Origin of the sequence: Mycobacterium bohemicum DSM 44277 (assembly GCF_001053185.1) — a bacterium.
Classification (GTDB): Bacteria; Actinomycetota; Actinomycetes; order Mycobacteriales; family Mycobacteriaceae; genus Mycobacterium; species Mycobacterium bohemicum.
On the sequence record NZ_CSTD01000004.1, the window covers coordinates 126,412 to 238,503 of the forward strand.

108 protein-coding genes, 4 tRNA genes and 11 pseudogenes (1 of these 123 only partly in view) are annotated in these 112,092 nt (G+C 69.7%); 47 read left to right on the forward strand and 76 right to left on the reverse strand.

The window, feature by feature from the left end; all coding sequences use genetic code 11:
- The 3 genes and pseudogenes from BN971_RS17790 to BN971_RS26320 form a co-directional block, all read right to left on the reverse strand.
- On the reverse strand, positions 1-326 hold the beginning of the coding sequence (locus tag BN971_RS17790) for an Rv2578c family radical SAM protein (protein ID WP_085179871.1). It extends 706 nt beyond the left edge of the window; only the first 326 of its 1,032 coding nucleotides appear in the window; its start codon is at positions 324-326; the stop codon falls past the left edge of the window.
- A gap of 367 nt (positions 327-693) precedes the next feature.
- Entirely contained in the window at positions 694-1,086 is a 393-nt protein-coding gene (locus BN971_RS26480; protein ID WP_139027131.1) for a hypothetical protein, read from the reverse strand.
- A gap of 209 nt (positions 1,087-1,295) precedes the next feature.
- Positions 1,296-2,081: pseudogene (locus BN971_RS26320) on the reverse strand (PE family protein); the annotation flags it as partial.
- A 378-nt stretch (positions 2,082-2,459) separates the two neighbouring features.
- Here BN971_RS26320 and BN971_RS17800 point away from each other — a divergent pair.
- Complete coding sequence (locus BN971_RS17800; RefSeq protein WP_249262748.1) at positions 2,460-2,657, forward strand: hypothetical protein; 198 nt, start codon at positions 2,460-2,462, stop codon at positions 2,655-2,657.
- Positions 2,658-2,693: 36 nt separating this feature from the next.
- On the opposite strand, the gene hisS is transcribed toward BN971_RS17800, so the two are convergent.
- Positions 2,694-3,965 (reverse strand): histidine--tRNA ligase, encoded by a 1,272-nt coding sequence (hisS, locus tag BN971_RS17805; RefSeq protein WP_085179870.1) that lies wholly within the window; start codon positions 3,963-3,965, stop codon positions 2,694-2,696.
- A complete protein-coding gene (locus BN971_RS17810) occupies positions 3,962-4,624 on the reverse strand; it encodes an MBL fold metallo-hydrolase (protein WP_085179869.1) in 663 nt (220 codons plus the stop codon). The genes hisS and BN971_RS17810 overlap by 4 nt, the downstream gene beginning before the upstream one ends.
- 112 nt (positions 4,625-4,736) lie before the next feature.
- On the opposite strand from BN971_RS17810, the gene BN971_RS17815 reads away from it, so the two are divergent.
- Positions 4,737-5,642 carry a peptidylprolyl isomerase gene (locus BN971_RS17815; RefSeq protein ID WP_085179868.1) on the forward strand — a complete coding sequence of 302 codons (906 nt, stop codon included), beginning with the start codon at positions 4,737-4,739 and terminating at the stop codon, positions 5,640-5,642.
- Positions 5,643-5,755: 113 nt separating this feature from the next.
- Positions 5,756-6,861, forward strand: a pseudogene (locus BN971_RS17820) (protein kinase domain-containing protein).
- 12 nt (positions 6,862-6,873) lie between these two features.
- On the opposite strand, the gene BN971_RS17825 reads toward BN971_RS17820, so the two are convergent.
- The 5 genes and pseudogenes from BN971_RS17825 to yajC form a co-directional block, all read right to left on the reverse strand.
- On the reverse strand, positions 6,874-9,303 hold the full coding sequence (locus tag BN971_RS17825; RefSeq protein WP_085181351.1) for a RelA/SpoT family protein: 2,430 nt from the start codon (positions 9,301-9,303) through the stop codon (positions 6,874-6,876).
- A gap of 48 nt (positions 9,304-9,351) precedes the next feature.
- Positions 9,352-9,894: an adenine phosphoribosyltransferase gene (locus BN971_RS17830; protein ID WP_090350410.1), complete on the reverse strand. Its 543-nt coding sequence runs from the start codon at positions 9,892-9,894 to the stop codon at positions 9,352-9,354.
- Positions 9,895-9,901: 7 nt separating this feature from the next.
- A complete protein-coding gene (locus BN971_RS17835; RefSeq protein ID WP_085181162.1) occupies positions 9,902-11,575 on the reverse strand; it encodes an ABC transporter substrate-binding protein in 1,674 nt (557 codons plus the stop codon).
- Between the two features lie 35 nt (positions 11,576-11,610).
- Positions 11,611-11,988: pseudogene (locus tag BN971_RS17840) on the reverse strand (protein translocase subunit SecD); the annotation flags it as partial.
- Between the two features lie 127 nt (positions 11,989-12,115).
- Positions 12,116-12,469, reverse strand: a complete 354-nt coding sequence (yajC, locus tag BN971_RS17845; protein ID WP_085181165.1) for a preprotein translocase subunit YajC — start codon at positions 12,467-12,469, stop codon at positions 12,116-12,118.
- 140 nt (positions 12,470-12,609) lie between these two features.
- On the opposite strand from yajC, the gene gabT reads away from it, so the two are divergent.
- Positions 12,610-13,950, forward strand: a complete 1,341-nt coding sequence (gene gabT, locus BN971_RS17850) for a 4-aminobutyrate--2-oxoglutarate transaminase (protein WP_085181166.1) — start codon at positions 12,610-12,612, stop codon at positions 13,948-13,950.
- Positions 13,951-14,122: 172 nt separating this feature from the next.
- Complete coding sequence (gene car / locus BN971_RS17855) at positions 14,123-17,635, forward strand: carboxylic acid reductase (RefSeq protein ID WP_085181167.1); 3,513 nt, start codon at positions 14,123-14,125, stop codon at positions 17,633-17,635.
- A 65-nt stretch (positions 17,636-17,700) separates the two neighbouring features.
- Here car and BN971_RS17860 read toward each other — a convergent pair whose 3' ends face one another.
- The 5 genes and pseudogenes from BN971_RS17860 to ruvC form a co-directional block, all read right to left on the reverse strand.
- Positions 17,701-18,405, reverse strand: coding sequence for a hypothetical protein (locus BN971_RS17860; protein ID WP_085181168.1), 705 nt, complete (start codon positions 18,403-18,405; stop codon positions 17,701-17,703).
- Between the two features lie 76 nt (positions 18,406-18,481).
- Complete coding sequence (locus BN971_RS17865) at positions 18,482-18,868, reverse strand: DUF1304 domain-containing protein (RefSeq protein WP_085181169.1); 387 nt, start codon at positions 18,866-18,868, stop codon at positions 18,482-18,484.
- 154 nt (positions 18,869-19,022) lie between these two features.
- Positions 19,023-20,044: pseudogene (ruvB, locus tag BN971_RS17870) on the reverse strand (Holliday junction branch migration DNA helicase RuvB).
- Positions 20,041-20,637, reverse strand: a complete 597-nt coding sequence (gene ruvA / locus BN971_RS17875; RefSeq protein ID WP_085181171.1) for a Holliday junction branch migration protein RuvA — start codon at positions 20,635-20,637, stop codon at positions 20,041-20,043. The pseudogene ruvB and the gene ruvA overlap by 4 nt, the downstream one beginning before the upstream one ends.
- On the reverse strand, positions 20,634-21,200 hold the full coding sequence (ruvC, locus tag BN971_RS17880) for a crossover junction endodeoxyribonuclease RuvC (protein WP_085181172.1): 567 nt from the start codon (positions 21,198-21,200) through the stop codon (positions 20,634-20,636). Before ruvC ends, ruvA begins: the two co-directional genes overlap by 4 nt.
- Positions 21,201-21,383: 183 nt before the next feature.
- Here ruvC and BN971_RS17885 point away from each other — a divergent pair, with 183 nt between their 5' ends.
- The 5 genes and pseudogenes from BN971_RS17885 to BN971_RS17905 all read left to right on the forward strand — a co-directional run bounded on the left by BN971_RS17885 (position 21,384) and on the right by BN971_RS17905 (position 24,675).
- Positions 21,384-21,992 (forward strand): DUF4178 domain-containing protein, encoded by a 609-nt coding sequence (locus BN971_RS17885; protein ID WP_085181173.1) that lies wholly within the window; start codon positions 21,384-21,386, stop codon positions 21,990-21,992.
- Between the two features lie 97 nt (positions 21,993-22,089).
- Positions 22,090-22,206, forward strand: a pseudogene (locus tag BN971_RS26735) (DUF2617 family protein); the annotation flags it as partial.
- Complete coding sequence (locus BN971_RS17895) at positions 22,203-22,637, forward strand: DUF4247 domain-containing protein (RefSeq protein ID WP_085181353.1); 435 nt, start codon at positions 22,203-22,205, stop codon at positions 22,635-22,637. The pseudogene BN971_RS26735 and the gene BN971_RS17895, both read left to right, overlap by 4 nt.
- A 14-nt stretch (positions 22,638-22,651) precedes the next feature.
- Positions 22,652-23,119, forward strand: a complete 468-nt coding sequence (locus BN971_RS17900; protein WP_085181175.1) for a DUF350 domain-containing protein — start codon at positions 22,652-22,654, stop codon at positions 23,117-23,119.
- Between the two features lie 20 nt (positions 23,120-23,139).
- Positions 23,140-24,675: a polyamine aminopropyltransferase gene (locus BN971_RS17905; protein WP_245836760.1), complete on the forward strand. Its 1,536-nt coding sequence runs from the start codon at positions 23,140-23,142 to the stop codon at positions 24,673-24,675.
- On the opposite strand, the gene BN971_RS17910 is transcribed toward BN971_RS17905, so the two are convergent.
- The 14 genes from BN971_RS17910 to BN971_RS17975 form a co-directional block, all read right to left on the reverse strand.
- Positions 24,672-25,187: a Clp protease N-terminal domain-containing protein gene (locus tag BN971_RS17910; RefSeq protein WP_085181177.1), complete on the reverse strand. Its 516-nt coding sequence runs from the start codon at positions 25,185-25,187 to the stop codon at positions 24,672-24,674. The genes BN971_RS17905 and BN971_RS17910 overlap by 4 nt on opposite strands.
- Positions 25,188-25,257: 70 nt before the next feature.
- Positions 25,258-25,857 (reverse strand): TetR/AcrR family transcriptional regulator, encoded by a 600-nt coding sequence (locus BN971_RS17915; protein WP_085181178.1) that lies wholly within the window; start codon positions 25,855-25,857, stop codon positions 25,258-25,260.
- Positions 25,858-25,953: 96 nt separating this feature from the next.
- The gene (locus BN971_RS17920; protein WP_085181179.1) at positions 25,954-26,709 is read right to left on the reverse strand and encodes a YebC/PmpR family DNA-binding transcriptional regulator; all 756 of its coding nucleotides are present in this window, start codon (positions 26,707-26,709) and stop codon (positions 25,954-25,956) included.
- Positions 26,710-27,035: 326 nt separating this feature from the next.
- Complete coding sequence (gene pdxT, locus BN971_RS17925) at positions 27,036-27,632, reverse strand: pyridoxal 5'-phosphate synthase glutaminase subunit PdxT (protein WP_085181180.1); 597 nt, start codon at positions 27,630-27,632, stop codon at positions 27,036-27,038.
- Complete coding sequence (tesB, locus tag BN971_RS17930) at positions 27,629-28,477, reverse strand: acyl-CoA thioesterase II (protein WP_085181181.1); 849 nt, start codon at positions 28,475-28,477, stop codon at positions 27,629-27,631. Before tesB ends, pdxT begins: the two co-directional genes overlap by 4 nt.
- A 9-nt stretch (positions 28,478-28,486) precedes the next feature.
- Entirely contained in the window at positions 28,487-29,395 is a 909-nt protein-coding gene (gene pdxS / locus BN971_RS17935; protein ID WP_085181182.1) for a pyridoxal 5'-phosphate synthase lyase subunit PdxS, read from the reverse strand.
- Positions 29,396-29,463: 68 nt separating this feature from the next.
- Complete coding sequence (locus tag BN971_RS17940) at positions 29,464-30,489, reverse strand: NUDIX hydrolase (protein WP_085181183.1); 1,026 nt, start codon at positions 30,487-30,489, stop codon at positions 29,464-29,466.
- Positions 30,489-31,613 carry a glycosyltransferase family 4 protein gene (locus tag BN971_RS17945; RefSeq protein WP_085181184.1) on the reverse strand — a complete coding sequence of 375 codons (1,125 nt, stop codon included), beginning with the start codon at positions 31,611-31,613 and terminating at the stop codon, positions 30,489-30,491. Before BN971_RS17945 ends, BN971_RS17940 begins: the two co-directional genes overlap by 1 nt.
- Entirely contained in the window at positions 31,613-32,563 is a 951-nt protein-coding gene (locus BN971_RS17950) for a phosphatidylinositol mannoside acyltransferase (protein WP_085181185.1), read from the reverse strand. The genes BN971_RS17945 and BN971_RS17950 overlap by 1 nt, the downstream gene beginning before the upstream one ends.
- Positions 32,560-33,192, reverse strand: coding sequence for a phosphatidylinositol phosphate synthase (pgsA, locus tag BN971_RS17955; protein WP_085181186.1), 633 nt, complete (start codon positions 33,190-33,192; stop codon positions 32,560-32,562). The genes BN971_RS17950 and pgsA overlap by 4 nt, the downstream gene beginning before the upstream one ends.
- A gap of 13 nt (positions 33,193-33,205) precedes the next feature.
- Positions 33,206-33,769 (reverse strand): ATP adenylyltransferase, encoded by a 564-nt coding sequence (locus BN971_RS17960; protein ID WP_085181187.1) that lies wholly within the window; start codon positions 33,767-33,769, stop codon positions 33,206-33,208.
- Complete coding sequence (gene thrS / locus BN971_RS17965) at positions 33,766-35,760, reverse strand: threonine--tRNA ligase (RefSeq protein ID WP_090350413.1); 1,995 nt, start codon at positions 35,758-35,760, stop codon at positions 33,766-33,768. Before thrS ends, BN971_RS17960 begins: the two co-directional genes overlap by 4 nt.
- Before the next feature lie 299 nt (positions 35,761-36,059).
- Positions 36,060-36,683 carry a PaaI family thioesterase gene (locus BN971_RS17970; RefSeq protein ID WP_085181189.1) on the reverse strand — a complete coding sequence of 208 codons (624 nt, stop codon included), beginning with the start codon at positions 36,681-36,683 and terminating at the stop codon, positions 36,060-36,062.
- Between the two features lie 18 nt (positions 36,684-36,701).
- Positions 36,702-37,577: an aldo/keto reductase gene (locus BN971_RS17975; RefSeq protein ID WP_245836762.1), complete on the reverse strand. Its 876-nt coding sequence runs from the start codon at positions 37,575-37,577 to the stop codon at positions 36,702-36,704.
- 24 nt (positions 37,578-37,601) lie between these two features.
- Here BN971_RS17975 and BN971_RS17980 point away from each other — a divergent pair, with 24 nt between their 5' ends.
- Positions 37,602-38,102 (forward strand): DUF1990 domain-containing protein, encoded by a 501-nt coding sequence (locus BN971_RS17980; RefSeq protein ID WP_085181355.1) that lies wholly within the window; start codon positions 37,602-37,604, stop codon positions 38,100-38,102.
- Between the two features lie 177 nt (positions 38,103-38,279).
- Here the strand turns inward: BN971_RS17980 and BN971_RS17985 are convergent, their stop codons facing one another.
- The 3 genes and pseudogenes from BN971_RS17985 to BN971_RS17995 all read right to left on the reverse strand — a co-directional run bounded on the left by BN971_RS17985 (position 38,280) and on the right by BN971_RS17995 (position 39,609).
- Positions 38,280-38,621 (reverse strand): cupin domain-containing protein, encoded by a 342-nt coding sequence (locus BN971_RS17985; protein WP_085181190.1) that lies wholly within the window; start codon positions 38,619-38,621, stop codon positions 38,280-38,282.
- A gap of 4 nt (positions 38,622-38,625) precedes the next feature.
- Positions 38,626-39,057, reverse strand: coding sequence for a hypothetical protein (locus BN971_RS17990; protein ID WP_085181191.1), 432 nt, complete (start codon positions 39,055-39,057; stop codon positions 38,626-38,628).
- Positions 39,054-39,609 (reverse strand): annotated as a pseudogene (locus tag BN971_RS17995) (helix-turn-helix transcriptional regulator). Before BN971_RS17995 ends, BN971_RS17990 begins: the two are co-directional and overlap by 4 nt.
- A gap of 171 nt (positions 39,610-39,780) precedes the next feature.
- Here BN971_RS17995 and BN971_RS18000 point away from each other — a divergent pair.
- Positions 39,781-40,695, forward strand: a complete 915-nt coding sequence (locus tag BN971_RS18000) for a universal stress protein (RefSeq protein ID WP_085181193.1) — start codon at positions 39,781-39,783, stop codon at positions 40,693-40,695.
- A 4-nt stretch (positions 40,696-40,699) separates the two neighbouring features.
- On the opposite strand, the gene BN971_RS18005 is transcribed toward BN971_RS18000, so the two are convergent.
- From BN971_RS18005 to BN971_RS18015, 3 genes are all read right to left on the reverse strand, one after another.
- On the reverse strand, positions 40,700-41,458 hold the full coding sequence (locus tag BN971_RS18005; protein ID WP_085181194.1) for a GAF and ANTAR domain-containing protein: 759 nt from the start codon (positions 41,456-41,458) through the stop codon (positions 40,700-40,702).
- 101 nt (positions 41,459-41,559) lie between these two features.
- Positions 41,560-42,732, reverse strand: a complete 1,173-nt coding sequence (locus BN971_RS18010) for a site-2 protease family protein (RefSeq protein WP_090350481.1) — start codon at positions 42,730-42,732, stop codon at positions 41,560-41,562.
- A 45-nt stretch (positions 42,733-42,777) separates the two neighbouring features.
- Entirely contained in the window at positions 42,778-43,368 is a 591-nt protein-coding gene (locus BN971_RS18015; RefSeq protein WP_085181195.1) for a hypothetical protein, read from the reverse strand.
- Between the two features lie 220 nt (positions 43,369-43,588).
- On the opposite strand from BN971_RS18015, the gene BN971_RS18020 reads away from it, so the two are divergent.
- Positions 43,589-43,828 carry a hypothetical protein gene (locus tag BN971_RS18020; protein WP_085181196.1) on the forward strand — a complete coding sequence of 80 codons (240 nt, stop codon included), beginning with the start codon at positions 43,589-43,591 and terminating at the stop codon, positions 43,826-43,828.
- Positions 43,829-43,842: 14 nt separating this feature from the next.
- On the opposite strand, the gene BN971_RS18025 is transcribed toward BN971_RS18020, so the two are convergent.
- Both BN971_RS18025 and BN971_RS18030 read right to left on the reverse strand, forming a co-directional pair.
- Positions 43,843-45,237 (reverse strand): wax ester/triacylglycerol synthase family O-acyltransferase, encoded by a 1,395-nt coding sequence (locus tag BN971_RS18025; protein WP_085181197.1) that lies wholly within the window; start codon positions 45,235-45,237, stop codon positions 43,843-43,845.
- 11 nt (positions 45,238-45,248) lie between these two features.
- Complete coding sequence (locus BN971_RS18030) at positions 45,249-46,502, reverse strand: alpha/beta hydrolase family protein (protein WP_085181198.1); 1,254 nt, start codon at positions 46,500-46,502, stop codon at positions 45,249-45,251.
- Between the two features lie 228 nt (positions 46,503-46,730).
- On the opposite strand from BN971_RS18030, the gene BN971_RS18035 reads away from it, so the two are divergent.
- On the forward strand, positions 46,731-47,000 hold the full coding sequence (locus BN971_RS18035; RefSeq protein ID WP_085181199.1) for a hypothetical protein: 270 nt from the start codon (positions 46,731-46,733) through the stop codon (positions 46,998-47,000).
- Between the two features lie 6 nt (positions 47,001-47,006).
- Here BN971_RS18035 and BN971_RS18040 read toward each other — a convergent pair whose 3' ends face one another.
- Positions 47,007-47,489, reverse strand: coding sequence for a flavodoxin family protein (locus tag BN971_RS18040; RefSeq protein ID WP_085181200.1), 483 nt, complete (start codon positions 47,487-47,489; stop codon positions 47,007-47,009).
- Positions 47,490-47,553: 64 nt separating this feature from the next.
- The gene (gene pat, locus BN971_RS18045) at positions 47,554-48,546 is read right to left on the reverse strand and encodes an acetyltransferase Pat (RefSeq protein WP_085181201.1); all 993 of its coding nucleotides are present in this window, start codon (positions 48,544-48,546) and stop codon (positions 47,554-47,556) included.
- Positions 48,547-48,695: 149 nt separating this feature from the next.
- Here pat and BN971_RS18050 point away from each other — a divergent pair.
- Positions 48,696-49,244 (forward strand): annotated as a pseudogene (locus BN971_RS18050) (long-chain fatty acid--CoA ligase); the annotation flags it as partial.
- A 61-nt stretch (positions 49,245-49,305) separates the two neighbouring features.
- Here the strand turns inward: BN971_RS18050 and BN971_RS18055 are convergent.
- The 6 genes and pseudogenes from BN971_RS18055 to BN971_RS18080 form a co-directional block, all read right to left on the reverse strand.
- Positions 49,306-50,109 carry a ribosome hibernation promotion factor gene (locus tag BN971_RS18055; protein ID WP_085181202.1) on the reverse strand — a complete coding sequence of 268 codons (804 nt, stop codon included), beginning with the start codon at positions 50,107-50,109 and terminating at the stop codon, positions 49,306-49,308.
- Between the two features lie 87 nt (positions 50,110-50,196).
- Positions 50,197-51,403 (reverse strand): annotated as a pseudogene (locus BN971_RS18060) (lyase family protein).
- Positions 51,400-51,951: a protocatechuate 3,4-dioxygenase subunit alpha gene (gene pcaG / locus BN971_RS18065; protein ID WP_085181204.1), complete on the reverse strand. Its 552-nt coding sequence runs from the start codon at positions 51,949-51,951 to the stop codon at positions 51,400-51,402. Before pcaG ends, BN971_RS18060 begins: the two are co-directional and overlap by 4 nt.
- Positions 51,944-52,702, reverse strand: a complete 759-nt coding sequence (pcaH, locus tag BN971_RS18070; protein WP_090350415.1) for a protocatechuate 3,4-dioxygenase subunit beta — start codon at positions 52,700-52,702, stop codon at positions 51,944-51,946. Before pcaH ends, pcaG begins: the two co-directional genes overlap by 8 nt.
- 58 nt (positions 52,703-52,760) lie before the next feature.
- Positions 52,761-53,246, reverse strand: a complete 486-nt coding sequence (locus tag BN971_RS18075) for a hemerythrin domain-containing protein (protein ID WP_085181206.1) — start codon at positions 53,244-53,246, stop codon at positions 52,761-52,763.
- Entirely contained in the window at positions 53,243-54,202 is a 960-nt protein-coding gene (locus BN971_RS18080; RefSeq protein WP_090350416.1) for a Rieske (2Fe-2S) protein, read from the reverse strand. Before BN971_RS18080 ends, BN971_RS18075 begins: the two co-directional genes overlap by 4 nt.
- Positions 54,203-54,510: 308 nt before the next feature.
- Here BN971_RS18080 and BN971_RS18085 point away from each other — a divergent pair, with 308 nt between their 5' ends.
- The 6 genes from BN971_RS18085 to BN971_RS18110 all read left to right on the forward strand — a co-directional run bounded on the left by BN971_RS18085 (position 54,511) and on the right by BN971_RS18110 (position 58,996).
- Complete coding sequence (locus BN971_RS18085; protein ID WP_245836780.1) at positions 54,511-55,797, forward strand: Rieske 2Fe-2S domain-containing protein; 1,287 nt, start codon at positions 54,511-54,513, stop codon at positions 55,795-55,797.
- Positions 55,794-56,330 (forward strand): 3-phenylpropionate/cinnamic acid dioxygenase subunit beta, encoded by a 537-nt coding sequence (locus BN971_RS18090; protein WP_085181209.1) that lies wholly within the window; start codon positions 55,794-55,796, stop codon positions 56,328-56,330. Before BN971_RS18085 ends, BN971_RS18090 begins: the two co-directional genes overlap by 4 nt.
- Positions 56,327-56,569 (forward strand): dihydrodiol dehydrogenase, encoded by a 243-nt coding sequence (locus BN971_RS18095; RefSeq protein ID WP_085181210.1) that lies wholly within the window; start codon positions 56,327-56,329, stop codon positions 56,567-56,569. The genes BN971_RS18090 and BN971_RS18095 overlap by 4 nt, the downstream gene beginning before the upstream one ends.
- On the forward strand, positions 56,553-57,341 hold the full coding sequence (gene hcaB / locus BN971_RS18100) for a 3-(cis-5,6-dihydroxycyclohexa-1,3-dien-1-yl)propanoate dehydrogenase (RefSeq protein ID WP_085181211.1): 789 nt from the start codon (positions 56,553-56,555) through the stop codon (positions 57,339-57,341). Before BN971_RS18095 ends, hcaB begins: the two co-directional genes overlap by 17 nt.
- On the forward strand, positions 57,338-58,066 hold the full coding sequence (phtC, locus tag BN971_RS18105) for a 3,4-dihydroxyphthalate decarboxylase (RefSeq protein ID WP_085181212.1): 729 nt from the start codon (positions 57,338-57,340) through the stop codon (positions 58,064-58,066). Before hcaB ends, phtC begins: the two co-directional genes overlap by 4 nt.
- A 93-nt stretch (positions 58,067-58,159) precedes the next feature.
- Positions 58,160-58,996 (forward strand): polysaccharide deacetylase family protein, encoded by an 837-nt coding sequence (locus BN971_RS18110; RefSeq protein ID WP_085181357.1) that lies wholly within the window; start codon positions 58,160-58,162, stop codon positions 58,994-58,996.
- Between the two features lie 16 nt (positions 58,997-59,012).
- Here BN971_RS18110 and BN971_RS18115 read toward each other — a convergent pair whose 3' ends face one another.
- On the reverse strand, positions 59,013-60,650 hold the full coding sequence (locus BN971_RS18115) for an acyl-CoA synthetase (protein ID WP_085181213.1): 1,638 nt from the start codon (positions 60,648-60,650) through the stop codon (positions 59,013-59,015).
- Positions 60,651-60,737: 87 nt separating this feature from the next.
- Here BN971_RS18115 and BN971_RS18120 point away from each other — a divergent pair, with 87 nt between their 5' ends.
- Together BN971_RS18120 and BN971_RS18125 are read left to right on the forward strand one after the other, a co-directional pair.
- Positions 60,738-61,577 carry an SGNH/GDSL hydrolase family protein gene (locus BN971_RS18120; protein ID WP_085181214.1) on the forward strand — a complete coding sequence of 280 codons (840 nt, stop codon included), beginning with the start codon at positions 60,738-60,740 and terminating at the stop codon, positions 61,575-61,577.
- Positions 61,574-62,239, forward strand: a complete 666-nt coding sequence (locus tag BN971_RS18125; protein WP_085181215.1) for a DedA family protein — start codon at positions 61,574-61,576, stop codon at positions 62,237-62,239. The genes BN971_RS18120 and BN971_RS18125 overlap by 4 nt, the downstream gene beginning before the upstream one ends.
- Here BN971_RS18125 and BN971_RS18130 read toward each other — a convergent pair.
- Positions 62,236-62,856, reverse strand: a complete 621-nt coding sequence (locus BN971_RS18130) for a TetR/AcrR family transcriptional regulator (RefSeq protein ID WP_085181216.1) — start codon at positions 62,854-62,856, stop codon at positions 62,236-62,238. The genes BN971_RS18125 and BN971_RS18130 overlap by 4 nt on opposite strands.
- A 169-nt stretch (positions 62,857-63,025) precedes the next feature.
- On the opposite strand from BN971_RS18130, the gene BN971_RS18135 reads away from it, so the two are divergent.
- Together BN971_RS18135 and BN971_RS18140 are read left to right on the forward strand one after the other, a co-directional pair.
- Positions 63,026-63,463, forward strand: a complete 438-nt coding sequence (locus BN971_RS18135; protein ID WP_170322191.1) for an anti-sigma factor antagonist — start codon at positions 63,026-63,028, stop codon at positions 63,461-63,463.
- A gap of 38 nt (positions 63,464-63,501) precedes the next feature.
- Positions 63,502-64,599, forward strand: a complete 1,098-nt coding sequence (locus BN971_RS18140) for a glutamate--cysteine ligase (protein WP_085181359.1) — start codon at positions 63,502-63,504, stop codon at positions 64,597-64,599.
- Positions 64,600-64,601: 2 nt separating this feature from the next.
- Here the strand turns inward: BN971_RS18140 and BN971_RS18145 are convergent, their stop codons facing one another.
- From BN971_RS18145 to BN971_RS18155, 3 genes are all read right to left on the reverse strand, one after another.
- On the reverse strand, positions 64,602-65,372 hold the full coding sequence (locus BN971_RS18145) for a sulfite exporter TauE/SafE family protein (RefSeq protein WP_085181360.1): 771 nt from the start codon (positions 65,370-65,372) through the stop codon (positions 64,602-64,604).
- Positions 65,373-65,436: 64 nt separating this feature from the next.
- On the reverse strand, positions 65,437-66,369 hold the full coding sequence (locus tag BN971_RS18150; protein WP_085181217.1) for a catalase family peroxidase: 933 nt from the start codon (positions 66,367-66,369) through the stop codon (positions 65,437-65,439).
- A gap of 17 nt (positions 66,370-66,386) precedes the next feature.
- Positions 66,387-67,184 carry an SDR family NAD(P)-dependent oxidoreductase gene (locus BN971_RS18155; protein ID WP_170322193.1) on the reverse strand — a complete coding sequence of 266 codons (798 nt, stop codon included), beginning with the start codon at positions 67,182-67,184 and terminating at the stop codon, positions 66,387-66,389.
- Between the two features lie 71 nt (positions 67,185-67,255).
- Between BN971_RS18155 and BN971_RS18160 the strand changes: the two genes are divergently transcribed.
- Positions 67,256-68,818 carry an acyl-CoA synthetase gene (locus BN971_RS18160; protein WP_085181219.1) on the forward strand — a complete coding sequence of 521 codons (1,563 nt, stop codon included), beginning with the start codon at positions 67,256-67,258 and terminating at the stop codon, positions 68,816-68,818.
- Positions 68,819-68,959: 141 nt separating this feature from the next.
- Here BN971_RS18160 and BN971_RS18165 read toward each other — a convergent pair whose 3' ends face one another.
- The 4 genes from BN971_RS18165 to BN971_RS18180 form a co-directional block, all read right to left on the reverse strand.
- On the reverse strand, positions 68,960-69,253 hold the full coding sequence (locus BN971_RS18165; protein WP_085181220.1) for a hypothetical protein: 294 nt from the start codon (positions 69,251-69,253) through the stop codon (positions 68,960-68,962).
- Positions 69,254-69,328: 75 nt separating this feature from the next.
- Positions 69,329-69,637 carry an STAS domain-containing protein gene (locus BN971_RS18170; RefSeq protein ID WP_085181221.1) on the reverse strand — a complete coding sequence of 103 codons (309 nt, stop codon included), beginning with the start codon at positions 69,635-69,637 and terminating at the stop codon, positions 69,329-69,331.
- Positions 69,637-72,183 carry a SpoIIE family protein phosphatase gene (locus tag BN971_RS18175; protein ID WP_085181361.1) on the reverse strand — a complete coding sequence of 849 codons (2,547 nt, stop codon included), beginning with the start codon at positions 72,181-72,183 and terminating at the stop codon, positions 69,637-69,639. Before BN971_RS18175 ends, BN971_RS18170 begins: the two co-directional genes overlap by 1 nt.
- A 98-nt stretch (positions 72,184-72,281) precedes the next feature.
- A tRNA-Val gene (locus BN971_RS18180) sits at positions 72,282-72,353 on the reverse strand.
- A gap of 177 nt (positions 72,354-72,530) precedes the next feature.
- Here BN971_RS18180 and BN971_RS18185 point away from each other — a divergent pair.
- The 6 genes from BN971_RS18185 (at position 72,531) to BN971_RS18205 (ending at position 75,443) form a co-directional block, all read left to right on the forward strand.
- Positions 72,531-72,603: transfer RNA gene (locus tag BN971_RS18185), tRNA-Gly, on the forward strand.
- Positions 72,604-72,632: 29 nt separating this feature from the next.
- Positions 72,633-72,703 (forward strand) — tRNA-Cys (locus BN971_RS18190).
- A gap of 16 nt (positions 72,704-72,719) precedes the next feature.
- Positions 72,720-72,794, forward strand: a tRNA-Val gene (locus BN971_RS18195).
- A gap of 263 nt (positions 72,795-73,057) precedes the next feature.
- The gene (locus BN971_RS24740) at positions 73,058-73,465 is read left to right on the forward strand and encodes a hypothetical protein (protein ID WP_139027133.1); all 408 of its coding nucleotides are present in this window, start codon (positions 73,058-73,060) and stop codon (positions 73,463-73,465) included.
- Between the two features lie 97 nt (positions 73,466-73,562).
- Complete coding sequence (locus BN971_RS18200) at positions 73,563-73,916, forward strand: hypothetical protein (protein WP_139027134.1); 354 nt, start codon at positions 73,563-73,565, stop codon at positions 73,914-73,916.
- A gap of 30 nt (positions 73,917-73,946) precedes the next feature.
- On the forward strand, positions 73,947-75,443 hold the full coding sequence (locus BN971_RS18205; protein WP_139027135.1) for a HEPN domain-containing protein: 1,497 nt from the start codon (positions 73,947-73,949) through the stop codon (positions 75,441-75,443).
- Positions 75,444-75,463: 20 nt separating this feature from the next.
- Here BN971_RS18205 and BN971_RS24745 read toward each other — a convergent pair whose 3' ends face one another.
- Positions 75,464-76,474, reverse strand: a complete 1,011-nt coding sequence (locus BN971_RS24745; protein WP_139027136.1) for a GNAT family N-acetyltransferase — start codon at positions 76,472-76,474, stop codon at positions 75,464-75,466.
- 481 nt (positions 76,475-76,955) lie between these two features.
- Positions 76,956-77,360: an Ltp family lipoprotein gene (locus BN971_RS18210; protein WP_085181224.1), complete on the reverse strand. Its 405-nt coding sequence runs from the start codon at positions 77,358-77,360 to the stop codon at positions 76,956-76,958.
- A 151-nt stretch (positions 77,361-77,511) separates the two neighbouring features.
- Between BN971_RS18210 and BN971_RS24750 the strand changes: the two genes are divergently transcribed.
- Positions 77,512-77,850: a hypothetical protein gene (locus BN971_RS24750; protein ID WP_139027137.1), complete on the forward strand. Its 339-nt coding sequence runs from the start codon at positions 77,512-77,514 to the stop codon at positions 77,848-77,850.
- A gap of 359 nt (positions 77,851-78,209) precedes the next feature.
- Here the strand turns inward: BN971_RS24750 and BN971_RS18215 are convergent, their stop codons facing one another.
- The 3 genes from BN971_RS18215 to BN971_RS25150 form a co-directional block, all read right to left on the reverse strand.
- The gene (locus BN971_RS18215) at positions 78,210-78,749 is read right to left on the reverse strand and encodes a heparin-binding hemagglutinin HbhA (RefSeq protein ID WP_372511953.1); all 540 of its coding nucleotides are present in this window, start codon (positions 78,747-78,749) and stop codon (positions 78,210-78,212) included.
- Positions 78,750-78,863: 114 nt separating this feature from the next.
- Positions 78,864-79,391 carry a hypothetical protein gene (locus BN971_RS24755; protein WP_139027138.1) on the reverse strand — a complete coding sequence of 176 codons (528 nt, stop codon included), beginning with the start codon at positions 79,389-79,391 and terminating at the stop codon, positions 78,864-78,866.
- Positions 79,392-79,572: 181 nt separating this feature from the next.
- The gene (locus tag BN971_RS25150) at positions 79,573-79,725 is read right to left on the reverse strand and encodes a hypothetical protein (RefSeq protein WP_169718599.1); all 153 of its coding nucleotides are present in this window, start codon (positions 79,723-79,725) and stop codon (positions 79,573-79,575) included.
- 482 nt (positions 79,726-80,207) lie between these two features.
- Here BN971_RS25150 and BN971_RS18220 point away from each other — a divergent pair, with 482 nt between their 5' ends.
- Together BN971_RS18220 and BN971_RS18225 are read left to right on the forward strand one after the other, a co-directional pair.
- On the forward strand, positions 80,208-81,461 hold the full coding sequence (locus BN971_RS18220) for a cytochrome P450 (protein WP_085181225.1): 1,254 nt from the start codon (positions 80,208-80,210) through the stop codon (positions 81,459-81,461).
- Positions 81,454-82,143 (forward strand): TetR/AcrR family transcriptional regulator, encoded by a 690-nt coding sequence (locus tag BN971_RS18225; RefSeq protein ID WP_085181226.1) that lies wholly within the window; start codon positions 81,454-81,456, stop codon positions 82,141-82,143. Before BN971_RS18220 ends, BN971_RS18225 begins: the two co-directional genes overlap by 8 nt.
- 1,186 nt (positions 82,144-83,329) lie before the next feature.
- On the opposite strand, the gene BN971_RS18230 is transcribed toward BN971_RS18225, so the two are convergent.
- Positions 83,330-83,644, reverse strand: coding sequence for a hypothetical protein (locus BN971_RS18230; protein ID WP_139027140.1), 315 nt, complete (start codon positions 83,642-83,644; stop codon positions 83,330-83,332).
- 716 nt (positions 83,645-84,360) lie between these two features.
- Here BN971_RS18230 and BN971_RS18235 point away from each other — a divergent pair.
- Positions 84,361-85,056, forward strand: coding sequence for a DUF732 domain-containing protein (locus BN971_RS18235; RefSeq protein WP_085181229.1), 696 nt, complete (start codon positions 84,361-84,363; stop codon positions 85,054-85,056).
- Here the strand turns inward: BN971_RS18235 and BN971_RS18240 are convergent.
- A pseudogene (locus tag BN971_RS18240) lies at positions 85,053-86,247 on the reverse strand (glycosyltransferase). The gene BN971_RS18235 and the pseudogene BN971_RS18240 overlap by 4 nt on opposite strands.
- 89 nt (positions 86,248-86,336) lie before the next feature.
- Here BN971_RS18240 and BN971_RS18245 point away from each other — a divergent pair.
- Positions 86,337-87,260: a cation diffusion facilitator family transporter gene (locus tag BN971_RS18245; RefSeq protein ID WP_085181231.1), complete on the forward strand. Its 924-nt coding sequence runs from the start codon at positions 86,337-86,339 to the stop codon at positions 87,258-87,260.
- Here the strand turns inward: BN971_RS18245 and BN971_RS18250 are convergent.
- Positions 87,232-88,209, reverse strand: coding sequence for an alpha/beta fold hydrolase (locus BN971_RS18250; RefSeq protein WP_245836765.1), 978 nt, complete (start codon positions 88,207-88,209; stop codon positions 87,232-87,234). The two genes, BN971_RS18245 and BN971_RS18250, sit on opposite strands and share 29 nt — an antisense overlap.
- A 114-nt stretch (positions 88,210-88,323) precedes the next feature.
- Between BN971_RS18250 and BN971_RS18255 the strand changes: the two genes are divergently transcribed.
- A complete protein-coding gene (locus tag BN971_RS18255) occupies positions 88,324-89,361 on the forward strand; it encodes a methyltransferase (protein WP_245836767.1) in 1,038 nt (345 codons plus the stop codon).
- Positions 89,362-89,366: 5 nt separating this feature from the next.
- Here BN971_RS18255 and BN971_RS18260 read toward each other — a convergent pair whose 3' ends face one another.
- The 3 genes from BN971_RS18260 to BN971_RS18270 all read right to left on the reverse strand — a co-directional run bounded on the left by BN971_RS18260 (position 89,367) and on the right by BN971_RS18270 (position 92,316).
- Positions 89,367-90,305: a cytochrome c oxidase assembly protein gene (locus BN971_RS18260; RefSeq protein ID WP_085181233.1), complete on the reverse strand. Its 939-nt coding sequence runs from the start codon at positions 90,303-90,305 to the stop codon at positions 89,367-89,369.
- A gap of 31 nt (positions 90,306-90,336) precedes the next feature.
- On the reverse strand, positions 90,337-91,854 hold the full coding sequence (locus BN971_RS18265) for an alanine/glycine:cation symporter family protein (protein ID WP_085181234.1): 1,518 nt from the start codon (positions 91,852-91,854) through the stop codon (positions 90,337-90,339).
- A 135-nt stretch (positions 91,855-91,989) separates the two neighbouring features.
- The gene (locus BN971_RS18270; protein ID WP_170322194.1) at positions 91,990-92,316 is read right to left on the reverse strand and encodes a DUF732 domain-containing protein; all 327 of its coding nucleotides are present in this window, start codon (positions 92,314-92,316) and stop codon (positions 91,990-91,992) included.
- 280 nt (positions 92,317-92,596) lie between these two features.
- On the opposite strand from BN971_RS18270, the pseudogene BN971_RS18275 reads away from it, so the two are divergent.
- The 3 genes and pseudogenes from BN971_RS18275 to msrB form a co-directional block, all read left to right on the forward strand.
- Positions 92,597-93,091 (forward strand): annotated as a pseudogene (locus BN971_RS18275) (alpha/beta hydrolase); the annotation flags it as partial.
- Positions 93,092-93,143: 52 nt separating this feature from the next.
- A complete protein-coding gene (aftC, locus tag BN971_RS18280) occupies positions 93,144-94,409 on the forward strand; it encodes an arabinofuranan 3-O-arabinosyltransferase (protein ID WP_090350486.1) in 1,266 nt (421 codons plus the stop codon).
- Between the two features lie 43 nt (positions 94,410-94,452).
- Positions 94,453-94,863, forward strand: a complete 411-nt coding sequence (msrB, locus tag BN971_RS18285; RefSeq protein ID WP_085181367.1) for a peptide-methionine (R)-S-oxide reductase MsrB — start codon at positions 94,453-94,455, stop codon at positions 94,861-94,863.
- A gap of 71 nt (positions 94,864-94,934) precedes the next feature.
- Here the strand turns inward: msrB and BN971_RS18290 are convergent, their stop codons facing one another.
- The 5 genes from BN971_RS18290 to hemE all read right to left on the reverse strand — a co-directional run bounded on the left by BN971_RS18290 (position 94,935) and on the right by hemE (position 99,312).
- Entirely contained in the window at positions 94,935-95,783 is an 849-nt protein-coding gene (locus tag BN971_RS18290; protein ID WP_085181238.1) for an endonuclease domain-containing protein, read from the reverse strand.
- Positions 95,784-95,913: 130 nt separating this feature from the next.
- Positions 95,914-96,669, reverse strand: a complete 756-nt coding sequence (locus BN971_RS18295; protein WP_085181239.1) for a class I SAM-dependent methyltransferase — start codon at positions 96,667-96,669, stop codon at positions 95,914-95,916.
- Positions 96,666-97,361: a hydrogen peroxide-dependent heme synthase gene (gene hemQ / locus BN971_RS18300; RefSeq protein WP_085181240.1), complete on the reverse strand. Its 696-nt coding sequence runs from the start codon at positions 97,359-97,361 to the stop codon at positions 96,666-96,668. Before hemQ ends, BN971_RS18295 begins: the two co-directional genes overlap by 4 nt.
- Before the next feature lie 5 nt (positions 97,362-97,366).
- Complete coding sequence (locus BN971_RS18305; RefSeq protein ID WP_090350419.1) at positions 97,367-98,254, reverse strand: FAD-dependent oxidoreductase; 888 nt, start codon at positions 98,252-98,254, stop codon at positions 97,367-97,369.
- A complete protein-coding gene (gene hemE / locus BN971_RS18310; RefSeq protein WP_085181242.1) occupies positions 98,251-99,312 on the reverse strand; it encodes a uroporphyrinogen decarboxylase in 1,062 nt (353 codons plus the stop codon). Before hemE ends, BN971_RS18305 begins: the two co-directional genes overlap by 4 nt.
- A gap of 57 nt (positions 99,313-99,369) precedes the next feature.
- Here hemE and BN971_RS18315 point away from each other — a divergent pair, with 57 nt between their 5' ends.
- The 3 genes and pseudogenes from BN971_RS18315 (at position 99,370) to BN971_RS18325 (ending at position 102,186) form a co-directional block, all read left to right on the forward strand.
- The gene (locus BN971_RS18315) at positions 99,370-100,188 is read left to right on the forward strand and encodes an enoyl-CoA hydratase/isomerase family protein (RefSeq protein WP_085181243.1); all 819 of its coding nucleotides are present in this window, start codon (positions 99,370-99,372) and stop codon (positions 100,186-100,188) included.
- 109 nt (positions 100,189-100,297) lie between these two features.
- A complete protein-coding gene (locus BN971_RS18320; protein WP_085181244.1) occupies positions 100,298-100,933 on the forward strand; it encodes a DUF3000 domain-containing protein in 636 nt (211 codons plus the stop codon).
- A 1-nt stretch (position 100,934) separates the two neighbouring features.
- Positions 100,935-102,186 (forward strand): annotated as a pseudogene (locus BN971_RS18325) (ribonuclease D).
- Here BN971_RS18325 and dxs read toward each other — a convergent pair.
- The 4 genes from dxs to BN971_RS18345 form a co-directional block, all read right to left on the reverse strand.
- On the reverse strand, positions 102,183-104,096 hold the full coding sequence (dxs, locus tag BN971_RS18330; protein WP_085181246.1) for a 1-deoxy-D-xylulose-5-phosphate synthase: 1,914 nt from the start codon (positions 104,094-104,096) through the stop codon (positions 102,183-102,185). The pseudogene BN971_RS18325 and the gene dxs sit on opposite strands and share 4 nt — an antisense overlap.
- A 50-nt stretch (positions 104,097-104,146) precedes the next feature.
- Positions 104,147-105,610: a cation:proton antiporter domain-containing protein gene (locus tag BN971_RS18335; RefSeq protein ID WP_245836769.1), complete on the reverse strand. Its 1,464-nt coding sequence runs from the start codon at positions 105,608-105,610 to the stop codon at positions 104,147-104,149.
- Positions 105,611-105,770: 160 nt separating this feature from the next.
- Positions 105,771-106,808: a class I SAM-dependent RNA methyltransferase gene (locus BN971_RS18340; protein ID WP_090350421.1), complete on the reverse strand. Its 1,038-nt coding sequence runs from the start codon at positions 106,806-106,808 to the stop codon at positions 105,771-105,773.
- 2 nt (positions 106,809-106,810) lie between these two features.
- Entirely contained in the window at positions 106,811-108,805 is a 1,995-nt protein-coding gene (locus BN971_RS18345) for an APC family permease (RefSeq protein WP_085181249.1), read from the reverse strand.
- Between the two features lie 129 nt (positions 108,806-108,934).
- On the opposite strand from BN971_RS18345, the gene BN971_RS18350 reads away from it, so the two are divergent.
- A complete protein-coding gene (locus tag BN971_RS18350; protein WP_090350423.1) occupies positions 108,935-109,615 on the forward strand; it encodes a potassium channel family protein in 681 nt (226 codons plus the stop codon).
- A gap of 76 nt (positions 109,616-109,691) precedes the next feature.
- Positions 109,692-110,369 carry a potassium channel family protein gene (locus BN971_RS18355; protein WP_085181250.1) on the forward strand — a complete coding sequence of 226 codons (678 nt, stop codon included), beginning with the start codon at positions 109,692-109,694 and terminating at the stop codon, positions 110,367-110,369.
- Between the two features lie 2 nt (positions 110,370-110,371).
- On the opposite strand, the gene BN971_RS18360 is transcribed toward BN971_RS18355, so the two are convergent.
- Positions 110,372-110,965 (reverse strand): DUF3159 domain-containing protein, encoded by a 594-nt coding sequence (locus tag BN971_RS18360; RefSeq protein ID WP_085181369.1) that lies wholly within the window; start codon positions 110,963-110,965, stop codon positions 110,372-110,374.
- 98 nt (positions 110,966-111,063) lie between these two features.
- Positions 111,064-111,432 (reverse strand): OB-fold nucleic acid binding domain-containing protein, encoded by a 369-nt coding sequence (locus tag BN971_RS18365; RefSeq protein WP_085181251.1) that lies wholly within the window; start codon positions 111,430-111,432, stop codon positions 111,064-111,066.
- Between the two features lie 145 nt (positions 111,433-111,577).
- Here BN971_RS18365 and BN971_RS18370 point away from each other — a divergent pair.
- A partial coding sequence (locus BN971_RS18370) for a hypothetical protein (protein WP_090350425.1) occupies positions 111,578-112,092 on the forward strand: 515 nt, incomplete at its 3' end.

Here is a 112,092-nt window from a genome sequence, read left to right on the forward strand (position 1 = left end):
ACCTCCGCGACGTTGGTCTTGACGACCACCTGGGTGTCGAAGTCGTTGCCGCAGTCGAAGTCCAGGTACTCGTGGGTGGGCCGGGCAAAGCAATAGCGGCAGGCGTGCGAGCAGCCCCGGTAGCCGTTGACCGTGTACCGGAACGGCAGCGCCGCCGCGTTGGGCACCTTGTTGAGCGCCGACTTGCACAGCACCTCATGGAAGGTGATCCCCTCGAACTGCGGGTGGCGCACGCTGCGGACCAGGCCGATGCGCTGCAGGCCCGGTAGCGCTTCGTCCTCGACTGGCTCGCCGTTGACGGCGACGGCCTGGTTCGCCCAGCGCATGTTCCTATTCGAACGCTAGTTCGATAGGATTGTCAAGTGTCCCCGCCGTCAGAAGGGCAGTGGCTCGCCGTCGCCGACGGCGTGGTCGGCGCCCGAACTCCATGCCGTCGAAGCACTTTGGGCCTGGCGCGCGGTGCGGGCTTGGCGGTTGTGTCGGCGTTCGGTGGCGACCCGTTCTGCGCGCTGTTGGGTGCGGGTGCGCCGGCTAGAGCGACGGCGCGACGTACCGGGCGACCGCTTGTGCCACCTGGGCGGGGTGCATCAGGCCGGAAGCGTCCATGTTGATCGTTGGGCCGGGGGCCTTCGCTGCAGGGCGCGGCGGTTGTCGGCGGCGCGGGCGTGGTCATGTAGGCAGCCAAACGGGACACTAGCCGCCTTGGCCGCCGTTTCCGCCGGCGGCGCTGCCCGCGAAATCGGTGGCGGCGCCGCCGCCACCACCACCGCCACCCTGGCCTTGGCTACCGCCGCCATGGCCAGCAGTGGGTGTACCCCCGGAAGCACTGGTGAGGCCGGGCTGGCCGACGCTGTCGGGGGCGCCGCCCTCACCGCCGACACCGGTTCCGGCGCCGGTTATGCTGGCACTGCCGCCGTTACCGCCGCTGCCGGCAGTGCCCACGGTGAGACCCCCGCCGCCGCCGCCGCCACCACCGGCGGCTACGGCGCCGCCGGCGGCTTCGTCGACCTCACCGCCGACACTGTGGAGGCCACCACCGGTGCCGGCGCCGTTGCCGCCGTCGCCGCCGTTCTGTATTCCGGTCACGCTGCCGTTGTTGACGGCGCCGCCCCCACCGCCAGCACCGCCGGGGCCACCAGCGATGCCGGCGGCGCCGCCACCACCACCGCGGTCGGGCCGTTGCCGCCAGTGGCACCGGTGCCGGTGAAGCCCGCGCCGCCCTGACCACCGGCACCGCCGTTGCCGCCGCCACCGCCGTTGCCGTTGGCGCCCGCATGGCCACCCAACAATGCCGCCAATCCCTCGGCATGGCCGCCGGCCCCGCCGTTGCCGCCGTTGCCGCCCTGGGCACCGCCGGTGCCGTTGACAAAACCGGCCGTGCCGGGACCGCCAGCCCCGCCCTGCCCGCCGGCCCCACCGATGCCACCGACCCCGCCGTTGCCCAACAACAGCCCCCCGTTGCCGCCGACCCCACCGACGCCGCCGTTGCCACCGCCGACGCCGTTGGTGCTGGTGGCCGCGTTGCCTGTGGCGCCGGTGGTACCAACACCACCAGCACCGCCCTGGCCGCCGTTACCGAACAGGAACGCGCTGCCGCCGGCACCGCCGGCCTGCCCAGGCGCTCCGGACCCGCCGTTGCCGCCGTTGCCGTAAATCCACCCGCCGTCGCCGCCGGCCTGCCCGCTGCCGGCGGTCCCGTTGGCGCCGTCACCGACCAGCGGGCGCCCGGTGAGGTCCTTCACCGGGGAGAACACCGTCAGGCTCTGGGCGTCTTGCACCACGGTCTGCAATGGCGAGGCGCTCGCGGCTTCGGTGGCCGTGTAGGCGCTCTCGGCACCACCGAGCGCCTGCACGAATTGGGTGTGGAACGCCGCCGCCTGGGCGCTGAGCGCCTGAAAGGCCTGCCCGCGGCCGGAAAACAACGACGCGATCGCCGCCGACACCTCATCCTCGGCGGCAGCCACCACCGCGGTAGTCGGAAGCGCCGCGGCCGCGTTGGCCGCGCTCAGCCCCGAGCCGATGCCGGCCAAATCCGCCGCCGCTGAATTCAGGAACTCTGGGAGCGCCACCAGATATGACATCACTGCCCCCCGGGCAGGTCATCGACGCATAGCTGCATCAGATCAAGATTGGAGTAGTGCGGATTATACGCCGAGCGCGGCGACTGCACCATCGTCTGAATAGCGCTGTCAAGGAAGGCCCTAAAAGATTGGTGGCTGGTTTGCGTTCGGCGACGTGCGCGGCGTTGAGGGCGCGTTCGGCGTCGATGCGGTGGGCGCGGTCTTGGGCGCGGGCGCGGCGGCGGGTCGGCATCATCAGGCCGCGGTGTGATTGCGGCGGCGGGGACGTTGTTGCGGGCGAGTGCATTTCGCGCGTAGACAGGCACAGGGCGGGGAACAGCAGCTGGCTGCCGGGGTGGGTGGACCACCCCGTTTCACCGCGCGGTCGACCACCCGAGCATGATCGTGGACCGCATCGTGGCGCTCAAACGGACCTACTCACTGATCAATCCCGCCGCCACCCAACGCCAAATCCAGGCGTTGACCATCCAGCTCTTCACTCTGGCCACCAGCAAAGCCGCAGACGGCGCCCCCGCTCCCCTCACCAAGCGCGCACGCTCACGTGAGGCAACGACGCCCCCTACGCGCGCATCTTGACGTGAGGCACGCCGGGTACGACACGTCCCCGACCCCTCAGCCGCGCAACCGGGAAAGTGCCTCCGCCACCACCGAGTCCGTCGGCACCGACACCTGTTCGCCGCTTGCGAGGTCCTTCACGCCGACCGTCCCGGCGTCGAGATCCCGATCGCCGACCACCAGGGCGAGACGGGCACCGGAACGATCCGCGGCGCGCATCGCGCCCTTGAGCCCGCGATCGCCATAGGCCATGTCGAAACGGACACCGGAACCGCGCAGCCGCGCCCCGAGCACCGCCAGCTGCAGCTTGGCCGGCTCGGAGAGCGGCACCCCGAACACGTCGCAGCGCGTGGTCTCCCCGACACTCTTGCCCTCGGCGCGCAGCGCCAGCAGGGTGCGGTCCACCCCGAGCCCAAATCCGATGCCGGACAGGTCTTGTCCCCCGAGTTCGTGCATCAGGCCGTCGTAGCGACCGCCGCCCCCGATGCCCGATTGCGCGCCCAGGCCGTCGTGCACGAACTCGAAGGTGGTCTTGGTGTAGTAATCCAGCCCGCGCACCATCCGAGGATTGATGACGTAGGGAACGCCCAGCGCGTCGAGATGAGCCAGCACGGTGTCGAAATGCTGTTTGGCGGCGTCCGACAGGTGGTCCAGCAGCACCGGCGCCTCGGCGGTCATCGCGCGCACCGCCGGGCGCTTGTCGTCGAGCACCCGCAGCGGGTTGATCTCGGCGCGTCTGCGGGTCTCCTCATCCAGGTCGAGCCCGAACAGGAAGTCCTGCAACAGTTCCCGGTACTGCGGCCGGCAGGTCTCGTCGCCCAGCGAGGTGATCTCCAACCGGAAACCCTCGAGCCCCAACGAGCGGAAGCCGGCGTCGGCGACGGCTATCACCTCGGCGTCCAGTGCCGGGTCGTCGACGCCGATCGCCTCAACGCCGACCTGCTGCAACTGGCGGTAGCGGCCCGCCTGGGGCCGCTCGTAGCGGAAAAACGGCCCGGCGTAACAGAGTTTGACCGGCAGCGCGCCGCGGTCCAGGCCGTGCTCGATCACCGCGCGCACCACCCCGGCGGTCCCCTCGGGGCGCAGCGTCACCGAGCGGTCGCCGCGGTCGGCGAACGTGTACATCTCCTTGGACACGACGTCGGTGGATTCGCCGACGCCGCGGGCGAACAGCGCGGTGTCTTCGAAGATCGGCAGCTCGATGTCGCCGTAACCGGCGCGCCGGGCGGCCTCGAGCAAGCCGGAGCGCACGGCCACGAACTCCGCGGAGTCGGGCGGGACGTAGTCGGGCACCCCCTTGGGGGCCGAAAACGACGAGAACTCCGTCACGGGCCCAGGCCTTCGAGGAACGGGTTGAACCGCCGCTCGGCGCCGATGGTGGTGGCGTTGCCGTGCCCCGGCAGGACCACGGTGTCGTCGTCGAGGACCAGGAGCTTGTCGATGATCGAGGTCAGCAGGTCGCGGCCGCTGCCGCCGTGCAGGTCCGTGCGCCCGATCGAGCGCTCGAACAGGGTGTCGCCGGTGAACACCAGGTCTTGGTCACCGGACACCCGGAACACCACCGACCCGCGGGTGTGGCCCGGCGTGTGGTCAACGTTGACGCTCACACTGCCCAGGTCGAGCTTGTCGCCGTCGCGGTCCAGCTCGACCACCTGCCGGGGCTCCCGGAAGAAGGCACCCGCGACCAGCTGAGCCACCCGGGGCCCCAGCCCGTAGATCGGGTCTTTGAGCATGAACCGGTCCTCGGGGTGGATGTAGGTCGGGCAGCCGTAGGTGTCGGACACCTTCTGCGCCGACCACATGTGGTCGACATGCCCATGGGTCAGCAGCACCGCCGCCGGGGTCAGCCGGTTCTCGTCGAGGATGCGGCGCAGCTGGCCCATCACGCGCTGCCCCGGATCGACGATGACGGCGTCCGTTCCGGGCCGCTCGGCCAGCACGTAGCAATTGCACTGCAACATGCCGGCGGGAAATCCGGTGATCAACACGGTTCCCAGTTTCCCATCTCCGGCGGGCCCGCTTGACACGGGTCGCGGCGCCCGCACTAGCCTGGCTGGCGAACTTGGGCCCTACTGACCAAAACATGGAGGCATACCGGCCGTGCCGACCAACGAACAGCGACGCGCCAACGCCAAGCGCAAACTCGAACGCCAGATGGAGCGCCGCGCCAAACAGGCACGGATGCGCAGGATCATGGTGATCGCGGGCGGCTCGGCCCTGGCGGTGGCCGTGATCGTCGTGGCCGCGATCGCGATCTTCAGCAGCAAGCACGAGCACAAGAACAGCACCGCCGCCTCCTCGACGGCGAGCACGCCCAGCAGCGCCCCCGCGTCCACCTCCGAGACGCCTCCGCCGCCCGGGCAGGTTCCGCCGTTGCCGCCGTTCAAGCCGTCGGCCGACCTCGGGGCCAATTGCCAATACCCCGAGACTCCGCAGGAGTCGGCCGCCAAGCCGGTCAAGCCGCCGCGAACCGGGAAGATTCCCACCGACCCCGCACAGGTGAGCGCCAGCATGACGACCAGCCAGGGCAACATCGGCCTGATGCTGGCCAACAACGAATCCCCCTGCACGGTAAACAGTTTCGCGAGCCTGATCGGCCAGAAGTACTTCGACAACACCAAATGCCACCGGCTGACGACGTCGCCGTCGCTGGGCGTGTTGCAGTGCGGAGACCCCAAGGGCGACGGCACGGGCGGCCCCGGCTACCAGTTCGCCAACGAGTACCCCACCGACCAGTACCCGCCGAACGATCCCAAGGCGCAGGAGCCGGTCCTCTATCCGCGCGGCACGCTGGCAATGGCCAACGCCGGGCCGGGCACCAACGGCAGCCAATTCTTCATGGTCTACAAGGACTCCCAATTGCCGCCTCAGTACACCGTGTTCGGCACCATCCAGCCCGACGGGCTGGCCACGCTGGACAAGATCGCCAAGGCCGGCGTCGCCGGTGGCGGCGAGGATGGGGCGCCGGCCATCGACGTCACCATCAAGTCGCTGCTGCTCGACTGACCGGGGCCCAAATCGCGCGGCTCGCGCCGCCGACCCCTTATGGTCGTTGGGTGGGGTTCGATCCGGAGTCGTTCGGTCATTACCAAATACTCGGGTTGCTGGGGCGCGGCGGCATGGGGCGGGTGTACCGCGCCTACGACCCCAAGACGGACCGAGTGGTGGCGCTCAAAGTACTCCCGCCACATTTGGCCGAGGATAACGATTTTCAGCATCGATTCCGCCGGGAAGCGCGCGTGGCCGCCGGCCTCAACGACCCGCACATCGTCCCGATCCACGGCTACGGCGAGATCGATGGCCGGCTGTACGTCGACATGCGGTTGATCGAGGGCCGCGATCTCGGCCAGTACATCACCGAACGCGGGGGCCGGCTGGACCCGCAGCGCGCCGTCGCGGTGATCGAACAGGTTGCCGCCGCACTGGATAGCGCCCACCGGGTCGGCTTGGTCCACCGCGACATCAAACCCAAGAACATCCTGGTGACCACCCCGCGGGACTTCGTCTACCTGATCGACTTCGGCCTGGCCCGCTCGATGACCGACACCGCGCTCACGCAGACGGGGGCCACGATGGGCACCGTCGCCTACCTGGCGCCCGAGCGCTTCAGGGGCACAACGGATCACCGCGCCGACGTCTATTCGCTGGCCTGCGTGCTGTACGAGTGCCTGGCCGGGAAACGGCCCTTCACCGGCGACAGCCTGGAAGAGCAGCTCAACGCGCACCTGAACACGCCGCCGCCGCAACCGTCGGCGAGCGCACCGGACATTCCCCCGGCCTTCGACGCGGTGGTCGCCCGGGGGATGGCCAAAGACGTCGACCAGCGCTACCAGTCGGCCGTGGAGCTGGCCGAGGCCGCCAGAGCTGCGCTGGCGGGCACCGGCGCGGCGGCCCGGATACCGAGGGCAGCGGGGGCCCCGGGTACCAGTTCGCCGACGAGTACCCGACCGACCAGTACAAGCCGGACGACCCCGCGCTGAAGGCGACCGTGCTGTACCCGCGCGGGACGGTCGCCATGGCCACCTCCGGACCCAACACCAACGAGAGCCAGTTCTTCCTGGTCTACCGCGACTCTGAAATCAACCCGGAGTCAACGGTTTTCGGTGCCGTCGACGAGGCGGGCCTGGACACCCTCGACAAGATCGCCAAGGTCGGCGTGGCAGGTAACCGGGAGAGCGGCATGCCCGCCTCCACCGTGACGATCAAGTCGGTGCAGGTCGGCTAGAGCGGGCCGGCTCTACGCCGCGGACGTGACCCGGTAGACGTCGTAGACGCCCTCGACGTTGCGCACGACGTTGAGCAGGTGGCCGAGGTGCTTGGGGTCGCCCATCTCGAAGGTGAACCGGCTGATCGCCACGCGGTCACCGGAGGTGGTGACCGACGCCGACAGGATGTTGACCTTCTCGTCGGCCAGCACGCGCGTGACGTCCGAGAGCAACCGGTGCCGGTCGAGCGCCTCGACCTGGATGGCGACCAGGAACACCGACGACGGCGACGGCGCCCACAGCACGTCGATGATGCGCTCCGACTGTTGCTGCAGCGACGCCGCATTGGTGCAGTCCGTGCGGTGCACGCTGACCCCACCGCCGCGGGTGACGAACCCCATGATCTGGTCGCCCGGAACCGGCGTGCAGCACTTGGCGAGCTTGGTCAGCACCCCGGGCGCGCCGGGCACCGAGACGCCGACGTCGTCGCTGCTGCGCGGCCGCCGCAGCATGGTCGTCGGCGTCGAGCGCTCGGCCAGTTCCTCCTCGGCCTGGTCGATCCCGCCGAGCTCGGCCAGCAGCCGCTGCACGGCGTGCTTGGCCGACACGTGCCCCTCACCGATCGCGGTATAGAGCGCGGACACGTCGGCGTAGTGCAGCTCGCGCGCGACCGCCGCCATGGATTCGGCATTCATCAAGCGCTGCAACGGAAGTCCACCGCGACGGACCTCGCGGGCCATCGCCTCCTTGCCGGCCTCCAGCGCCTCCTCCCGGCGCTCCTTGGCGAACCATTGCCGGATCTTCGCCTTGGCGCGCGGTGAGACGACGAACTGCTGCCAGTCCCGCGACGGGCCGGCGTTGAGCGCCTTGGAGGTGAAGACCTCGACGACTTCGCCGTTTTCCAGCTTGCGCTCCAGCGCCACCAGCCGGCCGTTGACCCGGGCGCCGATGCAGCGGTGGCCGACCTCGGTGTGCACCGCGTAGGCGAAGTCCACCGGAGTCGAGCCGGCCGGCAGCGTGATGACGTCGCCCTTGGGTGTGAAGACGAAGATCTCTTGCACCGCAAGGTCGTAACGCAGCGACTCCAGGAATTCCCCGGGGTCGGCGGCCTCCCGCTGCCAGTCGAGCAGTTGGCGCATCCAGGCCATGTCGTCGATCTCGGCGGTGGCGTGCGGGTGCGGAACGCCGTTGCGGCCCTTGGCTTCCTTGTAGCGCCAGTGCGCGGCGATGCCGTACTCGGCGGTGCGGTGCATGTCACGGGTGCGAATCTGGATTTCCAGCGGCTTGCCCTCCGGCCCCACCACCGTGGTGTGCAGCGATTGGTAGACGCCGTAGCGGGGCTGGGCGATGTAGTCCTTGAACCGGCCCGCCATCGGCTGCCACAGGGAGTGCACGACGCCGACGGCGGCGTAGCAGTCGCGGATCTCGTCGCACAGGATGCGGATGCCGACCAAGTCGTGGATGTCGTCGAAGTCGCGGCCCTTGACGATCATCTTCTGATAGATCGACCAGTAGTGCTTGGGCCGGCCCTCGACGGTCGCCTTGATCTTGGACGCGTTCAGCGTGTTGACGATCTCGGTGCGGACCTTGGCCAGGTAGGTGTCCCGCGACGGCGCCCGGCCGGCCACCAGCCGGACGATCTCGTCGTACTTCTTGGGGTGCAGGATCGCGAACGACAGGTCTTCGAGCTCCCATTTGACGCTCGCCATCCCGAGCCGATGCGCAAGGGGCGCAATGACTTCCAGCGTCTCCCGGGATTTGCGGGCCTGCTTCTCGGGCGGCAGGAAGCGCATGGTGCGCATGTTGTGCAGCCGGTCGGCGACCTTGATCACCAGCACGCGGGGATCGCGCGCCATGGCGGTGATCATCTTGCGGATGGTCTCGCCCTCGGCGGCGGTGCCCAGCACCACGCGGTCCAGCTTGGTGACGCCGTCGACCAGGTGCGCCACCTCCTCGCCGAAGTCCTCCGACAGCTGCTCGATGGTGTACCCGGTGTCCTCGACGGTGTCGTGCAGCAGGGCGGCCACCAGCGTGGTGGTGTCCATGCCCAACTCGGCCAGGATGTTCGCCACGGCCAGCGGGTGGGTGATGTACGGGTCGCCGGAGTGGCGCAACTGGCTGGCGTGCCGCTGGTCGGCGACCTCGAACGCGCGCTGCAGGAGCTGAACGTTCGCCTTGGGGTAGATCTCCTTGTGCACCGCCACCAGCGGTTCGAGCACCGGGTTGAGCGTGCTGCGCTGAGCGGTCATCCGCCGGGCCAGGCGGGCGCGCACCCGGCGCGAGGCGCTGGTGGAGGACTTCAGCGTTTCGGCCGGCGGCTCCGGCGCCTCCGGCGCCTCCTGTGGCTCCGGGACGTCGGGGGCCTGGGTGACCGTTTCCAGGGCCGCCCCCGGCACCGCGCCGGCGGCGGGCGACTCCGCGGGCACGTCGAGTGCCTGCGTTGCGCCCTGCTCCTCAGCCACGTCGGTCACCTCCCGTCTCCACTGCAGGATATCGCGCGGCCGGGCGGATCAGGCCGTGCTCAGGCTGAGCACCCGCAACGGGGCGACGGCGCGACGGCCACCCAGCGCGGCGAGCTCGATGACCACCGCCGCCGCCGTCACGTGCGCGCCGGCGCGCTGCAGCAGCCGGGCGGCCGCGGACAGGGTGCCCCCGGTGGCCAGCACGTCGTCGATGACGACGACGTTGCGGCCGCGCAGCTCGACGCCCTCGGCCGGGATTTCCAGCGTCGCGCTGCCGTACTCCAGGTCGTACTCCACGCTGTACACCGGCGGCGGCAGCTTGCCGCCCTTGCGGATGGCCAGCACACCGGTGCACAGCCGGCCGGCCACCGCCGCCGCCACCAGGAACCCGCGGGAGTCGATGCCGGCCAGCAGGTCGGCGCCGGACACGACGGGCACCAGCGCGTCCACGACCGCCGTCATCGCCGGCCCGTCGGCGAACAGCGGGGTGAGGTCCTTGAACACCACGCCCGGCTTCGGGAAATCGGCGACCACCCGGGTGTGCGACGCGATCATCCCGGCCACCGGAGTGGTCTCGCCGACGGGTGTCACGGGCGCCTCATTGCACGAGGGCCCATCGGTCCATGTTCCAGCCCGCGCCCCACCGGGTCGGGTTCTTGCTCACGGCATACATCTTCTTCGAAGTCAGCAGGGTGCGCTGCTGCCGGTACAGCGGCAGGGTCGGCATGTCGCCCCACAGTACCGGCGCGGCGTCGGCCAGCAGCCGGGCGCGTTCGGCGGGGTCGGCGGACACCGCCAGGCCGGCGATCGCGCCGTCCACCTGGGGATTTGCGTAGCCGGACAGGTTGTTGCCGTTGCCGCTGTGCAGGTCGTAGGCGTCCAACGCCGACGACCCGGTCGACCCGCTGCCGGTGGCCCCGCCGGTGCCGGCCAGCAAGACGTCGACCTTGCCGTCCCGCAGCGCCTGCGAAGGCGGCGAGTCCAGGGTGACGTTGGTGACGGCGATGCCGGCGGCGGCGCACGACTTGGAGATGGTCCCGACGGTGACGGCCAGGCGCGCGTTGGGGCCCTGGTAGCCGATCCGCACCGCGAGCGGCGCGCCACCCAGCGCGTTGCGGGCGGCGGCGGGATCGGCCCTGCCGAACGGGCCGGCCTGCTCGGCGCCGTCCGCCGCGGCGATGGCGTCGTCGCCCACGGGGTCCAGCCGCGAGTTGGCGACGGGCGCGCCGGCGTCGTGCGCGATGGCGTCGCGCGGCGTGCACAGGGCGACGGCGCGGCGGGCCTTGGGCTGGGCCAGCGGGCCCTGGGGCGCGAAGATCATCTGCTCGATGCCGGCCGACGGGTAGTCGCTGCGGTCGTAGCTGTCCGGCGGGGTGAGCGCCCCGGCGGATCCGGCGGCCACGTCGACGACGTCGACGCTGCGGCTGTTCACCCGGTCCTGGATGTCGGGTCCCTGCGGCCACACCGTGATCCGCTTGGTGATCGCCTTGGGGCCCCACCAGCGGTCGTTGGCGACCAGCGCCACCCCGCCGTGGTCCAGGATCGACTCGATCCGGTAGGGGCCCGACGATGGGAACATCTTCAGGTCGATCCCGGGTTTGAGGTCCCAGCCGGTATTCCACAACGTGGCGATCTGCTGCACCAGCGGCGCGTTGTTGCTGAGCAGGGCGGCCGTCACGTCCACGTTCAGCTTGTCGGCGATGACGTGCGACGGCATCATCGAAGTCGCCGAGAACAGCTGCGTGTAGTCGACGACGCTGCGGTCGGGCACGAACGACACCCGCGCCTTCTTCTGCCCGGGCAGGCACTCGACGTTGGCGATGTCGGTGTAGCCCGCCCGGCTGGCCGCCGCGAAGTCGGGGAACCGGCCCGATTGCGCGGCCCAGCTGAGCACCATGTCGTCGCAGGTCACCGGCTTGCCGTCGGAGTAGACGGCGTTGTCGGCGATCTGGTAGTCCAGCACCAGCGGGGCGCCGCCCACCACCGAGACGCTGCCGAAGTCGCGGTCGGGAACGACCTGCCCGTCCGGGCCGTGATAGAAGAAGCCGGTCAGCGTGCGGGCGAACGCCTGGGCGGCCGCCGACGCGGCGCCGACGACCGTGTTGGCGTTGTAGGTGGCCAGCGGACCGTCGACCACGTAGTCGACATGGGAGGCGGCGCTGCCCGAACACGCGGTCAGCGTGACCGCCAGCGCCAAGGCCGCGGCGAGCGGCACCGCAAAAACGACATTCCCCCACCCCGTCAGGCCGCGCCGGCCGGTCCGGATGGCCATCGGGGCTACCGCCGGCCGGCGTTTCGCTTGCCGGTCGGACGCCGGCTCCCGGCGGGCCGGATGTACAGCCGGGCGGTCTGCCCGAGGTTGCGGGCCTGGTTACCGTCGTTCCCGGGCACGGTGATGACCAGGTTGTCGCCGTCGACGACGACCTCGGAACCGGAGACGCCCAGCCCGTTCACCCGCGCGCTGATGATCTGCTGGGCCTGGGCCAGCGCCTCCCGGCTGGGCCGCGAGCCGTCGGGGGTGCGCGCGGTCAACGTGACGCGGGTGCCGCCCTGCAGGTCGATGCCGAGTTTGGCGGCGGCCTTCTTGTCCCCCGTGAGGAAGACCAAGAGGTAGACGCCGACCAGCAGGAACAAGAAAACCGATAGGTAGCGGGCAGGGTGCACCGGCGCTGAAGACGATGCCACGTTCCTTCTCCTCGAAATCGGTTCTTCTCTACCCCCGACACAGCCATGCACGGCCACACAGAGCTAGACAAAGCCAGACAAAGCCTAGTGTCCGCGCGGGCGTCCGGGCGCAAGCGGCCCGGCGGCGTCAGGAATCCCCGATCACCCGGCGGTCGGCACCGTCTTCGGCGTCTGCGGCTTCGTCGTCGAACTCGTCGAGGTCGTCCGGGGCTTCGGCGTCCTCGGGCAGGATCTTGTCGCGGATGGCCAGCTTCATCCAGGTGGTGACGACGCCGGGCGCGATCTCCAGGTCGACGGTGTCCTCGGTGATGGCCGCGACGGTGGCCTGCAGACCCGACGTGGTGTGCACCCGGTCGCCCGGTCGCAGCGACTCGTGCAGGTCGATGGTGGCCTGCATGGCACGCCGCTGGCGGCGCGACTGCAGGTACATGAAGCCGCCCATGATGAGCACGAACGGCAAAAACAAGACCAAGCTATTCATCGGGTTTATCGACCTGACTTTCGTAGCGACCCATGCTGTCGGGTCCAGTGTGCCCGTCCAGTTTGGCAGGCGGCTGTTCCCGCCCGACCGCTAGGCTTGAAACGCGACGTGACAGCCGCGCCGCGGTGAGGAGGACGAGAGTGGCCAGCCTCGAGCAAAGTCGCCAGCTGGTCACCGAAATCCCCGGCCCCGCCTCGCTGGAACTGAGCAAGCGCCGCGCCGCGGCTGTCTCCGGCGGCGTCAACGTGTCGATGCCGGTGTTCGTCGCCCGCGCCGGCGGCGGCATCGTCGAGGACGTCGACGGGAACCGGCTCATCGACCTGGCCTCCGGCATCGCCGTGACCACCGTCGGCAATTCCTCGCCCCGCGTCGTCGAGGCGGTGCGGGCGCAGGTCGCCGAGTTCACCCACACCTGCTTCATGGTCAACCCGTACGAGCAGTACGTTGCCGTCGCCGAGGAGCTCAACCGGCTCACCCCCGGCAGTGGCGAGAAGCGCTCGGTCCTGTTCAATTCTGGCGCGGAGGCCGTCGAGAACGCTGTCAAGGCGGCGCGCGTGCACACCCGCAAGCCGGCGGTGGTGGCGTTCAACCACGCCTACCACGGCCGCACCAACCTGGCGATGGCGCTGACCGCCAAGTCGATGCCCTACAAGAGCGGTTTCGGCCCGTTCGCGCCCGAGGTCTACCGGGCGCCGATGTCCTACCCCTACCGCGACGGCCTGCTCGACAAGGAGCTGGCCACCGACGGCGAGAAGGCCGCCGCGCGGGCCATCACCGTGATCGACAGCCAGGTCGGCGCCGACAGCCTGGCCGCCGTCATCATCGAGCCGATCGCCGGCGAGGGGGGATTCATCGTTCCCGCCGAGGGTTTCCTGCCGACGCTGCTCGGCTGGTGCCGCGACAACGGCGTGGTGTTCATCGCCGACGAGGTGCAGACCGGCTTCGCGCGCACCGGAGCCATGTTCGCCTGCGAGCACGAGGGAATCGAGCCGGACCTGATCTGCACCGCCAAGGGCATCGCGGACGGGCTGCCGCTGTCGGCGGTCACCGGCCGCGCCGACATCATGGACGCATCCCACGTCGGCGGTTTGGGCGGCACGTTCGGCGGCAACCCGATTGCCTGTGCGGCAGCGCTGGCCACCATCGAGACGATCGAGACCGACGGCCTCGTGGAGCGCGCCCGCGAGATGGAACGACTCATCACCGAGCCGCTGTTGCGCATGCAGGCCGGTGACGACCGGATCGGCGACGTGCGCGGCCGGGGCGCCATGATCGCCGTCGAGCTGGTCAAGTCGGGTTCGTCCGACCCGGACCCGGAGCTGGCCAAGCGATGGTCGACGGCGGCGCACGCGGCCGGGGTCATCGTGTTGACCTGCGGGATGTTCGGCAACATCATCCGGCTCCTGCCGCCGCTGACCATCAGCGACGGGCTGCTGGCCGAGGGGCTCGACGTTCTGGGCGGCATCCTGCGCGACCTGTAGCCCTCCCCCGGCTGGGTGCGCTGGGCCCGTTGGGCCGCGTGGGCTGCGTGGGCAATGTCACAGCGCCGGCCCGGGTGGGATGATTGGAGGAATACCGTTACTTTAGCTAACGTTCTATTGGTCAGCGCCGCAGCGCGAACTCACAACTATCTTTCATTCGTAGGGGAAATTGATGTCGCAGACTGATCAGGACGAGCGGCTGACCCGCCGCGTAGAAGAACTCAGAGCCACCGACCCGCAGTTCGCCGCCGCCCGGCCCGACCCGGCCGTCGTTGCGGCCCTGGAACAGCCGGGCCTGCGGTTGCCCCAGATCATCCGGACGGTGCTGGACGGCTACGCCGACCGGCCCGCGCTCGGGCAGCGCGCGGTCGGGTTCGTCCAGGACCCGGCGACGGGGCGGACCTCGCTGGAGATCCTGCCCCACTTCCAGACCACCACCTACCGCGAGCTGAGCGACCGCGTCGACGCCCTTGCGCGCGCCCTCACCGGCGACTCGCTTCGGGCGGGCGACCGCGTGTGCGTGCTGGGCTTCAACAGCGTCGACTACACCACCATCGACATCGCGCTGGGGCAGATCGGCGCCGTGGCGGTCCCGCTGCAGACCAGCGCGGCCCTGGGCCAGCTGCAGCCGATCGTGGCCGAGACCGAGCCCAGCGCCCTCGCCGCGAGCGTCAACCAGCTGCCCGAAGCGGTCGAGCTGATCCTCAGCGCGCAGCACGAGCTACCCAAGAAGCTCGTGGTGTTCGACTACCACCCCGAGGTCGACGACGAACGCGAAACCGTGGAGGCCGCCCGCGCGCGGCTGGCCGACGGCCCGGTCGCGGTGGAGACACTGGCCGACGCCCTCGAGCGCGGCACGTCGCTGCCCGCGGTGCCCGCTGACGCCACCGAGGAGGACGACCCGCTGGCCCTGCTGATCTACACCTCCGGCAGCACGGGCGCGCCGAAGGGCGCGATGTACCCGCAGAGCAACGTCGGCAAGATGTGGTGCCGGTCGAGCCGGAACTGGTTCGGCGAGACTGCGGCGTCGATCACGCTCAACTTCATGCCGATGAGCCACGTGATGGGACGCGGCATCCTCTACGGCACCCTCGGCAATGGCGGCACCGCCTACTTCGCCGCCAAGAGCGACCTGTCCACGCTGCTCGAGGACCTCGAGCTGGTCCGGCCGACCGAACTGAACTTCGTGCCGCGCATCTGGGAGACGCTGTACGGCGAATTCCAGCGCCAGGTCGAGCGCCGGCTGACCGACCCTAACGACCCCGACGAGCGGCGCGCGGTCGAGGCCGAGGTGCTCGACGAGCAGCGCCGGTACCAGCTCGGCGGTCGGTTCATCTTCGCGATGACCGGCTCGGCGCCCACCTCGCCGGAGCTGCGGACCTGGGTCGAGTCCCTGCTCGAGATGCACCTGCTGGACGGCTACGGTTCCACCGAGGCGGGCATGGTGCTGTTCGACGGCGAGATCCAGCGTCCCCCGGTGATCGACTACAAGCTGGTCGACGTCCCGGACCTCGGCTACTTCGGCACCGACCGGCCGCACCCGCGCGGTGAGCTGCTGCTGCGGACCGCGAACATGTTCCCCGGCTACTACAAGCGGGCCGAGACCACCGCCAACGTGTTCGACGAGGACGGCTACTACCGCACCGGCGACGTCTTCGCCGAGATCGCGCCCGACCGGCTGGTGTACGTCGACCGCCGCAACAACGTGCTCAAGCTCGCCCAGGGCGAGTTCGTCACCCTGGCGAAGCTGGAGGCCGTGTTCGGCAACAGCCCGCTGATCCGCCAGATCTACGTCTACGGCAACAGCGCCCAGCCCTACCTGCTGGCCGTGGTGGTGCCGACCGAGGAGGCGCTCGCGGAGGGCGACGCCGAGGCGCTGAAGTCGAGGATCGCCGACTCGCTGCAGAACGTCGCCCGCGAGGCGGGCCTGCAGTCCTACGAGGTGCCGCGCGACTTCATCGTCGAGACCACGCCGTTCAGCCTGGAGAACGGGCTGCTGACCGGCATCCGCAAGCTGGCGTGGCCCAAGCTCAAGGCGCACTACGGCGAGCGGCTGGAACAGCTCTACGCCGAGCTGGCCGAGGGACAGGCCAACGAGCTGGCCGAGCTGCGCCGCGGCGGCGCCGACGCGCCCGTGCCGCAGACGGTGATCCGGGCGGCGGCGGCCATGCTGGGCACGGCGGCCACCGACCTGTCACCCGAGGCGCACTTCACCGACCTCGGCGGGGACTCGTTGTCGGCGTTGACATTCGGGAACCTGCTGCGCGAGATCTTCGACGTCGACGTGCCGGTGGGCGTCATCGTGAGCCCGGCGAACGACCTGGCGGCCATCGCCGCCTACATCGAGGCCGAGCGCCAGGGCACCAGGCGGCCGACCTTCGCGGCGGTGCACGGGCGCGACGCGACCGAGGTCCACGCGAGCGACCTGACGCTGGACAAGTTCCTCGACGAGGCCAGGCTGGCCGCCGCGCCCAACCTGCCGAAGGCGAGCGCCGAGCCGCGGACCGTGCTGCTGACCGGCGCGACCGGCTTCCTGGGCCGCTACCTCGCGCTGGAATGGCTCGAGCGGATGGACATGGTCGACGGCAAGGTGATCGCCCTGGTGCGAGCCCGCTCCGACGAGGAGGCCCGGGCCCGGCTGGACAAGACGTTCGACAGCGGAGACCCAAAGCTGTTGGAGCATTACCGGGAGCTGGCGGCCGACCACCTGGAGGTAATCGCCGGCGACAAGGGCGAGGCCAACCTCGGCCTGGACCCGCAGACCTGGCAGCGGCTGGCCGACACCGTCGATCTGATCGTCGACCCGGCGGCCCTGGTGAACCACGTGCTGCCCTACAGCGAGCTGTTCGGCCCCAACGCGCTTGGCACCGCCGAGCTGATACGGATCGCGCTGACCACCAAGCTGAAGCCGTACACGTACGTGTCCACGATCGGTGTGGGCGACCAGATCAAGCCGGGCGAGTTCGTCGAGGACGCCGACATCCGGCAGATCAGCGCCACGCGGGCGATCAACGACAACTACGCCAACGGCTACGGCAACAGCAAGTGGGCCGGCGAGGTGCTGCTGCGCGAGGCCCACGACCTGTGCGGCCTGCCCGTCGCGGTGTTCCGGTGCGACATGATCCTGGCCGACACCACGTACGCGGGCCAGCTCAACCTGCCGGACATGTTCACCCGGCTGATGCTGAGCCTGGTGGCCACCGGCATCGCGCCCGGTTCGTTCTACGAGCTGGACGCCGACGGCAACCGGCAGCGGGCGCACTACGACGGGCTGCCGGTCGAGTTCATCGCCGCAGCGATCTCGACGCTGGGACCGCGTGAGGGCTTCCAGACGTATCACGTCATGAATCCATACGACGACGGCATCGGGCTGGATGAGTACGTCGACTGGCTGGTCGAGGCCGGCTACTCGATCGAGCGCATCGCCGACTATGGACAGTGGTTGCAGCGGTTCGACACGGCGCTGCGGGCGCTTCCGGACCGGCAGCGTCAGTACTCGCTGCTGCCGCTGCTGCACAACTACCAACGGCCGGAGAAGCCGCTGCGCGGATCGCTGGCACCGACCGACCGTTTCCGCGCGGCGGTGCAGGAAGCGAAAATCGGCCCCGACAAGGACATTCCACACGTCTCGGCGCCGATCATCGTCAAGTACGCCACCGACCTGCAGCTGCTCGGGCTGCTGTAGCGAGGTCCCGGTAAGCGAATCGCCCAGCTCCCGCGGGAGCTGGGCGATTCGCTTGCGCCTACCGGTTATCGCTGGGGATGCGGCCAGTGCAGAAACCTGGAGTGCCCTGCCGGCTCGGCGTCCGCGCGCTGGCGGCGCCATCCCCGTTTCGGCCGCGCCTCCTCCGGGACGACGTAGCGGTCACCGCGGGGCATGGTCATCGCGCCCGAGGACACCGGCTCCCCCACCACTTCGTGGTGCGGCTCGGCCGCCGGCGCCGGCCGCGGATCCGCCGCCGCAGCCACGGGCGTCACGTCGCGGGCCAGGCGCACCGCCGTGCGGGCCAGCACCACGCCACCGATGAAGATGATCAGCGCGCCCAGGCCGGTGAAGTAGGAGATCTCCAGGGCGGTGCGCTTGCGCTCGGTCGCGGCGACCGGGTCGCCGGCGGAGCCGATGCCCAGCAGCGGAGCCACCTGGTTGCCGACGACGAACCAGGCGCCGGACAGGACCGCCAGCCAGCCGCCCAGCATCGCGGCGGCGCGGTTGCCGGCGAGGATCAGCAGCAAACCACCGACCACGGTCGCGGCTCCCGGCAGCACCTCGAGCCAACCGCGGGCGGACGTCCACGCCCACTCCTGGTCCGGCGTGTACGCAAAGTTGAAGTGCGGACCGACGAACGGGATCAACGCGCCCCACGCACCCAGGATGACCAGGAGCAATCCACTGATCGCGCCGCGCGAGCGCGGCATCCGCAGCCCGCCCGGGCGGTCGTACTCCGTGCTTTTCATGACATCTCCTCGGTAGAAGCCGGTCGAATTCCGGCTCAAAACGGGTACCCCCGGCCACCGAGAAGTAACCGGTCTGTCAGTACCGCAGGCCGAGGAGCACCAGAGCGATGGCCAGGGCCGGGAAGACCCCCTGGAATAGCGCGGCCCGCGCCTTGTCCGGGGCGGATACCAGCAGCACCACCGCGGCCGCGGTCATCGAGCCGGCCCCCGCGAGGATCAGCGTGGCCCCAACCACCTCGTGCCCGATGGCGACGGTGCCGATCCCGACGGACGTGATGATCGCCAGGAACAGGTTGTAGAACCCCTGGTTGAAGGCGAGCAGCCGGGTGGTGTCGGCCTCCTCCGGCGTGGTGCCGAAGACGGCCCGGGTGCGCGGCGAGGTCCAGGTCAGCGACTCCATGACGAAGATGTAGACGTGCAAGAGGGCGGCCAGCCCGGCGAGTACCAACCCTGCGGTCAACATCGCGTCCTCCTGGTGTATCGGCGTCAATTGTCGCCCGGCTCCGCCGCGCTCGCGATCGCAACTGTGCCGGGTGGTGGCGACCCGCTTCGCCCGGCTCCGCCGCGCTCGCGATCGCAACTATGCCGGATGGCGGCGACCCGCGAGTCGCGACCCGCTAGTCAAACAGGCCCGGCTGGCCCAGCCCGGTCACCCCGGCCGGCGGCGTCATACCCAGGTGCGTCCAGGCCAGCGCGGTCGCGACGCGGCCGCGCGGCGTGCGCGCGACCATGCCGGCGCGCACCAGGAACGGCTCACACACCTCTTCCACGGTGGTGGCCTCCTCACCGACCGCCACCGCGAGCGTCGAGACCCCCACCGGGCCGCCGCCGAAGCTGCGGGTCAGCGCGGACAGCACCGCCCGGTCCAGCCGGTCCAGGCCCAGCTCGTCGACGTCGTACACCGCCAGCGCGGCCTTGGCGACGTCGCGGGTGATCAGCCCGTCGGCGCGCACCTCGGCGAAGTCGCGGACCCGGCGCAGCAGCCGGTTGGCGATGCGCCCAGCTCGATGCCGAGGATCCCGGCGGACCGGGCCAGCACGCGTTCCAGTTCGGCGGGTTCGTAGAAATCCATGTGCGCGGTGAACCCGAACCGGTCGCGCAGCGGGCCGGTGAGCGCGCCGGACCGGGTGGTCGCGCCGACCAGGGTGAAGGGCGCGACCTCCAACGGGATCGAGGTGGCGCCCGGGCCCTTGCCGACTACCACGTCAACCCGGAAGTCCTCCATCGCCAGGTACAGCATCTCCTCGGCGGGCCGCGCGATGCGGTGGATCTCGTCGATGAACAGCACGTCGTGCTCGACCAGGTTGGACAGCATCGCGGCCAGGTCGCCGGCGCGCTCGAGCGCCGGGCCGGAGGTCACCCGCAGCGCAGACCCCAGTTCGGCCGCGATGATCATCGCCAGCGACGTCTTGCCCAGGCCCGGCGGCCCGGACAGCAGGATGTGGTCGGGCGTGCCGCCGCGGTTCTTGGCGCCCTGGATGACCAGCTGCAACTGTTCGCGCACCCGCGGCTGCCCGATGAACTCCGCAAGCGTGCGGGGTCGCAGGCTGACGTCGATGTCGCCCTCGCCCACGGTCAGCGCCGGGGAGACGTCCCGGTCGTCGGGCTCCGGCGGGTCCTCCCGATAGTCGCCGCTCATCGGGACTTACCCAGCAGCGACAGCGCGGCCCGCAGCGCGGCGGACGTGGTCGCGTCGTGGTCGGCGGCCAGCACCTTGTCGGTGGCCTCCTCGGCCTGCTTGGCGGCGAACCCCAGCCCGACCAGGGCGTCGACCACCGGGCCGCGGACCGCGTGGCCGTTCTGCGCGACACCGGCCGGCGCGCCCGCCGCGATGCCACCGACCTTGTCGCGCAGTTCCAGCACCATCCGCTCGGCGCTGCGCTTGCCGATCCCCGGCACCCGGGTCAGCGCGGCGACATCGCCGTCGTGCAGGGCCTGGCGCAACGCGGCCGCGTCGTGCACGGCCAGCGTCGCCATGGCCAGCCGGGGCCCGACGCCCGACACCGACAGCAGCGTCAGGAACAGGTCACGCGTCTCGGAGTCGGCGAACCCGTACAGCGTCATCGAATCCTCGCGGACGATCATCGCGGTGATCAGCCTGGCCTCGCCACCCTGGCGCAACGTCGCCAGCGTCGACGGCGTCGCGTTCACCCGGTAGCCGACGCCGGCGGCCTCGATCACCACGTGGTCGAGGGCCACCTCGAGCACCTCGCCGCGCACCGACGCGATCATCGGGCGGCCTTCAGCTTGGCCTGCACCTTGGCCCGGTAGGCCTGCCGCTGCTGCGCAGCCCGCGCCTCGGCCTCGGCGAGCCGGGCCAGCATTGGGGCCCGCCAGCAGTGGCAGATCGCCAGCGCCAGCGCGTCGGCGGCGTCGGCCGGTGTCGGTTTGGCTTGCAGCGCAAGGATTTTCGTGACCATCGCGGTCACCTGCGCCTTGTCCGCGGCGCCGTTGCCGGTGACCGCCGCCTTGACCTCGGTGGGCGTGTGGAAGTGCACGTCGATCGATCGCCTGGCCGCCGCGAGCGCGATCACCCCGCCGGCCTGCGCGGTGCCCATCACCGTCGTCATGTTCAGTTGCGAGAACACCCGCTCGATGGCCACCACGTCCGGTCGGTGGGTGTCCAGCCAATGCTCGACGGCGTCGCTGATGGCCAGCAGGCGCCGCGCCAGCGGCGCGTCGGAGGGCGTGCGCACGACGTCGACGTCGAGCGCCACGACCTGACGCCCGCGCCCCGTTTCGACGACCGACAGGCCGCATCGGGTCAGCCCGGGATCGACGCCCATCACCCGCATAGCCTCTACACCGCTCCCGCCGTTTCCCACCGATTGCCGAACAGCTGTTCGATAGGTTAGCGGCTGGGTGCGACATCGGCGGGCACGACACGCGGCGCCAGGGCGACGCCGCGATAGCGCGGAGCCGGCGTCTCGCGCTAAAGCTGTTAACTTGTAGCCCACGTTCGGCTCCGAAAGGTTCCCGTGGGCACAGTCCTGGTCGTGATCGCCGCGGTGTTGTTCATCTCGTCGATCGTCGTTCTGGTGATCGCGTTGCGCCGGCCCAAGGCACCCAGGTCCGGGGGTGCGCGCCAGGACCCGCTCGCGTTCAACGCGTCGCCGCAATTCGGCCCGCGAGAGTTGGGGCCGGGCGCCATCGTCAGCTACGCCGGCGTCGACTATGTGGTGCGCGGCTCGGTGACCTACCGCGAGGGGCCGTTCGTGTGGTGGGAGCACCTGCTCGAGGGCGGCGACGAGCCGGTCTGGTTCAGCGTCGAGGAGGACGACGGGCGCCTGGAGCTGGCCATGTGGGTGGCCCGCAAGGACGTGACGCTGCAACCCGGCCAGCCCTACCTCGTCGACGGCGTGACGTTCCACGAGTCGGAACGCGGCCGCGCCTCCTACACGACCGAAGGCACCACGGGCCTGCCCGCGGCCGGCGACATGGAGTTCATCGACTGCGCCAATGCCGATGAGAGCGCGCTGCTTTCGTTCGAGCGCTGGTCCCCCGGCACACCATGGGAGATATCGACCGGCAAGCCGGTGCGGCCCGGCGAGCTCACGCTCTACCCCGCACCGCCCCCCTCCCCTTAGGAGCGCACCGGTGCCGCTGCATCAGCTCGCCGTCAACCCGCAGGACGTGTCCGGCAAGGCGCTGCGCCTCGTGCTCAACGCGGCCCCGCCCGCGCCGCTGGCCGCCGAACCCGACGGCGACGGCTGGCGCTGGCAGACCTGGCATCTGTATCCGGGGGTTCCCGCCGGCTCCGGCGGGATCGTGGTTCATACGGCGAGCCGGTGGCAGCCGTGACCCGCAACCGCCTGCTGCTGATCGCGGGCGGCCTGGCGGTCGCCGCGGTCGCCTGCCTGGTGCCCGGAATCATGTTGCTGCACAAGGACATCGGATCCTATATCGCTTCGCACTACCGCGAATACTCCCGCGACGCCGACGGCACGCGGTACGAGTGCAGCGGGTCGCCGGACGACGTCGCCGACACGCTGGCCAACTATCAGGCCCCGGCGGCGCGCGCGGCCAACGACGACAACGAGTACCTGCGCTACAGCAGCGACATCGTCATCGTCGGCCCCGACGGCACCCGCCCGTGCAGCATCCGCGTGGAGCCCCTGAGCGCCGGATACAACCACGGCGCGTTCCTCTTCCTCGGCCCAGGATTCACCCCCGGATCCCCCGCGGGTGGCGCCGGGGGCACCCCCGGCGGACCCGGCGGCAGGGTCAAGTAGCAAAGGAGACAGTCATGTACGCCCTAGTTTCTTCGAGCCTCGACTTCGGGGCGATCAACTTCGGCACCATCGCTCAGGGCGTGCTGGCCGTCGTCCTGTACTTCGCGGTGGGAGTCGGGGTCCTGATCGCCGGCTTCCTGATGGTCGACGTGCTCACCCCCGGAAGCCTGCGCCGGCTGGTCTTCATCGACCGGCGCCCGAACGCCGTCGTGCTGGCGTCGGCCATGTACGTCGCGCTCGCGATCGTCATCATCAGCGCCATCGCCAGCAGCTACAGCTCGCTCGGCGAGGGGCTCATCGGGGTCGCGGTGTACGGGCTGGTCGGCGTCGTGCTGCAGGGCGGCGCGCTGCTGATCCTGCAGATCGCGGTGCCGGGCCGGTTCCGCGAGCACGTCGAGGAGCCGACCCTGCACCCCGCCGCGTTCGCCACCGCCACCATGCTCGTGGCGGTGGGAGGAGTCATCGCCGCCGCGATCTCATGACCCACGTCACCCCTAGGGTCGTGGCGGCCGCGTCCGGGCGCTGGCGGGCCGTGCTGCTGGCCGCGGTCGCCGCCTGCGCGGCGTGCGGCATCGTCTACGAACTCGCGCTGCTGACCCTGTCGGCCAGCCTGGACGGCGGCGGCATCGTGGCCACCTCGCTGATCGTGGCCGGCTACATCGCCGCGCTGGGCGCGGGCGCCTTGCTGGTCAAGCCGCTGCTGGCGCACGCGGCGATCACGTTCGTCGCCGTGGAAGCGCTGCTCAGCATCGTCGGGGGCCTGTCCGCGGCGACGCTGTACGCCGTGTTCGCCTTCATCGACGACGAGTCGACCTGGGTGCTGGCGGTGGGCACGGCCCTGATCGGCGGCCTCGTCGGCGCCGAGGTGCCGCTGCTGATGACGCTGCTGCAACGCGGGCGGACCCTCGGGGCCGCGGACACCGGCCGCACCCTGGCCAACCTGAACGCCGCCGACTACCTCGGTGCGCTGCTGGGCGGGCTGGTCTGGCCGTTCTTCCTGCTGCCCCAGCTCGGCATGATCCGCGGCGCGGCGGCGACCGGCGTGATCAACCTGGCGGCCGCCGCCGTCGTGGCCGTCTTCCTGCTGCGCCGCGTCGTCTCCCCGCGCCAGCTGGCGTCGGCGCTGTGCGCGCTCGGGCTGGCGCTCGCGCTGCTCACCACGCTGCTCGTGCGCTCGCACGACATCGAGACGACCAGCAGGCAGCGCCTCTACGCCGACCCGATCATCGCCTACCGGCACACGCCGTACCAGGAGATCGTGGTGACCCGCCGCGGCGCCGACATGCGGCTCTACCTGGACGGGGGCCTGCAGTTCTCCACGCGGGACGAATACCGCTACACCGAGAGTCTCGTCTACCCGGCGCTCGGGGCCGGCGCGCACTCGGTGCTCGTCCTGGGCGGCGGGGACGGGCTGTGCGCCCGCGAGCTGCTCCGCCAGCCGGGCGTGCAGCGGATCGTGCAGGTCGAGCTCGACCCCGCCGTCATCGACCTCGCGCGCACCACCATGCGCGAGGCCAACGGCGGATCGCTGGACAACCCCCGCGTCGACGTCGTGATCGGCGACGCGATGACGTGGCTGCGCGGGCCCGTCGCTGACCGGTCGTTCGACGCGGTCATCGTCGACCTGCCCGATCCCGACACCCCCGCGCTGGGCCGGCTGTACTCGACCGAGTTCTACGCGCTGGTCGCCCGCGCGCTGGCGCCCGGCGGGCTGATGGTCGTGCAGTCGGGCAGCCCGTTCTCGACCCCGACGGCGTTCTGGCGCACGGTGTCGACGGTGCGGGCGGCCGGCTACGCGGTCACCCCTTACCACGTGCACGTGCCGACCTTCGGCGACTGGGGGTTCGCGCTGGCGCGCCGCGGGCCGGCCCCGCCGGTGCCGACGATGCCGCCCAACGCTCCGCCGCTGCGCTTCCTCAACCAGCAGGTGCTCGACGCCGCGACGGTGTTTTCATCGGACACCGGGCCGCGCCCGCTGGAGCCGTCGACCCTGGAGAACCCGCGCATCGTCGAGGACATGCGCCACGGCTACGACTAGCGCGTGTCCAGCCGGTCGGGCCGGTCGGGACCGTATTCGTCGGAAGCGCCCCGCACGTAGTCAAGCTGCCCGAGCCCACCCAATATCTCGGCCGCCGACGAACTCGGGACGTGGCTCAGGGCCCACCAGAGGTGGCCGCGGCCCACGGCCGACCCGCCGATGCGGGCTCGGCAGTCCGCGCCGATGAGCACCGATTTCGCGTTGATGCTGTAGGGCAGGTGGGTCACCCGCGGGGGTTGCCGGCCGTTTACCCCGGCGCCCTCTTCGAAACGGCGGCGCACCACGTCGGGGCCCGCCGCGCGGGCCGAGAGCGCCACCGCGATCGGGCATGCGGGATCCGACACCAGGGCGAGCAAAATGTGTCCCGTTCCGACGTAGCCGGTCGCATAGCGATAAGCCTCGTCATGGGCCTGCATCACCACCGCCTTGGCCGGGCCGGCAAAGCCGGCCAGGGCGCGAACCAACTGGCGGCTATCGACGTTCTCCGACGGCGAGACGGAACCGGTTACCATATCCGGATATTGTGCAATACGCGCATATTGCACGCCACGGCCAGGTCCGGACACCGGCCCGGAGCCGGTGTTACGGCCGCAGCTGCCCCCGGAGCAGCATGGTGACCGACCGCTCCCAACGCTGCATCTCGGCGGGGGCGTCAAACGGCTCCGGCAGGTGGCGGTCGAGGTGTCGACGGACGGCTATCGTGCCCAGCGTCAGGATCAGCGGATTCACGGCGGCCCAGAAGACGTCGAGATCGGCTGGCGTGGCTCCGATTTCGACGAGTCGCCGCCATCGCGCGATGCCCATCGTCACCAGCGCGTCGAAGACCGCCGCACCGGCAGGGCTGCCGTTCAGGACCTGACGGGTCAGATAGTCCACCGCGCTCGCGTGCTCGGAGAGCAGGAAGGTGACCCGCCGGCCCATCTCGGGAAGATAGTCAGGCCCCGCTTCCGGCAGTGGCGTCGTCAGCTGGGCGGCGATGATCCTCTGCGCATAGGCGTCGACGGCCTCGATCAGCCCGTCCTTCGAGCCGAAATGGTGCTGCACCAGCCCCACGGACACCCCGGCGGCCGCGGCGACCATCTGCAGCGTCGCGTTCGAGGTTCCGTGGACCGAAAAGACCTCCAGCGCCGCGTCGAGGATTCGGTCGTGTCTGGATGTGCCGGAGTCCGCGTCACCATTCACGATGCCTACCTAACCTCGGGGCCGACCACGACAAACAAAGTCCCGGGCCGCCCACGGCCGGAACCCTTCGGGTCTTTCGCCCGCCGGCGTTCCGTCCTAGTCCTCGTCGAGAGCGGCCAGCACCTCGTCGGAGAGGTCGACGTTGGTGTAGACGTTCTGCACGTCGTCGCTGTCCTCGAGCGCTTCCACGAGCTTGAGCACCTTGCGCGCTCCGTCGAGGTCCACGGGCACGCTGACCGACGGCTGGAAGCTGGCCTCCGCCGATTCGTAGTCGATGCCGGCGTCCTGCAGGGCGGTACGCACCGCGACCAGATCCGTTGGCTCCGAGATGATCTCGAAGCTGTCGCCAAGGTCGTTGACGTCCTCGGCGCCCGCGTCGAGCACCGCGCCCAGGATGTCGTCTTCTGTCAGGCCGTTCTTTTCCAGCATGATCACGCCCTTGCGGGAGAACAGGTAGGCCACCGACCCGGGATCGGCCATGGTGCCGCCGTTGCGGGTCATCGCCACGCGGACCTCGCTGGCCGCCCGGTTGCGGTTGTCGGTGAGGCACTCGATCAGCACAGCCACACCGTTGGGCGCGTAGCCCTCGTAGGTGATGGTTTGCCAGTCGGCGCCGCCCGCTTCCTCGCCGGCGCCCCGCTTTCGGGCGCGCTCGATGTTGTCGTTGGGCACCGAGGTCTTCTTCGCCTTCTGAATGGCGTCGTACAGCGTCGGGTTGCCCGCCGGGTCACCACCGCCGGTACGGGCGGCGACCTCGATGTTCTTGATCAGCCGGGCGAACTCCTTGCCACGGCGCGCGTCTTTGACGGCCTTCTGGTGTTTGGTGGTGGCCCACTTGGAATGGCCGCTCATCGGTTGATCTACCTCTTCCCTTGCCTGAAGTTCGCCAGACGAGTCTACGTGGGCGACCGGCGCGGCCCGGCCGCCGCCCCCCCGCCACACCCGTCAGTCACACCCGTCACAAGAAGCGGTCGGCACACTTTTTGCCCGCCTCGTGGCGACAATCCCGCCCGTGGGGGTAGACGTAACCCCCCGCGGTCGCCCCGCGATGCACCCCGCCGTCACGCCGCCCGCCACCCCGCCGTCACGCCGTCGTCACGCCGCCCGCGAATTGTCGCTATGAGGCGGGCAAAAAGGCACACACCCACCTTCTGGGGACGGAAGTGACGGATGTGATTTCAGGCCTCGCCGGTGACGATGTCGACGAACAACTGGTGGACGCGACGGTCACCGGTCACCTCCGGGTGGAACGCCGTCGCCAGCATCGGGCCCTGCCGGACCGCGACGGCGTGACCCGCCGCACTCGCCAGCACCCGCACGTCGTCACCGGCCCGCTCCACCCACGGCGCGCGGATGAAAACCGCCCGCACCGGGACGTCGAAGCCCGCGAACGCGACGTCACCCTCGAAGGAGTCGACCTGCCGTCCGAAAGCGTTGCGCCGCACCGTCATATCGATCGCCCGCAGCGGCAGCGCCTGCCTGCCCCGCGCGCCGGCGTCCAGGATCTCACTGGCCAGCAGGATCATCCCGGCGCATGCGCCGTAGGCCGGCATCCCCTCGGCGAGCCGCCCGCGCAGCGGCTCCAACATGTCGAAGTCGAGCAGCAGGTGGCTCATCGTGGTGGATTCGCCGCCGGGGATGACCAGCCCGTCGACCGTATCGAGCTCGCTGCGGCGGCGCACCGGCATCGGCTCGGCGCCGGCCTCGCGCAGCGCCGCCAGGTGTTCCCGGGTGTCGCCCTGCAGCGCCAGCACGCCGATGCGCGGGGCGTTCACGGCCGGGTTTGCACGTATCCGCGGGGGAAGCGGGTCAGGCCCTCCTGCATGACCGCCGCCACCATCTCGCCCGAGGAGTTGAAGATCTTGCCCTGGCACAGCGCCCGCCCGCCGCAGGCCGACGGCGAGGACTGGTCGTAGAGCAGCCACTCGTCGGCGCGGAAGACCCGCATGAACCACATCGCATGGTCGAGCGAGGCCACCTGCAAATGCTCCCGCTCGTCGAGGTGGTTCACCTGCGCCGACCCCAGCAGCGTCAGGTCGCTCATGTAGGCCAGCGCGCAGATATGCAGGACCGGGTCATCGGGCAGCGGGTCGCGGTGGCGGAACCACACCTGCTGCTGGGAGGCCTTGCCGGGCAGGCGCTGCAGGCGCTCCTGCGGCACGATCCGGATGTCCCACTCCTCGAACTGACGGAAGCCGGCATCGTCGAACACCTTCATCGAGTTAAGGCCCGGGAGGTTGTCGTCGGGTGCGGGGGCCTCCGGCATGGCGTCCTGGTGATTGATGCCCTCCTGGTCGGTCTGGAACGAGGCCGACATCGAGAAGATGGTCTCGCCGTGCTGGACGGCGTTGACCCGCCGGGTGCAGAACGAGCCGCCGTCGCGGAGGCGCTCGACGAGGAACACGGTCGGCGCCGTGGCGTCACCGGGCCGGATGAAGTATCCGTGCAGCGAGTGCACCAGGTGGCCCGGCTCGACGGTGCGCACCGCCGACACCAGCGACTGGCCGGCCACGTGGCCGCCGAACGTGCGCTGGAAATAACCCGAGTCCGGGCTGAAGACGCGCCCGCGATAGATGTTGACCTCGAGTTGCTCGAGATCGAGGATCTGCTCGATCGACACAGACTGTTCTTACCAGCCGCGCTCGGCCAGGCGGTGCGGCTGCGCGATCTCCTCGACGTTGATGCCCACCATCGCCTCGCCCAGCCCGCGCGACACCTTGGCCAGCACGTCGGGGTCGTCGTAGAACGTGGTGGCCTTGACGATCGCGGCGGCGCGGTGTTCGGGCGCGCCGGACTTGAAGATGCCGGAGCCGACGAAGACGCCCTCGGCGCCCAGCTGCATCATCATCGCCGCGTCGGCCGGGGTCGCGATGCCGCCCGCGGTGAACAGCGTCACCGGCAGCTTGCCGGCGCGGGCGACCTCCGCGACGAGTTCGTAGGGGGCGCTCAATTCCTTTGCGGCGACGAACAACTCGTCCTCCGACAGCGACGTCAGCCGGCGGATTTCCCCGCTGATCGCCCGCATGTGGGTGGTGGCGTTGGAGACGTCACCGGTGCCGGCCTCGCCCTTGGACCGGATCATCGCCGCGCCCTCGCTGATGCGACGCAGGGCCTCGCCCAGGTTGGTCGCCCCACACACGAAGGGCACCGTGAACTTCCACTTGTCGATGTGGTGGGTGTAGTCCGCGGGGGTCAGCACCTCGGACTCGTCGATGTAGTCCACGCCGAGGCTCTGCAGGATCTGCGCCTCCACGAAATGCCCGATGCGGACCTTGGCCATCACCGGGATGGTGACCGCGGAGATGATGGCCTCGACGATGTCGGGGTCGCTCATCCGCGCCACCCCGCCGTGGGCGCGGATGTCGGCGGGCACCCGTTCCAACGCCATCACCGCCACCGCGCCGGCGCCTTCGGCGATCCGGGCCTGCTCCGGGGTGACGACGTCCATGATGACGCCGCCTTTGAGCATCTCGGCCATGCCGCGCTTGACGCGCGCCGTTCCGGTCTGGCCGCTGCCGTTCGATGCGGCGGTATCCACTGCTGGTCTCCTTCACGTGGTGTCGATCCAGTCTAGTGAGGCCGTCCGGCCAGCACTTAACTGCGCAGTCAGCGGATGGACTGCAGCTGGCCGGTGGCCCGGCCACCGGCCAGCTCGGCGGCGTCGCTGAGCAGTTCGGACAGCTGCCGGGGATAGACGGTCTGCCCGGCCGCGACGAGCCCGGCGATGTCATCAGCATCACACCAGCGGTGGCCGTGGATGTAGCGCCGCTCCAGCTCGGTGCGGCCCAGCGCGGTCGGTTCGAACCGCCGGGTGCGGTAGACGAAAAAGAACTCCTCGCTGTCGATGAGCGAGCCGTTGAACTCGAACACCTCGTCGCGTCGCCAGACCGGTCCGACCATGTCGGCCGCCGCGACCCGCAGGCCGGTCTCCTCGACAAGCTCGCGCGCGGCCGCCTCGGCCAACCGCTCGCCGGGGAGCACCTCCCCACCGACGGTGAACCACCACCTCGGCGCGTCGCCGTGGCCGGCGGCCGGGTCCGACCCCGACAGCAGCAGCACCGCTCCCGCCTCATCGAGCAGCACCACCCGCGCCGACGTGCGGTGGGTGGGCACCCCGTGACCGCCGTGCGCCAGCGCGTGGGGGCGCTCGGCGATCTCGAAATAGCTTGGCAGCGCGGCCGTTCCGCCCAGGCGGAACAGCCGCACCAGGCGGCGCTCGGCCAGGGCGAGGGTGTCGCGCACGGCGTCGTTGTGGAAGCGGCGAGCCAGCAGCACGCGGGCTTCGGCGTCGGCGAGTTCGGCGATGAGACCCGCCGGCAGCGACGCCGGATCGACCATCGCCAGCGCGGCCGACAGCTCGTTCTCGCAGGACTCCCGCGCCGGCCGAGGCGCGTGCTCCGCCGCGTCGGCCAGCGCCGCCAGCCGCCGGCCCCCGGGGGCCCCGCCGTAGGCGTCGATCGCGACCGCGCGCGCCACCACCGCGCGGCGCGCCAGCGCGCCGTCGAGCGCCTGCCAGGAGAGGTCGTAGCGGACGTGCAGCCGGTCCAGCCGGTTGGCGGTCCGGTAGGCCCAGGCGCCCGCCGCCGCGAGCACGGCGACGAGCAGCACGACGGCGACGATCCACCACGTCATCAGCTGGCCACCTGAACCTTGGCACCGGCCAAGGCGACCGTCTCGTAGACCCGCATGATCTGGCTGGCCACCACCGACCAGTCGTAGCGCTGCACGGCTTGCGAGCCGGCCGCCACGTAGCGCTGGCGCAGCGCATCGTTCGCCAGGACCTCGACGAGCGCTGCGGCCAGCGCGGCGCCGTCACCGACCGGCACCAGGCGCCCGGCCTTGCCGTCGAGCAGGACGCGCCGGAACGCGTCCAGGTCGCTGGCCACCACCGCGGTCCCCGCCGCCATCGCCTCGACGAGGACGATGCCAAAGCTCTCGCCCCCGGTGTTGGGCGCGCAGTAGACGTCGGCGCTGCGCATCGCCGACGCCTTGGCGGCGTCGTCGATCTGGCCCAGGAAGTGCAGGTGCTCCGCCAATCCGCCCGCCTGCTCGCGCAGTTCGTCCTCGTCGCCGCGGCCGACGATCAACAGTTCGACCTCGGGGTACATCTCGACCACGCCGGGCAGGGCGTCGAGCAGGACCGACATGCCCTTGCGGGGCTCGTCGTAGCGGCCCAGGAACAGCACGGTCCTGCCGGGCCGGGGATACCCGTCCAGCCGCGGGGCCGAGGCGAACGACGCGACGTCCACGCCGTTGGGAATCTCCACCGCGTCGGTCCCCAGGGCCTCCATCTGCCAGCGCCGGGCCAGGTCGGACACCGCGATCCGGCCGACGATCTTCTCGTGCATCGGCCGCAGGATGCTCTGGAAGACCGTCAGTGTCAGCGATTTGGTGGTCGACGTGTGAAAGGTCGCCACGATGGGGCCCTCGGCGATGTTCAGGGCCAGCATCGACAGGCTGGGGGCGTTCGGTTCGTGCAGGTGCAGCACGTCGAAATCGCCCTCCGCGAGCCACTTTTTGACCTTGCGGTGCGTGGCCGGCCCGAAGCGCAGCCGGGCCACCGACCCGTTGTAGGGGATGGGCACGGCCTTGCCCGCGGACACGACGTAGTCGGGCAGCGCGGCGTGCGGCGACGACGGCGCCAGCACGCTCACCTGGTGGCCCCGGGCGCGCATCACCGCGGCCAGTTGCAGCACGTGCGACTGCACCCCGCCCGGCACGTCGAACGAGTAGGGACAGACCATCCCGATCCGCATCAGGCTTCCCTCAAGCGGGCCTGCCGCGCGTCGGACAGGTCGGCCAGCCACTGCGGCTGCAGCATGTGCCAGTCCTCGGGGTGGGCGGCGATGTTCTCGGCGAACCGGTCGGCCAGCGCCTGGGTGATGGTCTGCACGTCGCCGCTGCTGCAGTCCAGCGGCGGCTGTATCCACACTCGCCAGCCGTCGTCCTCGAACCAGCAATGCGACGGCAGCAGCGCCGCCCCGGTCTCGATCGCGAGCTTGGCCGGCCCGGCCGGCATCCGCGTCGGCTCGCCGAAGAAATCGACCTCGACGCCGCTCCGGGTGAGGTCGCGCTCGGCCATCAGGCAGACCACCCGGTTGGCGCGCAGCCGGTCGCACAGCACGTCGAACGGCGGGCGTTCGCCGCCGGACAGCGGCAGCACCTCGAAGCCGAGGCCTTCCCGGTAGGCGATGAAACGCCGGTAGAGCGACTCGGGCTCGAGGCGCTCGGCGACGGTGGTGAAGGTGCCCCGGGTCTGGGCCAGCCACACCCCGGCCATGTCCCAGTTCCCGCTGTGCGGCAGGGCGCACACCGCCCCGCGGCCCTTCGCCAGCGCCGCGTCCAGGTTGTCGCTGCCCTGGAACGTCTCGTCGATTTGGCGGGCCAGCGCGCCGAGGTCCATCGTGGGCAGCCGGAACGCCTCCCGCCAGTAGCGGGCATAGGACTCCAGCGAGGCCCGCATCAGCGCGTCGGGCACCTCGGCCGGCCGCACGCCGATGACGCGGGCCAGGTTCTTGCGCAACTGCTGCGGCCCGCCCCGGCGCGCCGCGTAGCGCGCCCCGGTGGAGAACACCGTCCGCGCGGCGATTTCGGGCATCGCGCGCACACCCATCCAGCCTGCCGCGTAGGTCCAGTCGGTCGCCGTCCGCGTCAACACCCGCCGGGGGGCGGTGATCGCACTCAGGGCCGGGCGGGTGGTGATCACGGCATGGGCCCCGTCGCACCGGGGGACGTGCGCACGGTGTGCAACCGCTGCGCGCAGGTGACGACGCTGGCCACCGCCAGCAGCCACATCGCGACCGGCAGCGCGGGCGGCCAGGCGACGAACGGAAAGTCCGACACCCCGGCGCCGACCAGCACGATGATCAGCCGTTCCGGTCGCTCGATGATGCCGCCGTCACCGCGCAGCCCGCTGGCCTCGGCCCTGGCCTTGATGTAGGAGATCACCTGCGAGGTCACCAGGCAGATCAGGGTCGCCGCCACCAGCGGCTTGTCGTGCATGCCGAAGGCGATCCACCACGCCAGCCCGCAGAACACCGCCCCGTCGCTGACGCGGTCGCACGTCGCGTCCAGCACCGCGCCGAAGCGGGTGCCGCCGCCGCGCTCCCGGGCCATCGCGCCGTCGAGCATGTCGAACAGCACGAAGAACGACACCACGCAGCCGCCCAGGAAGAGCCTGCCCATCGGGAACAGCGTCAGCGCCCCCGCCACCGATCCGGTGGTCCCCAGGATGGTCACGGCGTCGGGGGTCAGCCCGACGCGCAGGCAGGCCCGCGCGGTCGGGGTGGTGACCCGCGCGAATGCCGCCCGGGACAGGAACGGCATCTTGCTCATGAGAGGTTCACGCTCATGACTGGTTCGCCCACTCGGTGGCCAGCAGCAGGCGGGTCTCGCGCAGCAGCTGCGGGATCACCTTCGAGCCGCCGATGATGGTGATGAAGTTGGCGTCACCGCCCCAGCGGGGCACGACGTGCACGTGCAGGTGCTCGGCCAGTGAGCCGCCCGCGGAGGTGCCCAAGTTCAGGCCGACGTTGAAGCCGTGCGGGCGCGACACCGCCTTGATCACCCGGATCGCCTTCTGGATGAAGGCCATCAGCTCGGCGCTTTCGGCCTCGGTCAGGTCCTCGAGCTCGGAGATCCGCCGATAAGGCACCACCATCAGGTGCCCAGGGTTGTACGGGTAGAGGTTGAGCACCGCGTAGACCAGCTCGCCGCGGGCGACCACCAGCCCCTCCTCGTCCGACATGCGCGGGATATCGGTGAACGGCTCGGCCGGTTCGGCGTTTTCGCGCTTCATCGGCGATTCGGCCAGGTACGTCATCCGGTAGGGCGTCCACAGCCGCTGTAGGTGATCGCGTTGCCCGACGCCGGTGTCGAGGATGGTCTCCTCGGTGCGATCCTGCTCGCTCACTGCCCCGCTACCTTCACGAGTTCGGCTGTGGGAACCGCGTTTTCACGGTCTTCGATCCACTTGACGACGGCGTCGACGGCGGCGTCGCGGGGCACCCCGTTGAGCTGCGAGCGGTCCCCGAAGCGGAAGCTGACCGCCCCCGCCTGCACGTCGCGGTCGCCGGCCAGCAGCATGAACGGCACCCGCTGGGCGGTGTGGTGGACGATCTTCTTCGCCATCCGGTCGTCGCTGGTGTCCACCTCCACCCGAACCCCGTGCGATTTCAGCTGCGCCGCAATCTCTTCCAGATATGCGACATGCTCGTCGGCGACCGGGATGCCGACCACCTGGACCGGGGCGAGCCACGCCGGGAAGGCGCCCGCGTAGTGCTCGGTCAGGATGCCGAAGAACCGCTCGATCGACCCGAACAGCGCCCGGTGGATCAGCACCGGCCGCCGCCGCGAGCCGTCGGCGGCCGTGTACTCCAGGTCGAACCGCTCCGGCATGTTGAAGTCGAGCTGAATGGTCGACATCTGCCAACTGCGCCCCAGCGCGTCCTTGACCTGCACCGAGATCTTGGGGCCGTAGAACGCCGCGCCGCCCGGATCGGGAACCAGCTGCAGACCGGAACTCTCGGCGACCTCGCGCAACACCTCGGTCGCTTCCTCCCACGCCTCGTCGGAGCCCACGTACTTATCGGGATCCTTCGTGGACAGCTCCAGGTAGAAGTCGTCAAGACCGTAGTCGGCCAGCAGGTCGAGCACGAACCGCAGCAGCGAGGCGAGCTCGTCGCGCATCTGCTCGGGAGCGCAGTAGATGTGCGCATCGTCCTGCGTCATGCCGCGCACCCGGGTCAGCCCGTGCACAACGCCCGACTTCTCATACCGGTACACGCTGCCGAACTCGAAGAGCCGCAACGGGAGTTCGCGGTAGGAGCGGCCACGGGACCGGTAGATCAGGTGGTGCATCGGGCAGTTCATCGGCTTGAGGTAGTAGTCCTGCCCCGGCTTGCGAACCGTGCCGTCCGGGTTGTACTCCGCGTCGATGTGCATCGGCGGGAACATGCCCTCGGCGTACCACTCGAGGTGGCCCGAGGTGACGTACAGCTGCTCCTTGGTGATGTGCGGGGTGTTGACGAACTGGTAGCCGGCCTCGGCATGCTTGCGCCGCGAGTAGTCCTCCAGCTCGGAGCGCACGATGCCGCCCCTGGGGTGGAAAACCGCCAGGCCGGAACCGATTTCGTCGGGGAAGCTGAACAGGTCCAGCTCGACACCGAGCTTGCGGTGGTCGCGGCGCTGGGCCTCTTCGATCAGCTCGAGGTGCCGGTCGAGGGCCTCCTGCGATTCCCACGCCGTGCCGTAGATGCGTTGCAGGCTGGCGTTCTGCTGGTCGCCGCGCCAGTAGGCCGCGGAGCTTCTCGTCAGCTTGAACGCCGGGATGTGCTTGGTGGTGGGGATGTGCGGACCCCGGCACAGGTCGCCCCAAACCCGTTCGCGGGTGCGGGGATTCAGGTTGTCGTAGGCGGTCAACTCGTCACCGCCGACCTCCATCACGTCGGGGTCGCCCGACTTGTCGTCGACGAGCTCGAGCTTGTAGGGCTCGTTCGCCAGCTCCTCGCGCGCCCGGTCCTTGGATTCGTAGACCCGGCGGTCGAACAGCTGGCCGTCCTTGACGATCTGGCGCATCCGCTTTTCGAGCTTGTCCAGATCCTCGGGCGTGAACGGCTCGGGCACGTCGAAGTCGTAGTAGAAGCCGTCGGTGATCGGCGGCCCGATGCCCAACTTGGCCTGGGGGAACAGGTCCTGCACGGCCTGGGCCAGCACGTGGGCGGTCGAATGCCGGATGACGCTGCGGCCCTCGTCGGTGTTGGCCGCCACCGGGACGACCTCGGTGTCCGCGTCGGGCACCCAGCTCAGGTCGCGCAGCTTGCCCTCGGCGTCGCGCACCACGACGATCGCGTCGGGGGTGCCGGCGGGCACCCGGATCGGGGCGGGGCGTGCGGGGGCGCTCATCGGGTGCGTCTCCAGGGTTTGGTCATGTGCGAACGAACCCGACCATGCTATCGGGGCGGACCCGCGACGGATGAGCGTGTGCGGGCCGGTGCGCCGACGGGCGTCACCACCGGCGAACCCCAGCAGCCCCACTGGCCTCCGGCACGGAAGGATCGTTCGTTCTGCCGCCTCATAGCGACTTTTGCGATCGAGGTTCGTGGTCGGTCGCGAGTTGTCGCTCGAAGGCGGGCAAAAACAGTGCCGCCCGGCGCGGATACCGATGAGGCCGGTGGGACCGAAGTGGCCCAGCGGTGGACTCGTCAGGGCTGGCCGGGCTTGAGCCGAACAAAAAGCGCGTCGGCCTCGGTCAGCAGGGTGTCACCGTCGGTCAGCCGCCCCGACACGAAGATCTTGCGCCCCTCCACCCGGTCCACGCCCGCGTCGAACCGCAACTCCCTTTCGATCGGCACGATCTGGCGGTAGTCGATCTTGAGGTAGGCCGTGCGTTGGCGACGGCTCCCGGTGAGGAGTACCGCCGCCAGCCCGAGCACCGTGTCGAACAGCATGCCCAGGCAGCCGCCGTGCACGGCGCCGTTGCGGCCAAGGTGATACCGGCCGAACCGGGCCCAGCCCTCGACCCGCCCGTCGTCGGTCTTCCGTGCCTTCATCGGCACCGTCAGTATGTTGCCGCGCATGGGCAGATCCATCCGGCGCCCCGACGGGGATTCCCACTCGTCGGCGTCGAACGGCGTCAGCAGTGCCGACACCTTCTCCAGCAGGTCGGCGGCCTCGGTGATCACCTCGTCGGGCGCGTCGACCGCGCGGGCGTGGTCCTGCATCTTGCGCACCGCGTCGATGAACCGGCCGTAGTCGGGTCCGCCCTTGGTGGTCGGTTCGGGAGGGTTGAATCCGCCGCCCGGGTGGCTGGCCTGTTCGCGGGTCACCCGGACACCGTATCCAGGTCAGACCGTCTTCTGACCTCCGGCGGTCGACAGGGCCTCGAACTCCTCGTCGCTCAGGGTGATCTGCGCGGCCGCGACGTTCTCCTCCAGGTGCGCCACGCTGGACGTGCCCGGGATGGGCAGCATCACCGGGGACCGCTTCAGCAGCCAGGCCAGGGCCAGCTGGGACGGCGTCGCGTCGTGGTCGGCGGCGATGCGCTGCAGCGGGCCGTCGGGCGCGGCCAGCGGCCCGGCGGCCAGCGGGAACCACGGGATGAAGCCGATGCCCTGGCGGGTCGCGGCGTCCAGCAACTTCTCGGCGCCGCGGGCGGCCAGGTTGTACATGTTCTGCACCGACACGATCTCGGTGATCCGCTGGGCCTCGGTGAGCTGGTCGACGTCGATCTCCGACAGCCCGATGTGGCGGATCTTTCCCTCGCCCTTGAGCGCGACCAGCTCCCCGACCTGATCGGCCAGCGGGAAATTCTTGTCAATGCGATGCAGCTGGAACAGGTCGATGGTGTCCACGCCGAGCCGGCGCAGGCTCAGCTCGCACTCCTGGCGCAGGTAGCTCGGGTTGCCCAGGGGGATCCAGACGTCCGGCCCTGTGCGCAGCAGCCCCGCCTTCGTCGCGATCACCAGCCCGTCATAGGGGTGCAGGGCCTCGCGGATGATCTCCTCGGAGAAGTAGGGGCCATACGAGTCGGCGGTGTCGATGAAGTTCACGCCGAGTTCGGCGGCGCGCCGCAGCACGCGCACGCACTCGTCGCGGTCGGCGGGCGGGCCCCACACGCCCTTCCCGGTGAGGCGCATGGCGCCGTAGCCGAGGCGGTTCACGGTCAGGTCGCCGCCGATGGTGAACGTTCCGGATGCTTGGGCAACAGTTTCAGTGGTCACACCTATAGACCGTACGCTGGGCACGTGGACCTGGAGAGGCTCGAGGAGCTGCCGCTGACGTATCCGGAGGTCGGGGCGACCGCCTCCGGGCAGCTGCCGGCCGGATACGGGCATTTGCACGTGGAGCGGGAAATCGGCCGGGGCAGAGAGCGTTTCGAGCGGGCCGCCGACGCCGTCATGCGCTGGGGCATGCAGCGCGGCGCGGGGCTGCGGGTGCGGGCCAGCTCCGACGTCGCCGCCGTCGACACCGTGGTGCAGGTGCGGATGGGTTTCCTGCCCGCGCCGTGCCGGGTCGTCTACGTCATCGACGAACCCGACATCCGCGGGTTCGGCTACGGCACGCTGCCCGGACACCCCGAATCCGGGGAGGAGCGCTTCGTGGTGCGCCACGACCCGGCCACCGACGCGGTGTTCGCCGAGGTGTCTGCGTTCTCCCGGCCCGCGACGTGGTGGAGCAAGGCGGCCCGGCCGGTGGTGGCGCTGGCCCAGCGGGTGATCGCCCGCCGCTACCTGCGCGGGGTGTGACGGGTCGACCCGACCCCGCGCGCCGGCCCCGGCGGGCGACACATAAACCTTTGCGAGGACACGCCGACCGGACTCGCGCTCATTTATGTCTCGACGCGACGGGCGCCAGCGCGTCGTCTAGCAGCACGGGCTCGGCGCGTATCACCCACTCGACCAGGGCGTCGACAGCACCGAACGCTAGGCCGCGGGAATGGTTTTGAACACGGTGAGCATGACCACCGAGTCCTCGACCGCGTGCAGGGCGTGGCGCTGCGCGGGGATCACGACGTAGTCGCCGGCCCGGCCGTCCCACGCCTCGTCGCCGGTCGTCAGCCGGACACTCCCCTGCAGCACCTGCAGGGTGGCCTCCCCCGGGCTGTCGTGCTCGGACAGGTCGTGACCGGCGAGCAGGGCCAGCACGGTCTGCCGGAGCTGATGGGTGTGACCCCCGTGGATGGTGTGCGCGGCGCGCCCGCTGTGCGACTGGCCGGCCTCGGCCAGCGCCCGCGCGGCGAGCTCCGTCAGCGAGATCGACTCCATGTGCTCAGCTCCTTCCGGTCAGCAGCACCGTGCCGGCCACCAACAGCGCGATCGCCTTGATCGCCTCCAGGCCGACGTAGAAGTAATGGGCGTGTGAGCGGGGGCCGGCATGTCCGGCGAGCACCGCGTCCGAGCGTCGCGTCAGGGCGGGGCGCACCGCGATCAACTGAATGGCCAGTGCCGCAACGGCGATCGAGCACGCCACGGTGGTCCACACCGGCGTCCGGGCGGCCACCACGACGGCCACGACGACGATCGCGAAGCAGGCCTCGACGGTGTTCAGCGCGCGAAAGACCAGGCGCCCGATGCCGAGCCCGATCTGCAGCGTCACATCGGGCGCGCGGAATTTGAGCGGGGCTTCCAGGAACGAGATGGCCAGCACCATGCCGAGCCAGACGAAAATGACCGCGACGCCGACCGCCGGTCCGGTGCTCACGCCGCCCCTCCTCGCGGCTTCAGGTGCACCAGGCACAGGTCCGGTTCGGCGAACGGTTCGAGCCGTTCGACGGTGACCGGCGCACCCCAGGCCTCGACGGCTCCCCGGATGATCCCGAGGTGCACCGGGCAGATGACGCTGGTGCGGTGTTCGGCGACCTCCAGGAACGGGCAGTGCCGCAGCCCGATCTGGTATTCGCCGCCGGCCTCCCGGCGCTGCGCGGCGAACCCCAGCTCGTCGAGGACGTCGACCAGGTGGTCGATGGTGTGGTCGACGGTGGGCGGCTGCCCCGGCGGCGGCCGCAGGGCGCCTTCCGGCGTGTTGGCCCGGCCCCTTGCGGCTCTGCTCGAACTGCTCGACCAGGCCGTCGCCCACCAGGCTGTCGAGGTGGAATCGGACGGTATTGGGATGCACGCCGAGCACGTCGGCGATCGCGATGATGCTCAACGGATCGGCCGACGCGCGCAGAACCTTCAGCACCTCGCGGCGGCGACCGGCGGGGTGCCGGCTCGACGCGGCCTGGGTCTTCACGCGGCGCTCACGCTCCTCAATGGTCGTCGTAAGGGTCGACCCCCGACTTTACCCAGGGGACCTTGTAAAAAGCCGTCCGACAACGGACTCCTGCCGATCCCGACTGTGACAAACGGCTCTGACGCGACGGGGCCGAGCCCAATAGCGTCATGCCTGAACCGGCCCGTCCACTCGATCAGCAAGGGACACAACATGTCATCGCAGCATGCAGCTTCGGGAATCGTCGTCGGCGTCGACGACTCGCCGGCGGCCCGGGAGGCGGTGCGGTGGGCGGCGCGGGAGGCCGAATTGCGCCAGCTCCCGCTGACGATCGTCCACGCCATCTCCCCCGAAGTCTCCAGCTGGCTGCGGACGCCGGTGCCCGCCGGCGTCCTGCGCTGGCAGCACGACCACGGGCGGCGGCTGGTCGACGAGGCGGTCAAGCTCGTCGAGCGGGGGTCCGCGCACGGCGGTCCGGCCGGGGTGCACACCGAGGTCGTCCCGGCAGCGGCGGCGGCCACGTTGATCGACCTGTCCAAGGACGCGGAGATGGTGGTCACGGGGGCGCAGGGCAGCGGCCGCTGGCCCGGCAGGCTGCTCGGTTCGGTCAGCTCGGGGCTGCTGCGGCACGCGCACTGCCCGGTCGCGGTCATCCACGAGCCCGACCCGGCGCCGCCGGCGAGTCAGGCGCCGGTGCTGGTCGGCGTCGACGGTTCCCCGGCGTCGGAGACGGCAACCGGGATCGCCTTCGACGAGGCCTCGCGGCGACGCGTCGGGCTGGTCGCCCTGCACTCGTGGAGCGACCTGGACGCCTCGGACCGGCCCGAGGGGGCCGGCGACGACGTCCCCGACACCGATTGGCCCGCAACACAAACCGTGGCCGAGCAGGTCCTGGCCGAGCGGTTGGCGGGGTGGCAGGAACAATATCCCGACGTCGCGGTCAGCCGCGTCGTCGTGCAGGCGCAGCCGGCGCGACAGCTCGTCGCGCAATCCGGGCAAGCGCAGCTGGTGGTGGTCGGCAGCCGCGGCCGCGGCGGATTCGCCGGGATGCTGGTCGGCTCGGTCAGCGAAACGGTGGCCCAGATGGCGCGGGTGCCGGTCATCGTGGCCCGCGACGCGCCGGCCTGACGAGTCAGGCGCCGCTGTCGGTCGCGGTCGACGCCCCGCCTTGCGCCGGCCCGGTGTCCAACTCCAGCCGCCCCTCCACCACTTGGCGCGCGACGTCGCTCAGCAACAGGTCCTTGGCGTGCGCGTGCGCGCGCAGCCGCGCCAACGCTTCCAGCGGCGAGACGCCCAGTTGCAGTGACACCATCTCGGCCGCCTGATGCACCTTGGCGTGCCACAGCACCGGGCCCAGGCTGTTGGCGTGCTCGACGTCGGGCGCCGTGGCGATCCCGCTGCGCGCGTCGAGCGTCAGCAGCAGGGCCGTGTCGGCGTAGATCAGGGCGTCCATCAGCTGGTCCTGGTCGAGGTGCCCGGGAGCGGCGTTGAAAAGGTCGAGGACGCCCACCTGGATGGCGCCCAGCGCCAGGGGAAGGCTGTACATCCCGGACACGCCGAACCGGCCCGCCTCGGAGGCGAACATCGGCCATCGGCTCATGCTCATCGGCGCGGTCAGGTCCCCGACCAGGATCGGCCGGCCCGACTGCAGCGCGTCGCTGCCCGGGCCCTGGCCCAGGGTCGCTTGCAGGTTCTCCACCTCGCCGACCCGCGAGTCCGTGACGTACACCGGCTGCAGCGCGTCGGTGCCCTCGGACACCATCAGGCCCGCGCCGGTCACGCCGACGGCCTCCACGCACGCCAGGCACGCGTGCTTCGGGGACAGGTAGCTGCCGTCACGCTTGGCCAGCAGGCCGATCGATTCCCATATCCGGGACGTCCGCGCACGCACCCGACGATCTTGACCCGCGCCGCGACCAGCGCAGAAGAGCCAAACGTCCCCTGTTAGTAGGACTAACGGACGACGAGCACCGAGCGCTCGGCCGCGCGCCGCTACCCGGCATTGGAATAACTCGCCTCGTCCGGTCCGTGCAGAGGGCCGGGGTGGGCGAGCCGGTAGACATCGACGAGCCGGGCCAGGTCGGTGGGCGTGACGATGCCGACCACCCGGGCGCCCTCGAACACCAGGGCGCGGCTGCGCGGGCCGGCCGCCGACATCCGCTCCAGCAGCGCGGTGAGCGGCTCCTGTGGCGCCGCGGTCGGCACCGCACTCAGCGGCAGGGCGATGTCGGCGACGCGGGTGGTGGCGCGCCGGGCGGCCGCGACGTCACGGAGCTGGGCCAGCGTGACCAGACCGACGATCGATCCGTCCGGATCGGTGACCGGGTACGCGGAGTGGCGGTGGCCGAGCACGAAACGCTGGATGAAGTCCTCGGCGCTGATCCACCCGGGGGCGGTGTGCGGCCCGGCGGTCATCGCGTCGGCGACCCGCACCCCGGCGAAGACCTGCCGGCTGGTGATCCGGTGCTCCTCCTCGCGACTGGCGGCGAAGATGAACCAGCCGATGAACGCCAGCCAGCCCCCTCCGATCCCCCCGCCCGCCACGAACTCGGCCAGCCCCAGGCCGATCAGGACGAACGCGACCACCCGACCGGCGTGCGCGGCGCCGATGCTGGCGCGCACGCTGTCGCCGTGCCGGCGCCACAGGATGGCGCGAAGTACCCGCCCGCCGTCCAGCGGCGCGCCGGGCAACAGGTTGAACAGCCCCAGCACCAAATTGATGACGCTGAGCCAGGACGCGACGCCCACCGCGATCGGGGCGGCCCGCACGGCGTGCAGCGCCGCGACCAGTCCCGCGAACGCCGCCGCCAGGGCGAGGCTGGTGGCCGGACCCGCGATCGCGATCCGGAAGGCCGATTTGGGGGTCTTGGCCTCGCCGCCGAGCGTGGTCACCCCGCCGAACAACCACAGCGTCACGTCCTTCACGGCCACACCCGAGCGCCGGGCGACGACGGCGTGCGCGAGCTCGTGGGCCAGCAGCGACGCCAGCAGCACCAGCGCGCCGCACGCCCCGGCCAGCCAATAGGCCCCCGGGGCGTACCCCTTGACGACGCCGGGGAGCGTGGTCGCCAGGCTCCACGTGAACAGCCACAGGATGACCAGAACGCTCCAATGGACACTCACCGGAAACCCGGCGACCCGCCCCAGCGGGATTGCATCGCGCACCTTCACACACCTCCAACCGTTAGGTTTTTCGGCTCGGGTCCCGCATCACCGGGTGCCGGCGGTGGGCTGCTCCGCGGACGAGGCCCACCGCGACGGCCGCTCCACCCGGTGCTTGATCCCCAGCAGCAGTCCCCGGGTGCCCAGCGCGATGCCGGGCCGGACGAGTTCTGCGAGGAACACCTCGCCCGGATGGCGCAGGGCGATCCGGGCGCGGGTGAGCAAGCGGACCCGGTCCTCCCAGTGCGGCTGAATGTGCAAGGACCACATGATATTCCAGCGATGGCCCGGGCGACCGGCGGTGAGCACCAGGTACTTCTCCGGGACGATCTCGGCGACCCGCAGGGTCAGCCCGTCCGGCAGCCGGCCCCCGGCGGCCGGGCGCACCTCGTCTCCCACCTCGAGGTCGCGCTCGCCCCGGCCCAACCGCACCAGCCAGGGCCAGACGGCGGACACCGGGGCGTCGACGTACACCGCCTCGGTCGTCTGGAGGGCGGGCTCGGCGATCAGCTCGTCACCGGGCATCGGCATCTGACACTCGGCCTTGGTCGCGCCCCAGTTGCGGTAATACCGCCGCGCCGCGTACAGCACCGCGAGGACCGCCGCCGCCCGCGTCATCCGTCTCGTCACGTTGGCCATGGCGCCAGTCTGGCGGCGCGGCCGACCCGCCCGACAGGGTCAATGGTCCCCGCCGCCCCGCCGATGTGCTCCGGTGGCGTTCCGCGCGCGGCGTTCACCCGTTCGACTCGTGCTTGATGACTTTGGGCCCTATCCGCAACACGTGCGTGACGGAATAATGGGTCCGTCTGACGTAATTTGGCTGCGGCGGTTACGGCTGAACGAAGGGATACGACGGCTGATGGGTGCTATCCCACCGTTATTGTTAACCGATTCCGATGTGGATGCCCTGGCTTCAGACTTCCTTCAATCCCGTTACGTGGACCCGATTTACGCCGACTGGTCGCCGGATCGACGCCTCGACACCTTCCTGCGGCGGCGGGGCCTCGCCCGGGTCGCCGACAACGGGGACCTTTCCGAGATCGTGCTGAACCGCGTGATGGTGCGGGTCGGTCGCGCCAGCCAGTTGGGCCGCGGGTAGCTCGTCCCCCGCGCTCAGACGCCGACGGCGGACTCCAGTTCGGCCAGCGACCGCTCGGTCAGCGGGATCAGGTCGTCGATGTCGGGCACCGCGTCGTCGCCGGCGGCGTAGCCGAATCCGATCCGGTCGGCGTACGAGCACGTCGTCACGTTCAGCGCCTGGCCGTCGTAGACGGTCGACACCGGGTACATCTCGTCGATGTGGGCGCCGTTCCAATACATTTCGGTCGTCGGGCCGGCGACGTGTGAGATCGGCACGTTGTATCCGGTCCGCGTCCGCGGGGTGAACGGCAGCATCGGCAGCAGCACCGTCGCGGCGATGCTCCCCGAGGCCGTGAGCAGCGAGGCGGCCGATCCGCGTTTGGCCACCCACTGCTTTCCCTCCGACATCGACCGGTGCACCAACTGCAAGCGGGCCAGCGGATCGTCCAGGTCGGTGCCCAGCGGGCACAGCCACAGGCCGAACATGTTGCCCTGGTCGTGATCCTCCGTGGTGCGTTCGCGGGAGCGCACCGTGATCGGGCAGGCGGCCACCAGCGACTGCTTGGGCAGTTCGCCGCGGTCGGCCAGCCAGCGGCGCAGCACACCGGCCACCGTCGCGGTCACCGCCTCGTTGGCGGTCACGCCGGCGGCCAGTTGCACGGCGCGGAAACGCTCCCTGGGCCAGCTGCCCGCCGAGACGGCGCGCCGCGGCCCGAGCCGACCGTTGAACCGGGTGTAGGGGGCGCCGAACGGCAGCACGGTGGTGTGCCCCACCAGCGTGTCAAGCACGGTCGAGATCTCGCCGCTGACCACGCGCCCGACCAGCCCGACGGCCGACGCCGCCGTCCCCAGCAGCGACCGCAACGGCGACACCAGGCCCGAGACCACACCGGCGGCCTCCCGCGGCGGCTCGGCATCATGGGGGTGCTCCGCGTAAAATGGCGGCATGGCACGGCGTTTCGGGTCGGTGCTCAGGGCGTCGGTGATCATCCGGAAGCCGGCGACACCGTCGACGACGGTGTGATGCACCTTGATGTAGAAGGCGAACCGGCCCCCGTCCAGGCCGTCGATCAGATAGGACGTCCACATCGGCCCGCGGCGGTCCAGCCGCTCGGCGTCCAATTCGCCGATCAGCCGCCAGAAGTCGCCGTCGGCCACCGTACGCCGGCCGCAGTGCCGGCTCAGGTCGATCGCCTCCGGTTCGCGCCAGACCCAGACCCCGCCGGTGTCGACCCCCCGGTGGGGGTACCGGCGCAGCCGCGGATCGATCGGATCGGCGCCCGAGATCGCCTCCCGGTGGAGCTTGTCGACGAAGTGCTTTCCGGCGCCCTTGGGCGGTGACAGGACGAGGACCGCCCCGACGTGCATCGGATTGGACACCAGCTCGGCGGTCATCATCGCCGCGTCCAGGGGATCGAGCGGTCTCATCTCGTGTCCCCCTACGCCGGGCGGTCGCGCGACGCCGACACCCCGTCCAGCAGGCCGGACTGCGCCAGCGCGGCCTCGACGAACCGCTGCACCGGCCGCGCCCGGAAGAATCCGGTGTGGCCCCCGGAATACCAGACGATTTCGGGCTTGCCCCAGTGCTCCCACAGGCGGACCACCTGTTCGCGGGGGTGCACGACCTGATCGGCGACGCCGGCGTAGATGAAGCGACCCCGTTGCGGCACCAGCGGGCGCAGCGACAACGGTGAGGTCATCTGCCCGATCCGCGCGGCGATCTCCATGGTGTGGCGGCGCGGGTCGTCGGAACCCAGCCCGGAGTGCCGGCCCAGCAACCCGACCAGGTCGGCGACCGGGACGCCCAGGATGGCGCAGGTGAGGCCCCGTTCCAGGCCGGCGAGCAGCCCGGCGATGTAGCCGCCCATCGACAGGCCGTACAACCCGATCTGCGACTCCGGCTCCTCACTGCGAATCCAGGACAGCAGCCGACGGATGTCCCACACCGCCTGGGCGGTCGCGTGCACGTCGTCCAGCACGTCTTCCCCCGGGAACACCGCCGCCTTCGGCAGGTGGCGCGCCCGCGGCCCGTGCATCGGCAGCACGGGCATGACCACGTTCAGGCCGAGCACCTCGTGCAACCGCCACGCCCGGAATATGGCGAGATCCATTGCGGCGCGACCCATTTCTGTCCCGTGCACGCACACCAGCCACGGCCGCGGTTGCGGGTGCCGGAGCAACAGCGCGTACTCGCGTTCGTTGGCGGTGTACCCCATGTACCGCTGGGCGCCGGGTTCGCCGCGGCGCGGCCGGTACCCGCTGTCGAAGAAGATCCGGTACAGCGAGGGTTTGCCACCCTTGGGCTTTCGCACGGAGACCTCGGAAAGCTTCGGGGGCGCGGCGAAGAACCGCTTCGGGTTGTCCAGCCAGCCCCGGGCGCCGTAGAACTCCACGGCGGCGGCTACCTCGCGCGAGATGCGCTCGAACGCCTCGGGCCGGCTGACCGGGCGGCGGGCCTTGAGCCCGATCAGGACGATCTCGTCGCGGAAGGCCTGCGCCGCCAGGGCCAGGGTGGGCCGGGCCAGCGGGAGCCCGCCCGGCTCCTGGTCGCGGTATTCCCGCCACGACTGGGCCACGTATTGGCCGGTGTTCGTGAAGGGCTTGACGGCGTTGCCGAGGCCGGCCACGCCGGGTGGGCTCGGCAGCGAAACCCCGCGGCCGTGCAACTCCTGGTCGCCGGTGGCTGCTGGCATCCTGGCAAGCTAGCAGCAACCCGGAACGCCATGTTAGGGACTTACGTCCCGCTGCCGACCGCGAAAGTCCTTGGAAGGCACGTCGAGCTTTTCGGCGCCAAATGATCGGTTGCGGAGGGACTTTAGGCACTCGTGCCAACCCCGTGGACGACGTAGCGTTCGAATCGGCAACGTGGCCGCTTGGTGACGCGATATGCAGCGTCATACCACCACAATTGAGGAGTGACAGTGACACAGACACCGGAAAAGGCCGAGTCGCGCTGGGCGGAACTGTCTGACGAGGTGCTCGAATCGGTAGAGGCGAGCCGTAAGCAAGCCATCGAATCCGTCCGTAAGTTCGTCGACCAGGTGACCGGCGACATTCCCGACGAGGCGAAGCGGAAGAACGTCATCGACGCCGCCCTGGACCTGACCGAGGAACTGGTCACCGGGCGGATCGAGTTTTTCCGCAGCGTGGTGCGCAGCGCCGGCCAGGCGGTGGGCGGAAAACAGTCGTAACCGCGCTCACGTAGCGGGCGCCGACGGCGCCACCTGCCGGCGAAGGTCTTCGGCGAACGCCGCGGCCCGGTCGAGGTCACGGTCGTTCGGCCGCCCCCTGTTGATCCCGCCGACGAAGCCGAACGGCCCCACCGTGTCGAACCCGCGGCACGAGAACGAACCGCACAGCTCGAAACCTTTGTCGCCCAGGGGCTTCCGGATCGGCTTGGTGTAGTCCAGCAACGGAACCTCGCGGGCGCCGCTGGTGAAGAACGTGAACGCGCGCACGCCCTCGACGGCGGGGAGGCGGCCGATCAGCCGCCGTATCCTCGCGTCGAAGGCCATGTAGTAGATGCCCGACCCGAAGCCGACGAGGTCGTAGTCGCGCAGCTTGTCGGGTTCGACGGACTCTGGGTCGACGACCTCGGCGCCGAGCACCGCGGCCATCCGATCGGCGACGCGGCGGGTATTGCCGTGTGATTTGGACACGCAGACGATGAGCGACTTCATGCGAACAATGCTGCGGGGGCCCCCTGCCGCCCGGTAAGGGGCGTTCGTCACTTCTCGCGTCGCGTCAGTCGAACGCGTGGATCACCTGGCGGGCCACGCGCTCGATCCGGCGGCGCAGACCGGGGCGAAGCGGCAGGTCGGCGAATTGCGGGATCTCCCCCGTGGTCACCACCACGCCGGGTTCCTCGTGCTCCCAGCGGGCGTGCACCTTGTCGCCGAGCGCGCGGGCGGGCGGGTTGTCGGCCAGCACCTGGGCATGGAATCGCTTGATGCCGTCCACCCGCGCCGCGACCGCCAGCGCACCGAGCAGCAGCGTCCCGATGCCCCGCCCCTGATAGGCGTCGGCGACCGTGAGCGCCACCTCCGCCGAGGCGGGATCGTCCACGTCGCGGATGAAGCGCGCGTCGGCGACGACCGGGCCGTCCCAGCCGTCGGAGCCGTCCAGGACCACCCACACGAAGTGGTCGATGTAGTCGACTTCGAACAGGTAGACCAGCCGCGCCTGGCTCGGGGTGCCGCCCTGGTAGCGCAGGTAAAGCGTCTCCCGGGAGAACGACCCGTTGCCGCTGAACCGCGCCGCGTCACCGGGCAGCACCGGGCGCAGCAGCAGCCTGGCGCCGTCGGTGGTCGACACCTCGATGGGCACGACGTAGGCGGCCAGCCGCTGACGCGCGGTGCGCACCATCCGTTCGGCGACCGCCGGCATGGCCAGCATGCGGTCGAAGGCGCTGCTGTGGCCCCGGTAGCCGCGGACGTCGTCCTTCGCGGTCACTGTCGCGGTCCTGGGCGAGTGCCGCAGCAAAGCGATTTCGCCGATGATCGTTCCCGGCGAGAGCTCCACGGTTGCCCCCTGGCCGCGCGGGCCGGTGTGGTGGATCTCCACGCGCCCGGACGCGATGATCGCGAACGAGTCCGCCTGTTCGCCCTGCCGCATCAAAACCTCGCCGGCGGCCGCGCGCAACGGCTCCAGGTCCGGGGCCAGCGCCGCGAGGTCTTCCGCACCGATACCGGAGAACACTTCCAGCGCCGCGAGATCCGTTGCGCTGACGGCGTTCATGTCGATCCACCCCCGCCCCGGTGATGCGCAGCCACCCGACGTACGGTACGCGACCCGACGGGCCTTCACCCGCCGAGCCGGTCGGCGGCGGCGCGCGGAGGACCGCGGAGGACATTTGTCTGGCCCGGCCGGTTGATGAACGAGGCCGCCCGGGCGTGATGACCGGCTACCACGACCTGCCGGACGCCACCGCCGAGGCGCTCGACGCCGACGGCTGGTTCCACACCGGCGACATCGGCGAGATCGACGCCGACGGCTTCCTGCGGATCACCGACCGCAAGAAGGACATGTTCAAGACCTCGCAGGGCAAGTACGTTGCGCCGTCGGCGATCGACGCGAAGTTCAAGGGGTTGTGCCCGTACGTGAGCGAGCTGGTGGTCTACGGCGAGGGCAAGCCCTACTGTGTCGCGCTGGTCAGCCTGGACACCGAGGCGATCACCGAGTGGGCCGCCCGCAACGGCCTGGCGGGCAAGTCGTTCGCCGAGGTCGCGCACGACGCGAAGACCGAAGAGTTGATCGCCGGATACGTCGACGCCCTCAACGCCGAACTGAATCGCTGGGAGCAGGTCAAGAAGTTCACCATCGCCGACCGCGAATTCACCGTGGAGTCAGGCGATCTCACGCCCAGCATGAAACTCAAGCGCAAGGTCGTGATCGAGAAGTTCGCCGAGCCGCTTTCGGCGCTGTACGAGAAGTGAAAGCGACGGTCCCGGATGGGGGGGTTTTCCGGGACCGCCGCGGCTTCGGTGTGGTGTGGACTCAGCTTGCCGGCGTGATCAGACCGTAGTGGCCATCGTAGCGGTGATACAGCACGCTTCCCCGGCCATGGGCGCTGTCGACGAAGAACAGGAACGGCAGGCCGAGCGCGTTGATCCGGTCGATCGCCTCGTCGACGGTGAGCCGCGGCGCCGGCCGCGGGCTGATGGTCAGCGGCATCTCGAACGGGGCGAGCTCCTCGGCGCGTTCCGGGTCGGGGAGCGCCAGGCGGTATTCGGTCGGCCCCTCGCGGTAGAGCACGCTGTCCTGCCGCGTCCCCGCCTCGGTGAAGAGGTGGAAGTCGTAGTCCAGCGCCTCCATGTCCACCGCGGCCTCCTCGACCGTGCAGGCCGGCAGGCCGTAGGACTTGTGCCGCATGATGCGGCGCTCGCTTTCCGGCCGGGGAAAGTAACCGGGCCGGTCGGTGGCCTCGGACTGGTGGCGCCACTCCTGTGGAGCCGGCCGGGGCAGACCTCCCCGTCTGGCTTCCCAGTGTTGGGCGCAGCGCTCCAAACGATGCCGCAGCCGCGCCTCGAGCCGGTCGATCGCTTCCCGCGCGGTCACGCCTTCCACCTGCGCGCGGACCAGCCGGCCGTTGACGTCGAGGTTCGCCTGCGCGAGCACCCTGCGGGCCACCGCCGGATCGCCGTGCAGGCTCAACCTGACATGGGCGTCGAGCACGGGCTCGTGGGTGAGCCGACCGAGCTCGCCGATCTTGGTCCGCGCGTAGTCCTCCGCACCGGGCAGCTGCCCATGGGTCGTCACCCGGACGTCAAATGCGACGGGTAAATCGGATCTTTGTCCCATGGTTAGTTGCTACCCCGTCCCCAAATCGTCGCCCTAGGGCCGAAAGTCACACCGGAAGCTGCCCAGGGGCACATCCGCGCGGCGTCGCTACCGAACGGAGTGCGATTGATCACCGTCGGCGGTGGCCACCAGCCGCGGGAGTGTCAGCCGGGCGCGGTCAAGGCTGTGGTCGATCAGCCGGTCGACGGCGCCCAGGTAGTCCGGCGACGGCGGCCTTCCCGCCAACTCGGCGATCGCGCGCTGTTCGCCGAGTACGTCGGTGGCGGCCAGGTTCTCGGCCATCCGCGACGCGTGCACCGTCAACCCCGACAGCAGTTCGCCGCACTGCGAGCCGGCGACGACGGTGCGCCGCGCCAGGATGCGCAAGGTGTCCCATTCGGCGTGCCAGGCGCCGTCGGGCCGTTCGTCGTGCGCCAGCGCCGCCGCGGTGTGCAGCGTCGCCGCCAGCTGCGGCGCCGAGAGGGCGGCCCGCCGGATCAGGATGGACAGCACCGGATTGCGCTTATGCGGCATCGACGAAGAGCCGCCGCGGTTCTCCCCGGCCGGCTCGCCGAGTTCGCCGATCTCGGGACGGGCCAGTGTGACGACGTCCGAGGCGATGCGGCCCCAGGAGTCGGTGCAGCACACGAGGGCGTCGGCGGCGGCGGTCACCGGCGTCCGCGTGGTGTGCCACGGCGGGCGGACGGCGAGCCCCAGGGTGGCCGCGGCCCCGCGGGCCAGGCGTTCGGACACGTCGGCCGCGTCGGGGGCTTCGGTGCGCAGCGCCACCAATTCCGTTGCGGCGGCGCGTGTCCCGACGGCGCCGCCGAACTGGGCCGGGGTGGCCACGGCGGCCAGGCGCTCGGCGGCGTCGACGACTCCGTCCAGCCAGCCGGCCGCCTTGGCGCCGAAGGTGGTCGGCGCCGCATGCTGGGTGAGGGTGCGGGCCACCATCGGCGTGCCCCGGTGCACGGCCACCAGCCCGGTCAGCGCCAGGAGCTGTTCGGCCACAAGGCGATTGAGGTGATCGACAACTCCGCGCACCCCGAGCATCAGGGCGGTGTCCAGGACGTCCTGGCTGGTGAGCCCGCGGTGGATCCAGGGTGCGACGGCCGGGGCGGCCCGCCGCCGCAGCAGCGCCGCCAGCCCGATGACAGGGTTGCCGCCGTCCTCCGCGCCGACCGCCAGCGACTCGGCGTCGGCGTCGGTCAGCCGCCAGCCAGGCCGATTCGACCGCGACCATGGACCGCAGCAGTGCCCGGTCGCTCATCTGCTCGCCGGCCCGGTGGTCCCCCGGCCACAGCAGGTTCGTCATGGCCCGTCGTCCCGGTACGCCAGGAATACCGTCTCGCCGGGCCCCTGCAGGTGGATATCGAAACGGTATGTTGCGCAATCGCGTTCGGCGACGCACAGCAAGGTCGGCCGGCGCGCGGGCTCGACGGCGGCCAAGGCCGGGTCGGCGCCGGGATCCGCGCCGGGCAGGTACGCGCGGGTGAACAACCGGTTCAGCAGGCCCCGGGCGAAGACGGCGAGCGAGAAGAACGGCGGCCCCCCGCGCACGGAGCCGGGCGGCACCGTGGTGAAGCCGTAGGCCCCGGCCGCGTCGGTCGCCGACCGGCCCCAGCCGCCGAACGCCACGCCGTCGCCGCGCATTCCGGGCCGCGCTGGGATGCGGCCGTCGGTGTCGGGCTGCCACAGCTCCACCAGCGCGTCGGGGACCCCGTTGCCGGCGCCGTCGTAGACCGTCCCACGCAACCGGATGGCGCCCGGACACCCGGGGGACGCCAGGTCGGTCCGGGGGGCGAGTCCCAGCGCGAAGAAGGGACCCACCGTTTGCCCTGGGGTGCAGCCGAATTCAGTCATCGTCTTCGGTCCACGTGCGGCCGCCGCCCGACACCACGATGTCCCACCGGTAGCCGGTGGCGTATTCCGGCTCGGTGACGGCGTGGTCATAGCGCGCGATCAGTCGTCGGCGCGCGTCGGGGTCGAGGACCGACTTGAAGATCGGGTCCAGGTCCAGCAGCGGGTCACCCGGAAAGTACATCTGGGTGACCAGGCGCTGGGTGAACGCGGTTCCGAACACCGAGAAGTGGATGTGCGCCGGGCGCCACGCGTTGCGGTGGTTACGCCACGGGTACGGGCCGGGCTTGACGGTCAGGAAGCGGAAGGACCCGTCGCGCCCGGTGAGGCAGCGCCCGGCGCCGGTGAAGTTCGGATCCAGGGGCGCCGGGTGCGCGTCGCGCTCGTGGCGGTAGCGCCCGGCGGCGTTGGCCTGCCAGACCTCGACCAGCTGGCCGGTCACCGGTCGGCCCGCCCGGTCGACCAGCCGTCCGGTGACGATGACGCGCTCCCCGATCGATTCTCCGGGATGGCCGGCGGTGAGGTCGGCGTCGCGGGGATGAACGTCGTCGCTGCCGAAGCAGGGCGACCGGCGTTCGAGCTCCTCGGGGTCGACGAGCAGCGGGGGGCGCGTGGGGTGGCGCAGCGCGCTGCTGCGGTACGGCGGGTAGTCCAGCCTCGGCTGGGCATCCGCGCCCTCGGGCCGGTGATCGGCGGCGATCGCTGCGATCTCCGCCGCGATGTTCACCAGCGACACGACATCGTCGGAGTTCATGTGCCGTGAGGCTACTCTCGATCGCGCCGCTGTCCCCGCAAGCCGGGGGGCGTCGTCGTTACAGGGCGCGCACGAGCGCGGCGCGGCCCCGGGTGCTGAGCCTGTGCAGCGCGGAGCTGCGGCACTGCTCCATCTTCGCCGCCATCTTGTTGCCCAGCTCCTCGAGCTCGGCGTCGGTGAGCCGCACCTCGGGAGGCGCCGGGATCAGGTCGCGTTCCTCCTCGTCGGCGTGGGCCTCCAGCACGGTCTTGAAGGAGTTCCACTCGTCCTCGTAGCCGGGGTTGCTCTGCGGGGTCCGCAGGAGCACCGAAAGCTGGTCGATCACCTGGCGGTGTTCGGCGTGCGCGACCGCGATCAGCTTTGCCGCGTCCTTGAGCGCCGGGTAGTACAGGTCGTCCTCGATGCGGAAGTGGATGTCGAGCTCGACCAGCATCTCGTCGAAAAGGTCGTGGCGCTCTTGGGAATCCACCGGGGCCGCGCTGATCTTGCGGCCCAGGCCCTTGATCACGATGTGGTGCTCTTTGAGCACGTCGTAGGCGTTCACTTGGTTATCCCTCTCTGTCCGCCCAGGACGGGTGCACGCTCCCCGCGGACCTCGACCATCCCGTTGACCAACCTCGCCTCGTAGCACGGCAGCGGAGCCGCCGAAGGGCCACGCACCACCTGACCGGAGTCGGCGGCGAACCAGGAGCCGTGCCACGGGCAGACGAGCCGACCGCGGTCGACCCAGCCGTCCTCCATCGGGGCCGCCAGGTGCGGACAGAACTCGCCGAACGCCGCGACCTCGCCGGGCTTGGTCTGGCACACCACAAGCCCCACCCCGTCGACCTCAACCCGGACCGGTTTGCCGTTCAGCGAGCTGGCCGCCAGCACGGGCGTCCACTGCGTGGTGCGCAGCCGCTCGCCCGACTGGTCGATTCCGATGCCGGACTCGAACACCAGCGCACCGCCGAGGTAGCTGCCGGCGACGGTTATCCCGTAGCCGAGGGCCGTCAGTGCGATCCCCCGGCCGTGGCGGCCCCGGCGGCGCTCCCACCACGAGCGGGCGTACAGGGCGGTCGCGGCCAGGTTGACCAGGCCGTGCACGGCGCCGACCCGGCGCGCCTCCTGGTGGGTGTGCTGCCAGTCGGTGACGCCGGTGACGGCCGCGCCGACGCTGGCCAGGATGCCGACCCCTAAGGCGCGGGTCGCGAACCGCGAGGCGTCGCGGACCTCACCGGCGGGCTGGCCGGGCAGCAGGCTGATCGCGTCCAGCGCGACCGTGGTGCCGAGCGCCCCGCTGGTCAGCGACGCCAGCGGCGGGGGCACCGGGGGCCCCCCCCAGACGCCGTTGAGCGCGTTGGTGACGGCGTTGCGCGCGCCGCCCAGGGCGTTGAAGCCGAAGCTGAGCAGGTGCTCGAATCGATAGCTGGGCCGATCCAGCCATTCCTGGCGCCCGATGGCGGACAGGACCTGCGGGCCGAGTTTCCGCAAGCCACCCCGCCGTGCCGCACCGACCATGTCATCAACCCTTCCCGCCGTGAAACACCCCGACCCTTGGTTGAGCGCATACCCGTTGATTGGCGGCTCACGCGCGAGCCGCCCGATCGATAACGCTAGCCGCGGTGGCGCACCAGGTGCGGCGGGGCCTGTGAATTAGCACAAAGGTGACTTGTAAAAACCTGGCGGCGCGAGAAGCGGGATGGTTGACCACCGCAGTGCGCTGCGGGATTCTCATGAGCGGAAAGGTCCTGTACAGCAGACAGTGGGTGTTCGTGACGGATCGACGCGGGGCCCTCGACGCCGTATTGCGGAACGTGCGCCGGGGAATGGTCCCGGCGCACATCTACAACGACGCGGAGCTGTTCGACCTGGAGCGGGACCGCCTCTTCGCCCGGGCGTGGACGTTCGTGGCGCACGAATCGGAGATCCCGCACGACGGCGACTACGTGGTGCGCCGGGTCCTCGGCGACTCGTTCATCATCACCCGCGACGCCGGCGGGCAGATCCGGGCCCTGTTCAATATGTGCCTGCACCGCGGCATGCAGGTGTGCCGCGCGGAAATGGGCAACGCCTCCAACTTCCGCTGCCCCTACCACGGCTGGACCTACCGCAACGACGGCCGGCTGACCGGGCTGCCGTTTCACCGCGAGGCCTACGGCGGTGACGACGGTCTGGCCCGCGGCGCCCAAAGTCTGCTTCCCGCACCGAATTTCGCGAGCTACAACGGCCTGCTGTTCATCAGCCTCGATCCTCGGGCCGAACCGCTCGAGGACTACCTCGGCGACTTCCGGTTCTACCTGGACTTCTACACAAAACAAAGCGCCGGCGGCCTTGCGGTGCGCGGACCGCAGCGCTGGCGGATCAGGGCCAACTGGAAGATCGGCGCGGAGAACTTCGCCGGCGACATGTACCACACCCCCCACACGCACGCCTCGATCGTCGACATCGGACTGTTCCGCGAACCCAGGGCCCAGAAACGCAAGGACGGCGCCACCTACTGGGCGGGCCGGGGCGGCGGGACCACCTACAAGCTCCCGCCCGGCGGCTTCGACGAGCGGATGCGCTACGTCGGCTACCCCGACGAGATGATCGCCCGGATCAAACAGGTGTGGACCCCGCGGCAGCAACGGGTCGTCGGCGAGGACGGTTTCATGATCTCGGCCGCGACCTGTTTTCCCAACCTCAGCTTCGTGCACAACTGGCCGAAGCTGCAATCCGGTGCGGGCGATGCCGTCGTGCCGTTCATCTCGATCCGGCTGTGGCAACCCGTCAGCGAAAACGAGACCGAGGTGTGCTCGTGGTTCGCGGTGGACTCCGCCGCTCCCCCGCGGTACCAGAGGGACTCCTACCGGGCGTACCTGATGTGCTTCGGGTCGACCGGCATGTTCGAGCAGGACGACGTGGAGAACTGGGTTTCGCTGACCACCACCGCCGGCGGGACGATGGCGCGCCGCCTGCTGCTCAACAGCCGGATGGGCCTGCTCTCCGACGACCGGCCGGTGATCGAGGCGCTGGGCCCCGAGGCCTTTCACGGGCCGGGCCGCGCGCAGGTCGGCTACAACGAGTACAACCAGCGGGCGCTCCTGGGGCTGTGGGCGGACTACCTGTCATGACAAACGCGTTGCCCTCCTTGCCCTCCTTGCCCTTCAGCGACATTCGCCACCTCGAGGCGCACCAGTTCCTGGTCGACGAGGCCTGGCTGCTCGACGCGCAGGACTACGAGGCGTGGCTGGACACCCTCACCGACGACATCCGCTACGTGATGCCGGTCCGGGTCACCACCGCGCGCGGCGCCGAATTCGACGATTCACCGGGAATGGCGCACTTCGACGAGGACAAGTACTCGCTGAGCCGGCGGGTCGCCCGGTTCGCCACCGAGCACGCCTGGACCGAGGACCCGCCGTCGCGGCTGCGGCACTTCGTCACCAACGTGCGCACGTTCGAAGGCGACGACGACACGCACCTTCGGGTGCAGTCGGCCGAACTGCTCTTCCGCAGCCGCGGCGACGTCAGCGAGGCCGCCCTGGTGTCCTGCGGACGCGAGGACGTGCTGCGCCGGTGCGGCGATCGCTGGAAGCTGGCCCGGCGCACCATCATTGCCGACGAGTCGGTACTCCGAATGCAGAACCTGGCGGTGTTCCTGTGAGCGAATCAATCAGGCTGGCAAACGAATTCGCCGAAGTCGAGGTGCGGCGGGTGGACACCCGCAACGGGTCGCGGCTGCTGATCAGCGCCCCGCGCAGCGGGCGGTCGATCAGCCTGGACGCGCTCGAGGTGGAGGCGCTGACCTGGCAGAACGCCCGCACGCTGGCGGCCATGGTCGGCAGGTCCGGTGCGCCGCTGCTGCCCGACGAGCCGGAGGGCGGCGATGACGGGCTGGCTTGAGGGCAAGCGCGCCCTGATCGTCGGCGCCGGTTCCGGGATCGGCCGGGCCGTCGTCGACGCGTTCCTCGCCGAAGGCGCCGCGGTGGCCGTGCTGGAACGTGATCTCCGGAAGTGCAACGCGTTGCGTGAGCAGTTGCCCGAGCTGCCGGTGATCGAGGGTGACGCGACCACCCGCGAGGCCAACACGCGCGCGGTCGATGTCGCCGTGGACGCGTACGGCGGCCTGGACACCCTGGTGAACTGCGTCGGCGTCTTCGACTTCTACCGCGGCGTGGGCGATCTGGGCGCCGACGAACTGTCCGCGGCGTTCGACGAGATGTTTCGCACCAACGTGCTCAGCCACCTGCACTCGGTCAAGGCCGCGCTTCCGTCGCTGGCTGCCGGCTCGTCGATCGTGCTGACCGAGTCGGCGTCGTCGTTCTATCCCGGGCGCGGCGGCGTGCTCTACGTCGCGTCGAAGTTCGCGGTGCGCGGACTGGTCACGGCGCTGGCGCACGAGCTGGCGCCCGGCATCCGGGTCAACGGGGTGGCCCCCGGCGGCACCCTGAACACCGACCTGCGCGGCCTGGCGAGCCTGGGGCTTGACGGCGTCCGCCTCGACGACGGGCCCGAGCGCGCGCGGGAGCTGGCCGCGCGCAACCCCCTCGGCGTGGCGCTCGACGGCCGCGACCACGCGTGGAGCTACGTGTTCCTGGCGTCCGACCGGTCCCGCGGCATCACCGGCGAAACGATCCGGCCCGACGGCGGATTCGGGCTCGGGGCCCCGCGATGACGGCGCTCGACGAGCAACGCGCCCTGGTCGCGCAGGGCTGCCGGGTGGCGGCCGCCCGCGGGCTGGTCGACGGCATGCTCGGCCACCTGAGCCTGCGGGTGGGCGACGAGCGGTTGCTGGTGCGCTGCCGCAGCGACACCGACGCCGGGGTGGCGTTCACCCGCCGCGACGACGTCCGGCTGGTCGGGTTCGACGGCAGCCCCGCAGCCGACGGCGAGCTCGACGGGTACCGCGTCCCCAACGAACTGCCGATCCACGTCGAGACGATGCTGGCCGACCCCCGGCACCGCGCCGTCGCGCACCTGCACCCGCCCGCCGTCGTGGCCGCCGACCTGGCCGGCATCGCGATCCGGCCGATCTACGGCGCCTACGACATTCCCGGCGCGCGGCTGGCCCGCGGCGGCGTGCCCGTGTACGAACGGGCCGCGCTGATCGGCACTTCGCGGCTGGGCAAGGAGATGGTGGCGGCGATGCGCGGCCGGCCGGTGGTCATCCTGCGCGGCCACGGAATCACCAGCGCCGCCGCGACCGTAGAGCAAGCGGTCCTGCAGGCGATCAGCCTGAACGAACTCGCGCGAATGTCGTTGCGGGTGCGCGCCGCCGGCGCAACGCTGCGGGACATCGACGACGCGGACTGGGAGGACCTGCCGGATCTCGGGCCGTCGTTCACCGCCGAGGCGGCCTGGCGCCACGAGGTGGCCCGGTTGCGAATTGATAACGCGTAGCGGAAAAGTCACAAGTTCGCATCCTCGCGCGGACACTCCGCTTTTGTGCCGGAGCCGCGGCGGTGGCGAGCTTAGCGTTCCAGCGTGAACGAACTGGATCGGCGACGGTTTCTCGTCGCGGTCGCCGCGACGGTGGCCGTCACGGGGATCTCGTGGTCCTCGGCGGCCGGGCCCCACGAGACGGTCGCGCGCGGGGACGTCATCGGATCGGTACCGGGCCCGATCGCCCCGACCCTGCCGCCGTTGTTGCCACCCCCGCCCAAGGGATCGCGGGTCCCGCTGCCCGGCGGGGCGGCGCTGAACAAGCTCCCGGGCAGCGATCTCGTGGCGTGGACCGCCGATGACGGAGTCGACTCCGATGTGGTGCGGCTCTACACCCAATTCGCCAAGGACACCGGCGTGCGGCTCACCTATTTCGTGACGGGCTCGTTTCGCTCGTGGACCGAGAACGCCGCTTTGCTTCGGCCGCTGGTGGATTCCGGGCAGATCCAGTTGGCCAACCACACCTGGAGTCACCCGGACCTGACGCGACTGTCGCCGGGCCAGGTCGCCGACGAGCTCGGCCGCACCGACGCGTTCCTGCAGAACACGTACGGCGTCGACGCCGCCCCGTACTACCGGCCGCCCTACGGCCACCACAACGCCTCGGTCGACGCGGTGGCCGCCGATCTCGGCTACCACGTTCCCACGCTGTGGAGCGGCGACCTGCGCGACTCGGCGGTGCTTGCCGACGACCAGATCGTCCAGTTGGCCCAGCAGTCCTTCGTGCCGCAGAACATCGTGATCGGCCACCTCAACCACCCGTCGATCACCCACGTCTACGGCCAGCTGGTCGACATCATCCGGGCGCGCAGGCTGCGGACCGTCACGCTCAACGACGTGTTCCTGCGACCCGAGATTCCGCACCGCACAACGCGTTTCGTGAGCTGACGCCTCCGGGCGGCGGTCAGACCGACTGTGCGGCTTGCTCTTTGGCCCAGCGGTAGTCGGCCTTGCCGGACGGCGAGCGCTGCAGGCGGTCGCGAAAGACGATCGCCTTGGGCAGCTTGTAGCGGGCGATGTGGCGGCTCGCCTCGGCGATGATGCCGTCGGGGTCCGCGGGCTGGCCGTCGGCCATCTGCACCACGGCGACCACCTCGTTGCCCCACCGCTCGCTGGGCCGGCTGGTCACCACCACGTCGTAGACGCCCGGGTGGCGGGCGATCGCGGCCTCCACCTCCTCGGCGAAGATCTTCTCCCCGCCGGAGTTGATGGTGACCGAGTCGCGGCCCAGCAGCTCGATCTGGCCGTCGGCATGCCAGCGGGCCCGGTCCCCGGGCACCGAGTGCCGGATCCCCTCGATGACCGGGAACGTCCGCGCGGTCTTCTCCGGGTCACCCAGGTACCCCAGCGGTATCAGCCCCTGCTGTGCCAGCCAACCGACTTCGTCGTCGCCGGGCGACAGGATGCGGGTGAGGTCCGAGCTGACCACCACCGCCCCCGGGTTGGGGGCGAACCGCCCGGAGACCCCCAGCGCGCGGCTGGACACCTCGCCCATCTGGGAGCCGGACTCCGACGACCCGCCCGCGTCGAGGATGGTGAGCTGGGGCAGCAGCTCGATGAAACGCCGCTTGAGCGGCGCGGTCAGCGCGGCACCGCCGGTGATCAGGATCAGCAGCCCGGACAGGTCGTGAGCGCCGGTCTCGATCTCCTCGAGCAGGGGCCGCCCGAAGGCGTCGCCGACCATCGACAGCGAAACCACCCGCTCGCGGCTGGCCAGGGCCAGCGCCTCGGCGGGATCGAAGTGGGTGGTCGTCGGCGCCATCACGAACGGTCGGCCCCCGCACAGGTTGATGAACGCCGCCCACTGCGCGGCCCCGTGCATCAGCGGTGCCACCGTCATCGAACCCGGCCCCTCGGGCCGCGATCGCTCGACGATTTCCTCCAGGCTGGTCACCATTTCACCGGTGCCGAAGTTGCGGCCGCCCATGGCATTCAGATAGATGTCGTTCTGGCGCCACAGCACCGCCTTGGGCATCCCGGTGGTGCCGCCGGTGTAGAGCACGTAGAGGTCGTCGGGTGAGAGCGCGAGGTCGAGTGGCTCGTCGGACACCGACGCCAGCAGGTCCTCGTACCGCACCGCCCCGGGCAGCGGCTCGTGCCCGGAGCCGTCGTCGACGTGGATCAGGCGCACGTCGGCGCCCAGCGTCCGCAGCGATTCGGCGAGCGTGGGGGCGAAGCGCGCGTGGTACATCACCGCCTCCGCGCGGGCGTTGCCCAGCAGATACACCAGTTCGTCGGCGACGTAGCGATAGTTGACGTTGAACGGCGCGACCCTCGCCCCGTAGGCGCCCAGCATGGCCTCGAGGAACTCGTTGCAGTTGGCCATGTACAGGCCGAGGTGGCTTTGCCCCGACTCGTAGGGCGCCAGCTCGACGCGTTCCCGTCGCGCCCCGAGCCCCCACCCGTGCAGCGCGCGCGAGAACCGGCGGGCCCGTTCGGCGGTCTGCGCGTACGTGTACCGCCGGTCCCCGAACACGATGCAGTCCCGGTCGGGGTTGGCCGCTGCCACCGCCGCGAACACCTGGGCGAGGTTGAACTCCACCGGTCTCCTCCTGTCGGGCCAGCGTCACGCTACAGTGCGATCCCCGGCGGGCGAAGCGGGTCGCGGGCACCTATTACTCTCAGCATCGTGTGCGGGGCTCGTCAGACCGGATACCGCCGATACGTCGCCCTCGGGGACAGCCAGACCGAGGGCCTGTGGGACGGCGACGACGACATCGGCCTGCTCGGGTTCGCCGACCGGCTGGCGGCCATGATCGACGCCCTGCACCCGGGCCTGCACTACGCCAACCTCGCGATCCGCGGCAAGCGGATCGCGCACGTCCTGCGCGAGCAGGTGCCGCCGGCGTTGGCCATGGAGCCCGACCTGATCACCGTGTGCGTCGGGATGAACGACGTCATCCAGCCCGGGCGATCCTTCGACCCCGCCCTGCGCGACCTCGGAGAGCTCTACGCCGCCCTCGCCGGCTCGGGGGCCACCGTGGTGACGACGACCTTCCCCAACGTCGCGCAGTTCCTGCCGCTCGGGCGGCTGGTCTCGGGGAGGCTGACCCGCATCAACTCGGCGATTCGCGCGGCCGCCGACCGCTACGGGTTCCGGCTCGTCGACCTGTATCACGCGCCGTCGATGCGCGAGCTCGAGACGTGGGACATCGACCGCGTGCACGCCTCGTCGCGAGGGCACCTCCTGTTCGCCGCGGCCGCCGCCGAGGCGCTGAGTCTCCCTGGCAGCAACCATGATTGGGCGCGGCCGAGCGCCGACCCCGCGCGCTTGTCGCTGTCGGACACCGCATCCGGGCACCTGCGCTGGACGCAGGACGCCTTCTTCCCGTGGATCTGGCGCCGGCTGCGCGGCATGTCCTCCGCCGACGGGCGCGAGCCCAAGCGGCCGCAGCTGGAACCCCTCCGCGCGGCGGGCGAAGGTAATCCGGCGCGCAACCGGCGGCGGTCGGGCATCCTTGACCCATGAACGTGCAGGCATTGCTGCAGTCGGTTCCCCCGCTCGCGGTCTACCTGGTGGTCTGCGGCGTCGTCGGGGTCGAGAGCCTGGGCGTCCCGCTGCCCGGCGAGATCGTCCTCGTCAGCGCGGCGCTGATGTCCTCGCAGCACGACCTGCCCGTCAATCCGATCGGAGTGGGCGCGGCCGCGGTGATCGGCGCGGTGGTCGGCGACTCCATCGGCTACACAATCGGGCGGCGATTCGGGCTGCCCCTCTTCGACCGGCTCGGCCGGAGATTCCCCAAGCACTTCGGCCCGGGGCATGTGGCGCTCGCCGAACGGCTCTTCGACCGCTGGGGCGCGCGGGCGGTGTTCTTCGGGCGCTTCATCGCGCTGTTGCGCATCTTCGCCGGGCCGCTGGCCGGCGCGCTGAAGATGCACTACCCGCGTTTCCTGGCGGCCAACGTCTCGGGCGCGATTTGCTGGGCCGGCGGCACCACCGCGGTGGTGTACTACGCCGGCATGGCCGCCGAACGCTGGATGGAGCGGTTCTCCTGGGTGGCCCTGGTGGTCGCGGTCGTCTTCGGCCTCATCGCCGCCTACGCGCTGCGCGAGCGCACCGCACGGGCCATCGCCGAACTCGAGGAAGAGCACTACCGCAAAGCCGGCACCACCGCGGCCGACGCCGCCTAACCGACCGCCTCGCCGACGCCGGACGCCGCGGTCGGCCGGTGCTGGTCGATCAGGTCGACGGCCATCCGGCGGGCCCGCACGGCGGCATCCAGGTCGCCGATGGCGGCCAGGATGATCGCGCCCTTCATCAGCAGGTGCAACGACCACGCGAAGTCGTCGACGTCGCTCAGGCCGGCGGCAATCGCCCTCTGCCGCACGACTTCTCGCACGTGGTCGAGGTGAGTGATGCAGGCCTGCCCCACCGGATGGTCGGCGCCCAACTCGAGCAGCACGTTGATGAACGAACAGCCCTCGTACCCGTCGCGGAGCTGAAACCAGTCGTGCATGACGTCGAAGATCGCCAGCAACTGTTCCTCGGGGGTGTCGCCCCGCTGCCGCGACTGTTGCTCGATCAGGCCGTGCGTCCAGAGCTCTTCCCGCCGCTGCAGCACGGCCAGGACGAGGTCGTTCTTGGTCGCGAAGTGGCGGTACAGGGTCGCCCGGGCGACGCCGGCCCGCTCGATCACCTCGTCGGTGCCGACGGCACGGATCCCGCGCCGACCGAACAACTCGTAGGCTGCGGCCAGGATCCGCTCACGAGGCGAGGCGACGGGCGTCGCGGCATCGTGATTGGTCATATGACGCTTACCATACTCTTAGCTGGGACGTATAGACAGACCGCCCTGTCTCGTTATACAAATGAGATTCGCATTATTCGCGAATCGTCAGTCTTCAGTCAGCAGGACGGGCATTCCATCCCGGGGTCGAAGACACCTCTTCAGACACCGGTCGATCAGGGAGTCCATCATGAGCCCGGTCTTTGCAGAACCCATGTACACCACGCCTTTGATGCTCAGCACGAGGCTGGTGTACGAGCTGGGCGACCCCAACAGCACGCTGCGCGCCACCACCGATCGGATGGGCGCCGCGGTCCTCATCAGCGCCGGCGGCGAGATCGACGCGTGCAACGAGCGCACCTGGAGCCAGCTGGTCAACGAGGCCGCCGGCGTCGTGATCGCCCCCGGCCCGTTCATCGTCGACGTCACCGGCCTCGATTTCATGGCGTGCTGCGCATTCTCCGTCCTCGCCGACGAGGCGCACCGCTGCCGCGACCGCGGGATCGAACTGCGGCTGGTCAGCCACCAGCCGATCGTCACCCGGATCGTCGACGCCTGCGGGCTCAATGCCCTGCTGCCGATCTACCCGACCGTCGACGCGGCGCTGGCGGGGGCGGCGCGCTGGTGACGTGGTGGCCGGGCCACTGAGCGGGTGTGCTCGGCCGCATGAGCGACCTTCCCACCTTCGGCGCCGAGGAGGAGTTTCTCCTCGTCGACCCGCGCACCGGCGAGCCCGCCGCACGTAACTCCGCGGTGGCCGAGGAGGCCGGGCGCCGCGGCGTCGACCTGCAGGTGGAGCTGAGCAGCTGCCAGGTCGAGACCACGTCGGCGGTGGCGTCCACGAGCGCGCAGCTCGCCGGGGAACTCGCCCGCCTGCGACGCGCAGCCGCGCAGGCCGCCGAGGCCGCCGGCGTCACGCTGCTCGCCTCGGGCCTTCCCCCCGCCACGCCGCACGAGTTCCCGGTCACCGACACCCCGCGGTACCGCCGGATCGGTGAGCGATACGGGATGGTCGCGCACGAGCAGGGCATCTGCGGCTGCCACGTGCACGTGCAGGTGCCGGACCGGGCCGCCGCCATCCACGTCAGCAACTGGCTGCGCCCGTGGCTGCCGTCACTGCTTGCGCTGTCGGCGAATTCGCCGCTGTACCGCAACGCCGAAAGCGGGTACGCGAGCTGGCGCAGCGTGCTGTGGCGCCGCTGGCCGGCCGCCGGGCCGCCGCCGTTCTTCGCCTCGCCCGACGAATACGAGCGCACCGTGCGCATGCTCGTCGACACCGAGGTCATCCTGGATCAGAAGATGATCTATTGGGACGTGCGCCCGTCGGCGAACTTTCCGACGATCGAGGTCCGGGTGGCCGACGTGCCGGCAACCGCCGCCGAAACCGTGCTGCTGGCCACCCTGGTGCGGGCCGCGGTCATCACCGCCCTCGAGGAGAACAGCGGCGAGAAAGACGAGCTCGCGCGCCTGCCACCGGGCGCGCTGCGGGCCGCGTACTGGAAGGCCGCCCACGACGGACTGGCCGGCGACGGCCTGGACCTGCTGGGCGACCGCGGGGCGATGCCCGCGCGGGAGCTGTTGGGCGCGTTGGTGCGCCGGGTCCGGCCCGCGCTGGAGGCCCTCGGCGAATACGACCGCGTCACCGGGGAACTCGACCGCATCGCCGCGCAGGGCAACGGTGCGATGCGGCAGCTGCGGGCCTGGCGGCGGCGCCGGGACGTGATGGACGTCGTGCGCGAGGTCGCCGAGGCGACGCTGAGCTGACGTCAGGACACCGCGAGCAGCCGGTAGAGCCCGATCAGCCCGACCACGACGATGGTGCCACGCAGCGCGGTCGGCGAGAGCCGGCGCCCGTACCGCGCCCCGACGAATCCCCCGAGCAGGGAGCCGGCCGCGATCAACGCGGCCGCCGACCAGCTGATCCGGCCGAAAGCAACCACCGAATATGCAACGGCAGCAACGCAATTGACCACCAGCGCCAACAGGTTCTTGGCCGCGTTCATCCGCTGCACCGATTCCGGCAGCAACGCGCCCATGACGCCGACCAGCAGGATGCCCTGGGCCGCGGTGAAGTAGCCGCCGTAGACACCGACCGCGAACGTGCCGAGCACCAGGACAGCCATCCGTCCCGGCGTGATGTGCTCGGGTGAACGTCCCGCCACCTCGGCGCGCCGGGCGGTCCAGGACTGGATCCGCGGCCCCGCGACCACCAGGACCAGCGCCAGAATCAGCAGGACCGGCACGACTTCGGCGAACACCTTCTCGGGCAGATGCAGCAGCAGGAAGGCGCCCAGCACCGCGCCCGCCAGCGACGCCGGCAGCTGCCAGCGCAGCCGGTTACCCTGGCCGCGCAGTTCGGCGCGGTAGCCCCAGGTGCCCGACACGCTTCCGGCCACCAGGCCGACCGCGTTGGACATCGTGGCGGTCACCGGCGGGTAGCCGAGGGCCACCAGCGTCGGGAACGTGATGAGGGTGCCGGACCCGACCAGCGCGTTGATCGCGCCGGCGCCGAACCCGGCCACGCCGATCAGGAGCATCTGGGAGAACAGCACTAAGGGAAAACCCTAGTCTGCCGCCAAGATTCGACGCGAAGGCCCCCGGTCAGAGGGCCGGCGCCTCCGGGCCCCGGTCCACGCCGGTCCGCAGCTTGACCGACGCCGAGTACGCGCTGCTGCGGAACCGCAGGACCGGGTCGTCGGAGGGTTCGATGCCGTCGGTCACGCGCATCGGGTCGAACACCACGATGTCGTCGCCGTGCTCGCGTTCGGTGTCGATCTTGGTGACCTCGAAGTTGCCGGCGATCACGGTCTCGGTGCCGCGCCAGGCCGCCGAGGGATCGACCGTGGAGTCGCCCGGCCCGGCGATCTGCACGACGAAGTCGAACCGCACCGGCGCGGCGGTGAGGCGATGGTTGAGCTCGTGGTGCAGGAAGTCCGGGTCCTTGCGGCGCGCGGCCGAGGCGGACAGGAACTCTTCCCCGGCCACCGGGCGCAGGTGGTAGCGGACGAACCGGGAGCTGCCGTCGGCGGCGGTCCAGCGGAAGGCGTGCAGGCCGTGGTAGGAGACGGTGGCGTAGCTGGCCGGAACCCGGTTGGCGTCCCGCAGAATCGGCAGCGCGCCCACCAGGCGGGGGTGGGTGAGGAAGTACGCACCCATCCGCACCGGCATCGTCGGACCGGGCCGCATGGCCTTGAGCAGGTCGACGAATCCGTCGGGGGTGCTGGAGACGAACAGCCGGGCGGTCTGCGTCGACACGTCGGTGGTGGACCCGTCGGGCAGGGTGAGTTTGACCGCCAGGCCGCGCACCCCAGGCTGGCCGTCGGGTTGGGCGGGGTTTCCCGACCCGTTGGAGAACCGGAACAGCGCCGGCACGGCCGAGCCGTCGAGGTGCTTGGCGCGGGACAGTCCGGCCGCGGCGGGACTGGCGGTGAACCTGCCGCTGTAGAGGGTGCCCTTGGCGTGCAGCGCGCGATTGCCGGGCTGCGCTCCCCCGGTGCCGCGGATCGCCTCGATCGCTTCGTCGGGAGAGACCATTTGTCGAATCTTACGGGCTACCCGGGAAATCCGAAGAGTTTGACGACGCCGTGATCGCGACCCGCCGTGTAGCCGCCGTCGACCGCGATGGCCTGGCCGCTGACGAACGAGGCGTCGGGTGAGAGCAGGAACGCCGCCATGGCCGCGACCTCGTCGGCCCGGCCCAGCCGCTGCAGGGCGTGCTCGGCGGTGATGGAGGCCAGCGGCTCTTCCATGCCCGGCAGGCCAAAGACGTTCTGCGCCATGGGCGTATCGATGAAGCCCGGGCAGATGGAGTTGGCCCGGATTCCGCTCGGGCCGTAGTCCAGCGCGATGTTCTTGGTGAGCAGGACCACGCCCCCCTTGGCCGCGTTGTAGGAGCTGCCGCCCGCGGTGCCCTCCAGGCCCTCGATGCTGGCGACGGTCACGACGGACCCCCGCTCCCCGCCGACGCGCGGCTGCTCGATCATCCTGGCCAGCGCGGCCTTGGCCACCAGGAACGTCCCGGTGAGGTTGATGCCGATCACCCGGTCCCACTCGCCCCGGTCGAGCAGGTGCACCGGACCGCCGCCCGCCACACCGGCCGCGTGCAGGACGCCGTCGAGGCGGCCGGACACCGCGTCGAACACCGCGCCGACCGCGGCCTCGTCGGTGACGTCGGCGGCGACGAAGCGGAAGTTCGGCCCGAGGTCGGGCGCCGGCGCGAGGTCGGCACCGACCACCCTGCCGCCCTCGGCCAGCAGGCGTTTGGCCGTGGCCAGCCCGATTCCGGACGCGGCGCCGGTGACGACAAAAGTTCGGGAGGCGGCGCGCTCGGGGTTCACCATGGCAGTCATGCTGGCACACGGCCTGCCGCGGGCGTCGGGCACACTCGAACGAAGAGCACACGCACAGCAGCGGAGGGGATATGTCCGACACCCGCACGGCCGGGACACTCACCGGCCTGGTCGAGCGGCACGCGCGGCTGCGGCCCGATGCCCCCGCGATCCGCTACGGCGACGTGCAGTGGTCCTGGGGCGACTGGGCGTCGCGGATCCGGCGCGCCGCCGGTGCGCTGCGGGCCGAGGGGGTGCGCCGCGGCGACCGGGTGGCGTTCCTGGACAAGAATCATCCGGCCTGCCTGGAGATCCTGTTCGCCGCGGCGTCGGTCGGGGCGGTGACGACCGTCGTGAACTGGCGGGTGGCGGGCGACGAGATGGTCCACGTCCTGCACGACAGCGGCGCGCGGCTGTTGTTCGTCGGTGCCGAGCTGCTGGCGTCGGCCGAGGCGGCGGCCGGGCGGGTACCCGGCCTGGAACGGATCGTGGTGGTGGGCGGGGACACCGATGAATACGAGTCAATGCTGACCGCGGCGTCGCCCACGGACGCCTCCGACGAGGTCGACGACGGCGACACCGCGCTGGTGATCTACAGCTCGGGCACCACCGGGCGCCCGAAGGGCGTGCTGCTCAGCCAGCGGGCGCTGGTCAACCACGCGGCCAACCTCGCGCCGGCGTTCCCGTTCGCCGAGGGGGACGCAAACCTGGTCGCAATGCCCCTCTTTCACGTCGGGGGGATCGGCTATGCGCTGTTCGGCATCAACGCCGGGGTGCCGACGATCATCACCCGGGAACCCGACGCCGCCAGCCTGATCGGGGCGGTGCGGGCCGGCGCGACGCACGCGTTCTTCGTGCCCCCGGTCATCGCGCGGTTCCTGGACGCCGGCGACAGTGCCAGCGGCGCGATCGCGGGCCTGCGCTACATCGTCTACGGCGCCGCGCCCATGCCGTTGCCGCTGCTGCACCAGGCGCTGCAGACCTGGCCCGACACCCGCTTCGTGCAGGTGTACGGCCAGACCGAACTGTGCGGGGCGGTCACGGCGCTCAGCGATGCCGACCACCGCGACCCCGGGCGGCCGGAGCTGCGGCTGTCGGCCGGAAAAGCGGTGCTGGGCACCGAGATTCGGGTGGTGGACCCGGAAACGGGCGCCGAGGTCGCGGTCGGCGAGCCCGGCGAGATCTGGGTGCGCAGCAACCAGAACATGAGCGGGTACCTCAACCGGCCCGAGGCGACGGCCGACACGATCACGCACGACAACTGGGTGCGCACGGGGGATGTCGGCCGCCTGGACGCCGACGGCTACGTCTACGTCGAGGACCGGTTGAAGGACATGATCATCACCGGCGGAGAGAACGTGTACGGGCCCGAGGTGGAAAGCGTGCTCATCGAACATCCGGCGATCGCCGACGCCGCGGTCATCGGGGTGCCCGACGACTTTTGGGGCGAGTCCGTCAAGGCGATCGTCGTGGCCACGAAGGACTCGGGCGTCGACGCCGACGACGTCATCGTATTCTGCCGGGAGCACCTGGCCGGCTACAAGTGCCCGCGGTCCGTCGACTTCGTCGCGTCGCTCCCCCGCAACGCCAGCGGCAAGATCCTCAAAAACGAGCTGCGCGAACCGTTTTGGCGGGGCCGCGGGAGGGGGATCTGACAGGCGACACCCGCGCACGTCGACGGCCGGGCCCACTTCACCCAGGGCTTTAGACGATTTCGTCGCGGCGTTCGACCGGGCCGGCATCGGTGACGTGCTGCGGGTCGCCGGTCACGGACAGTGGGTCGACCTCTGGCGGCCTCACGCAAAGGGCAGAGCGGCGGTTTCCGAGCTCTGGGACGCGTCGGCGACCAGGGCGTTGAGCTTGCTCTGCAGCGCGGCCGTGGCATCGCCCACCGGTCGGTCGCAGAAGCGGCAGTTGACGGTGAAGCGCGGCTGATCGGCCTCGTCCGGCCAGAACCGGCGCGGGCCGACGACGGCGCCGGGGTCGTACATGACGGCCTGGTGGGGCGCCTCCTTGAGGATCCTGCCGACGGGGTGGGACTGCGGGCACTCCAGCTTGAGCACGCCGATGCCTTCTTGGTTTCCTACCATCGCTCACCGTCCTTCGCGGCACACCCTATATCGTTCTGGGACAACGGGATAACGCGGTACGCGGTTTGGTCGGCGTCAGTGCGCCGCGGCTTCGATGGCGGTCAGCTCGGTCAGCCCGCTGATGGTGAACACGCGCATCAGGTGCGGCGGGGCGATGACGCGGATCTGCTCGGCGTGGGCGAACAGGGCGTTGATCGCGGAGCTGTCCAGGTACTCCACGGCGCTCAGGTCGACGGTGAGCGTCGCGCCGGGGGTCTCGGCGACGGCGCTGGTCAGCGCCCGGGTGAACCCGTCGATGTTGCTCAGATCGATTTCCCCGGCGGCGCTCAGCACGAGCTCTCCGGCGTCGCGGCGCACGGTGTCGAGAGACAGCGATGTGGCCATCAGCTGATTCTCGCGGATAGGTGGACCGTCGTGCCAGCACTGCCGGGGCAAATATCCACGTCGTGCATCAACGCTCGCATCAGACCGATGCCCCGGCCGCGATGGGCGGCGGTGTCCGGGTGGGGTGTCTTCCACGAGCCGGTGTCGACGATGGTCAGCTGCACCTGGTCCACCAGCGCCGACGCCCGCAGGCTGATCGTGCCCCCCGCCGTGTCGCGGTGACCGTGCTCGATGGCGTTGGCGACGGCCTCTCCGGCGGCGATGAGCACGTCGTCGGCCACCACCGCGCCCACCTTGGCCCGCTTCAACCAGCTACGCAAGGCGGCGCGGGTAGCGGCGAGGTGCTCGGCGTCGGCGGGGAATTCCAGCTCCAGCGGGGCCGGATGACGGTAGAGCAGCACCGCAACGTCGTCTTGATAGCCGTCGCCGGGGGCGAGGTCGAGCATGATGTGGTTCGCCAGATCCTCCAAGGCGGAGGCGCGGCCGTCGCGCACCAGGACGGATGCCCGGTCGATGCCGTTTTCCACCGGACTGTTGCGACGCTCGACCAGGCCGTCGGTGTAGAGCAGCAGGGTTGCGCGCGCCGGGATCGTCACGCGGGCTTCGGGACGCGGCCAGCCGGATCGGATACCCAATGGGATGGTGTGGCCGTCCTCGAGGACGCGGCTCGTGCCGTCGGCCTCGACCAGGATGGGCGGCGGATGCCCGGCGCTGGAATAGACCAGTTCGCCGGTGCCGGGGTCGAGCACCGCGCAGACTGCCGTGGTGCACCGGGCGCCGGGCAGCCGGCTGGCGAAGCGGTCCAGCCCCGTGAGGGCGGCGCGCGGGCTGGGGTTGTCGAGCAGGAGCGCGCGGCAGGCGCTGCGCAACTGCCCCATCACCGTGGCCGCCGCGAGGCCGTGGCCGACGCAGTCGCCGACGATCAGCGCGATGCGCCCGTCATCCAGGTCGACGACGTCGTACCAGTCGCCGCCCACCTGAAGTGGCCAGCTGGCGGCCTGATAGCGCACCGCGAATCCCTGGGGCAGATGCGCCGGCCCCAGGATCGCGTGCTGCAGCGCCAGCGCGGTCTCGCGTTGCTGGTCAACCTGGTACACCCGGTGCAGGCCCTGGCCGAGCCGGCCCGCCAGCACGGTGAGCAGGGTCTGGTCCTCGAGGGTGAACGGCCGCTCCTCGGCCAGTTCGATCCACACGACGAGTACACCCACCGGGTGCTGCAGCGCGATGCCCGCCGCGCCCGGCATCGCGATGTACGGGGTGAGGAAGTCACCGTCGCGCACGGTGCTCAGGATCTTCTTGACGTGCCGCGACAGGTCGGCCCACTGCGCGGGCTCGCCGACCGCGACGACCTGCGGGTCGCCGAACGCGGTGTCCGCCGAGGACGCGTTGGTCGGGAAGGTGACGGCCAGGACGCGGCGGGCGCGCCAGAGTCGGCGCAGTTCCTCGGCCGCGGTCTTCACCGCGTCGTCGACGGTGTCGGCTTCGGCGAGTTCCTGGTTGAGCGCGTGCTGGCGGCCCGCCGCCAGCGCCAGGGCGATGGCGGCGTGTCCGGCGAAGTCGCTGACGAGCTCGAGGTATTCGTCCCCGAACGGCGGCTGCTGCGGGTCGCGGGCGACCGCGATGACGCCGAGGACGGCCTCGTCGGCGATCAGCGGCATGACGATCGCGGAGCGTTCGCCGACGTCGGTGAATCCCTCGATCGGATATTGGAAGGAGTCGGTGATCAGCGGCAGGCCGCGGCGGGCGACCCCGCCGGTCGTCGAGGCGTCCATCGGCACCTGCCTGCCGATCACCTGGGAGGCATACCGGCCCGCCGTCGCGGCCACCACCAGGGTGTCGACCTGGTCGGCGGGCCGCGCGGCCTCCCGCGGGACGAGCAGGATCGCCTGCTCCGCGCCGGCCGACTCCAGCGCCCGGTTCACGATGAGCTGCAGCGGCCCGGTCTGCGGGTCGCCCGAGAGCAGCGCCGTCGTGATCTCGCGGCTGGCCTTGGTCCACTTCGCCGATTCGCGCTCGCGCTCGAAGAGCCGCGCGTTGTCGATGGCAGCCGCGGCCGCGGTCGCCAGGGCGCGGACGGCGCCCTCGTGGGAATCGGAGAACACCCACCCCGGCCGGTCGTCGACCAGGTAGAGGCTGCCGAAGTCGGCTGCCCGCACGATGATCGGGATGCCGAGCAGTGCCCGCATCGGCGGACCCTGGGCGAGCAGCCCGGCGGCCTGCGGATGGTCGGCCAGGTCGTCGATGCGCAGCCCGTCGCCGACCGGCAGGTCGGCGAGCCGCTTGGCGGTCGCGTCGGGCATCCCCGCCTGGACGAACGACGCCAGCGTTCCGTCGGAGCCGCGGATGCCCAGCGCACCGTAGCGGGCGCCGGTCAGCTTCATCGCCGCGTTGACGATTCGATGCAGCGTCACATCCAGGTCCAGGTCCGACCCGATCTCGACGATGAGCCGCACCAGCTGCTCCAACTGGTCGCGCGAAGCCCGCAGCTCATCGACCTGTCGATGCATGCGGGTCGTCGAGGCGGACTCCCCCCGCGCGCTGTCCATGAATTCCAAGCTAACGGGTCGCTCGTCGGAGATTGCGCTCGGTGTCGACCTGGCGGCGTTCGGCCCAGGCCGTGGGCCCTGAACCTTGGCGGTCTGGGTGGTCCCGGCTGGGATCGAACCAGCGACCTTCCGCGTGTGAAGCGGACGCTCTTCCACTGAGCCACGGGACCGCGCCGAGAGGCGAACGAGGTCGAAGACTAGCACGATACCGGCATCCCAAGACGCGCCGCGTGCCCGCCGCGGACCGGCCGGCCAAGGGCCGTTAACTTTTCCGAAAGATTTGTCTGGGCCCGCTCGCGTCGACTATCGTCTTGCATCGCACCGGGCAACGATCTCGTCCGTTGCACGCGGATGTAGCGCAGTTGGTAGCGCATCACCTTGCCAAGGTGAGGGTCGCGGGTTCGAATCCCGTCATCCGCTCGAAGGTGCAAGTGGCATCAATCCCCAGCGGTGGAGTGGCCGAGTGGTGAGGCAACGGCCTGCAAAGCCGTGCACACGGGTTCGATTCCCGTCTCCACCTCCCTGTTCGAACCCAGGCGCGATTAGCTCAGCGGGAGAGCGCTTCCCTGACACGGAAGAGGTCACTGGTTCAATCCCAGTATCGCGCACCAGTGTTTTTGCAGTTGAAGGCATTTTTTTGACCTGACAATGTGCGGCGCTGCCAATACGCTGTCAATCTCAGTTACCGCTGCCGAGAAGCTGGTGGCTTTTGCCGACGCGACCAACGGCAAATCGGCATTCTTCCCGGAGGTTCGCGGGCCGGGAGCTACCCTCGCGACATGGGGGATTCGAGAAGGTGTCGAGTTCCGGTTTCAAACAACATCTAGCGGCAAGCCCGCCGCGACAGATAGTTCTGGGGAGTAGGCCGGCCGCCGTGGACTTTCATGAATACCCCCCTGACCTGGTGAGAGCGGTCGGACTAGTGGTTATGTCGGCGGCATGGGCGGAAGATAAGGCCGGGGAATTGGTGCAGTTGACGCACCAGATAGGCGATCGGTCACGAGCAGGCCGCCAAGGGCTGGGCGGCATCTGGCAGCAGCTTGTCGAAGCGTTCGGGAACGTGGTCGCCGCTGATTTGGCCGACCGCCTAAACCGAGCGCTGTCACTTCGCAACGAGGTCATCCACGGCGTCTTTCTGGGCGGCAAGGACTCGCCCCCGTTTTGGTTCACGATGAAGCGTCAGTTCAGCAAGCGAGACCCGGCGGCCTATGGCATGGCTGGGCAGTGGACGGTGGCAACCTCAAGGACCTCGCGCAGGAGTTCGCCGACCTTGAGAATTTGATCGATGACGAAATCAGTTATGAGTGGGTCTGAAGGATCGGCCCACTCGGGGGTGGGTGTCCCGCAACGAGCGTGTGCCGCTCGGCACAATGGACACCATGGCTGACGGCACGAATGTCCCGATCACAGTGACGGTGCGCTGGCGACCTAGCGAGCTGCAGTGGGGTCTCGACCATACCGAGGTGCACGGGCTGGGTGAAGTGCTCAACGGCCGCATGAAAGCACCTTTCGAACCACCACCTGGTTACGTCACCGATGACGTCCGCGAGACGTACATCATCGTGGCGTCTGAGGACCAGATGTGGAATGCGGTCGCTGAGGTGAATGAGTGGCTGGCCGAGCGCGCCAACGGATCAGAGCCGGACGCCGACGGCTTTCAGAAGGCCTTGGCGTTCCGACGGCGGAGGCCAGACGGCGGCGACCACGATGACGATGAGCCTGACGAGCCTTGAGCCCGACGGGGCCTACGTGAAGGGAGTTCTGTGGTCGACGCCCCAATTCACCAATTTCTCTGGGAGCTGACCCTTCCTGCGGTGCGCGCTGGGTGGTCGGCCGGTCAAGCGCTTATCGATGACGGGAAGCCGGTCTCCCGAGTGGCGGTGCCGGAGTATGAACAAAGTAATGCAGGTTGGCCGATGGTGGTCGCAACCTCATCTGTGTTTATCCCGAAAACTGCGCCCGTGAAATGGCGTTCCATGTTCTCGACGACGCCTTCCCAGTTTGGTGACTTGGTTGTAGTCGGCGACGTTCCCGAGCTAAGCGCCGCGTTAGAGGCTGTTCGCGCCAGGTCGCAAGACGATCAGACCTTCGCTAGAGGTATGAACGCTTTTGCTGATCAAGGTGGCGATGCCCTGCGGAACGGCAGCCTTGAGTGGGAGTATCTGTCATTCGTCGGCTCGATCGTCGGACGCGCGGTGGCGACGGACGCGACATCGGACGAGGACCTTCTCAACGTATATTTGCAGCTCGAGCGTGGAAGATTTGCGCCTGAACTGAGCGGTGATCTCGTCGCGCCGTTGACGATGACCGATTTGGGTATTGAGGAGTCGGTCGAACTTGGCGGCGGGGTCACTATAGAAGCCTTGACGCCAGACATGCAGCGTGCTCGCGCGCTCGATTCTCATGCCGCTGAGGGTGTGAGCCCTTACCTCGTTGCAGCCGCGACTCACGCCGTCGTCGTCAAGGCCATCACCATTTCGAACCTGCCCTACGCGAACCGTATCTTGGCCACTAGCGTCACACCGATCATTCCTGCCAGCGATGTTGACAAAATCGACCGTGCGATCCAATGCATACACATAGTTATTGAGAAAGACACGGGCTATAACCAGTTGTTTGTGCGACCAGATGGTTGGGCAGACGGCTGGAACCACGACTTACCACCCATTTGGAAGATCGAGGCGATGCCCAACTACCCCCAGTCTCTGTACCGTGCACCGTGGCAAACGGTGGCGCGGGAGCCCGCTGGTGCTGAGCAGGTCAATGAAATAGCGGCGGCGTACCGAGCGCTCGACACCGCGCCGAATGACGTCAAGTTGGCAGCGCGACGATCGGTGGGCGCGATGATGCGAACGAATGACGAGGATCGCACTCTAGACGCGACGATCGGAGTCGAAGCCCTGTTGCTCAGTGACAACGCGGAACTGAAGCACCGCATGGCATTGCGGGCCGCCGCCGCCCTATTCGATGAGTACCGACCGGAAGCGATCTACGAACTGGCGAGAAAGGTCTATGACCACCGGTCGGAGATAGCTCACGGCTCAGTCAAATCCAAACCGACTTTCAAATATGACGGCGACGAGTTGGTGAGCGCAGAAATCGCTCCATTTCTATTGCGCGCACTATTGCGTAGTCGACTCGCTTCCAAGAACCCCTGGACCAAAGACGATCTTGAAAAGCGCCTCCTCACGGGACTCGATCACTACCGCGCTAGCCTTACAGATACCGTGGGTCAGGCCGCGCCTCCGCAGCACACGTAGTTCGAGCGTGAGGGCCCCATTCAAATTGCTTTGATGCCGGTCATGCGGGCTCTCGGCCCTACTGTGGTCCGCCACTTCAGGTCGTAACCACACGCCTTCGCGAACTCTCGTCCCGCAGTTCTAGGCGGTCCGAGGATATGATCGGCTTCGTTCATCAGCAACCTTATCTCGCCGCTACCATGCATCTTCGCTTCCTCGACCGCTGCGCTCTCAAGCTCAGCCCCCAAGTGCATCCGACGGAAGATCGGCCACACGAATAATTCCGTCACTTCACTGAATTTAGTTGCTCCCTCCCAGTGCCGTACGAACATCCATGCCATGCGCAATCCGAAACCCGTTTTTAGTTCGATACACGACACAGGAATGTTCGAGACTGGCGAAAGAGTATAGTAGTACACCACCTGGGGATTGCGGCCCTTGCCGCGAACTGTATACCTGATACGCGGATTTTCAACCACCCACAGCTCGCGAATTTTCTGCACATTGTCGCCAGCATTCCTCATGCGGTCCAATTTGGCGGGCGATGGCCCCCACCTCGCGTAGCGTGTAACGAGGGTTTCATGATGATAGCGCCGTACGTAGTCCAGAGACATCGTCCCATAACCGCGATCACCCCAGTTTGATCCCCATGAATTCCAGAAGCTGAACGTCTCTGTTGTTGGGTCGTACCCATTAAGACTTATTGCATGATAGCCAATTGACTGTTCGCCTTGAGCTGGCGTCCCGATAATCCCATTGGGAGCTGTGTATGACGACTCGAACCACCTCACAACCATCTGGTGGTAGTCGCGCATTTGGTATGGCACGCCCCAGTGCCGGAGATCTTGATTGTTGATTAGCTGCCGAGCTACCTCTGCAGGATCAGCGATCGACTCGTAGTACATTTGTCTCGCATAAGCGCCTCCTTGAAAATAGGAGAGCCTCGCAGCAAAAATCGGTTGCGTACCGTTGCGTTGCGGCTGACCATCGATTCTTTTAATGAGCTGAAAGCCTATTCTTCTGTCAAGCGCTCTGAGGCTCCTGAACTGCAAGCTGCGTCCATTCTTCCTCGTCAAGCAGTTCGAATTGCAAGCCTCGGTAAGAGCATGTGTATGGATATCGAACCCAAGCAGCGCGTAGCGTTGGAGCATTGGTCCCCAGCAGGAATTACATAATAGGTGCACCTGGTTCGGGTCCACTCCCGGCTGAGGAAATTCCGCAAGATAAAGGTCGCCGCGAGTCGCATTTAGCGAAAATACGCGCAGTTGAGCCAGGACTACGCCGCAATTCTCACAATGCCACACAAGGCCGGTCGAAGCGCGAAGCAGGGCCACCAATCGCGGATCAGGCTGCATGATAATTTCGGAACAGTAATAGGCCGAGCCGTTGACGTGGTCGGTCGGGTGGGTGCGGAGCAGCCCGGCAACCTGGGACGTTCGGCATCCAAACCTCTCGTGCGGGCATTCGACGGGCCAAGGCGTCGTATGTTGACGGCGACGCGATCGTGCGGGTAACTCACCAAATCCAGTCGTCTCATAGCCCGGCGGCGGCTACCCCGTAGTTCGCCTGCGACGAAGTGAACCCCTCGTAGACGAGCTGGTCGACAAGTCCACCAGCAGAGTAGGCCTGCACGGCAAGATGTTCCTTCGCGGACTTCGCTGCCTGCTCATTCCAGTCCACATTGAGACTGTCAACGCCGTCGGTCGCGTCCTCAGTCGAGTAATTCTCGTACACGAGCTGGTCGATGAGGCCCTTGCGCGAGTAGGCCTGGACGGCGAGATGTTCCTTGGCGGCTCGCGCTGCGTTCTGTTGACTTGCGGGACTGAGGGGTAGCGCGGGCTCAAACGAGGCCGCCGCTCGCGCCCCGGCGGCGACGACACCGCTGAATGCCAGGAGTATGGCAGTGGCAATGGCGGCAGCGAGATGCTTCTTGTTCATGGTCCGGGAATGTAGCGTCCCGACGCCCTCACAACCGGGGGGAACGCCGATTTTCGTTGAGCTTGCAAAGGCACCGGCGGGGGCGTCGCCGTGAAGCGCGGATGACCCGGCTCTGCCGGCCCGCGCTGGACAAGGACCATAACGGCATTGCATGCGATTCGCGATTCCCGTACGGGATAAAACGAAAATCGCGGCCGGCGCGGCCGGCGCGGCCGACCGTTCGTGGATCGCGGTGAGCACGCCCAAAGCTAACGCCATGAATCAGCACTCCAAATATGTTGCGCAGAAACGGGTTTCAGCATTCCAGCAATCTCCGGTTTCGCGCGATTTGCTCGAATTTCGCAGGTTTTCCTTGGTTTTTCCCCGCTTCGCAAATTTCGCGGGGGATAAATCAAGTGCGACCGGCCCGGCCGCGCTTGCCGTGGTACCAAAAAACGGCTCTGAGCTGCGGGGATGCGCGGAAGCGTGTTTGCTGGGCGCGAGTCCCTGACCTGCGCTAACGCGATACCCCCCAGGGGATATCCCATACCCTCGGGGGGATACCCGCGCGCGCCTATTTCCAGGCGCGCCGCAGCAAACATCGGAGGGCTCACACGGTGTTTTGGCTGATAGATACCAGTATCGAGACGCCGGGGGCGGCGAATCCGTCCGCAGCACAGTCAAATTGGTATTGACCATTGATCTCGGCTGCGGGAGCTGCTGGCTGGGTTGAACTAGACGCGAACTGGCAACTCATTCAGGACGCGTAACCCGCGTCGGCCGAGGGGGCGGCATCCCGCAACGGCGGTGTCGCCCTTTCGGTTACATTCGGACGGAAGCGGCCGCGGCGTGCCCGCGCAACATGCGGGCCTACCTACGGGTACCTTTCTTGGCAGACGCTTTTTTGGCCGGAACCTTCTTGGCCGGAGCCTTCTTTGCGGGCAGCTTCTTAGCGGGCGCCTTCTTGGCCGGGGCCTTCTTGGGCAGCTCAATGCCGACCAGCTTGGCCGCACGCTCACCGACCGCGCGGGTCTGCGACGCGACGGTGCCGAGCGCCTCCTGGGTCAGCTCCACGGCCTGGTCCACGTAGCCCTCGGCGCGCGTCGACGCTTCCTCGAAGGGCCGCTGGCTGCGCAGCCGCTCCAGGGCGGACTCACCACGCTCGACCAGCTCGTTGTACCGGCTGGTCGCGGCCTCCAGGTAGCCCTCGGCGGCCTTGCGCAGCTCCTCAGAAGTGAACCGCTCGCGCAACTCGGTGAACTGCTCGGGCAGGTCCTCCTGAAGCTTCGAAAGGCGCGCGCGGCGCTCCTCGACCCGGCTGCGGGTCTCGGTGCGGGTCTCCTCAGCACTCTGACGCAGGTCGGCGATGAGGTCGTTGACCGTTGCCAGGGCCAGGTCGGCCGCACCCATAGCTGCCAGCAACGGAGCCCGCAGGTCATCGATCGGCGCGGACCGAGATATGTTGGTCCGCCTGTCACCGCGATCCGCGTCTCCGCTGTCGCCGCCGTTGTCACCCATGTTTCCCTACTTCCAAATCCACAACATCACAACCAGAATAAAAACCTCTGCTACTAGCAATAAGGCGGCCCGTCGGAATGCACGATGTTTTCCAGCCAGCACATCGTTGTTTGTCTCGTACCCCGCTATCAGAGTTTTGATGACATCTCTGCGGATCTGATCTATGTCTTTTGGCTGGGGCTGCGTCCCACCTTGAGACGGGTTAGGGTCGATTTTTGCCATGATTTCTGCTGCTGACGGCCCGAAGAGCCAGTCGTCGGCCGGCCACAATACTGAGAGTACGAAAAAGCTGAGTGCGATGAGCACAAGAAGCAGGATGATTCCTTTAATCGGCGACAACACATGATTGCTTCCCGGAGTTGTACTTATCAAGCCAATCCCGGTGGAAAACGAAGTAAACAATGCCGCTGTCCCCAGAAGGTTATTCGCCCGAGTCCTCAGGTTTCCAAGGGTCTGGTCTTGCATGCTGACACTGTTACGGGCTGCTTCATACGCAATCTCGAGTCGGTCGTCGGATGGCGACTCGTCCGTCACGTAAGCTCCCCTTTACCACAGAAACTCAGTGAGACAGTGAAGCTCCCTGCGATAGTCTCGTGCGTCATAAGCATGCAACAATTTGAGATTGCCCGTCCAGTGGCTTCGGAAAATTTCGAGGCCAAGAATGCTAGTCCCTGAGATCGAGTGGATCCTTGCTGTTAGGGTTCACGCAGTACTGCTACCAGTAGCTGGGGCTGAAGTAGATGGTGTCCGACTCGTCAGCGTCGGTGCCCACTTGAACCATAAGGATTTGGTCCTTGGTTCCCCAAGAAAGTGCGTTCGGGTACTGAACTGCGCCGTCGGCGGTCTTGATGTGCACGTCGTAAGTCATGGCCGCAGTTTCGCATGAAGTCTTGTGAGAGGGAAGCGATCACGGCTTGTTCCCGTGACGTGGCTAGCTATCCCGGGGGCCACCTCGGCGGGTTCGCTCGTGGGCCCGATACGACCTCATCCGGCACGCATTGGAGCACCAGCGCTGGGCGCGGCCGGATTCTCGCTGCGGGACGCGCCGACCGCACCAACCGCACGGGATCGACCTGCTCCGCCAAGCCCTGAACATGCGTGTTTCCCTTCAATGCAGGTCAGGCCCGGTAACCCCGGGCCTTTCTTGTTCTGGGGGCCCTCCCGACGGACCGCGGCTCATGCGAGCGGCACGGACGTCAGATACCCAAGACGTATGACCATAAGCGCCGGCGTACCCCGGCAAATGGGAATATGTTGTCCGTCATTGACGATCGAACCGTTCTGGTCATACGCTGCTGTCAGATATGTCCGTTACCCGTCTGTTGGGCGGCATTGGAAGGCGAGAGATCGATGAACGCGAACAGCACCGCTCCCAACGTCTTCGACGCCGGCCTACCCATGTTCAGCTACGAGCTTGACGCCACTCCGCACGACGTCGTCGACGACGTCCGAATCGCGCAATCGCGTTCGCCTATCGCAATCGGGCCGCTCGGCCCGGAGGTGCTGTCCTATGAGATGGGCCGCGACCTATTGCGCGACAACAGATTCCGCCTGCCACCCGGTATCACCCTGGCGGCGCAAGGCATCACGTCGGGGCCGTTGTTCGACAAGCTGGCGAACAGCCTCCTGGGCCTGGACGGCGCATCGCATGCCCGGTTGCGCAAGCTGGTGTCCAGGGCGTTCACTCCCCGCGCGACATCACGTCTGCAAGACACGATCCAAGAGATGGTCAACGGGCTGATCGACAGGGTGATGGACGCCGGGCGGTGCGACGTCGTGACCGACATCGCGTATCAGTACCCGACTCCGATCATCTGCGCCCTGCTCGGCGCCCCCCGCGAGGATTGGCAGTCGTTTGCGGACTGGACTGAGGAGATCTTCAAGGCCCTGAACTTTCAGCCCGATGTCACCTTCGATGAGGCCGCGATCATGCGCGCGTGGGGCGAGCTCGACGCCTACGTGGACGACATGGTGGCCGCGCGCCGAGACCACCTCACCGATGACCTGCTTTCGGAGCTCATTCGCGCGGAAAGCGACGGCGACCGGCTCAACCTCGAGGAACTCCGCATGCTGGCGGCCGGGTTCCTGATGGCCGGAACGGACACGACGCGAAACCAGCTGTCGGCATCGGTGCAGGTGCTCTGCGAGCATCCGGACCAGTGGGCGAAGTTGCGCGACCAACCAGAGCTTGCGATGCAGGCGGTCGAGGAGAGCATGCGCCACTCCCCCGCAGCCTGCATCGTGCCGCGAGCCGCCGTTGACGATGTCGAATTCGGAGGCTACATGTTCCCGGCGGGAACCCTCGTAATCGTCAATACCTTTGCCGCCAACCGAGACCCGGCGGTATATGACGATGCCGACCGCTTCGACATCGCGCGCAATGACGTTCCCCCAATTCTGACGTTCGGTGGCGGAGCGCACTACTGCCTCGGGGCGAACCTCGCACGCCGGGAACTGGCGGAAGCGCTTACAGTCCTCACCCACCGCCTTCCGGACGCTCATCGCGTCGGTCCGGCCCCGTGGAAGCCGCTGCTGGGGATGACTGGTCCGTCGACTCTTTCGATTGAGTTCACCAGCGAAAGGGTGGTGACGGCGAGTGCGTAGTCGTGGTTGGGGGGGTTCGACGCCCTCTTCGGACGAAGAGGCTATTTCGCGCATCCTGAGCGCGGTGGACGAGGAGGTCGCCGAAAATGGGGCGGCGATACGCCTCGCCGACATCGCCCGCAGACTCGGCGTGACTCGCCAGACGGTGTACCGCTACTTTCCCAATGCCGACGCGCTGCTCATGGCCAGCGGGATGCGTGCCGTCAACGGTTTCATCGACCAGATTGCACAGCACGTCAGCGGCCTCAAAGACCCGGTCGCCGTGGTGGTCGAATGTGTTGCCTTCGGAGTCGAGAACCTGTCCGGCGATCCGCAACTGGAAACCTTACTGACCGCACGGCATGACGGCGAAGCCGTCACCTCGTTATCCTCCGACACGGCAATCTCGTTCTGCTTGTCCGCTTTTCACCAATTCGATGTCGATTGGGAGCTGCACGGCTTCGATACCCTCGGCCTGCGCGAACTTGCCGAAATGACCTTGCGCACGGTGCAGTCCATGCTGACCGATCCAGGCCAGGAGCCGCGTGAGGGGCTCGCATTACGCCGCTTCATTGCTCGATGGCTCGGTCCAGCGATCCTTTATCCACGGATGACGTCGCTGTCGATCCACGAAAGACAAGCATTACCGGATCGGCATATCGACGCATCAGAAGCACCGCGCTCGTCAGCGAGCCGTCCGTGATCGCCTTGCCGTATATGGACCGCATGCCCGAACAGCTCACGGAGTTCCGGCGTGTACCTAGGCTCACAGGTCGTCGGTCCGCAGGCAAACCGCGACGAGGCACCCTGAGCCCCGAGCCGACTCAAGGGAGGGTCGCGAAGCGCGAACCGTAGGTGGGGCGAATTCCCGAGACCCTCCGGGTCCGGGCGCTCGGCCGCACCATCGCGTTCGGATATCCGTCGAACCCCGTTGCCGCGCAATCGGATTGCACCGCGCGATCGCTTTGGGCTGCCACGCTTACGGGGTGGCCGCGGCGGGCGGTGGCTCCTGGGAACCGGGCGGCCGGTCGTTCGGCGCAGGGGGACCGGGCGGTGACGGTGGCGACTGACGGGAACAGTCGGGCACGAAAATCCACACTCCGCCGGTCCGCGTCCACGTGATGCCGCACCCCACCGGAATCGCGGGCGCCGCGATGCCCGCCGCGATGACGCTCGCCGCCACGCCGGTCCTCAACAGCGGGCGGAGGGAGCGAACGCCGTGTCGCCTCGCTGTGGAGTCGCCCATCTGGTGCCCCTGCCCGCCGCCCCGGAAGCCGATGCCCAAGTCTCTGCCGCGACGCGACCGCGTGCAAGTTGAAGGACCAGCAAGGTGACGATTGGCAGCCGTCGTTGTTGCTGCGCGGAAAGGACTACGTATCTGGTCAAACTCCGCATTAACCGCCGGGCGCGGGCGGATTCCCGGGCGCGGGCGGATTTCCGGGCGCGGGCGGATTTCCGGGTGCGGGCGTTTTCCCGGGCGCAGCCACTGCTCCGTGCAGGCACTGCTGATATTCCGGACTGCCCGGGACGTTGTCGAAGCCGCAGCTGCAATCGTGAACCTGCGCGGGGTTGGGAAGCGAATTGCAAAAGTCGCTCCCCTCAGCGGTGGCCGATGGCACGGTCCACATGACGCCAGAGGCCCAGGCTGCCGCCACAGCGCCGGCCGCGACGGTCAATACTCTCGTCTTCACGTTGGAGTTCCGTTCTCTTCGAAGACCACGGCACCATGCCCCCCGGCTACCGCCGTAACAGTATTTGTAGCAGCGCGCCGGCACTTGAGCACCCTGACGGATTCTGGCGTCAATTCCCGATGGGTGGCCGGGGTTCACCGGCCACCGGGAGGGATCGGCCCCGCACCGGCCGCCGGCACGACGTCGTCCTCGGCGCTTCTATTGCATGGCCCCCGGGACGGGCTCGGCGCTCGCGTGCTCTTGCGCACGGCGGACCGCGGCGAGGCCGTGTTGTTCGAGCTCGTGGATGTGTTCGTCGCAGCCGCAGAGCAGATCCTTGGTCTGGTAGGTGGCTTCCGTCGGGCGACCGGCCTGAATGCACACGATGCAGTACGTGACGAGGGAGCCGCGATCGAGCCGTGCGCTCTTGACGCTGCCCGCGCGCGAACCGGGCGCCACCGGGGGCCGGCTGGTTCGCGTTCCGTGCGGCAGGAGGCGCAGGATCGGGCGAATACGCCGAAGGGTGCTACTCATGATGTCACCTCGACAGTTCCACATCCCAAGCCGGGGACCGGGCGCATAAGGCCATTGTTTCAGCGAGGCCGCACGCGGACATGAGTAGTTATCTACTCGACTTGTTCACTCCACCGAATTGTGCACCTAACGGCGCCCGGTGACTCGGAAATGGTAATTTTCGAGTTTGCGTGTCGCCACTGCGCCGAGGCCTAGCGCGGTTACCGGTCGGACCAATCCGGGCCACCGATCGCCCGATCTGAAGGCCCGCGACGAATCGCCGGATTGCGCGATAATACACATGAAAATCACTGCAGCACAGGCCAATAACCAAAATTGCGCGGGGACCCGCCAGGCGAACCCGACGCGGCACCGCGTGCCGCGGGCCATTGCATATCACATCATCCATGCGTTCCGCCAGACCAATTGCTGGCGCGATTGACTCGGCGGGGCGCGACAACATCGGCATTGTCTGGCTAACGGTATAAAAATTGTCCGTTCACATACCGAAAGATGATTTTTGGGCGGACGAGGGCACCGGTCGGCAGCCCGGCTCGAAAATCCGCTAAAGGACAAGCAACCTCCCCCGAAAACGTTCGACTGCCCGAGAATGACGCGACCGCCCCGGTGGGACCCCCGGCCGACGAATAGGCGCCCTCTTTCCGTCGATCACGCCCGCACTCCGCCACAAGTTGTCGGTGCCCCGGTGCAGACTGCCGGCGAACAGGAGACCGACCATGACCGACGACGACAACGCCGACGAACAGCCGCCGACCATCGCGGCCGAACACGACGAGACGGCTTTCATGCCCCCGTCCGGCCAGCCCGGCCCATCCCTCGCGTGGTCGCTGGACCATGACGCCGACACCGTCCTTCTCGGGCGCCGAGCCTGGGACTCCCGCTGGGCACGCGCGGTGCTGGGCGCTGGCTGCGCCGCCGCGGTTGCGTTGCTGGCCGCCGTCGGCGGCCTGATTGCGATGCTGGCGCATCGAGGCGACCGCTCGCCGGCACCCGCAGCACAGCCGGCGACCGTAGTGGTGCAGACCTCGATCGTGGCGCCGGCGCCGCCGGTCACGGCGACGGTCACCGTCCAGGCGGCGCCGACGACCGTGACCGTCAAGGTTCCGGTGACACCGACCCGGGCGCTCAAGGCCGTGACCCCGTCGAGCGTCGACAACGCCAACGACGAGCGGTTCCTCGCCAGAATGCGGTCCCTGGGCTACACCGTCACCGACAAGGACCTGATCCTGCGCAACGCACACGAGACCTGCCGGCTGTTTCAATCCGGCGAGTCGGTCGAGCAGGTCAATCAGCAGATGTCGACGCAGATGCGAGCCAGCATGAGCGACACCGTGCAACTGACCTCCAGCGCCATCTTGGCCTACCCCGACTGCTTCCGACCGGCGCCGCCCGCCTTGGGCGACGGCGATTAGCCCCGTTGACGGCCCGGCCGGCGGCCGGCGGCCACGCCCTCCACCAGATCCGCGGCCGAAGCGGCGCTTTCGGGGGCCGGGGTCATCCGGGCGGCGACCTCGCGGGCTCGCGCGGCGCACTCGGGAGTGAGGATCGACCGCAGGTCCGCGACGAGCGAATCGGTCGTCGTCGCCGAAAACGGCCGGCCGGAACCGATTCCGAGCCGCTGGAGCGCGGCGGCCCAGGTCGGCTGATCGAGCCAGAGCCAGAGGACCACCGCGGGGATGCCCGCCCTCATGCCCGCGGCCGTCGTGCCGGCGCCGCCGTGGTGGACGGCCGCCCGCCCGACACGCCGGCAGCACGGCCGCGTGGTTCACCGCGGCCACCACCCTGACGTGATCGAAACGCGGCGCGCCGCCGAAGTCGTTGGGGCCGGCGCAAATCAGCGCCCGCTCCCCCAGCTGCCCACACGCGGCACCGATCATGCCGGCCGTCTCTGCCGGAGACGCGATCGGCGTGCCGCCCAGCCCGAAGCAGATCGGCGGTGTGCCCGCCGCGATCCACGCCGACACCTCGTCGTCGTCATCGGTCGGCAGTTCCAGCGTCAGCCCGCCGACAAAGGGCCGGCGGGCGGCAGCGTCCCCCCACGAGTCCGCCAGCCCCGGCAGGCAAAAGTCCTCGTAGGCCTGGATCTCCAGCGCCACCGGCGCGGCCTCGGTGGTCTCCGCCAGGCCGAGGGCGCGGCGCTGGACGTTGGCGGCCTCGCGGGTCATGCCCGCCTGCAACACCCCGGACGACAGGATCTGCGACGGGAAGAAGTGCACCCCCGCCAACGGAATACCTTGGCGCTCGGCAACATTGGCCACGAGCTCCTGCTCGTTCATGCCCGCCAGCAGCACGTCGGCCCCGGGCGCCAGCGACGTCAGGGTCTCGCTTTTGGCCGCCCACGTCCGGGTGAGCTGCTCCATGACCTCGGGCAGCGCGCTGATCGGATTCGGCACGTGGGCAACGACCTTCGCGAACGCGCCCATCCGTTCGCGGGTGTCCGGACCATAGGCGACCGCGTCGAGGCCCGCCGCCTCGACCAACGCCAGGCGGTCGGGCGCCACCGCCATGCGCACGTCGTGGCCGCGGCGCTGCAGCTCGCGCGCCACGGCGGCGCAGGGCTCCACGTCGCCGCGGCTGCCGTATCCGACCACCACAACCTTCATCGGGACGCAAACCTATCGGTGCCGGCGCGGGCCCGGCCACGCGGGCAGAAAGTTGAGGACCGGCCCACACGGGCGGCATGCTTGACCGTATGCATTTGATCAGCGGAGCCCGCGACCCGGCCACCAGCTTTCCGCTCGACACCGGGGTCGACGACGCGGGCGAGCGCCGCCAGGCCAACCGCGCCGTCGCCGTCAGCGCCGCCGGGCTGGCGGTGACCGGCCTCGTCGAGCTGGCCATCGCGCTGCTGTCCGGGTCGGTCGCGCTGCTGGGCGACGCGCTGCACAACCTCGCGGACGTCTCCACGAGCGCGCTGGTCTTCGTCGGGTTCCGCGCGTCCAGGAAACTGCCGTCCGAGCGCTATCCCTACGGCTACGAGCGCGCCGAGGACCTCGCCGGGCTGGGCGTTGCCGTGGTGATCTGGGGCAGCGCCGTGTTCGCGGGGTTCGAAAGCGTCACCAAACTGCTGCGGCACGGCACGACCGATCACGTGGGCTGGGGCATCGCGGCCGCGGCCATCGGCATCGCCGGCAATCAGCTGGTCGCCCGCTACAAGCTCACCGTCGGCCGGCGCATCCGCTCGGCCACCCTGGTGGCCGACGCCAAGCATTCCTGGCTGGACGCGCTGTCGTCGGGCGGGGCCATGCTGGGGCTCGTCGGCGTGGCCGTGGGGTGGGGCTGGGCCGACGCGGTCGCCGGCATGGTCGTCACCGGGTTCATCTGCCACGTCGGCTGGGAGGTGACCTCCGACATCGCCCACCACCTGCTCGACGGGGTCGACCCCGAAATCGTCGCCACCGCCGAGGCCGTCACCGCCGCGGTCCCCGGTGTCACGCACGCGCACGCCCGGGCCCGCTGGACCGGCCGCACGCTGCGCGTGGAAGTGGAAGGCTTCCTCGACGCCGACACTCCCCTGGCGGCGAGCGACGACATCGGCCGCGCGGTGGCCGCGGCGCTGGCGCCGGAAATCCCCGAGATGCACAGCTTCACGTGGATGGCGCGGGCCGCCCGTTAGCCCCGGCGGCCAGCGCTTCGACGACCTCGATCAGCTCGCCGGCCGCCTCCCAGTTCAGCAGGTGGCCCGCGCCGGGCACCGACACCAGCCGGGCGCCGGGTATCCCCGCGGCCAGCCGGCGCGAATGACTCGGCGGCGTCGTGCGATCCGCCGTTCCCACCATCACCACCGTGGGTACCGCGATCTCGCCCAGCCGCGGATACCGGTCCTCGCGCGAGAAGGCCCGCACGATCGGCAGCAGCGGCCCGTGCTCGTCCATGTGCCGGATGAAGAACTCGATGAACACCGAGATCATCGCCGGCGACGGGCGCGCCCCGCACTGCGCGGCCCCGAACAGCACGCCGATGGTCTTGTTGCGCACCAGCCGCTGCAGGATGCCGTACTGCAGCAACGGAATCTGCAGCCGGTTCTGCGGCGCCTCGTCGAGCATCCGGCCCGCCCAGGTCGCGAACAACACCAGCCCGCGCAGCCGGCCGGCCAGGCCCGGGTGGTCGAGCACCGCGCGGATGGTGACGAACCCGCCCATGGAGTGCCCGACGACGACGGCGTCGTCAACGTCGAAATGCTCTGCGACGGCGGCCACATCGGCCGCCATGGGCGCCGAACCGATGCCGTCGGAGCCCATGGTGGAACCTCCGTGTCCGCGTTGGTCGAAGGCGATGACGCGAAACCCCCTGCCCCGCAGCTCATCCCACACGAAGTTCCACTCCAGCAGGTTGGCGCTGTACCCGTGCACCAGGATCACCGCCGGGCCGCGCCCCGCCGCCAACGCGTGGAGCTTCGTGCCGTCGGGCCGGGTGATCACGACACGCTCGCCCTGCGGTTCGGCGAGCAGGCGTTCGCGCGGAAAAGGGTCCGGGTTTTCCATGATCCGGCCGGCGGCCAGCCGCGCGCCGCCCCAGCCCAGCAGCGCCGCCGCGCCGAGCGCCGCGGTCGGTCCTTTTCTCAACGCTCATCCTCTCGTCGGGCCGCCGACACGGTACCGCAGCGATCGTCGGAAAGGCTTTCGTGCGAGACTCCCTCCGAGTTTTCAGCACCAAGGCCACCGACACGAGGACGGATCGTGACCGCATCGCAGAACCCATCCGACGGACATGCCGCCAGCCCCGCGGAAGTCGTCCAGCAACTGGTGCTCTCGGCGTGGGTGTCGCAGGGCATCGCGGCGGCGGCGGACCTGGGCGTGGCCGACGCGCTGGCCGCCGGCCCGTTGTCGATCGACGAACTGGCCGGCCGGGTCGGCGCCGACGCCGACGCGCTGGGCAGGCTGCTGCGCGCCTTGATCGGCACGGGCATCTTCGCCCACGGCGATGACGGCCGCTACGAACTGAATCCGGCGGCCGACGTGTTGCGCTCCGACGCCCCCGTCTCGATCGCCGCGATGGCGCGGTTCGTCGGCTCGCGCCAGCACCGCGAGCACTGGAGCTTGCTGACCGAGGCGATCAGGTCGGGGCGCTCGCTCGTCCCGCAGCAGCGGGGCAAGAGCTTTTTCGACTACCTGGGCGACGAGCCGGAGTTCGCGCAGATCTTCAACGACGCGATGACGGGCCTGTCCGGCGCGTCGATCGGACCCGTCGTCGCCGCCTACGACTTCACGGGCTACCGCACGATCGTCGACGTCGGCGGCGGCCACGGCCGCCTGCTGGCCGCGATACTCAACGCCGCCCCGGACGCCGAGGGCGTCCTGTACGACCTGCCCGAGGTCGTCGCCGGCGCGCCTGGGCTGCTGCGGGAAAACCAAGTGTCAGAACGCGTTCGGCTCGCCGAAGGCTCGTTTTTCGACGGCGTCCCGGCGGGCGGCGACGCCTACGTCCTCAAGCACATCATTCACGACTGGGACGACGCGCAGGCGGTGCGGATCCTGCGCAACGTGCGCTCGGCCGCGGCGCCGGGCACCGCGGTGCTGCTCATCGAGGGCGTCGTCCCCGAGGGGGAGGGCGGGCCGATCGTCAAGTGGGTCGACCTCGAGATGCTGGTGATCAACGACGGCCGGGAGCGCACCGAGAGCCAATACCGACGCCTGTTCGAGGAATCCGGTTTCCGGATGGTCGGCGTGGTGGACACCGCGTCGCGGTTCAGCGTGATCGAGGCGCGCGCGGTCTGACGGTCTCAGCGCGGGCGAAAGCGTTCGCGCAGTTCGGGATCGTTCTCCCACCACAGCCCCGACGGCGCGGCACCGTCGCCCTCCTCGGCTTCCACCGCGTCCAACTCGGCGTCGACTTCAACCGCGTGGGCCTTCTCGTCGCGGGACAGCGCGCGCATCAACACCAGCACGAACGGCCAGCCGACCAGGTCCCCGAGGATCCACAGGACGCCGGCGCCGATCGTCTGGTCGAGCCGCTGATCGGGCCCCCAGCTCCGATGCAGGTCCGCGTAGTACTGCGCGCCGATCAGCGCGCCCTGCCAGAGCACCAGGCCCAGCACGCCGTCGCCGAGGGCCTCGGCGACGGTGATCAGCAGCGAGAGCAGCTGCGGGTAGCGGCGGGGCACGGGGTCGGCCTGCAGCCGGGCGTAGAAGTAGCCAAAGCCCACCGCCACCAACAGGATTCGCGTGGGTGCGCCGACCCCCTCGTCGCGCAGCGCCGCGGTGTACCACGGCGTCAGGTACAGCAGCCACGGCAAGCCCAGCATCGCCAGCGAGGTGGTCAGCGGATGGGCGAGCACCCGGGCCAACGGGGTCGCCAGCAACCGGTCGATCCGCTCGCGCGCGGGCGGACCCACGGCCAGGCGCAGCGCGGTGACCGGCTTGCCGAGCGCGAGGAAGAACGGCACGAGGTACAGCAGCAGCAACACCTGCAGCGCCCGCACCCAAAACAGCACGTACGCGTAGGCCCCGATCGCGCTGACGGTCGCCAGCAGCCACAACGCGATGCCGACGCCGACGCACACCGCCTGAGCGCGTCCCACCGATTCCCCGGAATGCCTGCTGCGGCGGTAGCACCAGGCGTAACCGCCGCCCACCACCGCGGCCGCCGCCACGGCGGCCACGTCCAGGTGCCAGGTCTGGACCAGGGCGGCCCCCGTCAGCGGCCCAACGTCGACGCGCATGGCCACCAGCGTATTGCGGCGGCCGGGCCCGTTATGCGGCCGGGGCGCGGGACGGTTTCAACGCTCGCGGGAGCGGCCTGCTGATGCGCAGCGAATCGGGCAGCGCCCCGACGGGCCGGCGCTCCGGCGCCGCCCAGACGTCGCCGTCGAGCTCCCCGGGAAGGCCCGCCTCGGCGGCCACGAACACCGGACGCTCGCCGCGGGCGGCCTGGCGGTGGAAGTCGCGCAGGGCCGCAAACGCCCACCGGCCCAGCAGGCAGATCGCGGTGAGGTTCACGATCGCCATCAACGCCATGGTCAGGTCGGCGATCGACCAGACCAGCGTGAGCGTCGACAGCGCGCCGGCCACGATCGCGCCCAGCGTCGCCACCTTCAGCGCGTTGATCGCCAGGCGCCGCCCGCCCAGGAAGAACAGGTTGGCCTCGGCCACCACGTAGTTGCTCAGCACCGAGGCGAAGCCGAAGACGCACACCACGGCGGTCATCAATCCCGTTGTCCACGAGCCCAAACCGGCCGCGATCGCCGACTCCGTCAGGCTTGCGCCGGCGATCGGCCCAATGTGGGCCGGGTCGTAGACGGCCGGCCCGGACATCAGCACGATGAACGCCGTCGCCGTGCAGATCACCATGGTGTCGACGAACACGGCGAACGACTGGATCAGGCCCTGCTCCACCGGATGCGCCACCGTCGCCGCGCCGGCGATGTTCGGCGAACTGCCCATCCCGGCCTCGCAGGCGAACAGGCCGCGCTTGACGCCGGTGAACAACGCGGTGGCGATGCCGCCGGCGAAACCGCCTGCCATTTGCCGGATTCCGAACGCACCGCCGATGATCTCCCCGAGCACGCCCGGCAGGGCGGTGACGTTGACCGCCACGATCGCCAGCGCCAGCAGCGTGTACACCACGGCCACCAGCGGAACGGCCATCTCGGCGAACTGGGCCACCCGGCGCACCCCACCGAACAGCACCGGAGCCGCGAGCACAGCCAAAGCGGCTGCGGTCCAACCGATTCCGACGCCATGCGACGACTTCAGGACCCCGCTGATCGCGTTGGTCTCGACCATGTTGAACGCGGTCGAGAAGGTCAGCACCAGCAGCACGGCGAACAAGACCGCGCCCGCACGGGAACGCAGCCCGCGCTGGATGTAGAACGCCGGACCGCCGCGGAAAGCGCCGTCGCCCGAACGGACTTTGAAGATCTGGGCCAGGACGGCCTCGACCACCGCGGTCGCCATGCCGACGCCGGCCACCACCCACATCCAGAAGATCGCGCCCGGGCCGCCGACGGTGAGCGCGATGGCGACGCCGGCGATGTTCCCGGTGCCCACGCGCGACGCCAAGCCCACACAGAAGGCCTGGAAGGACGAGATCCCACCCTCGTGGCGGTGGGATCGGCGGACCTGGCGCAGCATGCGCCCGAAGTACCGGATCTGGATGAATCGCGTGCGCACCGTGAAATAGACGCCGGCACCGATGAGCAGGTAGACGAGAACATGGGCATTCAGAACGTTGCTGAGCGGATCCACCACCCGCGCCTGAAGAAAGTCCAAATTCGTGTCCTCAACGAAGATGCGGGCCCGCCATGGAACCGCAGCGTAAAGCCGCAATGTTTACGAAAGGTTTCGTTAACCGGAGCGCCGGTGCCGGCGATGTAACAACCGGATGACGATCGGGGCCGCCGGGCGTCACCCGCCGGCGGTGGGCACCGACAGCGCCTGGGGGCAGTACACGGAGGCGGCGATGGCGGTGAAGCGGGCGGCGTTGTCCCCGTGCATTGCGGGGTTGAGGCTTTGCACCGTCTTGACGACGTCGACCATCGGCTTGCCCTGCCCGGCCATCTTGCACACCGCTTTGCCGGCCGCGATGGCCCGGTCTGTGCTGTGGTAGGTGATCCCGGCTGCCTGGAGGGTGGCCAGGAACGTGTCGTCATTGGTGTCGGCGAGGGCCGGCGCGGCCATGCCGATGCCGGCGCCGACGACCGGCAGCGCCAGGAGGAGCTTCAGGGGCTTCATGGGCCCCTCGATATTCGCAGAATCCGCACGTGGGCGCATCCCGTTCCTGCGGTTGACAGCGGCGGCGCTACTGGAGCTGGAGGACGGCAGGGGCCGCTGCACCGCGCCCGCGTCGACAAGGACCGGACCGAGGCCGACCTGATCGCCGCGCTGCAGGCGCTGAGCAGCGGGAAATCGGTTGGTGCGGACGGCTGAGGGCGTGTGCGATCATGCGAAGATGCACCGCTGGCTGATCGTCCTGGGAGCCGTTCTCGTCGCCGCGAGCGCCGCCACCGCCGGGGTCGCGTCCGCGCTGGCCGCCGCGCGCTCCGGCGACGCCAACCAGCTGACCAACCTCATCAACCGCGCCGACGCCGCGCAGGACTCCGACGGCCAGTTCATCAACTCCTGCAGCGACGCGGTCAACCGGCCGACCCCGGACCGGGTGCGCGAACTCGTGGTGGCGTGGGCCAAGCTCTACCCGCAGTTCGGCACCGTCGCCGCGCTCAACCTGGTCAAATGCGTGCACTGGCCCACCGGGTCGCCGCAGCCGGCGCCGAAATCCCTCAAGGTCGACGTCCTGCTCGCGGGCGTGCAGAACGACCCGATCGTCGGCAACGAGGGCGTGGCCGCGACGGCCGCCACCATCATCAACGCCAGCGCGGCGAGCAAGCGGGTGATGTGGCAGGGCATCGGCCACGGCGCCAGCATCTACTCGCCGTGCGCGGTGCCGCCGCTGATCGGCTACCTCAACAGCGGCAAGCTGCCCGGAACCGACACGTACTGTCCCGCCTGACAGTTCGGCCCCTCGGCCGCGGTACGGTGCCCTGGTGACGACCAGTTACGGCATGCGCGAGCGGGTGCTGGCCGCATTCCGTCCCCGCACCGGCGGGCCGAGCGTGGCGAGCATTCTGCGGTCGGCGTTGTGGCCGGTGGCCATCATGTCGGTGTTGCACCGCAGCATCATCCTCCCGCTCAACGGCAACATCACCGACGACTTCAAGCCGGTCTACCGGGCGGTGCTGAACTTCCGGCACGGGTGGGACATCTACAACGAGCACTTCGACTACGTCGACCCGCACTACCTCTATCCGCCCGGCGGGACGCTGCTGATGGCGCCGTTCGGCTATCTGCCCTTCACGCCGTCGAGGTACCTGTTCATCCTGATCAACGCCGTGGCCATCCTGATCGCCTGGTACCTGCTGCTGCGGATGTTCAACTACACGCTGTCCTCGGTGGCGGCGCCCGCGCTGCTGCTGGCCATGTTCTGCACCGAAAGCGTCAGCAGCACGCTGGTATTCACCAACATCAACGGCTGTGTCCTGCTGGCGGAGATGCTGTACCTGCGGTGGCTGCTGGACGGAAAGGTACGACATCAATGGTGGGCCGGCCTGGCGATCGGCCTGACGCTGACGCTCAACCCGTTGCTGGGGTGGCTGCTGTTGCTGCCACTGCTGAACCGCCAGTGGCGGGCGCTGGTGCCCGCGTTTGTGGTGCCCATCGTCATCAACGCGATCGCGTGGCCTCTGGTCAGTGATCCGATGGACTTCGTCACCCGCACGCTGCCCTACATCGGGGGCGTCCGCGACTACTTCAACAGCTCGGTCGAGGGCAACGGCGTGTACTTCGGCCTGCCCACCTGGCTGATCGTGTTCCTGCGAATCCTGTTCACACTGCTGGCAATCGGCGCGTTGTGGCTGCTGTACCGCTACTACCGCACCCGTGATCCGCTGTTCTGGTTCACCAACTCGACGGGCGTGCTGCTGCTGTGGTCGTTCCTGGCACTGCCGCTGGCCCAGGGCTACTACTCGATGATGCTGTTCCCGTTCCTGATGACCGTGGTGCTGCGGAATTCGCTGATCCGCAACTGGCCGGCGTGGCTGGGGATCTACGGGTTCATGACCCTGGACGGGTACCTGCTCTTCCACTGGATGCGCTATGGCCGCGCGCTGCAATATCTGAAGATCACCTACGGCTGGTCGCTGCTGCTGATCGTGGTGTTCACCGTGCTGTACTTCCGCTACCTGGACGCCAAGGCCGAGGACCGGCTGGACGACGGCATCGATCCGGCGTGGCTGACGCCGGAACGGGACCGCGCTAGCGTGGACGCATGACGCGCCGGCGACGATGCAGAGCGCAGAGGAGGAGTGGCGCAGATTGACTAGTCCCAAGGTGCAACTGAGCGACGCCGAGTGGCGGCAGAAGCTCAATCCCCAAGAGTTTCAGGTCCTGCGTCGCGCCGGCACCGAGCCGCCCTTCGTCGGCGAGTACACCGACACCAAGACCGAGGGCGTTTACCAGTGCCGGGCCTGCGGCGCCGAATTGTTCCGCAGCAGCGAGAAATTCGAATCCCACTGCGGGTGGCCGTCGTTCTTCGACCCGGCGAGCAGCGACGCGGTGATCCTGCGGCCCGACGACTCGCTGGGCATGCGGCGGGTGGAGGTGCTGTGCGCGACCTGCCACAGCCACCTGGGCCACGTCTTCGAGGGCGAGGGGTATCCGACGCCCACCGACCAGCGCTACTGCATCAACTCCATCTCGCTGCGACTGGTGCCGGCGGGGTCCTGAGGACGGCGCGCCCTCCCGGGTCCGCGACACATAACCAGTTGCGACGACACGCCGGCGCGTATCGCAGCCGTTTATGTCTGGCGGAAGCCGCGACGGACGAGCGCGTCGCGCACCCGCCGCACGACGTCCTGCGGCTTGTCCTCGGCGATCACCCGGACGATGATCCAGCCGAGCGCTTCGAGCTCGCGTATGCGCCACTGGTCTCGCGCGTATTGGCGTCGGTCGGTGCGGTGGTGGTCACCGTCGTATTCGGCGGCCACTTTGTATCCCTCCCAACCCATGTCGAGCACGCCAATAGTTCGCCAACCCTCGTTCACCGGTATCTGCGTCTCTGGTGTGGGCAACCCGGCATCGATCATCAACAGGCGCAGCCAAGTCTCCTTAGGCGACGCGGCACCGGGATCGACGAGCTCAAGCGCCGCCCGTAACTGCCGCAGACCGCGAGCACGCGGATAGCGCTTGGCCAGCTCCAACACGTCGCCGACGCCGAACGGCGTCGCCCGCATCAAGGCATCGAGCCGCGCCACCGCCTCACCGATGGGCAGTCGCCTGGCCAAGTCGTACGCCGTCCTTTCGACGGTGGTCACCGGCAGGCCGGCGACGCGGGTGACCTCGTCCGTCTCGACGCGCAGGTTCCGGGTGATCACGCCGGCCGGGGCGTGCTGGTTTCGCCAGATCAGGTCGATGGGCACGTCGTCGTCGATCCAGCGCGAGCCGTGCGACGCCGCCGCCGCGAGCCCGGCCACGACGCCGCGTCGGTCCGACCACAGCCACGCGGCGACGGTACGGATTCGCAGCGACGGCGTCGCGCAGCCGTTCAGATACACGTCGGGATAGATCACGCGGAATGCCGTTCGCAGCTGATACGGACTCAGCCGACCCTGGCGCACGGCCTCGCTGCCCCTGAACACGTCGTCCATGTGACGAAGGACGTCCCTGCCACCCAGCCCGGATCCGCGAGACATCAATGATTGCGCTGGTTTCCGGCGTGTCGTCGCAGACGTTTATGTGTCGCGAAGCCGGCCGGTGACGCGCGTGACGGCTGTGGCGTCAGTCCACCCGGGTGGCGTGCACTTCCCAGAAACCCGCGTGCACCCGGCCGCCCTTCAGCCACGGTTCCATCGCCCGGAACTGCTTCAGCTGCTCCTGCGCCTGCTCGGCCATGTCGGGGTTGCGCGCGGCCATCATCTCGATCTGCTCGGCGCTGATGTTGACCAGGTAGGTGGTCGGGCCCAGGTAGGTGATCTCCCAGCCCGCGGCCGGCAGCACGTCACGAAAGTCGCTCTCGGACAACGACCGCATCATGGTGAAGCCGTTGACGTCGTGCTCGCCGAACTCGAACATGTAGAGCCGCGCGCCCGGCCGGGTCGCGCGGTGCAGCGCGCCGGCATAGGACCGTTGCAGCTCGGGGTCGGTGCTGAAGGTGTGGTAGAACGCGCAGTCGACGACGGTGTCGAACCGGCCGTCCAGCCCCTCGAGCTTGGTGGCATCGGCCAGCCGGAAGTCCACCGACACGCCGGCCTTCTCGGCGTTGTCACGGGCGCGCTCCAGCGCGGCCTCCGAGCCGTCGATGCCGGTGGCCGGATACCCCTTGGAGGCGTAGTAGATGGCGTGGTGCCCGGGCCCGGTGCCCGGGTCGAGCACCTCGCCCTTGACCGCGCCGAGGGCGACCAGCCGCTGCACCACCGGCTGCGGACCGCCGATGTCCCAGGGCGTGGCGGCGGGCAGCCCGTGCGACAGCCGTCCGTCGCGGTACATCTCCTCGAAGCGGGTGGGGTCCGTGGGATCGAACTGCGGCTGGCTCATGGCAGCGCGTTCACCAGCTGCTCGACGCCCACCCGCGGGCCGGTGAAAAACGGGGTCTCCTCGCGGGTATGCCGGCGCGCGTCGGTGGCACGCAGGTCGCGCATCAGGTCGACGATGCGGTCCAGCTCCGGCGCCTCGAACGCCAGGATCCACTCGTAGTCGCCGAGGGCGAAGGCGGGCACGGTGTTGGCCCGCACGTCCTTATAGCCGCGGGCGGCCATGCCGTGCTCGGCGAGCATGCGGCGGCGCTCCTCGTCGGGCAGCAGGTACCAGTCGTAGGACCGCACGAACGGATACACGCAGATGTAGGCCCCGGGCTCCTCGCCCGCCAGGAAGGCCGGGATGTGGCTCTTGTTGAACTCGGCCGGCCGGTGCAGCCCGACGCTGCTCCACACCGGCGAGCAGGCCCGGCCCAGCGCGGTGGCGCGCCGGAAGTCGGCGTAGGTGGCCTGCAGGGCCTCGATGCGTTCGGCGTGGGTCCAGATCATGAAGTCGGCGTCGGCCCGCAGGCCCGCGACGTCGTAGAGCCCGCGCACCACCACGCCGCGCTCCTCCTGCTGCTTGAGGAAGGTCGCCGCCTCGTCGACGACGGCGTCGCGCTGCTCACCCAGCTCGCCGGGGCGCACCGAGAACACCGAGAACATCAGGTAGCGCAGCGTCGCGTTGAGGGCGTCGTAATCGAGCTTGGCCATGGCACCTATCGTGCCACTGTCAGGTCGAGGGCCTCGACCGCCCGACCCGCGGCCCCGACGCACGCCGGCACCCCGATGCCGTCCAGGTAGCTGCCGGCGACGGCCAGCGCCGCCGGCAGCCCGGCCCGCACCCGCGCGACCAGATCGGCGTGACCCGGGCCGTACTGCGGCATCGCGTCGATCCAGCGCTGCACGCGCGCGTCGACCGGCTCGACCGTCAGCCCGAACACGGTCGCGAGGTCGTCCACCGCCCAGCCCACCAGCTGCTCATCGGAGCTCGCCGCGGCCACGTCGTCGCCGAACCGCCCGAACGACAGCCGCAGCAGCTGGACGTCCCCGCCGGAGTCCCATTTGCGCGACGACAGCGTGATCGCCTTGGACCGCAACGGTTCACCGCTGGCGACCAGCACCCCGGAGCAGTCCGGCAACGGCGTGTCGCCCGGCACCGCCAGCGCGACCACCGCCGAGGACGCGCTCTCGACCCGTCCCGCGGCGGCCGCGGTGTCCGGCGCGATGCGCGCCACCGTCGCGTCGTCGACCAGCCCCGCCACCGACTGCGCCGACGACGGGATGCCCGCGACCGTGCCGGCCGGCACCGGGTGCAACGTGCGTTCGCTGTAGATCAGCGGCCGCAGGCCCGCCGAAACACGTTGGCGCTCGGCAAGACCGAGCTCGGCCAGCAGCGCGGGCAGCTCGGGCCGTCGCAGGATGAACGCCTCGGCGCCCAGATCCATCGGTCGGCCGCCGACCCGCTCGGTGCGCAGGATCCCACCCAGCCGATCGCCGGGCTCGAACAGGACGATGGTGGCGTCGTCGCCGACGGCCAGCCGCAGCCGATAGGCCGCCGTGAGGCCCGAAATCCCGCCCCCGACAACGCAATACGCACGTGTCATAGCGAGTGGACCAGCGACACCAGCTCGGTCAGCACGCCCGGGTCGGTCTCGGGCAGCACCCCATGCCCGAGGTTGAAGACGTGCCCGGCCGCGCCGGCGTCGACGGCCCTGCGCCCGTCGTCGACCACACCCCGCGCCGCGCGCTCCACCACCGGCCAGCCCGCCATCAGCACCACCGGATCGAGGTTGCCCTGCAACGCCGTCCCGGGCGCGACCCGGCTCGCGGCGTCGGTCAGCGACGTGCGCCAGTCCACGCCGACCACCGAGGCGCCCGCGTCCGACATCGCGCCCAGCAACTCCGCGGTGCCCACCCCGAAATGCGTCATCGGGACGCCGTACCCGGACAGCGCGGCGAAAACCCCTGCGCTGTGCGGCAATACGTACTGCCGGTAGTCGGCCAGCGACAGCGCTCCCGCCCAGGAGTCGAACACCTGGATCGCGTCCACCCCGGCGTCGAGCTGCGCCCGCAGGAACCCGACGGTGATGTCGGCCAGTTTGTCCAGCAGCGCGTGCCACGTCCGCGGCTCGGCCAGCATCATCGCCTTGGTCCGGGCGTGGTGGCGGCTCGGGCCGCCCTCGATCAGGTAGGACGCCAGCGTGAACGGCGCGCCGGCGAAGCCGATCAGCGGCACAGGCCCGAGCGCGGCCACCAGCAGCGCGACCGCGTCGGCGACCGGCGCGACCCGTTGCGCGTCCAGGGGTTTGAGCGCGTCGACGTCGCCCGCGGTGCGTACCGGGGATGCGATGACCGGCCCCACGTTCGGGACGATGTCCAGGTCGACACCCGCGCCCAGCAGCGGCACCACGATGTCGGAGAACAGGATGGCCGCGTCGACGTCGTGCCGGTGCACCGGCTGCAGGGTGATCTCGCAGACCAGCTCGGCGTCGAAGCAGGCCGCCAGCATGTCGTGCTGGGCCCGCAGCGCCCGGTACTCGGGCAGCGAGCGACCGGCCTGCCGCATGAACCACACCGGCAGCCGGCCGGGTTTGCGGCCGGTGACCGCGGCCAGGTACGGCGACTCGGGAAGGTCGCGGCGGGTACGCGCAGGCTTGTCCATCGGCGTCAATGCTGCCACGAGGCCGCCGCCGGGGCGGCGCTGCGTAATATCGCGACCGTGTCAGTGCGCCAGTCACCCGTGAATTACGACGAGTTCCCCGGCCTGCGGTTCGAGACCGGGGAGAACGGGGTGCTGACGCTGGTCCTCGACGCCCCTGGCCTGAACTCGGTGGGGCCGCAGATGCACCGCGACCTGGCCGACGTCTGGCCGGTGATCGGCCGCGACCCGGACGTGCGGGTCGTGCTGGTCCGCGGCGAGGGCAGGGCGTTCTCCTCGGGCGGCAGCTTCGACCTCATCGAAGAGACCATGGGCGACTACGAGGGCCGGATGCGGATCATGCGCGAGGCCCGCGACCTGGTGCTCAACATGGTCAACCTCGACAAGCCGGTGGTCTCGGCGATTCGCGGGCCGGCCGTCGGCGCCGGCCTGGTGGTCGCGCTGCTGGCCGACATCTCGGTGGCCTCGCGCACCGCGAAGATCATCGACGGGCACACCAAGCTGGGCGTGGCCGCCGGCGACCACGCCGCCATCTGCTGGCCGCTGCTGGTCGGGATGGCCAAGGCCAAGTACTACCTGCTGACCTGCGAGACGCTGCTCGGCGAGGAGGCCGAGCGCATCGGCCTGGTGTCGACCTGCGTCGACGACGACGACGTGCTGCCCACCGCCACCCGGATCGCCGAGAATTTGGCGCAGGGCGCCCAACACGCGATCCGCTGGACCAAGCACAGCCTGAACCAGTGGTATCGCATGTTCGGCCCGACCTTCGAGACGTCGCTCGGCCTGGAATTCCTCGGCTTCGGCGGGCCCGACGTCCGCGAGGGATTGGCCGCCCACCGCGAGAAACGCCCGGCCCGGTTCGGCGGAAATGCCACGTGAGCAGGCCCGATACCCTCCGATGAGGCCGGATAACAGCTTGGTTGCGGCCGATGGCGGACCCGGCGCGCCTGTCGCCGCGGGTCCGCCGATGGGTCTACCGTCGAATTCTGTGACCAGCGCCGGCGACCACGGGCAGCGGCGCGACCAGAAGGAGCGGCGCCCCTTGAGCTCAGTCGAACCGGCCCCCTTTCGCGATGCGGTCGCGGCGATGAACGCCGCCGCCGTGCGGCCGGAGATCGAACTCGGGCCGATCCGCCCCCCGCAGCGCCTGGCGCCGTTCAGCTACGCGCTGGGAGCCGAGGTCAAACACCCCGACCTGGAGATCGTCCCGGAACGATCCGAGGGCGACGCGTTCGGCCGGCTGATCCTGCTCTACGACCCGGACGGCGCGGAGGCCTGGGACGGCACCCTGCGTCTGGTCGCGTACGTCCAGGCCGACCTCGACCCCAGCGAGGCCGTCGACCCCCTGCTGCCCGAGGTGGCCTGGAGCTGGCTCGTCGACGCGCTGGCGTCGCGCACCGAGCTCGTCACGGCGCTGGGCGGAACCGTCACCGCGACCACGTCGGTGCGCTACGGCGACATCTCGGGACCGCCCCGCGCACACCAGCTGGAGCTGCGCGCGTCGTGGACGGCCACCACCCCCGACCTCGGTGTGCACGTCGAGGCCTTCTGCGAGGTGCTCGAGCACGCCGCAGGCCTACCGCCGGCGGGGGTCACCGACCTCGGCTCGCGGTCACGCGCCTGACATGGGCGAATCCGCAGTCGAGGGACCCGAGCCCGAACCCACGCCGCTGCTGCGTCCCGCCGACGGGGTTCCGCCGCTGTCGGTCACCGTCGGCGAGATCGAGGCGGCCGCGGGGCTGCTCGGCGGCGGGCACGGGCCGTTCGCCGTCGACGCCGAGCGGGCCTCGGGGTTCCGCTACTCCAACCGCGCGTACCTGATCCAGATCCGGCGCGCCGGCGCCGGCACCGTGCTGATCGACCCGGTCAGCCACGGCGCCGACCCGCTGACCGCGCTGCGGCCCGTCGCCGAGGTGCTGAGCGACGACGAATGGATCCTGCACTCCGCCGACCAGGACCTGCCGTGCCTCGCGGAGGTGGGCATGCGGCCACCCGCGCTCTACGACACCGAGCTCGCCGGGCGGCTGGCCGGATTCGACCGGGTGAACCTGGCGACCATGGTCGAACGGCTCCTCGGGTTCGGACTGGTCAAGGGCCACGGCGCGGCCGACTGGTCCAGGCGCCCGCTGCCCCCCGAATGGCTCAATTACGCCGCCCTGGACGTGGAGCTGTTGATCGAGCTGCGCGCGGCGATCTCCGGAATCCTGGACGAGCAGGGCAAAAGCGCTTGGGCCGCAGAGGAATTCGACCACCTGCGCCAGGTCGGCGGCCGGGAGCCCGCCCCGGCCGCCCGCCGTCCGCGAGCTGTGGACCACCCGCGACCACATCGCCCAGCGCCGCGACATCGCGCCGCACCGCGTGCTGCCGGACTCCGCCATCATCGACGCGGCGGTCGCCGACCCCACGACCGTCGAGGACCTCGTCGCGCTGCCGGTGTTCGGCGGGCGCAACCAGCGTCGCAGCGCGGCGACCTGGCTGGCGGCCCTTCAGGCGGCGCGCACGAACCCCAGCCCGCCGGACGACACCGACGCGCCCAACGGTCCGCCCCCGGCCGCGCGGTGGAGCCGGCGCAAACCGGAGGCGGCGGCGCGGCTGGAGGCGGCACGGGCGGCGCTGTCGGAGGTGTCAGAGCGGGTCGGGATTCCGACCGAAAACCTGCTCTCGCCCGATTTGGTGCGCCGGCTGTGCTGGGACTGGGAGGTCCACCGCCACGGCGGGGCCGACGTGACGGAGGCCGTCGAGGCCTTCCTGCGGGCCGGTCAGGCGCGGGCGTGGCAGCGCCACCTCGCGGTTCCGGAGCTGGCGCGGGCGTTGCAGCCGCCGGACGACGACGGCGCCGACGAGTCATCCGCCGATGGGGATGCCCCGGCCGGCTAGTCCAGCCGCTCGCTGATCTCCGACTCGGTGACCGAACTGCCCAGCGCGGCAACCCATCCGGTGATCCGCCGGGCCACGCCCTGGTCGGTCAGCCCGAGGTCGGCCAGCAACTCGCCGCGGGAGGCCTGCTCGAAGAACTCCTGCGGCAGCCCGACGTCGCGGCACGGGATGTCGATCTCGGCCCGCCGCAGCGCGGCCGACACCGCCGAGCCCACGCCACCGTTGACGCCGTTGTCCTCCAGCGTCACCAGCAGTTTGTGCCGGGTCGCCAGCTCCCGCACGCCGTCGGACACGGGCAGCACCCAGCGCGGGTCGATCACGGTGACGCCGATGCCCTGGTTGTGCAGCCGCTTGGCCACCTCGAGCGCCATCGACGCGAACGCGCCAACCGCCACCAGCAACACATCCTGGTTCATCCCGTCGGCCGGAACGGCGAGGATGTCGATGCCCGCCCGCCGCTCGAGGGCCGGAACGTCCTCTCCGACATCGCCTTTGGGGAAGCGCAGCGCGGTGGGGCCGTCGTCGACGTCGAGGGCCTCGCCGAGTTCCTCGCGCAGCCGCGTCGCGTCCCGGGGGGCGGCCACCCGCATCCCCGGCACGATGCCGAGGATCGACAGGTCCCACATGCCGTTGTGGCTCGGGCCGTCGGAGCCGGTGATGCCCGCCCGGTCGAGGACCAGGGTGACGGGCAGCTTGTGCAGCGCCACGTCCATCATGATCTGGTCGAAGGCGCGGTTGAGGAACGTCGAGTAGATCGCCACCACCGGGTGCATGCCCCCCATCGCCAGGCCCGCGGCCGAGGTCAGCGCGTGCTGCTCGGCGATGCCGACGTCGAAGAGGCGATCCGGGAACCGCTCGCCGAACGGCGTCAGCCCGGTGGGCCCGGGCATGGCCGCGGTGATGGCCACGATGTCGCGGCGCGTGCGGCCGTAGCCGATGAGCGCGTCGGAGAACGTCGCCGTCCACCCCGGGGCGGCGACCTTGGTGGCCCGGCCGGTGACCGGGTCGATCGGGACGGTCGAGTGCATCTGCTCGGCCTCGTCGGCCTCGGCCGGCGCGTACCCCATGCCCTTGCGGGTGGCGACGTGCACGATCACCGGCCGGCCGAACCCGCGGGCATGGCGCAGCGCCGCCTCGACGGCGCGCTCGTCGTGACCGTCGACGGGGCCCACGTACTTCAGGCCGAGGTCGGTGAACAGCAGCTGCGGGGCCAGCGAGTCCTTGATGCCGGCCTTGACGCTGTGCATGAAGTGGTAGACGAACTCGCCGACGAAGGGCATCGAACGCAGCGCCTCGCGGCCGGCCTCGAGCGCCTGCTCGTAGGCCGGCTGCAGCCGCAGCGTGGCCAGCCGGTCGGCCAGGCCGCCGATGGTGGGCGCGTAGCTGCGGCCGTTGTCGTTGACGACGATGATCACCGGCCGGTTCGACGCGGCGATGTTGTTCAGCGCCTCCCAGCACATGCCGCCGGTCAGCGCGCCGTCGCCGACCACCGCGACGACGTGCCGGTTGCGGTGCCCGGTCAGCTCGAACGCCTTGGCCAGGCCGTCGGCGTAGGACAGGGCGGCGCTGGCGTGGCTGGACTCCACCCAGTCGTGCTCGCTCTCGGCGCGCGAGGGATACCCCGACAGGCCGCCCTTCTTGCGCAGGGTCTCGAACTCGTGCCAGCGCCCGGTCAGCATCTTGTGCACGTAGGCCTGGTGGCCGGTGTCGAAGATGATCGGGTCGTGGGGCGAGTCGAAGACCCGGTGCAGCGCCAGCGTCAGCTCCACCACGCCCAGGTTGGGTCCCAGGTGCCCGCCGGTGGCGGCGACCTTGTGAATCAGGAATTCGCGGATCTCGGCGGCCAGATCCCGCACCTGCTGTTGGGACAGGTGCTGCAAATCGGCGGGTCCACGAATTTGTTCGAGCATCCAGTCAGTTTACGCAGCGACGGCATCGTGGGTTCAGTCGTGCGCGTCGCCTAGGCGCGGCCAAACAGCTCGGCCAGAGTGTCGTGAAGTTCGGGATCGGCCAGGACGACGACCTCGTCGCCGGCCTGGAGTTCGGTGTCGCCCCGCACCGGCACCAGCCCGGTGGGGCGCACGACGATGCTCACCCAGATGTCGCCGACGCGGTCACCGAGGCCCTCGACGGTGCAGCCCTGGGCCGCAGACCCGCGGGCAACGCTGAACCGGTGAACGCCCTGCGGTTCGTCGGCGAGCCGCACACCGATCTGCCACGGCTGGGTTTCCACCGTGCGCATCGGCAGGCGCAGCAGCCTCGCGACGCCGGGCACCGAGCTGCCCTGCACCAGCACCGAGAAGACGACGACCACGACCACGATGCCGTACAGGCGCTCGGCGTCGGCGATGTGCGCGGCCCGCAGAAACTCGCCCAGCAGGATCGGCACCGCGCCCTTGAGACCGGCGAACAGGATGAAGGCGCGTTCGTTTCGCTCCAATCGCACACGCACCAGGCAGGCGCTCACCGCCAACGGGCGAATCAGCACCGTGAGACCCACGCCGAGGACGAGCCCGGGGATCCAGACGTCGGGGTGGGCGATGACGCCCAGGTCCACGGTCAGGCCCAGGACGGCGAAGGCCACGATTTCGGCCAGGCCGGCCAGCGCGGCGTGGAACCGCTTGATCTCCGGCTTGTAGGGCGCGCGACCGTCGCCGATCACGATGCCGGCGACGAACACCGCCAAAAACCCCGAGCCGTGGGCCAGGGTCGCCAAGCCGTACAGCATGAGGCAGGACGCCAGCGTGCGCAGCGAATACAGCCCCTCGCTGGGCAGCGCCACGCGGCGCATGAACACCATCAGGATCCGCCCGCCAACCACCCCCACGGCCGTGCCGATCACCATCTGCAGGGCGAATTGGGTTCCCACGGTGACGAATCCGGCCGCGCTGAGCCCGCCGGCGGCGATCAGGCCGCCCATCAGGGAGATGCCCACCGGATCGTTGGTACCGGACTCACCCTCCAGGATCGTGCTGCTGCGGCCCGAGATTTCGCGTTTGCCCAGAACGGAGAAGACCACCGCGGGATCGGTGGGCGCCACCGCCGTGGCGACCAGCACCGCGACATACCAGCCGAGTCCGCACGCGTAGTGCAGCAGCAGCGCGGCGCCCGCGGCGACGAGACCGGTGCCCAGGACGCCGACGGACAAGATGGGGACCGCCGCCGCGCGGAACCGCGACGGCCCGATGTGCATGCCGCCGTCGAACAGCACCAGCACCAGCGCGATGGTGATGACCCGCTCCACGGTCGGCTCGGACAGCGGCTGGACCGCCGGCACCGCGTGCACCGCCACGGCGGCCCCGACCAGCACGAGGAGGGCCACCGGCACCTTGATCCGCTCGGTGAGCCGGTTCGCGAGCACCGCGATCAAACCGACTGCACTGCAGAACAAGATGATCAGCGCGTAGCGGTAGGTCTCGTTCACGATGACGGCAACCGGATGCGGGTGAGGTTGGACCGGGTGGGGTTCGTGGGGGGCACGGAAGCCTTTCGGTGGGTTGCCGGAAACATCGCCGACCAGGCTTCCCGGCACACCGCGACGGAGTCTAGCCGCTGCGGGCCTGCGGTGGTGGCGCCGAGCCCACCTAGCGACTGAGCAGCGCCACGCACTCGGTGTGATGCGTGAGGGGGAACGCATCGAAGACGCTGAGCTTCTCGACGGCATAGCCGTGGCCGCGGTAGAGGCCGATATCGCGCGCGAACGATGCTGCCTCACAACCGATGTGGACCACGCGCGGCACCGAGGCGGCGGCCAGGAGGTCGATGACCTCACGCCCGGCGCCCGCCCGCGGCGGGTCCAGCACCGCGACGTCGGCGGCGAAGACGCCGGCGCCGCCGTAGAGATCCCACACGGTCATGCCGGTGGCCGGCTGCGCCCAGTCGACGACCAGCGCGCTGTACACCCGCGCCGCGTCCCGGTGCGCCTGCCAGAAGGACGTGACGGGCACCCGCCAGGAGCGCGCGCCCACCCGCTGGACGCCGTCATACCCGCCCTGCACCACCGTGGTCGTCGTGCGACCGCGCTCCCGCTGGGTGCGCACCACGTGGCGTTGGCCGTCGTCGTCGACGGCCACGTGCAGTTGCGCGGCCGGCGGCCAGCCCGGCACGTCCAGGCCGTCGAGCATCCCGTCGGGCAGCTGGGCGCAGCGCAGGTCGGTCACCAGCCGGTCGCTGTGGTAGCGGTGAAAGCCGGGGCAACCGTCGTCGCCGACTTCCAGGCGCACCCGCGTGCGCCAACCGGTGCCGGGCGATTCGGACAGCGGCTGGGCCTCGCCGCTCCACTGATGTCCGCCCAGGCGCTGCAACTGGTTGGCCACGACGTCCGCCTTGATGGCCCGGGCCGCCTCCGGCGTCGCGAACGCCAGGTCGCAGCACCCCGAGCCGTCCACGCCGGCGATCGGGCACAGCGACGCGATCCGGTCCGCGGAGGGCTCGATCACCTCGACAACCTCGGCGTGCCAATAAGATCCGCGGTCGGCGGTGACCCGCACCCGCACCCGCTCGCCGGGCAGGGCGTAGCGCACGAACACCACCCGGCCCTCGTGGTGGGCCACGCAGCTGCCGCCGTTGGCGGGCGCGCCGGCGACCACCGTCAACTCTGCGCGCGCCGTCGAATCTTGCATGCTCAGTCGAAGATCCCGCGACGGGCGTCGCCCGGTGCCGCGTGCGGCTGGAAGCTCTGCAGCCGTTCCGACGACGTCAGTTGCCAGGGCACCGACGTCACCATGACGTTGGGCATGAACAGCAGCCGGCCCTTGAGCCGCAACGCGCTCTGGTTGTGCAGCAGCTGCTCCCACCAGTGGCCCACCACGTACTCGGGAATGAAGACGGTCACCACCGTGCGCGGCGACTCCTTGCTGATCCGCTTGACGTAATCGAGTATCGGGCGGGTGATTTCGCGATACGGGGAGGCGATGACTTTGAGCGGCACGCTGATGTCGCTCTCCTCCCACCTGTGCACCAGCTCGCGGGTCTCCGCATCGTCGACGCTGACCGTGAGCGCCTCCAGCGCGTCCGGGCGAGTCGCGCGCGCGTAGGCCAGCGCGCGCAGGGTGGGCAGGTGCAGCTTCGACACCAGCACCAGGGCGTGGTTGCGGCTGGGCAGCACCACGCCATGCTGGGCGGCCTCCTGCTCCTCCAGTTCCCGGCTCACGGTGTTGTAGTGCCGGTGAATCATCTTCATGATCCCGAACAGCAGGCTCATCGCGAACAGCGCGATCCACGCCCCGGCGACGAACTTGGTGACCAGGACGACCAACAACACCGCCCCCGTGGCGACCAGCCCCACGGTGTTGACCACCCGCGAGCGCATCATCTTGCGCCGGGCTCCCGGATCGGTCTCGGTGCGCAGCAACCTGGTCCAGTGCCGGACCATGCCGATCTGGCTGAGGGTGAACGAAATGAAGACGCCGACGATGTACAGCTGGATCAGCGCGGACAGCTCGGCGCGGAACGCGATGATCGCCGCGAGCGCCGCCCCCGACAGGAACAGGATTCCGTTGGAGAACGCCAATCGGCCTCCGCGGGTGTGCAGTTGGCGCGGAAGGTAACTGTGCTGCGCCAGCACCGAGCCCAGCACCGGGAACCCGTTGAAGGCGGTGTTGGCCGCGAGCACCAGGATGAGCGCCGTCACCGTCGCGATCAGCAGGAACCCGATGTGGAAGCTGCCGAACACCACCTGAGCGAGCTGCGCCACCAACGTCTTCTGGTAATAGTGCGGCGGCGTGCCCGCCAGCTGTTTGGCCGGGTCGTCGACGACCTGGATCCCGGTCTTCTTCGCCAGCAGGATCATGCCCATGAAGAGCGTCACCGCGATCGCGCCCAGCATCAGCAATGTGGTCGCGGCGTTGCGCGACTTGGGTTTTTCAAACGCCGGCACCCCGTTGCTGATCGCCTCGACGCCCGTCAGCGCGGCGCATCCCGAGGAGAACGACCGGGCCACCAGAAAGGCCAGCGCGAAACCGACGACCTTTCCGTTTTCGGCATGCATCTGGAAACCGGCGGATTCCGCCCGAAGCGGATCACCCAACACGAAGACCCGCAGCAGGCCCCAGACGATCATGACGACAACACCGACGATGAACGCGTAGGTCGGGATCGCAAAGGCGACGCCGGACTCCCGGACGCCGCGCAGGTTCATCGCCGTCACCAGCAGGATCGCGGCCACGCAGAACAGCACCTTGTGCTCGGCCACGACCGGGATCGCCGAGCCGATGTTCGACATCGCCGACGCGGTCGAAACCGCAACCGTGAGAACGTAATCCACCATCAGCGCGCTGGCGACGACCAGGCCGGCGGTGTCGCCGAGGTTGGTGGTGACCACCTCGTAGTCGCCGCCGCCCGACGGGTAGGCGTGCACGTTCTGCCGGTAGCTGGCCACCACGACGAGCATCACCGCGGCCACCGCGAGCCCGATCCACGGTGCCAGCGAATACGCGGCCGCCCCGGCCACCGACAGCATCAGGAAGATCTCCTCCGGTGCGTACGCCACCGACGACAGCGCGTCGGAGGCGAACACCGGCAGGGCGATCCGCTTGGGCAGCAGGGTGTGACTCAGCCGGTCGCTGCGGAACGGCCGGCCGATCAGCAGCCGCCGCGCGGCGGTGGAAAGTTTGGGCACGAGAGCCAAGAGTAAGCCCGCCGCGGCTTGATAGCGTTTCGTAGGCGAGAATGTTCCCGACCGAAACGGGCTGGCCAGGTTGGCTCGCCGTTCGAGCGACGAGACGCGGGACCAGCCGGGAGGCCTCAAGTGCGGGTGGTTGTGATGGGCTGCGGCCGGGTGGGGTCGTCGCTGGCCGACGGGCTGTCCCGGATCGGCCATGACGTGGCCGTGATCGACCGCGACAGTTCCGCCTTCAACCGGCTGAGCCCGGAGTTCGCCGGCGAGCGGGTGCTGGGCCAGGGGTTCGACCGGGACGTCTTGCTGCGGGCCGGGATCGAGGAAAGCGACGCCTTCGCGGCGGTGTCGTCCGGCGACAACTCGAACATCATCTCGGCGCGGCTGGCGCGCGAGACCTTCGGCGTGCGGCGCGTCGTCGCCCGGATCTACGACGCCAAGCGGGCCGAGGTGTACGAACGCCTCGGCATCCCGACGATCGCCACCGTCCCGTGGACGACCGACCGCCTGCTCAATGCGCTCACCCGGGAGGGCGAGACCGCCAAGTGGCGCGACCCGACGGGCACCGTCGCCGTGGCCGAGCTCGACCTGCACGAAGACTGGGTCGGGCACCGGGCCACCGACCTCGAGCAGGCCACCGGCGCCCGGGTGGCGTTCATGATCCGGTTCGGAACCGGCGTGCTGCCCGAGCCGAAGACCGTCATCCAGGCCGGCGATCAGGTCTACATCGCTGCGATCTCCGGCCGCGCCGCGGAAGCGGTGGCCATTGCCGCGCTGCCACCCAGTGAGGAATTCGAGGGACCGGGCAAATGAAACGCGCCGACGACGAAGGAGCCGGTGAAGCCGGGTTTGTGGGGGCACCGCCCGCTTGCGGGGGAAAGGGGCGCAAATGAAGGTAGCTGTCGCAGGGGCCGGCGCCGTCGGCCGCTCCGTGACCCGCGAGCTCGTCGGCAACGACCACGAGGTGACGCTGATCGAGCGCAACCCCGACCACGTCGACGTCGACGCCATCCCGGCCGCGCACTGGCGCCTGGGCGACGCGTGCGAACTGAGCCTGCTGGAGTCGGTGCACCTCGAGGGCTTCGACGTGGTGGTCGCCGCCACCGGCGACGACAAGGCCAACGTGGTGCTCAGCCTGCTGGCCAAGACGGAGTTCGCGGTGCCCCGGGTGGTGGCCCGGGTGAACGATCCCCGCAACGAGTGGCTGTTCACCGACGCGTGGGGCGTCGACGTGGCGGTGTCCACGCCGCGCATGCTGGCCTCGCTGATCGAGGAGGCCGTCGCCGTCGGCGACCTGGTGCGGCTCATGGAGTTTCGCCGCGGCCAGGCCAACCTGGTCGAGATCACCCTGCCGGACGACACGCCGTGGGGCGGCAAGCCGGTGCGCCGGCTGCAGTTGCCGCGCGACGCGGCGCTGGTGACGATCCTGCGCGGCCCGCGGGTGATCGTGCCCGAGGGTGACGAGCCGCTGGAGGGCGGCGACGAGCTGCTGTTCGTCGCGGCGGCAGAGGTCGAGGAGGAGCTGCGCAACCTGGTGCTCCCCGACTCCCCGCCGCCGAGCGACTAGTACTAGTCGGCCTCCGCGAGGGCGTCCGCGCCGAGGATGGCGCGCTGGGCCGCCCTGATCGCCGCATACGTCACCAGGGCGGCCACCACGGTCAGGGGCCAGCCCATCCCGATCCGCGCCACCCCGAGCCAACCGGTCTTGTCGGCGTCATACAGCAGCCGCTGGACGACGAACCGCGCGGCGAACACCAGCACCCAGCACACCGTCGCGACGTCGAAGGCGTAGACGGCGCGCGGAACCCCGCGCCACGCCCGGTCGTGCCCGCCGGCCCAGCTCCACGCGTAACCGACCAGCGGGCGACGGATCACCACCGAGGCCGCGAAGAGCACGGCCCACAGCAGCGACATCCAGATGCCCAGCAGGAAGTAGCCCTTTGATTGGCCCACCGCGTAGGCGATCAGCGCGCAGACCGCGACGCCGGCGAAGCCGGAGAACGCCGGCTGGATCGACTCCCGCCGGACCAGCCGCCACAGCAGGATCAGGGCGGCGAGGCCCACCGCCGCCGCGATGGCCGCAACCAGACTCGAGACGCTCGAGACCGCCACGAAGGTCACCACCGGCAGCGACGAATATATGACGCCGCTCAGCCCGCCCATCTGGGCCAGCAGCCGCTCGGGGCTGACACGGTTCGCGGCCGCGGGCGGTTCGGCCGCTCGCGCGGGTTGCGGAGCCGCCTCCCAATCCTGCGGAAGGGTCACCGCTGGATTTCGTAGTGCGGGTTGTAGATGGCCTTGGTGCCGTTTTCGAGCGTGCCGAGCCGGCCGTGCACGCGCAGCGTCCGCCCGGAGTCGATGCCCGGGATGCGGCGCTGACCCAACCACACCAGGGTCACGGTGTCGCTGCCGTCGAACAGTTCGGCGCGGACCCCGCCGGAACAGCTCTTGCCGTTCGTCTCGACGCTGCGCAGCGTGCCGATCATGGTGACCTCCTGGCCGCGCTCGCAATCGATCACGCGCTGCGCGCCGGTGCTGGCGACCTCGTGGGACAACTCCTCGGAGTCACGTTGCTCCGGATCCTCCGTCAACCGACGGGTGAGCCGGCGCAGATAACCTTGGGCCCCCATGGCCACTCCTGACGATGCTATGACTCGCTGATATGCCTGGTACTTGTCCTATGCCAACGGTCACCGTAGACCTGTTGGTTCCCCCGCGCCAACCGAACCAAACACCGTGTTGGAGGGCGGATGAGGCCCGGGGCACTATCGTGTGGTGGCTGTCGACCTGTGGGGCGTGACGACGGTTCTGCTGCCCGGAACCGGCTCCGACGACGACTTCGTCCGGCGGGCGTTTTCGGGGCCGTTGCGGCAGGTCGGCGCGGTGCTGGTGGCGCCGCCGCCGGAGGCGGACCGGCTGATCGACGGCTACCTCTCGGCGCTCGACGACGCGGCCCGCGACGGCCCGATCGCCGTCGGCGGCGTCTCGATCGGCGCCGCGGTCGCGACCGCGTGGGCGCTGGCCCATCCCGGTCGCACGGTCGCGGTCCTGGCCGCCCTGCCGGCGTGGGCCGGCGCCCCGGACGCCGCTCCGGCGGCGCTGGCCGCCCGGTATTCGGCGGAGCGACTGCGCGCCGACGGCCTGGCGGCGACGACCGCCCAGATGCAGGCCTCCAGCCCGGCGTGGCTGGCCGAGGAACTCACCCGCTCCTGGCGCGCCCAGTGGCCGCACCTGCCCGACGCGATGGACGAGGCCGCCGCCTACGTGGCGCCCGGGCCCGCGGAACTGGC

Excerpts from the sequence above, each read along its gene's own strand:
- BN971_RS17800 (WP_249262748.1), top strand. The coding sequence starts at position 2,460 with ATGATCGTGGACCGCATCGTGGCGCTCAAACGGACCTACTCACTGATC.
- BN971_RS17835 (WP_085181162.1), bottom strand. The coding sequence starts at position 11,575 with ATGGCCATCCGGACCGGCCGGCGCGGCCTGACGGGGTGGGGGAATGTC.
- yajC (WP_085181165.1), bottom strand. The coding sequence starts at position 12,469 with ATGAATAGCTTGGTCTTGTTTTTGCCGTTCGTGCTCATCATGGGCGGC.
- car (WP_085181167.1), top strand. The coding sequence starts at position 14,123 with ATGTCGCAGACTGATCAGGACGAGCGGCTGACCCGCCGCGTAGAAGAA.
- BN971_RS17860 (WP_085181168.1), bottom strand. The coding sequence starts at position 18,405 with ATGAAAAGCACGGAGTACGACCGCCCGGGCGGGCTGCGGATGCCGCGC.
- BN971_RS17865 (WP_085181169.1), bottom strand. The coding sequence starts at position 18,868 with ATGTTGACCGCAGGGTTGGTACTCGCCGGGCTGGCCGCCCTCTTGCAC.
- ruvA (WP_085181171.1), bottom strand. The coding sequence starts at position 20,637 with ATGATCGCGTCGGTGCGCGGCGAGGTGCTCGAGGTGGCCCTCGACCAC.
- ruvC (WP_085181172.1), bottom strand. The coding sequence starts at position 21,200 with ATGCGGGTGATGGGCGTCGATCCCGGGCTGACCCGATGCGGCCTGTCG.
- BN971_RS17900 (WP_085181175.1), top strand. The coding sequence starts at position 22,652 with ATGTACGCCCTAGTTTCTTCGAGCCTCGACTTCGGGGCGATCAACTTC.
- BN971_RS17910 (WP_085181177.1), bottom strand. The coding sequence starts at position 25,187 with ATGGTAACCGGTTCCGTCTCGCCGTCGGAGAACGTCGATAGCCGCCAG.
- BN971_RS17920 (WP_085181179.1), bottom strand. The coding sequence starts at position 26,709 with ATGAGCGGCCATTCCAAGTGGGCCACCACCAAACACCAGAAGGCCGTC.
- BN971_RS17940 (WP_085181183.1), bottom strand. The coding sequence starts at position 30,489 with ATGACGTGGTGGATCGTCGCCGTCGTGCTGCTCGTCGCCGTGCTCGCG.
- BN971_RS17945 (WP_085181184.1), bottom strand. The coding sequence starts at position 31,613 with ATGCGGATCGGGATGGTCTGTCCCTACTCGTTCGACGTGCCGGGCGGG.
- pgsA (WP_085181186.1), bottom strand. The coding sequence starts at position 33,192 with ATGAGCAAGATGCCGTTCCTGTCCCGGGCGGCATTCGCGCGGGTCACC.
- thrS (WP_090350413.1), bottom strand. The coding sequence starts at position 35,760 with ATGAGCGCCCCCGCACGCCCCGCCCCGATCCGGGTGCCCGCCGGCACC.
- BN971_RS17985 (WP_085181190.1), bottom strand. The coding sequence starts at position 38,621 with ATGGAGTCGATCTCGCTGACGGAGCTCGCCGCGCGGGCGCTGGCCGAG.
- BN971_RS18000 (WP_085181193.1), top strand. The coding sequence starts at position 39,781 with ATGTCATCGCAGCATGCAGCTTCGGGAATCGTCGTCGGCGTCGACGAC.
- BN971_RS18015 (WP_085181195.1), bottom strand. The coding sequence starts at position 43,368 with ATGGCCAACGTGACGAGACGGATGACGCGGGCGGCGGCGGTCCTCGCG.
- BN971_RS18020 (WP_085181196.1), top strand. The coding sequence starts at position 43,589 with ATGGGTGCTATCCCACCGTTATTGTTAACCGATTCCGATGTGGATGCC.
- BN971_RS18025 (WP_085181197.1), bottom strand. The coding sequence starts at position 45,237 with ATGAGACCGCTCGATCCCCTGGACGCGGCGATGATGACCGCCGAGCTG.
- BN971_RS18030 (WP_085181198.1), bottom strand. The coding sequence starts at position 46,502 with ATGCCAGCAGCCACCGGCGACCAGGAGTTGCACGGCCGCGGGGTTTCG.
- BN971_RS18040 (WP_085181200.1), bottom strand. The coding sequence starts at position 47,489 with ATGAAGTCGCTCATCGTCTGCGTGTCCAAATCACACGGCAATACCCGC.
- pat (WP_085181201.1), bottom strand. The coding sequence starts at position 48,546 with ATGAACGCCGTCAGCGCAACGGATCTCGCGGCGCTGGAAGTGTTCTCC.
- BN971_RS18055 (WP_085181202.1), bottom strand. The coding sequence starts at position 50,109 with ATGGGACAAAGATCCGATTTACCCGTCGCATTTGACGTCCGGGTGACG.
- pcaG (WP_085181204.1), bottom strand. The coding sequence starts at position 51,951 with ATGACTGAATTCGGCTGCACCCCAGGGCAAACGGTGGGTCCCTTCTTC.
- pcaH (WP_090350415.1), bottom strand. The coding sequence starts at position 52,702 with ATGAACTCCGACGATGTCGTGTCGCTGGTGAACATCGCGGCGGAGATC.
- BN971_RS18080 (WP_090350416.1), bottom strand. The coding sequence starts at position 54,202 with ATGGTCGGTGCGGCACGGCGGGGTGGCTTGCGGAAACTCGGCCCGCAG.
- BN971_RS18085 (WP_245836780.1), top strand. The coding sequence starts at position 54,511 with ATGGTCCCGGCGCACATCTACAACGACGCGGAGCTGTTCGACCTGGAG.
- BN971_RS18090 (WP_085181209.1), top strand. The coding sequence starts at position 55,794 with ATGACAAACGCGTTGCCCTCCTTGCCCTCCTTGCCCTTCAGCGACATT.
- hcaB (WP_085181211.1), top strand. The coding sequence starts at position 56,553 with ATGACGGGCTGGCTTGAGGGCAAGCGCGCCCTGATCGTCGGCGCCGGT.
- phtC (WP_085181212.1), top strand. The coding sequence starts at position 57,338 with ATGACGGCGCTCGACGAGCAACGCGCCCTGGTCGCGCAGGGCTGCCGG.
- BN971_RS18125 (WP_085181215.1), top strand. The coding sequence starts at position 61,574 with ATGAACGTGCAGGCATTGCTGCAGTCGGTTCCCCCGCTCGCGGTCTAC.
- BN971_RS18130 (WP_085181216.1), bottom strand. The coding sequence starts at position 62,856 with ATGACCAATCACGATGCCGCGACGCCCGTCGCCTCGCCTCGTGAGCGG.
- BN971_RS18135 (WP_170322191.1), top strand. The coding sequence starts at position 63,026 with ATGAGCCCGGTCTTTGCAGAACCCATGTACACCACGCCTTTGATGCTC.
- BN971_RS18140 (WP_085181359.1), top strand. The coding sequence starts at position 63,502 with ATGAGCGACCTTCCCACCTTCGGCGCCGAGGAGGAGTTTCTCCTCGTC.
- BN971_RS18145 (WP_085181360.1), bottom strand. The coding sequence starts at position 65,372 with ATGCTCCTGATCGGCGTGGCCGGGTTCGGCGCCGGCGCGATCAACGCG.
- BN971_RS18150 (WP_085181217.1), bottom strand. The coding sequence starts at position 66,369 with ATGGTCTCTCCCGACGAAGCGATCGAGGCGATCCGCGGCACCGGGGGA.
- BN971_RS18155 (WP_170322193.1), bottom strand. The coding sequence starts at position 67,184 with ATGACTGCCATGGTGAACCCCGAGCGCGCCGCCTCCCGAACTTTTGTC.
- BN971_RS18160 (WP_085181219.1), top strand. The coding sequence starts at position 67,256 with ATGTCCGACACCCGCACGGCCGGGACACTCACCGGCCTGGTCGAGCGG.
- BN971_RS18165 (WP_085181220.1), bottom strand. The coding sequence starts at position 69,253 with ATGGTAGGAAACCAAGAAGGCATCGGCGTGCTCAAGCTGGAGTGCCCG.
- BN971_RS18170 (WP_085181221.1), bottom strand. The coding sequence starts at position 69,637 with ATGGCCACATCGCTGTCTCTCGACACCGTGCGCCGCGACGCCGGAGAG.
- BN971_RS18175 (WP_085181361.1), bottom strand. The coding sequence starts at position 72,183 with ATGGACAGCGCGCGGGGGGAGTCCGCCTCGACGACCCGCATGCATCGA.
- BN971_RS18200 (WP_139027134.1), top strand. The coding sequence starts at position 73,563 with ATGGCTGACGGCACGAATGTCCCGATCACAGTGACGGTGCGCTGGCGA.
- BN971_RS18210 (WP_085181224.1), bottom strand. The coding sequence starts at position 77,360 with ATGAACAAGAAGCATCTCGCTGCCGCCATTGCCACTGCCATACTCCTG.
- BN971_RS24750 (WP_139027137.1), top strand. The coding sequence starts at position 77,512 with ATGCGATTCGCGATTCCCGTACGGGATAAAACGAAAATCGCGGCCGGC.
- BN971_RS18215 (WP_372511953.1), bottom strand. The coding sequence starts at position 78,749 with ATGGGTGCGGCCGACCTGGCCCTGGCAACGGTCAACGACCTCATCGCC.
- BN971_RS25150 (WP_169718599.1), bottom strand. The coding sequence starts at position 79,725 with ATGACTTACGACGTGCACATCAAGACCGCCGACGGCGCAGTTCAGTAC.
- BN971_RS18220 (WP_085181225.1), top strand. The coding sequence starts at position 80,208 with ATGAACGCGAACAGCACCGCTCCCAACGTCTTCGACGCCGGCCTACCC.
- BN971_RS18230 (WP_139027140.1), bottom strand. The coding sequence starts at position 83,644 with ATGAGTAGCACCCTTCGGCGTATTCGCCCGATCCTGCGCCTCCTGCCG.
- BN971_RS18235 (WP_085181229.1), top strand. The coding sequence starts at position 84,361 with ATGACCGACGACGACAACGCCGACGAACAGCCGCCGACCATCGCGGCC.
- BN971_RS18245 (WP_085181231.1), top strand. The coding sequence starts at position 86,337 with ATGCATTTGATCAGCGGAGCCCGCGACCCGGCCACCAGCTTTCCGCTC.
- BN971_RS18260 (WP_085181233.1), bottom strand. The coding sequence starts at position 90,305 with ATGCGCGTCGACGTTGGGCCGCTGACGGGGGCCGCCCTGGTCCAGACC.
- BN971_RS18270 (WP_170322194.1), bottom strand. The coding sequence starts at position 92,316 with ATGAAGCCCCTGAAGCTCCTCCTGGCGCTGCCGGTCGTCGGCGCCGGC.
- aftC (WP_090350486.1), top strand. The coding sequence starts at position 93,144 with ATGCGCGAGCGGGTGCTGGCCGCATTCCGTCCCCGCACCGGCGGGCCG.
- BN971_RS18290 (WP_085181238.1), bottom strand. The coding sequence starts at position 95,783 with ATGGACGACGTGTTCAGGGGCAGCGAGGCCGTGCGCCAGGGTCGGCTG.
- BN971_RS18295 (WP_085181239.1), bottom strand. The coding sequence starts at position 96,669 with ATGAGCCAGCCGCAGTTCGATCCCACGGACCCCACCCGCTTCGAGGAG.
- hemQ (WP_085181240.1), bottom strand. The coding sequence starts at position 97,361 with ATGGCCAAGCTCGATTACGACGCCCTCAACGCGACGCTGCGCTACCTG.
- BN971_RS18305 (WP_090350419.1), bottom strand. The coding sequence starts at position 98,254 with ATGACACGTGCGTATTGCGTTGTCGGGGGCGGGATTTCGGGCCTCACG.
- hemE (WP_085181242.1), bottom strand. The coding sequence starts at position 99,312 with ATGGACAAGCCTGCGCGTACCCGCCGCGACCTTCCCGAGTCGCCGTAC.
- dxs (WP_085181246.1), bottom strand. The coding sequence starts at position 104,096 with ATGCTCGAACAAATTCGTGGACCCGCCGATTTGCAGCACCTGTCCCAA.
- BN971_RS18340 (WP_090350421.1), bottom strand. The coding sequence starts at position 106,808 with ATGCAAGATTCGACGGCGCGCGCAGAGTTGACGGTGGTCGCCGGCGCG.
- BN971_RS18355 (WP_085181250.1), top strand. The coding sequence starts at position 109,692 with ATGAAGGTAGCTGTCGCAGGGGCCGGCGCCGTCGGCCGCTCCGTGACC.
- BN971_RS18360 (WP_085181369.1), bottom strand. The coding sequence starts at position 110,965 with ATGGGCGGGCTGAGCGGCGTCATATATTCGTCGCTGCCGGTGGTGACC.
- BN971_RS18365 (WP_085181251.1), bottom strand. The coding sequence starts at position 111,432 with ATGGGGGCCCAAGGTTATCTGCGCCGGCTCACCCGTCGGTTGACGGAG.